The organism is Bacillus sp. KH172YL63, from assembly GCF_011398925.1.
Lineage (GTDB): Bacteria > Bacillota > Bacilli > Bacillales > Bacillaceae_B > Rossellomorea.
Window position 1 is genome coordinate 15,001 of the sequence record NZ_AP022842.1, and the last position, 115,343, is coordinate 130,343.

A 115,343-nucleotide genomic window follows, 5' to 3' on the forward strand; every position below is an offset into this window, starting at 1 on the left:
GCTGACGCCTGCCCGGTGCTGGAAGGTTAAGAGGAGTGCTTAGCGCAAGCGAAGGTGCGAATCGAAGCCCCAGTAAACGGCGGCCGTAACTATAACGGTCCTAAGGTAGCGAAATTCCTTGTCGGGTAAGTTCCGACCCGCACGAAAGGCGTAACGATCTGGGCACTGTCTCAACGAGACTCGGTGAAATTATAGTACCTGTGAAGATGCAGGTTACCCGCGACAGGACGGAAAGACCCCGTGGAGCTTTACTGTAGCCTGATATTGAATTTTGGTACAGCTTGTACAGGATAGGTAGGAGCCTTGGAAACCGGAGCGCCAGCTTCGGTGGAGGCATCGGTGGGATACTACCCTGGCTGTATTGAAATTCTAACCCGCGCCCCTTATCGGGGTGGGAGACAGTGTCAGGTGAACTAGTTTGACTGGGGCGGTCGCCTCCTAAAGAGTAACGGAGGCGCCCAAAGGTTCCCTCAGAATGGTTGGAAATCATTCGCAGAGTGTAAAGGCACAAGGGAGCTTGACTGCGAGACCTACAAGTCGAGCAGGGACGAAAGTCGGGCTTAGTGATCCGGTGGTTCCGCATGGAAGGGCCATCGCTCAACGGATAAAAGCTACCCCGGGGATAACAGGCTTATCTCCCCCAAGAGTCCACATCGACGGGGAGGTTTGGCACCTCGATGTCGGCTCATCGCATCCTGGGGCTGTAGTCGGTCCCAAGGGTTGGGCTGTTCGCCCATTAAAGCGGTACGCGAGCTGGGTTCAGAACGTCGTGAGACAGTTCGGTCCCTATCCGTCGTGGGCGCAGGAAATTTGAGAGGAGCTGTCCTTAGTACGAGAGGACCGGGATGGACGCACCGCTGGTGTACCAGTTGTCTTGCCAAAGGCATCGCTGGGTAGCTATGTGCGGAAGGGATAAGTGCTGAAAGCATCTAAGCATGAAGCCCCCTCGAGATGAGATTTCCCATCACGTAAGTGAGTAAGATCCCTAGAAGATGACTAGGTAGATAGGTCAGAGATGGAAGCATGGCGACATGTGGAGTTGACTGATACTAATCGATCGAGGACTTAACCACAAAGAGTCATATTTATATGAACAATCGGCTGATATTCGGCTTTCTTGACATCAATTCTTTATCTAGTTTTGAAGGAACAAACCTTCAATTAAATATTCGTCTGGTGATTATGGCGAAGAGGTCACACCCGTTCCCATGCCGAACACGGAAGTTAAGCTCTTCAGCGCCGATGGTAGTTGGGGGATCTCCCCCTGTGAGAGTAGGACGTCGCCAGGCAAATAGTAGGAAAGAGCAGCTCTTTAGGGAGCTGCTTTTTTTGTGTTGTTTTTTGGGAGTGGGGGCTTCCGGGGTTGGTGATAGAGCTCGAGTTGGATGGTAGTGGGAGTACAAGAAGATTGAAGACGTGATGGAGTGAAGAAGATCTTTGTTCAGTTCTCCGTAGAGGGATTTGAAGATTAGTCGCAGCTTTAGCGCGGATGATAGATTGGGTGCGGTATTAGAGTGTGGGATGTCGCCAAGCTTTTAGTTAGAAGGGTAGCTCTGTGAGAGTTACTCTTTTTTTAGTTGGTGTGGATGTGGGAGGGAGTATGGTTTGGGAGAAAGGGGGCTTCCGGGCAGAAGTGGTAATGAGGTATGAAATGAATAGATAGGGAGGTTGATAAATGGATAATTTTGTTAAACGACGCATAAACCAAGTAAAGAGACGCATAAATGAAAAAAACGACGCATAAACCTCCGAAACTGACGCATAAACCTTCCAAAATGACGCAATCGACTCGTCTCCCTCACTCAATCGGATCTCAAGTCTATGAAAATCTCAGCTATTGCAGCCTCACCACTCAATTCTCATAAAATATCATATTAAAAACGTCTCCCATTGATCGATTTTATTAAAAAAAGTATTCAAATCTTTGAATAATCACCAAATCACGAGCTCACTCCATTCCTGGCACGATCATGTGAATGAAAACCAACATTGAAACGAAAAAACAGGTCGGAGGTCAGACCCCCATGGCCCCCAACGCAATACTTCCTCAAAAACAGCCGCCACTCAAACTAAACCCCGTCACTCCCCCTATCCTCAAAAATTGCTATCCCCCAACCACCTAAAGTATCATATAGATAACTACGCAAATAAGGAGAAGAAAAAATGACGACAATTTATGATTTCAGTGTAAAAAGATCGAATGGGTCTGTCACGTCCCTTAAGGAGTATGAGGGGCAAGTGATGCTTATTGTGAACACTGCCAGCAAGTGCGGGTTTACACCTCAATTTGAGGAACTGCAGGGCTTGTATGAAGAGTATAAGGAAGACGGGCTTGTTGTCCTTGGGTTTCCTTGTGATCAATTCATGAATCAGGAGTTTGATGACCAGAATGAAATTATTGAATTTTGTCAGGTGAATTATGGGGTGTCTTTCCCGATGTTTGCGAAGGTGGACGTGAAAGGTAAAGAAGCGCATCCGTTGTTTACGTTTTTGACGAAGGAGAAGAAGGGTGTGCTTCTTTCCAATATTAAATGGAATTTCACCAAGTTTCTTGTTGGCAGGGATGGAGAGGTAGTGGATCGTTATTCGCCGCAGACGAATCCGCGGAAGATTGAGGACGATATTAAGAGACTTCTTCAGGAATAGAGAAAGAAGTCTGTTGTCTTCTTTCTCCTATGTTTTATCTTTCAGTAATTTGATCAGTAGGTAGGGGGACTTCTCTGATGTGACGTCGATAAAGGTCGTGATGATCGGATAGTCTTCGTTCGTACGGTTTTTCAATAGTTCCACCCACCATTCGGTTTCATACCGGGCGATCATGCTTAGGTTGTAAAGGATGGCGTAGTGGATCAACACTTCCGGGATGTTCGAAGCAGTATTCCGGATGCCGGGGAGTGCGAGCAGGTTGTTCGACAGGTCCCATCTCACCGGCAGCTGTTCTTTTCCACCCGTCAGCTGCAGGATGTTGCCTTGGTGCCAGGAGGCAGTGTCTGACAGTTTTTCATTTAAATACTGTTTAAATAAGTTTTCCGACATATGAAAGTGGGAGAGCAGCGCATCATCGACAGTGAGTTCTTGTCGGGGATTGAATGGGAACATGGTCTGCTTTCTCAGCAGGATGTGAAATGCTTCCCCTAGCTCGGGTATTTGAACGAGCAGATCTTCCATTTTATATTTTTCCCCTATGATTTCTTTTACGTGAAAGACGAGACTGGAGAAATGGGAAAACAGTCCATTCTTCTGGACCTTCACTTCATCCTGCAAAAATTTATAGTGCTGCTTTTTTCTTTTTCGGGAAGTGATCCCGTGGGCAAGGACGGTGGTCGTTTCCGGATACGATGGATCTTCTGTGAGCACGATGGCTTTGATGAAATGGATGTATCCATAAAAAAGCAGGATGGGTTTGAGCGATAATGGCGATTGAATGGCCTGCTTGTAATACAGCTCCCCCTGCTCAAGGTAGTACATGAATGGATAACAGTTGTCATAACTTTTCATTTCGGCTTGATCGAGCCCGAGTTGAGTGTAGCACTTTTTCAAGAAATGCTGCGTGTATTCGGCCGATTGAAAATAATGGATGAAGCTCCAGTGATGCTGGGTGGTATGCAAGAAAATCACCTCCTGATTTATCTGAAAAATTAAATTAATCCTATTCTTCTTGACAGTATTTTAACCAATTGATAACCTACTAATAATATTTTGGGACTAGGGAGGCCGTAAATATGTGGGATTCTAAATTTGCTAAAGAAGGTTTAACGTTTGATGATGTTTTATTGTTACCGGCAAAATCAGAGGTGCTTCCAAAGGATGTCAATATCTCTGTTGAATTAACGGACTCGATCAAGTTGAATGTTCCTGTGATTAGTGCGGGAATGGATACGGTGACCGAAGCCGACATGGCGATTGCAATGGCTCGACAAGGTGGACTGGGTATCATCCACAAGAACATGAGTATTGAACAGCAGGCTGAGCAGGTTGATAAAGTAAAACGTTCCGAAAGTGGCGTCATCTCAGATCCATTCTTCTTGACTCCAGATCATCAAGTGTTTGCAGCAGAGCATTTGATGGGCAAATATAGAATTTCCGGTGTTCCAATCGTGAACAACGAGCAAGAACAGAAGCTGGTTGGGATTCTGACCAACCGTGATCTTCGATTCATTCAGGACTACTCCATCCAGATCTCGGATGTGATGACGAAAGAAGATCTTGTGACGGCTCCAGTCGGCACGACCCTAGATGAAGCGGAAAAAATTCTTCAGCAGTACAAAATCGAAAAACTTCCTTTGATTGATGAAAATGGAACGTTAAAAGGTCTAATCACGATCAAAGATATTGAGAAAGTCATCGAGTTCCCGAACTCCGCCAAGGATGATCAAGGGAGACTGCTTGTTGGTGCAGCTGTAGGGATTTCAAAAGACACACTCACACGTGTAGAGCATTTAGTGAAAGCCCATGTGGATGTGATCGTGATCGATACGGCTCACGGCCATTCTGCCGGTGTACTGTCTATTGTTCGTGAAATCCGTGAAGCTTATCCAACGCTCAATATCGTAGCAGGGAATGTGGCAACGGCAGAGGCGACGAGGGAATTGATCGAAGCCGGTGCAGATGTGGTCAAAGTCGGTATCGGACCTGGTTCAATCTGTACGACACGCGTTGTGGCAGGTGTAGGTGTTCCTCAGATCACAGCCATTTATGACTGTGCAACAGAGGCAAGGAAGCACGGGAAAAGCATCATCGCCGATGGCGGCATTAAATATTCCGGTGACATCGTGAAAGCACTTGCTTCAGGCGGACATGCGGTCATGCTTGGAAGCTTATTGGCAGGTACCTCTGAAAGCCCGGGCGAAACAGAGATCTTCCAGGGTCGACGCTTCAAGGTGTACAGAGGAATGGGCTCGGTCAGCTCCATGGAAAAAGGATCGAAAGACCGTTACTTCCAGGAAGAAGCGAAGAAGTTTGTCCCGGAAGGAATCGAAGGGCGCATCCCTTACAAAGGACCTTTGGCCGATACATTGTATCAGCTGATCGGCGGTTTACGTTCCGGAATGGGTTATTGCGGAACGAAAGATCTTTACGAGCTGAGAGAAAAAGCACAGTTCATCAAAATGACCGGTGCCGGACTTCGTGAAAGTCATCCACATGACGTTCAAATCACGAAAGAAGCACCAAACTACTCATTGTAAACAATCAATCCGAACACTCAAGCGTTTCATGAGTGTTCGGATTTTTATTTGAATATGGACAGCATGTGAACAAGATCGGTTTTCACACGAAATCCCCCTGGCCCAAAAACCATTGGTGCGTAGCGTTTCCGCAGGCTCCAAGCCCCTGGACCCATGGGAAAACTAGTCCTATTCTCTGTCTATTCTTACCTTTGGAACTATGATAAAATAACGAAGGTGTACATAAAATCTTGGAGGGCTAACAGTGAAAAGAAGTTGGATTCAAAAATCTTTTGTTTGTATGATGGTTTTTATGATGGCAATGGGCATGGTGCAGAAGCCTGCAAATGCTCAAGGTGACTTGGACGTTAACGCAAAAGCTGCGATTTTAGTAGAGGCAAGTACGGGTAAGATTCTTTATGAGAAGAATGCTGAAAATGCGCAAGGCATTGCAAGTATGACGAAAATGATGACGGAATACCTTTTACTGGAGGCTGTGGCAGAAGGTAAGGTGAAATGGGACCAGAAGTATAGAGTGCCGGCAAACCTTTCTCAAATGTCACATAATACTGGTCTTAGTAATGTTAGCCTTGAAGATGAAGGTACTTATACGATTAAAGATTTGTATGAAGCGATGGCAATTTATTCTGCCAATGCAGCAACAATAGCGATTGCTGAAACAATTGCAGGATCAGAAGCAAGCTTCGTTAAAATGATGAACGATAAAGCCAAAGAACTTGGCCTGGAAAAATATAAATTTGTAAACTCTACAGGTTTGAATAACAAAGACTTGGCACCTTATGCAGATAAGGTGGTAGGTGGTCCAGAAGAGGAAAATGTGATGTCTGCAAAAGACGTTGCTACTCTAGCGTATCGTTTGATTCAGGATTACCCTGAAGTGCTGGAGACTTCCAGTATTCCTAAAAAGGTATTTGCTGAAGGAACTGAACATCCTACTCAAATGGATAACTGGAACTGGATGCTGCCTGGATTGATCCGTGAATATGAAGGGATGGACGGTTTAAAAACCGGAACCACTGATTTTGCGGGGGCTAATTTTACAGGAACAGCTGAAAGAGATGGGATGAGATTCATTACGGTAGTCATGGACGTTGAAGTCCAGCCAGGTGAAAATTCTTACGATGCACGCTTCAGTGAAACAAGAAAAATGATGGATCATGCCTTTAACAACTATACAATCGAGGAAGTGCTTCCAGCCGATTATCAAGTCAAAGGGCAAAAAACCCTACCTGTTGAAAAAGGGAAAGAAAAAAAGGTTGAAATCAAAACTGAATCATCATTAAACATGGTGATAAAAAACGGTGAAGAAGATCAGTACAAACCGAAATTTGTTCTGGATAAGAAAAAACTGAACGAGGATAATGAGTTGACAGCTCCAGTGAAAAAAGGAGAAACAGTGGGGTATGTCACATTAGAATCGAAAGATAAGCAAGATCTTGGCTATCTTACTGATAAAGGAACAAACGCATCTAAAGTATCTCTGATCGCAGTAGATGATGTTGAAAAAGCAAACTGGTTCGTCCTTTCCATGAGAGCTGTGGGAGGTTTCTTCGGAGACATTTGGCATTCGATCACCTCTACGGTCAAAGGCTGGTTCTGATCCGGACTTTTGTTTAATTGAAAAAAGCACCAAGACTTCTGAAAAATGGACAAGTCTTGGTGCTTTTTCATAAGCGGTCGGCAGGTCGGGGAAGATATAAGGGGTTGTGTGTCAATGATGCTTGTCGCCTCTGAGCAAAGCCGCCTCCGCTTTTCGTGATGTCCAGCTCCAGCGGCTAGTCCCTCGAGGTCATAAGCTAAACCGACCAAAAAGGCAAAGAGCGCCTTTCCGGTCGATTCATCTTATGCTTGTCGGGCCTGACCAAGCCGCTTCCGCTTTTCGATTGTCTAGCTCCGGGGCTTAGAGGCTCGAGGTCATAAGCCAAACATGCCAAAAAGACAAAGGGCGCCTTTCCGGCATGTTCGCCTTATGCTTGTCGCCTCTGAGCAAAGCCCCTCCGCTTTTCGTGATGTCCAGCTCCGGCGGCTAGTCCCTCGAGGTCATAAGCTAAACCGACCAAAAAGGCAAAGGGCGCCTTTCCGGTCGATTCATCTTATGCTTGTCGGGCCTGACCAAGCCGCTTCCGCTTTTCGTCTTGACATTCATGTTTTTTTATTGTTTATTTAGCAGTAGGGTTACATAATCAATCCGATTGTTTTAGTCACGATTTATTTCCTTTGTTGGGAAGTTGTGGGTGGACGGAGGATAAAATATAAGGGGGATATACATATGAAGACTGGTACAGATCGTGTAAAAAGAGGTATGGCTGAAATGCAAAAAGGTGGCGTCATCATGGACGTTATCAATGCAGAGCAGGCGAAGATTGCTGAAGCTGCAGGTGCGGTTGCGGTAATGGCTTTAGAACGTGTTCCAGCGGACATCCGTGCTGCAGGTGGAGTGGCAAGAATGGCAGATCCTCGCATTGTTGAAGAAGTAATGGGTGCGGTGACAATCCCTGTTATGGCAAAAGCACGTATCGGACATATCGTTGAAGCAAAAGTACTTGAGTCAATGGGTGTTGATTACCTGGATGAAAGTGAAGTATTGACTCCTGCAGATGAAGAGTACCATTTAAATAAGAGAGATTTCACTGTTCCATTCGTATGTGGATGCCGTGATTTAGGTGAAGCTGCCCGTCGTATCGGTGAAGGTGCTTCAATGCTTCGTACTAAGGGTGAGCCAGGAACGGGTAATATCGTTGAAGCGGTTCGTCATATGCGTAAGGTGAATGCTCAGGTCCGCAAGCTTGTCAGCATGAATGAAGATGAAATCATGACGGAAGCGAAGCTGCTTGGCGCTCCTTATGAATTATTATTAGAAATCAAAGAAAACGGTCGTTTACCTGTTGTAAACTTTGCTGCAGGCGGAATTGCGACACCGGCTGATGCGGCTCTTATGATGGAATTGGGCGCTGACGGCGTATTCGTAGGTTCAGGTATCTTCAAATCAGAAAATCCTGAGAAATTTGCAAGAGCGATTGTAGAAGCGACGACTCACTACCAGGATTACAAGCTGATTGCAGAGCTTTCCAAAGAGCTGGGTGTAGCGATGAAGGGTGTAGAAATTTCTTCTATCCTTCCTGAAAACCGTATGCAAGACCGTGGATGGTAAGGTGTGATTCTATGTTGAACATCGGTGTATTAGGACTTCAGGGTGCCGTCAGGGAGCATGTTCGGTCAATCGAAGCTTCCGGTGCCAAAGCAACTGTCATTAAGCGGGTAGAGCAGCTGGATGAGATTCAGGGGCTGATTATGCCTGGCGGGGAAAGTACGACGATGAGAAGGCTGATTGATCGTTACGGCTTCATGGAGCCGCTGCGGCAATTCGCTGCAGACGGGAAGCCGATCTTCGGTACGTGTGCAGGTCTTATCCTGTTGGCAAAGCATATCGTCGGGTATGATACGCCTCACCTTGGTGTGATGGACGTAACGGTGGAACGGAACTCCTTTGGGCGTCAGAAGGAAAGCTTTGAAGCGGACCTTTCCATTGCCCACGTCGGGGAAGGGTTCAACGCGGTCTTCATCCGTGCCCCGCATATAGTGGAAGCTGGAGAAGATGTTGAGATCCTCGCCAAGCATAATGGACGGATTGTCCTTGCCCGTCATGGACAGTTCCTCGGTTGTTCTTTCCATCCAGAGCTGACGGATGATCATCGCCTGACGGCTTTCTTCGTGGACATGGTAAAAGAAAGTATGGAAAAAACAATCGCATAATTCTATTGCAAAGTGGAAAACATTGTAGTAGATTATGAAATAACCAATACAAACTTAAATCGTTGATAGGAAATAGTAGTAAAGACTGCTTGCCTGCAGAGAGTCGGTGGCTGGTGAAAACCGATGCATGCGCTTTATGAATCCATCCTTGAGTGAAGTACTGAATGAAGTAGGTATTTTCGGTGATTCCGTTACCATCTCTTAAGAGGAAGATGCGCTGCGTCTTCAATTAGGGTGGCAACGCGGAAACCTCCGTCCCTTTTACCAGGGATGGGGGTTTTTTATATTTTTATAAAAAGGAGAGAATCTTATGTTAGACATTAAGTATTTACGAAGCAATCTCGAAGACGTGAAGGCACGTCTTCAGCATCGAGGTGAAAATCTGGAGGACTTCAGTAAATTCGAGGAACTTGATAAAAGAAGAAGAGAACTGCTTGTTGAAAGTGAAAATTTAAAGAGCAAGCGTAACGACGTGTCTCAACAGATTGCCGTACTGAAGAAAGAGAAAAAAGATGCGCAGGACATGATTGTTGAAATGCGTGAAGTCGGCGCGATGGTGAAAAAGCTCGATGATGAATTGCGTGGCATTGAAGAAGAACTGGAGCGTATGCTGCTTTCTATCCCGAACATTCCTCATGAATCTGTCCCTGTCGGTGAAACGGAAGATGATAATGTAGAGGCACGCAAATGGGGAGAAATCCGTGATTTCGATTTTGAAGCACAGCCCCACTGGGATATCGCGACGGGTCTTGGGATTCTTGACTTCGAGCGTGCCGCCAAAGTGACGGGAAGCCGTTTTGTATTCTACAAAGGGTTAGGTGCAAGACTTGAAAGAGCCCTTATCAACTTCATGATGGACCTGCACATGGATGAGCACGGCTACACAGAAATGATCCCGCCATTCCTTGTGAACCGTGCGAGCATGACTGGAACCGGTCAACTTCCTAAGTTCGAGGAAGATGCGTTCAGAATCGAAAGCGAAGATTACTTCCTTGTTCCGACAGCTGAAGTACCTGTCACAAACTATCACCGAGATGAGATCCTGAAAGGTGAAGAACTTCCGGTGAGCTATGTGGCGTACAGTGCCAACTTCCGTTCTGAAGCGGGATCTGCCGGCCGTGATACACGGGGATTGATCCGTCAGCATCAATTTAACAAAGTAGAGCTTGTCCGCTTTGTAAAGCCTGAGGATTCTTATAATGAGCTTGAGAAATTGACTGGTCATGCTGAGAAAGTCCTTCAGCTGCTCGGCCTGCCTTACCGCGTATTATCAATGTGCACTGCGGACCTCGGCTTCACTGCAGCGAAGAAGTATGACATCGAAGTATGGATCCCAAGCTACGGCACATACCGTGAGATTTCTTCTTGCTCTAACTTTGAAAGCTTCCAGGCAAGACGTGCGAACATCCGCTTCAGAAGAGAGGCGAAAGGGAAACCTGAACACGTTCACACGCTGAATGGATCTGGATTGGCAATCGGCCGTACCGTAGCGGCTATTTTAGAAAACTACCAGCAGGAAGACGGTTCTGTCATCGTCCCTGAAGCTCTTCGTCCATACATGGGTGGAGTGGAAGTCATCAAAGGATAAACTGCCAGAGCAGTTTGTTATTCTTGAAAAGGTGTCCCAAAAGAAACAGGGACACCTTTTTTGATTTTTTTTAGAAAAATCCTTGACTCTGTATTTACCCCATGGTATTATAAATCTTGTCGATACGGAGGAATACCCAAGTCCGGCTGAAGGGATCGGTCTTGAAAACCGACAGGGGTGTAACAGCCCGCGGGGGTTCGAATCCCCCTTCCTCCTCCATTGATTTTTTTTATAACCATAGCGCATAAACATTGGAGATAGAATCCGTTACATTTCATGTAACGGATTTTTTTGATTTTGCTGTAGGTCAAATAGGCTAGTCTGTTTATTTGAGGTTTTCGATATCTTCCCTTGACCTGTGACTGGACTGATCAAGTACACCAATTCCCTCAATATGCCGCCGAGCTTCATCATCCCCAAGTTTATATATCTCCAAATAAATATCCCTCATGGATTGGTCATAGTGATCGTCCTCCGGTGAGTTATGGTATTGCCGGAAAGGAACCTGTGCCCGCCTCATCGTCGACATGTCATCATCATAGTTGTGGTTAAAGAGCACTTTGAGCTCGTTCACTTCTGCTGGCGTCGCAAATATTCGAAAGCCCGGACTGACCTGCTGTTCCGGGTCCTGGAGGATATCCCCGCTGCTGATATCAACAAAATACGTTTGCTTCGATTCCATCTTTCTTTCATCCCCTTGCTTTATTATTTGTTACTACCTATACCTCTTTGAGAATGGATATAAACGGATGGACTGTATTTTGGAGGCGTTTGTGGCGCGTGCACTGGGAGGCGGCATGCCGATGACCGTACACTCAGGCAGTCTAGATAGAGATAAAATAATCAACAAAAAAAGACTACTCCCGCCATACCGGGCGCGGAGTAGTCTTTTGTCTATCTTCAGCTTTTCAGCATTCTTGTTTGTTCAATGAAGTATCCGATTCTTTCAACGATTGGTTCGATGGAATTTTGGTCGTTCTTGAGATCGTATTCGCTGATGTCGAGTCGAAGGACCGGACATGCGTTGAAGGAGTTGATCCAGTTTTCGTAACGCTCATGCATTTCTTCCCAATAGGCAACCGGTGTTTGTTGTTCCATTGGACGGCCGCGCTCACGGATGCGGTCGACGACGTTGTCGATGGAACCTTCAAGGTAGATCAAAAGATCTGGGTGCGGGAAGTAAGGTGTCATGACCATGGCGTCGAATAGGCTTGTATACGTTTCATAGTCGATGTCGCTCATATTCCCTTTTTCGTAATGCATGCGAGCGAAGATGCCTGTATCTTCGTAGATGGAACGGTCTTGAATGAAGCCGCCGCCGTATTCGAAGATTTTCTTCTGTTCTTTAAAGCGTTCTGCCAGGAAATAGACTTGAAGGTGGAAGCTCCAGCTCTTAAAGTCCTGATAGAATTTATCGAGATATGGATTGGTATCCACTTTCTCGAATGACGTACGGAAGCCAAGGGCGTTTGCCAGTCCGTTTGTCATCGTCGATTTCCCGACGCCGACCGTTCCTGCAATCGTAATGACCGCATTGCTCGGGATCCTGTATTTAGTGCGAAGGTTCATGATGGTGAACTCCTTTTTTAAGTGTAGTTTCTAATTCTGTCAGAATATGCTCCAGATCGCCTTTGTTCTGTACAAAGTCCACGTGGTCTCCGTTGTAGCGGAGAACCGGGATGTCCGGGTGTGTACGTTCGAATGTATCCATATATTCTTCATAATCCAATGACAGCTGTTTTAAATAAAGAGGGCTGATCTTTTTCTCAAAGTCCCTGCCTCTTTTTTCGATGCGCTTCAGCAGTGTATCAAGGCTTGCATTCAAGTAGATGACTACGTTCGGCCTTGGCATATCCGATGTCAGGATTTCATAGATGTTGAGGTATTTCTTGAATTGTTGTTCATCCTTTAGTGTGCGTTTAGCGAAGATGAGGTTTTTAAGGATATGATAATCTGCTACGACAGATTTGTTTTGTGATAAGTAATGCTTCTCGATATCTTCTAACTGTTTATAACGATTGCATAAGAAAAACATCTCTGTTTGAAAGCTCCACTCTTCAATGTCGTCATAGAACTTATCTAAGAACGGGTTTTCATCCACGATTTCTTTGAGTATATGAAATTGAAAATGCTCGGAAATCGCTTTTGCCAGAGAGGTTTTTCCTATTCCAATCGGTCCTTCAACGGTAATGAAAGGAATGCGCCCCATTAATTGTCCTCCTCATATTACGGCAATCTTTTCTCTCATCATAAAGTAAAATGAAAAATTACGACAGGAATTATTGTAACACAATATATGGGTGGATTGTTCAGGTTATTTGCCCTGCATAATTTTTCCCTCGGTCCATAAAAAAGTCAAAAAGCTGATGGACAGGTATATATAGATTTACCTATCGATCAGCTTCTATTATTTATCTTTTCACCACATTAAAATGATCTGTAATCAGCAGCCAGTTCTGAGGGAAGGAAAGGCCGAGCTTCCAGTAGCTCATTCCCCGCAATTTTAATTCTTTCATCAGGTCGAACTTTGCCTGGATACTCCGGGCGTCCTCAAACCAGACTTCGTGATCTTTCCCGTTTTTATCCCTGTAGGTGAAATGGGGTGCCTGGGCTTTTTGGTCGTATTTAATTTGCACATTGTTTTCGGCAGCCAGCTTGATGGCCTGCTGTGGACTGATGGCTTTGGCGGTATCTCCCTGCTTGAATGGAAGGGTCCAGTCGTAACCATACAGGTTCTGGCCCATCAGGATCTTGGAAGGGGGCATTTCCGAAATCGCATACTCGAGTACGTCGCGGACAGGACCGATTGGGGAGACCGGCATGGCGGGTCCGCCGCTGTATCCCCACTCATATGTCATGATGACGACAAAATCGACAATTTCACCATGTGCCTTATAATCATGTGCCTCATACCACTTTCCTTTTTGATCGGCACTTGTTTTCGGGGCGAGGGCAGTCGAGAGGAGCCAGCCTTCCTCGTTGAATCGCTTCTTGGCCTTCCTCAAAAATTGGTTGTATGCTTCTTTATCCTGTGGACGTAAATATTCAAAATCAAAATGGATGTCCCTGAACCCATATTTTTTAGCAGTTTTGACCACATTCTGAAGAAATGTATCCTGTATCGCCTTATCGGTCAGGAGGATGCGGCCGAGTTCATCGCTGAATGTTCCATCTTCCTGATTGGTGATGGCCATCATCATCACATTTTGATTGGCTTTCCCTGTCCCGATCAAGTTCCCGAGTGGGGGCTCCTTCAAGGTGCCATCCCGTTTTGCCTGAAAGCTGAAGGGGGCAAGGTAAGTAAGATAAGGTGCTGCGTCCTTCGCGCTTTGTTCGAGGTTGGGGGACACTTCCTTCCCGTAGGGCTCGACATAGCCGTTGAATTCAGCCCGTGCTTTTTTCTTCTGTGGCAGGTAGAGACGGTATCCTACCCGAAGGGGCTGGTTTGGGGAAATACCGTTTACCCGGGCAAGCTCCTGATAAGGAATCCCGGTCTTCTGGCTGATCCCCCACAGGCTGTCACCCGGTTGGACAAAATAAAAACTGCCTATAATCGGGATCACGAGTGCCTGACCGATCACCAGCTGATTTGGATTCGGCAGTTCGTTCGCATCGACGATATCTTTCACTGTTGATCCATATGCTTGCGCAATCCCAAATAAAGATTGATTGGATCGGACAACATGAATTTGCATAGTAAGGCCCTCCTAAAATTCATTCGCTATAATCAACGTATGAACAAGGAGGGCCGAATATACGGATACAATTTCACAACATGTCATGGGTGGGAGCGATACTTGCTTTCAATACATTCTTCATCATCGTTAAGGCGTAATGATTATCTTCTTCGCTGACAGAAGCGATCGCATCTCCTGGCACCATCAGGCTGAACTCCCTCATATACGCATCATTTGCCGTGAAGAGGACGCATATGTTTCCCGCGATTCCGGTGATGATCAGGTTCTTGACCGACAGATGGTGAAGAAGCGTATTCAACGCCGTACCGTAAAATGCCGAGTGCTTCGGTTTAATGAGGAAAAAATCTTCTTCCTTCGGCTGGAGGGGAGTCATGATGCCATCGCTCACCTCATTGTGGCATTTTTGATAAATTTCCTTGTAATCTGCTTTCCAAAGTTCGTAATGGTCGTTAATATAAATGGTGGGATGCCGATGCTGCTGACAGTAGCGGCGCAATGCGTTAATGGGCCCGACAATGTTGCGGGTATGGTGCGCGAGCGTCTCTCCGTGTGAGAAATCAAAAGGATTCATGATGTCGATCACGAGGAGAGCGGTATCTTTAGGTATCATATTGAAAGCCCCTTTCTGTTATAGTTTGAGGTGAATGGGGCTATTTTATAAAAGAACGAGAAATAAATTTGTGGGAGTTCAGAATGGGTATAAGAGAAGAACGTTTTATGTTGGAAGCATTAAAGGAAGCGGAAAAGGCGGGTGCCACCGGTGAAGTCCCGATTGGAGCAGTCATTGTCATGGGGGATGAAATCATAGCGCGTGCGCACAACCTGAGGGAAACGACCCAAAATGCGATCACCCATGCCGAAACGATCGCGATCCAGGAAGCGTGCCGGAAGCTCGGGACATGGCGACTGGAGGGGGCCGAACTTTACGTGACGCTCGAACCCTGTCCGATGTGCAGTGGGGCCATCATCCTGTCTAGAATCGAGAAAGTCATCTACGGGGCAGCCGATCCGAAAGCGGGATGTGCCGGCACATTGATGAACCTGCTCGAAGATGAGAGATTCAATCATCAGTGTGAAGTGTCGTCAGGTGTGCTCGCGGAAGAATGCGGCGGAATTCTCTCCCGTTTTTTTAAACAATTAAGGGAGCGGAAGAAAGCCGAGAAGAGGAACAGGACGGAAGGATGTAAATAACTTACAGCATTCCATCATTGCTTTTTAACGTAAATCCTAGTATACTTAATTTTGCGTCGCACTAGTGACGCAACTGAATAAGGTATCAATTTTGCCGTGCTAGGTGGGGAGGTAGCGGTGCCCTGTACTCGCAATCCGCTCCAGCGAGACCGAATTCCTTTCCGAGGCCCGCACTCTGTAGGGCTGCCTCAAGTAAGTGGTGTTGACGCCTGGGTCCTGCGCAATGGGAATCCATGAACCATGTCAGGTCCGGAAGGAAGCAGCATTAAGTGGAAGCTCCCATGTGCCGCAGGGTTGCCTGGGCCGAGCTAACTGCTTGAGTAACGCCTATGGATGCTCGTCGACGAAAGGTGCACGGCAGTTTCATTTATATAACATCAACTCATCCATCTCGGGTGAGTTTTTTGTTTGTGCAGAGATCTCCGGTTTTCTTTGTAAAAGGGATTTGGATTACGTTATAATAGACATTATAGTACATATACAAGAGGGGGGAGTATTTTGGCATATCAAGCTTTATATCGTGTGTGGCGTCCTCAGTCATTTATTGATGTAGTTGGACAGCAGCATGTAACGAAAACGTTGCAAAATGCCCTCCTTCATCAGAAGATTTCCCATGCCTATTTATTCTCGGGACCCCGGGGAACCGGGAAGACGAGTGCGGCGAAGATATTGGCGAAAGCTGTGAACTGTGAACGGTCCCCTGTGGCTGAACCGTGTAATGAGTGTGACGCCTGCAAGGGGATCACAGACGGTTCAATCCCGGATGTCATCGAAATCGATGCCGCCTCCAATAACGGGGTCGAAGAGATTCGTGACATAAGGGACAAGGTAAAGTATTCTCCCAACGTAGCCAAGTATAAAGTCTACATCATAGATGAAGTCCATATGCTGTCTATCGGAGCATTCAATGCCTTGCTGAAGACATTGGAAGAACCGCCGAAGCACGTCATATTCATCCTGGCTACGACCGAGCCCCATAAGATTCCACTGACGATTATTTCACGCTGCCAGCGCTTTGATTTCAAACGGATCACAGCAAGGGATATCGTAGGAAGAATGAGTCATATTGCGACTGAATCGGGTGTGAATTATGAAGAGAACGCCCTTACGATCATCGCAAGGGCTGCAGAAGGCGGAATGCGTGATGCCCTCAGCCTTCTCGACCAGGCGATCTCTTTCAGCGGCGAGAAAGTCACTGTGGATGACGCCTTGACGGTGACCGGAGCGGTGTCCCAAGGATACTTGAACACGCTTGCGAAGGCGATATTGGAAAGGGATGTCACAACCGGATTGGGTGCACTTGAAGAGCTCCTCTTTCAAGGGAAGGACCCGGCAAGGTTCGCAGAGGATTTCATCCTCTATTTCCGGGACATGCTGTTATACCAGACAGCCCCGAATCTTGAAGAATCATTGGAGCGGGTCATGCTCGATGATGATTTCAAGGAATTAGCGGCACAAACCCAGCCCGGACAGATTTATCAGTACATCGATGTGCTGAATCAGGCCGGACAGGAAATGAAGTTTACGAACCATGCCCGCATCTATCTGGAAGTGTCCATCGTGAAGCTCTGTCAGATGGAGGCACCTGCAACCGCCTCATCACCTGAAGTCAGCGACATGATGGAAAAGATCAAACTCCTTGAAAAAGAGGTTGAGCAACTGAAGGCGAACGGCGTCAAATTACAGGCAGAGCCTGCTGCACAGGCCCCGAAGAAGCCGACCAGGGCCAAGAAAGGGTTCCGTGCACCTACAGGGAAGATCCAGGAAGTGCTTCGCACGGCTACGAAAGAAGATCTCAATCTCATCAAGAGCCGTTGGGGTGACATGGTTGAAACGCTCAATCAGCGTCAGATGCGGTCCCAGTCTGCATTGTTGAACGATGCAGAACCTGTAGCAGCTGCAAACGGGTCATTTGTGTTAAAATTCAAATATGATATTCATTGTCAGATGGCAATGGAAAATCAAGCGTTCACCTCGGCGATTTCTTCCATACTGGAAGAGCTGACGGGCAGCAGCTATGCGGCGATCGGTATCCCCGAAGACCAGTGGCTCTCCATCAGGGAAAACTTCATCCGCCACTCCAAAACCGAAGACGGTGAATCATCCGGTGAGGAGCAGGCTGATGATTCTGTCGTGAAAGAAGCCGAGAAGCTTGTCGGTATGGATTTAATAGAACTGAATGATTAAAAATATTAACTGGAGGTTTTTACTATGATGCGTGGTAACGGAAATATGCAAAATATGATGAAACAAATGCAAAAGATGCAAAAGAAAATGGCAGAAGCTCAAGAAGAACTGGGTGAAAAGCAAATCGAAGGTACTGCTGGCGGCGGCATGGTAACAGTTGTCGTGTCTGGTCACAAGCAAGTCCTTGATGTGAAAATCAATGAAGAAGCAGTAGACCCTGATGACGTGGAAATGCTGCAGGATTTAGTCCTTGCAGCGACAAACGATGCACTGAAAAAAGCGGATGAATTAACGAACTCGACCATGGGTCAATTCACTAAAGGAATGAACCTACCGGGAATGTTCTAGGAGGCAATTACATGCATTATCCTGAGCCTATATCGAAGCTGATCGACAGCTTCATGAAACTGCCGGGGATCGGGCCGAAAACTGCGGCCCGACTGGCTTTTTTTGTTCTCAGCATGAAAGAAGACACGGTACTGGACTTTGCGAAAGCACTGGTCAACGCCAAGCGTAATTTAAGTTACTGCTCTGTATGCGGACATATTACCGATCAAGACCCATGCTATATTTGTGAGGATCAAAGAAGGGATCGCAGCATCCTCTGCGTCGTTCAAGATCCGAAAGACGTCATTGCGATGGAGAAGATGAAAGAATTCAACGGGCTTTATCACGTGCTTCACGGCGCGATTTCTCCGATGGACGGGATCGGTCCGGAAGATATCAACGTGCCTGACTTGATCAAACGCCTTCAAAGCGATGAAGTCCAGGAAGTGATCCTTGCCACGAACCCGAATATCGAAGGGGAAGCGACAGCCATGTATATTTCCCGTCTCGTCAAACCATCCGGCATCCGCATCACGAGGATCGCCCACGGCCTCCCGGTCGGCGGGGATCTTGAATATGCAGATGAAGTGACGTTATCTAAAGCTCTCGAAGGAAGAAGAGATGTATAACGAAGGAGAGGGTACCGATGTTTTTCAGGAAAAAAGGCAAGCTGAAAAAAGAGTATGACCAATCCTTGCTTCACGTGTTGGACGAAACGAAGGATCATTGGAACCGGGCCCGTTCCATCGATGAAATGAGTGTGGATTACAGTTTGAATCTCCACTGCGACTCTAAAATAGCAGAAGCGAAATATTTTTTTCTGTTTAGGGAAGCAAAACATAGAAAGATCGTCATAAAAAGGTAGACAACCCTCATATCCTTTCAATAAGAGACTTTTTCCAAGTTGAGAGGAGAGAAGGGTATGAGCCCAGTAATCGTCATAGCAGTCATCAGTGGACTGATTGTGCTGCTGTTAGCTGCAGGCACGCCCATCAAGCCGCTGCGGTTTGTTGGACAGCTTGCCATGAAGGTCATGATCGGAGCGTTGTTTCTATTCTTCCTGAACGCCTTTGGCAGTCAGTACGGAATCCACGTTCCGATCAATGTTGCAACTTCTTCTATTTCCGGGATATTGGGTATTCCGGGTGTAGTGGGATTAACGGTGATTCAATTGTGGATTTTATAACGTTCACACATAAGAAAGGGCAGGCGGGACATCATCCCGCCTGCTTTTTTATGTGGATAAAAACGAGTCCGGCATGACGACCGCCACCACTTCTCCCCGTGCACATAACTTCCCGTCTGCAAACACTTCAGTTTCCACTCTGAACTTCTTCGGGTGAACCTCGTGAACCGTGCCCACCGCTTTTAAAGGCACCCCGTGTGGCGTCGGCTTTATGAAATCCACTTGCAGGGAAGCAGTCACAAACCGAGGGGGTTCCTGACCATCCCCGACCTGCCCGCCATTACCCTGATGAAGGGCAATCGAAGCGGACCCTGTCCCGTGGCAATCGATCAACGATGCAATCAAGCCGCCGTACACAAATCCCGGCACAGCGGTATGGGCCTGGGCGGGATGATAGAAAGTGACCGTATTCTCCCCGTCGACCCCGGTACGAAAACGGTGTCCCTCCGGATTCAACCGGCCGCATCCGTAACACCAGGAGAACTCATCTGAATATTGATCCTGGATGGCATAAACAACTTCACTCATATCGCATAACTCCCTTCTGCATACTCTCTAGTACTTTTCGATAGGGAATATCAGAATCCTTCTTAATAAAAATCACTCCTCCCAAAAGAAAATGTAAATAGTGATTCCTGGTTGGGATAAAATGGTATATGATAAAGATGCCACACTACTCAACCCCTAACAATAATAAGAAAGCTGGTGAGCTTGCTAGTGAAAAACAAGTTGATCCATGAGACCCCCGAAACAAGAATTTGGTTCCATCCATTCAATCACCCGGACGAGCACCGGGACATGCTTGAAAAAGTGAAAATCAGCAGAGCATTCAATCTGAGGTTCCGTGGCTTGGTAGAATATTACGGTGATGACCTTATCGCGTACAAGCGGGAACAGATGGCCAATCAAAAACGCAATGACTTCCTCACATCCTTCGCCCACTATATGACCGATCACCTGGAAGACGATTGTCCCGCCTCCTGGAAAGAATGCGGTCCCTCCTTTTGGGAAGAACTGATCTTCGCCTATCTTCCCGATACGATGAAAGTCACCCCACACAACAACTACACCCAACAATTCCTTATCGAATTAAGAAAATTTGTCCGCTGGCTCGATAAGAGAAACGAAACAGCATGCTCGGAAGTGGTAGAATCATTCCTGACGGACGCCTTTCCTCTATTAAAGAAGTGCGAAATCCTTTTCTCCCAATTATTTTTAAAAAACTATCCAGGCGTGCATAGGGCAGACTGGGATTATATGAATGATATCGAACGGTTGGATCGGACAATGGAACAGTTTCAAGAAACTGTATATGGCGTCTTCGAAGTGAGCGAAATCATCGAGGGCGGTATCATCCTGCTGGACCTCCATTCAAATGACTCCTATTTCACGAAAAATATTTCTGATAAAACCATCGATCAAGATGTGATGCTTTCAGGCGTCATCGGAAAGAGAAAACATGAATTCCTTTGGGAGCTTGCTTACGTTGACGGTGTGTATCCGAGGCGGGGGCTTCCTTATATCGAAATGATAGAGTGAGGGGGAACGGCTGTCCGTTTATGCGGGCAGCTTTTATAAGTAACGAAACATGAGCGATTTGAATAGAGGTACGTTCAACATAAATAATTCATATTGAGTGGGAGTTTGAGATGATAACACTTCAGAGGCAGTTAAAATTACGTGACTTAGAAATTTTTCAAGTATTGAAGGGTGGAAACATAATAACTTATGCAATCATCGAAGATACTAGAAAACCTTTTACAGAAGAAGATAAAAAATTAGCCCCTTTATGTTTAAAGGAAGATGAAGACATCAATGAGATTGTAAATGTCTTTAGAATTTCATTCGTTCATGATGAAGCACTTACACAGCAGGAATCAATGACATTAAGAACATTCTTCTCAGATTTTGTGAATACTACAAGTTTGACGAATTTCATTATTAAGGAATATACCCTAGAAGACTTGTATGATCATGATGTAGACATTGAGTTCTTCAATAAGCTTTTACACAATATCGGTTCAAGTTATTCGATTGAGGTGTTTGATGAGAGAAAGTGGCTGTATCTGTCTCAAGATTAATGTTTCAGAAATACAAGGATTATAACCATTCATTATATGAAGTGTATCACCTATTGTATCGGTACTAAAAACCCCGATCAGATAAAAGATTCATATCCTCTTAAAAGTGGTCCCCGCCAGGAGAATTCACTTTTAACAAACTCTATCAAAAGGACAAAGTTGATTGTTTAAAAGGATCATGAAATTCTTTTCTTAAAAAAAGTGAAATAGTATTGACTCTATGTGAGGAAAGGTGCTATTATATTCCTTGTCGCCAAAACAAGGCGGAAAACAAATTTCAAAAAAAGCTTGACGCTTTATGATGAAAAATGTTATATTTAAGAGGTGCTCAAGAGAGCTCAACTTACATTGAACCTTGAAAACTGAACAAAACAAGACAATACGTCAACGTTAATTCTAGATTTATTTTAAAGAGCTATTCAAACTTTTATCGGAGAGTTTGATCATGGCTCAGGACGAACGCTGGCGGCAGTGCCTAACACATGCAAGTCGAGCGGAAACGATGGGAGCTTGCTCCCTGATATCAGCGGCGGACGGGTGAGTAACACGTGGGTAACCTACCTGTAAGATCGGGGGATAGCTCGGGGAAACTCGGGCTAATACCGGATAATTCATTCCCGCATGAGGGAATGTTGAAAAGTGGCTTTAGCTACCACTTACAGATGGACCCGCGGCGCATTAGCTAGATGGTGGGGTAAAGGCTCACCATGGCGACGATGCGTAGCCGACCTGAGAGGATGATCAGCCACACCGGGACTGAGACACGGCCCGGACTCCTACGGGAGGCAGCAGTGGGGAATCTTCCGCAATGGACGAAAGTCTGACGGAGCAACGCCGCGTGAGTGATGAAGGTTTTCGGATCGTAAAGCTCTGTTGTTAGGGAAGAACAAGTGCCGTTCGAATAGGGCGGCACCTTGACGGTACCTAACCGAAAGCCACGGCTAACTCACGTGCCAGCAGCCGCGGTAATACGTAGGTGCAAGCGTTGTCCGGAATTACTGGGCGTAAAGCGAGCGTAGGTGGTTCCTTAAGTCAGATGTGAAATCCCCGGCTCAACCGTGGAGGGTCATTGGAAACTGGGGAACTTGAGTGCAGAGAGGGAAGTAGAATTTCAGGTGTAGCGGTGAAATGCGTAGATATTTGGAGGAACACCAGTGGCGAAGGCGACTTTCTGGTCTGTAACTGACACTGAGGCTCGAAAGCGTGGGTAGCAAACAGGATTAGATACCCTGGTAGTCCACGCCGTAAACGATGAGTGCTAAGTGTTAGGGTTTCCGCCCCTTAGTGCTGCAGCTAACGCATTAAGACCGCCTGGGGAGTACGGCCGCAAGACTAAAACTCAAATGAATTGACGGGGGCCCGCACAAGCGGTGGAGCATGTGGTTTAATTCGATGCAACGCGAAGAACCTTACCTGGTCTTGACATCCTCTGACAACCCTAGAGATAGGGCTTTCCTTCGGGGACAGAGTACAGGTGCTGCATGGCTGTCGTCAGCTCGTGTCGTGAGATGTTGGGTTAAGTCCCGCAACGAGCGCAACCCTTGATCTTAGTTGCCAGCATTCAGTTGGGAACTCTAGGATGACTGCCGGTGACAAACCGGAGGAAGGTGGGGATGACGTCAAATCATCATGCCTTATGACCAGGGCTACACGTGCTACAATGGACGGTACAGGGCTGCAAGACCGCGAGGTTTAGCCAATCCCATAAAACCGTTCTCAGTTCGGATTGCAGGCTGCAACTCGACCTGCATGAAGTAGGAATCGCTAGTAATCGCGGATCAGAATGCCGCGGTGAATACGTTCCCGGGCCTTGTACACACCGCCCGTCACACCATGAGAGTTTGTAACACCCGAAGTCGGTGAGGTAACCTTTGGAGCCAGCCGCCTAAGGTGGGACAGATGACTGGGGTGAAGTCGTAACAAGGTAGCCGTAGGGGAACCTGCGGCTGGATCACCTCCTTTCTAAGGAAGATTTAACTAAAACGTTTGACAGTCGAAGTTTTGTTCAGTTTTGATGGTTCAATCATCAAAAACAATGATAAGCACGCCTTATCATTCATCTTTATGGGATATGGGCCTATAGCTCAGCTGGTTAGAGCGCACGCCTGATAAGCGTGAGGTCGGTGGTTCGAGTCCACTTAGGCCCACCATATTCTTCCCTTTAGGGGCCATAGCTCAGTTGGTAGAGCGCCTGCCTTGCACGCAGGAGGTCAGCGGTTCGATCCCGCTAGGCTCCACCAAAGATTTTTGCGTAAGCAAAATATCTAACCATATTGTCTCTTCTGAGACACATTTGTTCTTTGAAAACTAGATAAAGATAAATTGATAGTCAAGAAATTACCGAGTATCGCCATTTTAGGTTTTAAACCTTATGTAACAACCAATTCGGTTAAGTTATGAAGGGCGCACGGTGGATGCCTTGGCACTAGGAGCCGACGAAGGACGGGACTAACACCGATATGCTTTGGGGAGCTGTAAGTGAGCTTTGATCCAGAGATTTCGAATGGGGAACCCATTGTTCGTAATGGAACAATATCCATACTTGAATACATAGAGTATGGAAGGCAGACCAGGAACTGAAACATCTAAGTACCTGGAGGAAGAGAAAGCAATTGCGATTCCCTGAGTAGCGGCGAGCGAAACGGGATGTAGCCCAAACCAAGAGGCTTGCCTCTTGGGGTTGTAGAACACTCTATACGGAGTTACAAAGGAATGGGGTAGACGAAGAAGTCTGGAAAGACTCGTCAAAGAAGGTAACAACCCTGTAGTCGAAACGTCATTCCCTCTTGAGTGGATCCTGAGTACGGCGGAACACGAGAAATTCCGTCGGAATCTGGGAGGACCATCCTCCAAGGCTAAATACTCCCTAGTGACCGATAGTGAACCAGTACCGTGAGGGAAAGGCGAAAAGCACCCGGAAGGGGGAGTGAAATAGAACCTGAAACCGTGTGCGTACAAGCAGTCAGGAGCCCGTTAACGGGTGATGGCGTACCTTTGTATAATGAACCGGCGAGTTACGATCCCATGCAAGGTTAAGTTGATAAGACGGGGAGCCGCAGGGAAACCGAGTCTTAATAGGGCGAATTGAGTATGTGGTCGTAGACCCGAAACCAGGTGATCTACCCATGTCCAGGATGAAGTTCAGGTAACACTGAATGGAGGTCCGAACCCACGCACGTTGAAAAGTGCGGGGATGAGGTGTGGGTAGCGGAGAAATTCAATCGAACTTGGAGATAGCTGGTTCTCCCCGAAATAGCTTTAGGGCTAGCCTCATGTGTAAGAGTCTTGGAGGTAGAGCACTGTTTCGGCTAGGGGCCCTCATCGGGTTACCGAATTCAGACAAACTCCGAATGCCAAAGACTTATCCATGGGAGTCAGACTGCGAGTGATAAGATCCGTAGTCGAGAGGGAAACAACCCAGACCGCCAGCTAAGGTCCCAAAGTATACGTTAAGTGGAAAAGGATGTGGAGTTGCTTAGACAACCAGGAGGTTGGCTTAGAAGCAGCCATCCTTTAAAGAAAGCGTAATAGCTCACTAGTCGAGTCGACCCGCGCGGAAAATGTACCGGGGCTAAACGTATCACCGAAGCTGCGGATTGACACCTTTAGGTGTCAAGTGGTAGGGGAGCGTTCTAAGGACTGCGAAGCTAGACCGTAAGGACTGGTGGAGTGCTTAGAAGTGAGAATGCCGGTATGAGTAGCGAAAGATGGGTGAGAATCCCATCCACCGAATGCCTAAGGTTTCTGAGGAAGGCTCGTCCGCTCAGGGTTAGTCAGGACCTAAGTCGAGGCCGAAAGGCGTAGTCGATGGACAACAGGTTGATATTCCTGTACCACCTCTTTTCCGTTTGAGCAATGGGGGACGCGGAGGATAGGGTAAGCGCACTGCTGGATATGTGCGTCTAAGCAGTTAGGCTGATGATGAGGCAAATCCCGTCATCGTGAAGGCTGAGCTGTGATAGCGAGCGAATTATAGTAGCGAAGTTCCTGATTCCACACTGCCAAGAAAAGCCTCTAGCGAGGAAAAGGTGCCTGTACCGCAAACCGACACAGGTAGGCGAGGAGAGAATCCTAAGGTGAGCGAGAGAACTCTCGTTGAAGGAACTAGGCAAAATGACCCCGTAACTTCGGGAGAAGGTGCTCTGGTAGGGTGCAAGCCCGAGAGAGCCGCAGTGAATAGGCCCAGGCGACTGTTTAGCAAAAACACAGGTCTCTGCGAAGCCGTAAGGCGAAGTATAGGGTGTGATGTCTGCCCGGTGCTGGAAGGTTAATTGATGGGCTTAGCGTAAGCGAAGGTCTTGATCGAAGCCCCAGTAAACGGCGGCCGTAACTATAACGGTCCTAAGGTAGCGAAATTCCTTGTCGGGTAAGTTCCGACCCGCACGAAAGGCGTAACGATCTGGGCACTGTCTCCAACGAGAGACTCAGTGAAATCTATAGTACCTGTGAAGATGCCAGGTACCCGCGACAGACGGAAAGACCCCGTGGAGCCTTTACTGTAGCCTGATATTGAATTTTGGTACAGCTTGTGCAGGATAGGTGGGAGCTTTGGAAACCGGAGACGCCAGTCTTGGTGGAGGCATCGGTGGGATACTACCCTGGCTGTATTGAAATTCTAACCCGCGCCTTATCGGGGTGGAGACAGTGTCAGGTGGGTAGTTTGACTGGGGCGGTCTCCTCCTAAAGAGTAACGGAGGCGCCCAAAGGTTCCTTCAGAATGGTTGGAAATCATTCGCAGAGTGTAAAGGCACAAGGGAGCTTAACTGCGAGACCCACAAGTCGAGCAGGTACGAAAGTCGGGTCTTAGTGATCCGGTGGTTCTGCATGGAAGGGCCATCGCTCAACGGATAAAAGCTACCCTGGGGATAACAGGCTTATCTCCCCAAGAGTTCACATCGACGGGGAGGTTTGGCACCTCGATGTCGGCTCATCTCATCCTAGGGCTGTAGTCGGTCCTAAGGGTATGGCTGTTCGCCATTTAAAGAGGTACGCGAGCTGGGTTTAGAACGTCGTGAGACAGTTCGGTCCCTATCCGTCGTGGGCGCAGGAAATTTGAGAGGATCTGCTCCTAGTACGAGAGGACCAGGAGTGGACGAACCACTGGTGTACCAGTTGTCATGCCAATGGCATCGCTGGTAGCTATGTGCGGAAGGGATAAGTGCTGAAAGCATCTAAGCATGGGAAGCCCACCTCAAGATTAGATTTCCCATCACGTAAGTGAGTAAGATCCCTAGAAGATGACTAGGTAGATAGGTCAGAGATGGAAGCATGGCGACATGTGGAGTTGACTGATACTAATCGATCGAGGACTTAACCACAAAGAGTCATATTTATATGAACAATCGGCTGATATTCGGCTTTCTTGACATCAATTCTTTATCTAGTTTTGAAGGAACAAACCTTCAATTTAATATTCGTCTGGTGATTATGGCGAAGAGGTCACACCGTTCCCATGCCGAACACGGAAGTTAAGCTCTTCAGCGCCGATGGTAGTTGGGGGATCTCCCCCTGTGAGAGTAGGACGTCGCCAGGCAAATAGTGGAAAGAGCAGCTCTTTAGGGAGCTGCTTTTTTTTGTGTTGGTTTTTTTGGAGTGGGGGCTTCCGGGGTTGAGGGTAGTGCTTGAGTCGGATGGTAGTGGGGAGCACAAGAAGGTTGTAGACGTGATGGAGTGAAGAAGATCTTTGTTTTGGTTACGATATAGGGATCTGGAGATTAGTCGCAGCATTAGCGCAGGTGGTGTGGTAGTTGGGTTGCGAAATTAGGGTGTGGAATATCACCAGGCGAATAGTTCAGAAGGGTAGCTCTGTGAGAGATACTCTTTTTTGGTTGGTGTGGATGTGGGAGGGGAGTGGTTGAGGGGGTGCTTCCGGGGAAGGGACGTTGTAAGAAAGTCTGAATTTAGGAAATTAGTAAGCATTGTCCCAAGCATCTCAAAGACGAAATGGGTAATATTGTTAAAAGACGCATAAACTAAGTAAAGAGACGCATAAATGAAAAAAACGACGCATAAACCTCCGAAAGAGACGCAAAAAACCCTAAAAGTGACGCATAAACCTTTCAAAATGACGCAATCGACAGGTACACGCCATTCAAACAAGCTCTCCTTTCTATGAAAATCTCAACTTTTATATCTCCATGCCTTCTTTCTTAAAAGTTTTTATAAAAAATGCTTTCATATAATGGTGTTTCTCATAAAAAACTGAACATATTCTCATTCATCTATCTAAACCGTCTCCTATCCCAATCATCTGGGTGGTCATCACCCACAAAAATAAAATTATTGGTCTGAAGTCAGACCGCCATCCCGCCATCCCGCCGCCATCCCGCCGCCCCGCCACCAAGCCACCTCATCACACCAACAGACCACCACCCCGCCACAAGGCCACATACCCGTCCGCACCCCACTCCCCATCACCTCCCCCAATCTTTTTCAATAAGACATACACAGAGCGGCCCATTTCAACATAAGATAAAATACACTTGATTATTCTGTCAGTTTCAATGTTTTAAATTATGTATACATTTCTTTCGTTTGAGGCAGAATAGATTGTATGGAGGTGGAGAGCCATATGGGAAATCCGGAGCGTAAGGCTACAGAAGAGTGTATTGTGTGTCACGTCGAGAAGAAGGTCGGAATCCATCTGTACACATCGTTTATCTGCACAGATTGTGAGCATGAAATGGTGCGAACTGAAACGAATGATCCTTTGTATAAAACGTTTATCCAGAGATTGAAAAAAGTGAATACACCGCAAATCTATTCATAACCGGGAGTTTTTCAGGGTTATGATTTTTTTTGTTTGACCTGCTGGGCATTTGTTTTTTCTGTGATTCTCGGTAGGATGTTGTGGTACGATATGAGTGGACATTTATGTTGAGGAGATATTTATCATGACATTAGATCATCGCAGGACACCACTTATAGAGGCGATTGAACGGCATCGGTCCCGGGAGCCGGTTTCTTTTCATGTGCCGGGCCATAAGAACGGCCTGCTTGCGGGGAGTCAGTTATATGAGTATGATCTGACAGAACTGACGGGTTTGGACGATTTGCATGATCCGGGTGAGGCGATAGCGGAAGCGGAAGAGCTGTTAAGGGATGTGTATGGTTCCCTGAAGAGCTACTTCCTCGTGAATGGGAGTACGGTCGGGAATATGGCTGCGCTCCTTGCTTCGTGTTCACAGGGGGATGTGGTCTTCGTCCAGCGGAATTGTCATAAGTCGGTGTTGAACGGGATCAGGCTCGCGAAGGCTGTGCCGGTTTTTATAGAAACTGAATTCAATGAAGAGGGATCTGCACTCGGTATCCGCCTTGATGGTGTGAAGGAAGCATTGAAGGCATATCCACACGTAAAGGCATGTGTGCTGACGTTTCCGACTTATTATGGATTTACGTATCATATTGGTGAAATCATAGAAGAGTTGCATAAAGAGGATGTCTTATGCATTGTGGATGAAGCGCATGGTGCTCATTTGGCAGTCGGATCGCCGTTCCCTCGTTCATCGATGGAGGTCGGGGCGGATATCGTCGTCCATTCGGCACATAAAATGCTTCCTGCGATGACGATGGGATCATATTTACATATAAACAGCCCGAGGGTGAATGAGCGCAGGGTGAGTGACTACTTATCCATGCTGCAATCAAGCAGTCCGTCGTATCCGATCATGGCTTCATTGGACGGGGCAAGATCATATATCGGGACGTTCACGAAGGAAGACCTGAATGAGAATCTGAAGGAGGTCTCCCGGTTTGTACAAGTTATAGAAGGGATTCATCCTCAATTGAAGGTAAAGCGGCCCAACGATCCCTTAAAACTCCTTCTGAAGCTTGAGGGAAGGACTGGTTATGATCTTCAAAGATTATTAGAGTCAGAAGGAATTTATCCGGAACTCGCCGATCCTGGTCAAGTGCTGCTCATCCTTCCTCTCGTGAAAAAGGGACATTCCTTCCCTTATGATGAAGCGCTGGAGAGGATCCGTCGGGCAGTGGGCAATGAAGATATGCTGGATGTGATTCTTCCGGACGAGATAAAGTATGATAGCAGGGAAGCTCTATTTTCTACCCTCGCATTAAGTTTTGAAGAGATGGACGGAAGAGAGGAAGTCCTTGTTTCGGTGGAGGAAGCGGAAGGGAAGATATCTGCAGGGATGGTCATTCCGTATCCACCGGGGATTCCTATCCTCGTACCTGGGGAAAGGATCACACCAGGAGCGTTAAAGAGATTACAGATTTATGTAGACAATCATGCAAGCATACAGGGACATCATCGCTTAGGTGAGAACGGTTTGTATGTGTATCGATAAGCAAGTGGAGGAAAAGACATGACAAAAGGATTATTCATTACAGTTGAGGGCCCTGAGGGTGCCGGTAAATCAACGATATTAGCCAGGTTATATGAACAGTTGCTTGAGGATGGCGTCGATGTCATTCAGACAAGGGAGCCAGGTGGCATTTCGATTGCTGAACAGATTCGGGAAGTGATTTTGAATACAGGAAACACGGAAATGGATAAACGGACGGAAGCCCTCCTCTATGCGGCAGCAAGACGGCAGCATCTGGTGGAGAAGGTGATCCCTGCACTGGAAGCGGGCAAGATTGTGATTTGTGACCGTTTCATCGACAGCTCCCTTGCTTATCAGGGGAAAGCCCGTGGCATCGGGATGGAAGAAGTGATGAAGATCAACCAGTTTGCCATCGAGGATCAGATGCCGGACCTTACACTGTATTTTGATATCGATCCTGAAGAAGGTCTGAAGAGGATTGCCAGGCACAGCGGCAGAGAAGTGAACCGTTTGGATCTCGAATCGATGGAATTCCATACCCGTGTCCGGGAAGGATATCAGACGTTGATCAGTCAGTACCCTGACAGGATTCAAATCATTGATGCCAGCAAGCCTGTTGAAGCGGTGTTTGCAAATGCTTATCAAGTGTTGACGGATTACTTGCAAAAATAACCCTCGATGAGGCGGATTTCTCAGCAAAAATTGGTGCCGGGAAGTCCGCTTCTTTTTTAGAGTAAACGTGTATGTGACGTCTGTTCAATGATATAATAGAAGGAAGTAAATGGTTGTTAAACGGAGGAATTCATTTATGAAGGTAATTATGGCAGTCGTTCAGGATAAAGATAGCAATCGTTTGTCAAATGCACTGATGGAACATAATTTTCGTTCGACAAAATTAGCGAGTACAGGCGGCTTTTTAAAGTCTGGAAATACGACGTTCATTATTGGAACAGATGATATCCGTGTAGATAAAGCATTACAGGTCATTAAGGAGAACTGCCAGTCCCGGGATCAAATGGTTGCCCCGGTATCGCCGATGGGCGGGAATGCCGATTCCTATGTACCTTATCCGGTCGAAGTGTCCGTGGGCGGGGCGACGGTATTCGTCCTACCGGTAGAACAATTTCATCAGTTTTAAAAGTGAGGAAATAAGCTATGAAAATTAATCAGGACCACCGAGTGTCCTTAGATAAAGTGCCGAAAGATCAACGAGCCGGTGGAACCGGGCAGGCGAAGTTCGGTCAGCTTGTCCACAAGCACGACCAGAAGATGCAGGTGGAAGAGCTCAATAAGCTTCTCGGGACGATAGAAGATGCCGGCAACCGCCTGGCCAAATCCCGAACGTTCCGGGATCTTGCCAAGTATAAGACACTGGTGAAGAAGTTCGTCCGTGAAGCGGTGGATTTCGGTATGGATCTGAAGCAATCCCATACATGGAATCAATACGGCGAAGGCCGCAAGCTGAATATTGTGGAAACGATCGATCAGGAGCTTGTCGGATTGACCGAGGATGTCTTGGATAAAGAGAAGAAATCCATTGATCTATTGGGGAAAATCGGAGAAATCAAAGGATTGCTCATTAATCTTTATACGTAAGAGAGTGATGTATAGATATGAAGTTTGAAGAAATATACCCATTTCAGCCCGTCGTCCTTCAGATGCTTCAGAACAGTATATTGAAGGACCGGGTTGCCCATGCCTATTTATTCGAAGGGGAAAAAGGGACCCGAAAGAAAGAAATGAGCATCCTTTACGCGAAAGCGCTGCTGTGCGTGAATGCTGCAGACGGGAAGCCGTGTGAGAGCTGTTCCAACTGCCGGAGGGTCAACAATGGGAATCATCCGGATCTGCATATGGTGGAGCCGGACGGACTTTCAATCAAGAAAGATCAAATCAAGAGTCTGCAGGAAGAATTCTCGAAAACCGGTGTTGAGTCCAAAAAGAAACTCTACATCATCGTCCATGCAGACAAAATGACGGCCAATGCGGCTAACAGTCTCCTCAAGTTTCTTGAAGAGCCGTTAGCCGATACAACGGCAATTCTGATCACGGAGAACATCCATAGGATCCTGCCTACGATTCTGTCGAGATGCCAGACGATTTCATTCAAACCTTTGCCGAAGGAACAGCTTGCCAAACAATTATTGGAAGAGGGGATCCCCCCTCATCTTGCCATGCTGGCGGCCAATTTAACCAATCATTATGAGGATGCTGTAGAAATATGTCAAAATGAGTGGTTTGCACAAGCAAGAATAATAGTGTTAAAATTGTATGAAGTCCTCCAAAAAAGTCCCTTCCAAGCAATGGTCAAAATACAAGAGGATTTTGTACAGCACTTCAAAGAAAAAGATCAAGTCGATCGAGCATTGGATCTTTTACTTCTAATATATAAAGACTTACTCCATATCCAGCTGGGAAAAGAAGAACAGCTCGTGTACCCGGACCAAAAGGAAAACTGGAAATCAAACGCACTTCAAGTATCAACCAACCGTCTTTCTACTAATATGACGGCGATCCTTGAAGCAAAACGCAAATTAAACGCCAATATGAATTCGCAGCTGCTAGTAGAACAGCTCATGCTAAAACTGCAGGGGTGATGGTCCTTTGTACGATGTTGTAGGAGTCCGTTTTAAAAAGGCGGGTAAAATCTATTATTTCGATCCCGGGGAACTGGACATTCAGAAAGATTGCTATGTAATCGTTGAAACAGTCCGCGGCGTCGAATTTGGAAAAGTAGTCGTAGAGAGAAAGCAAGTCGGAGAAAATGATGTAGTGCTTCCATTGAAGAAAGTGATTCGGATCGCCGATCAAAAAGATCGTTTGATCGTAGAAGAGAACAAATCTTCTGCAACGGAAGCTTATAATGTATGTTGTGATAAAATTAATCAGCACCAATTAGATATGAAACTGGTAGATGTAGAATATACATTTGACCGCAATAAAGTCATATTCTACTTTACCGCTGATGGACGTGTTGATTTCCGGGAGCTGGTGAAAGATCTGGCTTCGATTTTCCGTACGCGCATTGAACTTCGTCAGATTGGCGTTCGAGACGAAGCGAAAATGCTGGGTGGTATTGGTCCTTGTGGCCGCATGCTATGTTGTTCTACCTTTTTGGGTGATTTTGAACCTGTGTCGATTAAAATGGCAAAGGATCAAAATTTATCCCTTAATCCAACGAAGATCTCAGGTTTATGCGGACGCTTGATGTGCTGCCTTAAGTACGAGAATGATGAGTATGAACAAGCGAAGGAAGAGTTGCCTGATATCGGAGAAGTGATTAAGACACCTCACGGAAAAGGAAAAGTGGTAGGTCTTAACATTCTGGAACGTATTCTTCAGGTCGAAATTAAAGAAGAAGAGCGGGTCCTGGAATTCACATTAGATGAAATCAAGAATGCAGGTGCCGTATCATTCCAAGCCACAGAGTAACGGGGTGTAGTATCGTGGATAAAAAAGAGTTCTTTGATTCAGTCAGTAACATGGAACAACAAATCGGTCATTTATATCACCAATTAGGTGAGCTCAAACAATGCCTAGCTGAAATGATGGAAGAAAATCATTCTCTAAAGCTGGAAAATGAACATTTGCGCCGTAGACTGGAACAAACAGAGAACTTACCTAAAAAGGGTCAAACAGAAAGCGATGCGGATATGACGGGTGAGTCGGATTTAGAAGATAAAACACTGGATATCGGCGAAGGGTATGACAACCTTGCCCGCTTATACCAGGAAGGATTCCATATTTGTAATATACATTTCGGAAGTCCCCGGAAGGATGAAGACTGTTTATTCTGCCTCTCTTTCTTAAATAAGAAATAAAGGCAGGATGAGTCCTTCATTGATCGTGACGGAAGAATAGCATACACATTAGAAAGGGCTGATCCATGAAAAAGGGATTGGTCCTTTTTAGCGCTGTGACAGGCATAATAGCAGTAACATATATAATAGAAGGAAATGAGGAAAGGCATGGTTCAGTTAAAAGAAGATGAGCGTTTAGATTATTTATTGGCTGAGGATATGAGAATCATTCAAAGTCCATCTGTTTTCTCTTTTTCAACGGATGCTGTCCTGTTGGCCCATTTCAGTTATTTACCGATTCATAAAGGGAAAGTGGTGGATCTTTGCTCCGGCAACGGCATCATCCCCTTATTGTTGAGTGCCAGGACCAATGTGTCCATTACCGGTGTGGAAATACAGGAACGGCTGTATGATATGGCCCAAAGGAGTGTCGAGTATAACGATCGCAAGCAACAGATCTCGATGGTACAGGGTGATGTGAAGGAAATCGACAGCCTCCTCCATCATTCACACTATGATGTGGTCACCTGCAATCCTCCTTATTTCAATACGCCGCCAGGAGATAAACGGAATGTGAATGAGCACTATGCGATCGCCCGTCACGAAATCCTCTGTTCCCTTGAGGATACAATCAAGGCATCAAGCTATCTGTTGAAGCAGGGTGGCAAGGCCGCATTTGTCCATCGCCCAGGCAGACTGATGGACATCATGATGCTCATGAGGAAGCACCGGCTGGAGCCGAAGAGGCTGCGTTTTGTTTATCCAAAGCCGGGACGGGAAGCCAATACCATCTTAATAGAAGGAATCAAGGACGGAAAGCCGGATTTGAAAATCCTGCCGCCCCTTTATGTGTATGATGAGCATAATCAATATTCTCAAGAAGTACATGATATGTTATATGGGAAAAATAAAAAGGAAGAATAAATTTAGGAGGTGAGCTGCCGACATGAATCAACAGAAAAGCTTTCAAGAAAGTGATATAGGGAGCCTTTATCTCGTCCCTACCCCGATCGGAAACCTGGAGGACATGACGTTCCGTGCGATCCGGATGATGAAGGAAGCATCAGTCATCGCGGCGGAAGATACCCGGAACACGAAAAAGCTTTGCAACTACTTTGAGATCGATACGCCGATCATCAGTTATCACGAACATAATAAAGAAAGCAGCGGACCAAAGCTGATTGAGCGGATGGAGAGGGGAGAGCTTATCGCCCTCGTAAGCGATGCCGGAATGCCGTCGATCTCAGATCCAGGCTATGAACTGGTGAAAGAAGCCATTCAACATGATATCCCCGTCATTCCACTCCCAGGTGCCAACGCAGCCCTGACGGCATTGATTGCATCAGGTCTTGCCCCCCAGCCGTTTTATTTCTACGGATTCTTACAGCGGGGAAAAAAAGAAAAGCGGGCAGAGCTAGAAGCATTGAAGCGTTTGGAAGATACATTCATCCTATATGAATCGCCTCACAGACTGAAAGAAACCTTAAAAGAACTATACAGCTCACTCGGAAATAGACAGATTGTCATTTGCCGTGAGCTTACGAAAAAGTTTGAGGAATTCATCCGTGGATCCATTGAAGAAGTGCTGGAGTGGGTGAACACCGGGGAAGTCCGGGGCGAGTTCTGCCTGTTGATTGAAGGGGCAGGCCCGCTTGAACAAGAAGAAGGGGACGCATGGTGGTCCAGTTACTCCCTTCAGGAGCATGTCGAATACTATGTGAACGAAAAAAACATGACTTCCAAAGAAGCCATCAAAGAAGTCTCGAAAGAACGCTCCCTTCCAAAACGGGAAGTGTATCAGGCCTATCACGTGGAATAAGCTGCGGATAATGGCCCAACAAAAAAGGTCTGAGTCGAATGCGACTCAGACCTTTTATATATGAACAACAAATTATTTTGATTGTAGTGAGTCTTGGATTTCTTTTAGTAATTGATCTGCACCTTCACGGCTAAGAACCAATTTACCGTTAGCAAGCTTGATGTTATCATCAGAAACTTCACCAGTGATTTGGCAAGTCATGCTTGGCTTGTATTTCTTTAAGATGATTCTTTCGTCATCAACGTAGATTTCTAAAGCATCTTTCTCAGCAATACCAAGTGTACGGCGTAATTCGATTGGAATAACGACACGGCCTAATTCATCAACTTTTCTTACAATACCTGTAGATTTCATTTGAAAATCTCCTCCAAATATATATTATTTCTCTCTCTCTAGTTCGTCAATATTCGACAAATTTCTTTAACTGCTACTATCATACCAACGATTGGGAATTACGTCAATAATTAAATCTGTAAATTATTAATAAAAAATGGATTAATAAATACTGTTCTCATAAGCTTTACGCCTTGTTGTAAAAAACTGTATTACCAATTAAAAATTATTGTAATAAAAGTAAAGATTAAGATTTTTGTCGAATTCTCTCATTTTCGTGTCTGTATTCGACATGTTTCGACAAAAACCTGCATTGCTTTCGACAAAATTGAAGGATCTGACTGTTTAGTTGCAGAAAGCCTGTATTTTAGGTATATTTTGATGAGATAAGAGGTTAAGATGATAGGTAGGACGATCCTGCAGGGAGACTGGATGATTGTAGAAATAACGCCACTAAAAACCATACGCAGCACAGTGAGGTTTTATGGGGGTAATTGAAAAAGAGGAGGAACAGAAAGTGGAAGAAAAGTTGAACACCTTCTATATAACAACACCGATTTATTATCCAAGTGGAAATTTACATATTGGACATGCATACACTACGGTAGCTGGTGATGCCATGGCCCGTTACAAGAGAATGCGTGGATTCGACGTCATGTACCTGACCGGGACGGACGAGCATGGTCAGAAAATCCAGCGTAAAGCAGAAGAGGAAGGCATCACACCTCAAGCATACGTAGACGGAATCGTGAGCGGAATCAAAGATTTGTGGGGGAAATTAGACATTTCATATGATGATTTCATCCGTACGACTGAAACACGCCATAAAGATATCGTTGAAAAGATTTTCAACCAGCTTGTGGAGCAGGGGGATATTTATTTAGATCAGTATGAAGGTTGGTATTGCACACCGTGTGAATCCTTCTTCACTGAAAGACAATTGGAAGACGGCAACTGTCCGGATTGCGGACGTCCGGTTGAGAAGGTAAAGGAAGAATCGTATTTCTTCAAAATGAGCAAGTATGTCGACCGTCTTCTTGCCTATTATGAAGAAAATCCAGAGTTCATCCAGCCGGAATCACGTAAAAATGAAATGGTCAACAACTTCATTAAACCTGGTTTGGAAGATCTTGCGGTTTCCCGTACGACGTTTGATTGGGGAGTGAAAGTACCTGGAGATCCGAAGCATGTCATTTATGTATGGATCGATGCCCTTTCGAACTATATCACGGCACTGGGTTATGGAAGTGACAACGATAAGAAGTATTTGAAATATTGGCCTGCCGATGTTCATTTAGTAGGGAAGGAAATTGTCCGTTTCCATACGATCTACTGGCCGATCATGCTGATGGCCCTTGATCTTCCGCTGCCTAAGAAGGTTTTCGCACACGGATGGTTATTGATGAAGGATGGGAAGATGTCCAAATCAAAAGGGAATGTGGTAGATCCGGTCACATTGATTGATCGATACGGGTTGGATTCTCTTCGCTACTACCTGTTAAGAGAAGTGCCTTTCGGATCTGACGGCGTATTCACACCTGAAGGCTTTGTTGAACGGATCAATTTCGATCTTGCCAATGATTTAGGTAATCTCTTAAATCGTACAGTTGCAATGATCAATAAATATTTTGACGGGGTCATCCCGGCATATGTCGATTCAAGCGGTGAGTTCGATCAGGCGCTGCTTGATATGAACAAGGAAACAGTCCGGAAATATGAAGATGCAATGGAAAACATGGAGTTTTCGGTCGCCTTATCAAGCCTGTGGCAGTTAGTCAGCCGTACGAATAAATATATTGATGAAACGCAGCCGTGGGCCCTTGCTAAAGACGAAAGCAAAAAGAGTGAGCTTGGCAGCGTCATGAGCCATCTGGCTGAATCACTGAGAAGGGTAGCTGTACTTCTGCAGCCTTTCTTGACGAGAACGCCTAAGAAGATCTTCGAACAACTGAATCTTCATGATGAGAAGATGCATACATGGGAAAGCCTGGAGCGTTTCGGCGTCATTCCAGAAGGTACGGAAGTCGTCAAAAAAGGCGAACCGATCTTCCCGCGTCTTGAACTTCAGGATGAGGTTAACTTCATTAAGGAGAAAATGCAGGGGTCTGCACCTGTTGCAGAAGAATCGAAGAAAGAAGCGGCCGAAGAGAAAGCAGAAGAGATTGGCATTGAAGACTTCATGAAAGTCGAGCTTCGGGTTGCCGAGGTCATTGGAGCGGAGCCGGTTAAAAAAGCTGACAAGCTGTTAAAGCTTCAGCTGGACCTTGGTTCTGAAAAACGTCAAGTCGTATCCGGGATTGCAAAGTTCTATCAGCCGGACGACCTGATTGGAAAAAAAGTGATCTGCGTGACAAACTTGAAGCCGGTGAAACTGCGCGGCGAACTTTCTCAAGGCATGATCCTTGCCGGGGAAGAAAATGGAACGCTTTCTCTTGCGTCCATTGATCAGTCCCTGCCGAATGGAACGAAAGTAAAATAAGGAAATTCATCCAAAGGGATGTTCCACGTGGAACATCCCTTTGTTATATTCGTATAGTTTTATTCATAATAAATAGCCGAATGACATGGGTTGTCATTATATAAAAATAATAATGAAACAAATGATTTTGGTTATTTTGCCTGAATCGGTAAAATGGGTAATGGTGATAGAGAGATTAGTGCAAATAAAATATATCCATTAAAACCATAATATGTAATATGAATGTTACATGACTGTGATGCTTGTCATCCGTTTTTATATTAAACTTATTTTTAATACAAGGAGTGTCTTACATGCTATTTGATACACATGTTCATTTGAATGCAGAACAATTTGACGAAGATCTGGAGGAGGTAATATCGAGAGCGAGAGAAGCTGGAGTTGAAAAGATGGTTGTCGTCGGATTTGACAGGCCTACCATCAACCGTGCGATGGAACTCATCGGTCAATATGACTTCTTGTATGCCGCAATCGGCTGGCACCCAGTGGATGCAATTGATATGAAAGATGAAGATTTAGCTTGGATCGAAGAGCTTTCCAGCCACCCGAAAGTCGTTGCGATCGGGGAAATGGGCCTTGACTATCATTGGGATAAATCACCGAAGGATGTTCAGAAGAACGTATTCAGGAAACAGATTCAATTAGCCAAAAAAGTGAAACTCCCGATCGTGATTCATAACCGTGATGCCACTCAGGATATTGTGGACATCCTCCGGGAAGAAAACGCAGGCGAAGTTGGGGGGATCATGCACTGCTTCAGCGGAAGTCCGGAAATCGCCCAAGAGTGTGTAGAGATGAATTTTTATATTTCACTTGGTGGTCCCGTCACCTTTAAAAATGCAAAAAAACCAAAAGAAGTGGCAAAGGAGATTCCGTTGGAAAAGCTCCTGATCGAAACGGACTGCCCTTATTTAGCACCACACCCGAACCGTGGGAAGCGTAATGAACCCGCTTATGTGAAGCTTGTGGCAGAACAGATCGCTGAATTGAAAGAAGTGTCCCTGGAAGAAGTGGAGAGGGTCACATTCGAAAATGCAAAAAAAGTATTCAACATAAACTGACATCGATATATGTCGAGAATTGAGAGAGCTTGTCCAAATAGGCAATAAAAACAAAAAGTTCTACATAGAATTCTTGTTTCATAGGATAACCATGTCGACAACTCTCTCTTTTCTTTTTGTATTCTTTTATGCATAATATGTTTTATGTTCCCCCGGGTTTCAATATTTTGCTAGATTGTGTTAGGTGAAGTAAGGGTTGACAGTCACTGGATTACTCTATATAATCACTCCGAGAAAAGGAGGCGTTTTTCATGAACATGAAAACCATGAAAAGCCTGTTTTCCAAGTCTTTGAGTCGAAGGAAATGGATTGTTACAATCGGAACATTGGTAACATCTGCAGCTGTATTCGGAATTCTTTTTTATGAAGGATCTAAAAACACTGTAGCATTGACCTTAGACGGCGAGCAAAAAGAGATTAGGACGCATGCAAACACGATTCAAGATATATTAAAAGAATTAGAGATTTCACCCCGCTCAGAAGACTATTTGTACCCCTCGGGGAATACGAAGGTTTCAAATAACATGCAAATTGTTTGGGAACCGGCAAAACAGGTAGGGATTACAGTAGGAGACCAGAAGAAAACGATCTGGACGACTGCTGATACAGTAAAAGAGTTACTCTCCGAAAATGAAATTAAAGTAGGGGAACATGATAAGGTCCAACCCGGCTTATCAGAGAAAGTAACAGGGAACATGAATGTAATGATTGATGCCGCATTTCCACTGAAACTCGTAAATGGTGGGAAAGAGCAAAAGGCATGGTCTACTTCGACTACGGTCGCTGACTTTTTAAAGCAACAAGGAATTACACTAAAAGATTCAGACCGTGTTGAACCAGGTTTAGACAAAATTGTGAAAGCAAATGATGTCGTAAATGTCGTTCGAGTTGAAAAAGTCACCGATGTAGTGGAAGAGACAAAAAATTTCACCGTCATTTCCAAAAAGGATTCTAATCTTTCAAAAGGGAAAGAAAAGGTCGTCCAGGAAGGTAAGGACGGGAAAATCAAAAAGAAATTTGAAGTTGTGAAAGAAAACGCCAAAGAGGTTTCCAGAAAACTGGTGAGCGAAGAAGTTGTGGAAGAAAGCCAGGATAAAATCGTCAATGTCGGTACGAAGGTACTCGTGGCACAAGTATCCCGGGGAAGTTCTTCGGCAAGTTCAGCAGAGTCTGGTGGAAGGGAATTCTATGTGAGTTCTACAGCCTATACAGCCTCATGTAACGGATGCTCTGGCCGTACGGCTACAGGCATCAATTTAAAAGCGAACCCTAACGTAAAGGTCATCGCGGTTGACCCATCCGTCATTCCTTTAGGTACGAAGGTGTATGTAGAAGGCTACGGCTATGCTGTGGCAGCTGATACAGGCGGAGCGATCAGAGGGAATAAAATTGATGTGTTCTTCTCATCTAAATCCGACGCTTATCGTTGGGGAAGAAAGACCATCAAGATAAGAATATTGAACTAATGGCAGGGGTAGTTCCCTGCTTTTTTTTATTTATTGATCAAAACCGTTATAATAACTTTAGGTGTTCATTCATTAGACGAAATGAAAAGTAAAAATGTTTCAACTTTTTTGGAGGAATCATGAAAATTAAAGAAATCATCGTAGTCGAAGGGAAAGATGATACGGTGGCCATTCAGCGTGCGGTCAACGCAGATACGATTGAAACGAATGGTTCGGCTGTCTCACCTGAAACAATAGAGAAAATCAAACACGCCCAGGAAAAAAGGGGCGTTATCATATTTACTGATCCTGACTTCCCTGGAGAACGTATCCGGAAGATTGTCAGTGAAGCTGTACCGGGATGTAAACATGCCTTTGTACATAAGAAGGATGCCCTTCCGAAATCAGGAAGGGGCATAGGAGTCGAGCATGCCTCACCTGACGTGATCAGAGAATCTTTGGGTGAAGCCCACTTACTGGATGTCGAACAGGAGGAGGTCATTTCCAAAGAAGATCTAATCGACGCCGGACTGATCGGTGGCCCTCAATCGAAGGACTTGAGAATAGCTCTTGGAGAGAAGCTCAGAATCGGATACACTAATGGAAAACAGTTGCATAAGCGATTGCGCATGTTCAATATTGGAAAAGAAGAGTTCACGCACGCTTTAATGGAAATCATTCAGGAGGAACAAGATGCATAAAGATATCGCAACACCGATACGTACGAAAGAGATACTTGCGAAGTATGGTTTTTCGTTTAAGAAGAGTCTGGGTCAGAACTTTTTGATTGACCCCAATATCCTTAGGAATATTACAGAATACGCAGGCCTGTCCAAAAAAACCGCTGCGATTGAGATCGGACCGGGGATCGGGGCGTTGACCGAGCATCTGGCCCGCACTTCAGGAAAAGTGGTTGCTTTCGAGATCGATCAGCGGCTGATCCCGATCCTTGGAGATACCTTATCTCCGTATGATAATGTGAAAATCATCAATAAAGATGTCCTGGAAGCGGATGTAGCGGCCATTATCCACGAAGAATTTGAAGGGTTCGACGATATCATGGTCGTGGCCAATCTCCCTTACTACGTCACGACACCGATCATCCTGAAACTTCTGATGGAGCGCCTCCCGATCAGGGGCATATGCGTCATGCTTCAAAAAGAAGTAGGTGACCGTATATCGGCCAAGCCGGGTACAAAGGCATATGGCTCCCTTTCTATTGCGATTCAGTATTACACAGAGGCAGAGATGGTCATGACTGTCCCGAAAACCGTCTTTATGCCTCAGCCGAATGTAGACTCTGCAGTCATCCGTTTAACGAAGCGTGAGAAGCCTCCTGTCGAAGTGATCAGTGAAGACTTCTTCTTTACGGTAACCCGTGCCTCATTCGCACAAAGAAGGAAGACGATCTTGAACAACCTGTCCAGTCAGCTTCCTCAAGGAAAAGAAAAGAAAGAACAGATCCTGCAAGCATTGTCTGCTGCTGGCGTGGAACCTACCCGCCGGGGAGAAACCCTCAGCATCGAAGAGTTCGGCCGGTTGAGTGACGAACTATATCCGGATTTTAAATAACCATATGAAGGCTAAACGCATGACGCGTTTAGCCTTTTTTTGATGGACAGGGTCCAGAGAGAGTGGTTGTTTGCTTGAAGGTTAGCTCCAAGGGCTTGAGGCTCGAGGTCATAAGCCAAGGCACCCAAAAAGGCAAAGAACGCCTTTCCGGGTGCCTCGTCTTATGCTTGTCGCCTCAGAGCAAGCCCCTTCCGCTTTTATTGTATCCAGCTCCGGCGGCTAGCCCCTCGAGGTCACAACTGAAAAATCCCATAAGGCAAAGAACGCCTTTTGGGATTTCCCCGTTGTGCTTGTCGGGCCTACCCAAGCCGCCTCCGCTTTTATGATATCCAGCTCCAGGGGCTTGAGGCTCGAGGTCATAAGACGAGGCACCCAAAAAGGCAAAGAACGCCTTTCCGGGTACCTCGTCTTATGCTTGTCGCCTCAGAGCGAGCCCCTTCCGCTTTTAGTGGCACCGAATAAGCTCAGGATGCATAGGTTATCACAGGGAATATTTACTTAATTGATGTGAAGGGTGGAGAAGGGTTTGGCGGAGACAGATCCTCCTCGGCTTATTCATTTCCTTTTTTGATTGATCAACGAATGTTTAGCCCATGGGAGTGACTGATGTGAATATCGAAATCAATGATGTCGTGGGGCGCCTTTCCTATCAATGTGATATTTTATTCAGGGTGATTGATATCCGCATGATAGATGGACATAAAACGGCAGTGCTGTATGGTGAAGATTTTCGATTAATAGCGGATGCTCCTTTTCATGATTTGAAGAAGATGGACCCTAGAGAGCAGGATCGTATTTCGAAGGAGTTTCGTTCCAAAGAGGAACAATCTCTCGGCTTATTTCGACAAGATATTGAGTTGCTCAAGTATAAGCAGGAATACAGGGTGACAAATGCTTATCGGGACGATTATAACTATTTCCAGGTTCCGGGGAAAGTTCTTCATCTTGATGGAGATCCCAGCTATTTAAGAAAGTGCCTAGATCTTTATGAGAAAATCGGTGTACCGGTAAAAGGCGTTCACTGCAGTGAAACAGAGATGCCTCACCAAATCGGACCCCTTATCGATAAATATAGACCGAATATTATCGTATTGACCGGTCACGATGCTTATTCAAAAGCAAAAGGGGCCAAGGGAGATATTAATGCTTACCGACATTCCAAATACTTCGTCCAGGCTGTGAGGGAAGCCCGGAGCAAATCCCCCCATTTGGACCAGCTGGTGATCTTTGCCGGGGCCTGTCAATCCCACTTCGAATCCCTTATTCATGCCGGCGCCAATTTTGCAAGCTCACCGTCCAGGGTCAATATCCATGCACTGGATCCGGTTTATATTGTTGCAAAGATATGCTTTACCGGATTCAAAGACTCTGTGAATGTATGGGACGTCATACGCAATACATTGACAGGGGATAAAGGCTTGGGTGGGATAGAGACAAAGGGTGTACTTCGTACGGGGATGCCGTACAAAATTTCGGAGGAAGACTAAGGAATGTTCGACAAAACTGACTAGACCTTGCCATATCCGGGTGAATGGAAAAGGTCTATTTGGTTTTTTCAGGCATACACTTTCTAGGTGCTGTTTTTAAAAAAGGACGGTCGCAAGTGCGCGCCGGCTCTCCCATTTGCATCGGCTTTATTGCTGTCGGCACTGATCAAACCGCCTTCCCGTTTATTGTTTACATAATTTTTCAAAGGTTGGGGAAAGGTAGGGATGTAGAAAAAACGTATTTTTTGTTGAATAAAATATATTGACAGGAGTTCGGAATTCTTGTTAAAATAATAAATTTATTTGACTTAACTTACATAATGTGTTATATTAGATTATAGTGAGGTGGAAGCGAAATGCCAAAAACATTAGCCGACATTAAAAGATCCCTTGATTCCAATCTTGGGAAACGATTAATGCTAAAAGCAAACGGTGGACGTCGAAAAACAATTGAGCGTTCAGGTGTTCTAGCCGAAACGTATCCTTCTGTATTCGTGGTTCAACTGGATCAAGAAGAGAATGCGTTCGAACGAGTTTCTTACAGCTATGCAGATGTTCTCACTGAGACAGTTCAATTAACATTTTATGATGAATCAACAGGAAATATCATCTTTAGCCAGCAGTAGACAATTGTTTGCTGCTTTTTTATTTGTCTATACATACATGTTTTACATATCAACCTTTCGTCTTGAATCCACTTGTTGAACACATACTAAGCATGTGGCACAACACAAGGGGGTAAGACGATGAGTAGAAGAAGAGGCATCATGTCGGATCAGTTAAAAGCGGAAATCGCACAGGAACTCGGGTTCTACGATGTTGTCCAAAAGGATGGATGGGGCGGAATCACGTCCCGGGATGCGGGGAATATGGTGAAGCGGGCAGTCGAACTCGCCAGCGCACAGTTTTCCCAAACACATTCACGATGACTCTTGTCTAACGAATAAGCTCACATCTTTTATCATTGCCATATACCGGGTCGCCTTAAAAGTACAGTGCTTTTAAGGCGGCCCTTGTTTATTGGGCTAAGACGTTCTTTCCTATCGGTTCGTTACATGATAAAATAACATACTTGTATGAGTATGTTTAGAAGTTAACACTCTCGATAATGACTGTATGATACAATATAACAAAGAGTATTGGTAAGAAGGTGATGAGATGAGGTTATTAGTGAAGGCGCCGGCAAAAATTAACCTATCACTTGATGTTTTACATAAACGTTCAGATGGTTACCATGAAGTTGAGATGGTTATGACGACAATCGATTTAGCAGATAGAATCGAGCTGACGAATCTTTCCGAAGACACAATCAAGATTCTTTCGCATAATCGATTTGTACCGGACGATGGAAGAAATCTTGCCTATCAGGCTGCACAGCTGTTAAAGACAAGGATGAATATCAAAAAAGGAGTGGCCATCTCCATTGATAAAGTCATCCCGGTTGCAGCAGGTTTAGCAGGAGGAAGCAGTGACGCGGCGGCGACGCTTAAAGGGCTGAACCGATTATGGGATTTAGGTCTCAGCATGGACGAGCTTGCCGAACTTGGTGCTGAAATTGGTTCTGACGTTTCATTCTGTGTCTACGGTGGAACTGCACTCGCATCGGGAAGAGGGGAAAAGATCAAGCATCTCCCTGCCCCGCCGAACTGCTGGGTCATCCTGGCAAAACCGACGATAGGGGTATCAACTGCCGATGTTTATAAAAATTTAGACCTGAAACATGTGAACCACCCGAATACACAAGGGATGGTTTCGGCTTTAGAAAATGGAAGTTATCATGATATATGCTCCAATTTGGGGAACGTACTGGAATCTGTGACCCTGGATATGCATCCTGAAGTGTCACACATCAAAGATCAAATGGAGCGGTTTGGCGCAGACGCGGTATTGATGAGCGGAAGCGGCCCGACGGTATATGGATTAGTGCAATATGAATCAAGACTTCATCGAATCTATAATGGTTTAAGAGGTTTTTGTGACCAGGTGTTCGCAGTGCGGATGCTGGGAGATTAAGGACTCTTGCCGAAATCCGTATATTAATGATATATTTACATTACAATATTCGGATTTAGGAGGTTTGTTTGGTGAAGTTTAAGCGTAGTGAACGATTAATTGATATGACCCATTACTTATTGGAACGTCCCCACCAACTTGTTCCTTTGACTTTTTTCTCTGAGCGGTACGGTTCGGCTAAGTCCTCCATCAGTGAGGATTTAACGATTGTAAAGGAAACATTTGAAGGACGGGGTGTTGGCACGGTCCAAACGGTTCCAGGCGCAGCTGGTGGAGTGAAGTATGTGCCGAAAGTCAATCGCGGGGAAGCAAAAGAAATGATCGATGAGCTTTGTGTCCAATTGGAGAGCGCCGATCGATTATTGCCTGGCGGCTATTTATACATGACTGATCTGCTTGGCAATCCCCAGCTGATGAAGAGTGTAGGTAAGCTGTTGGCATCTGCCTTTGCGGAAAAGGACATCGATGTCATCATGACCGTAGCGACAAAGGGGATACCGATTGCCAATGCGGTCGCTTCCTACCTGAATGTTCCGGTTGTAATCGTCAGACGGGACAGCCGTGTGACGGAAGGATCGACAGTGAGCATCAACTATGTGTCCGGGTCATCCAAGCGGATCCAGTCCATGGTCCTCTCTAAGAGAAGCCTGAAGGAAGGCAGTAAAGTCCTGGTTGTCGATGATTTCATGAAGGCCGGCGGAACGATCAACGGCATGAAGAACCTGTTGGATGAATTCTCGGCAACACTTTCCGGAATCGGGGTCCTGGTCGAATCCAACAGCATGGATGATCGATTGGTCGACGACTATGTGTCACTGTTAAAACTGTCCAATGTAAATGAAAAAGACAAACAGATTTCCTTGACTGAAGGAAACTATTTTCAATCCAATCTAACATTTCTACCATAAGGGGAGGCATTTACGATGCGTGTAGTTTCTACAAATCAAGCACCAGCGGCAATTGGTCCTTATTCTCAAGGTATGATCGTCAATAATATGTTCTATAGTTCAGGGCAGATACCATTGACGGCAGAAGGTACGATGATTGAAGGCGACGTAGCTGAACAAACCCATCAGGTGTTCCGTAACCTGCAGGCTGTATTGGCAGAAGCAGGAGCGTCATTGGAATCGGTCGTCAAAGCCACAGTGTTCATAAAAGATATGAATGATTTTGGTACGATCAATGAAGTGTACGGTGAATATTTCAGTAATCACAAACCCGCCCGTTCTTGTGTAGAGGTGGCACGCTTACCGAAAGATGCCAAGGTTGAAATCGAAGTAATCGCACTCGTGAAGTAATCTTCACGGGTGTTTTTTTGTATCAAAAAAGGAGTATAGGTCAAATGAAACAGATATAAAGATGAGAAAAATAAAATTTTTCAAAAAATTTTACAGTTAAAGAAGGAATATGGAAATATTTCGTTGAATACATACAGTAGATTTCATCTAGGGAAAAAGGTGGTGAACAGAATGGAAGTAACTGACGTAAGATTACGCCGAGTAAACACCGACGGTCGCATGCGAGCTATCGCATCTATTACACTGGATAATGAATTTGTTGTTCATGACATTCGTGTGATTGATGGGAACAACGGCTTATTCGTAGCGATGCCAAGCAAACGGACTCCGGATGGAGAATTCCGTGACATTGCTCACCCAATTAATTCGGGAACCCGCGGCAAGATCCAGGATGCCGTTTTAGCTGAGTATCATCGATTAGGTGAGTTGGAAGAAGTTGAGTTAGAAGAAGCTGGGGCTTCCTAATAATATTTACCGCATCAAGAGCCTACTTTTGTAAGGCTCTTTTTTTTGTTTGTGAGCCCGTAAGCTAAAATTGGCAATTCTTACGTTTTTGGTTCGGTGAAATGAAATCTCCTTTGAGGATCGTGTGTTTTTGATACTAGATTGGGACTTTTAAATGGGAGTCTGATTTTATTGCGTGAGATTGGCGGTTTATTGCGTAACTTTCGGGTATGATTGCGTGAGATTCAGCGTTCATTGCGTAACTTGTATTTTATTGCGTGACTTTCACGGATGATTGCGCAACTTTCGAGGTTTATTGCGTGAAATTCAGGGTTCATTGCGTAAATACATTTTACTGTGACAAAAGCACCGTCCGTTCTCCGTGCCGCAGGCTAAAAGCCAGAAGCCAGCCGCCTGCGCTTATCGCCATGTCCAGCTCCAAGGGCTCGAGGCTCGAGGTCATAAGCCAAACAGTCCAAAAAGGAAAAGAACGCCTTTCCGGCCTGTTCGTCTTATGCTTGTCGCCTCTGAGCAAGCCCCTTCCGCTTTTCTAATGACAAATATATGTACTTTTATTTGAATCCTTGAAATGATAAAGTTTTTAGGATATATTCGATATGGATAAAAAGGTTATTGGAGGACCAAAAATGACAAATCGATATGCCGTTATATTAGCTGCCGGACAAGGGACGAGAATGAAGTCGAAGCTGTATAAAGTTCTTCATCCTGTTTGTGGCAAGCCGATGGTGGAACATGTGGTCGACCAAATTTCTACACTACATATAGAGAAGACTGTCACAATCGTAGGTCATGGCGCCGAGCTTGTGAAGTCCCATTTAGAGGGGAAGAGTGAATTCGCCCTTCAGGCTGAGCAATTAGGCACAGCCCATGCTGTCATGCAGTCTGAGGATGTCCTGGGTGACTTGGAAGGGACAACTTTGGTTGTATGTGGAGATACGCCACTCATCAAGGGAGAGACGATGGAAGCGTTGGTAAAGCATCATGAAGGTCAAGGTGCCAAGGCGACCATTTTGACTGCTCATACAGAATCCCCTGATGGATATGGCCGGATCATCCGTAATGCTGATGGACTGGTTGAGCGCATTGTGGAGCATAAGGATGCTTCAGAAGATGAGCGACGTGTGAATGAAATCAATACCGGAACGTATTGTTTTGATAATAAAGCGTTATTCGATGCCTTGAAGAAGGTTTCCAATGACAACGTACAAGGCGAATATTATTTGCCGGATGTGATCGAGATCCTTCAATCTGAAGGTGAGATCGTGAGTGCCTACCAAACGGGTGACTTCAGTGAAACATTGGGTGTGAATGACCGTGTTGCGTTATCACAGGCAGAGGTCACGATGAAACACCGTATCAATGAATATCATATGCGCAATGGTGTAACGATAACAGATCCAGCCAATACGTATATCGATGCGGATGTAACGATCGGCCGTGATACGGTAATCCTGCCAGGGACTGTCCTTAAGGGAAGCACTGTGATCGGTGAGGATTCCGTGATCGGACCCCAGTCAGAGGTAAAGGACTGCAAGATCGGGGACCGTACTGTGTTGAAGCAATCCGTTGCCCATGACAGCACGATCGGATCAGATGTACAAGTTGGACCGTTTGCCCATATCCGTCCTGCTTCTACGATTGAAGATGAAGGAAAGATCGGTAACTTCGTTGAAATCAAGAAAGCGACATTCGGTAAGGGCAGTAAAGCATCACACTTAAGCTATATCGGTGACGCTGAGGTTGGCAAGGATGTCAACATTGGATGTGGCTCGATTACCGTCAACTATGACGGGAAGAACAAGCACCTGACGAAGATTGAAGACGGCGTATTCGTCGGCTGCAATTCGAATCTGGTTGCACCTGTCAATGTAGGGAAAGGGGCATACATCGCTGCCGGATCTACAATTACGGAAGATGTTCCGGGAGAATCATTATCGATTGCAAGAGCCCGCCAAGTAAATAAAGAAAATTATGTTCAAAATCTAAATCATAAGAAATAACTGGAGGTCCACAATGCCAAACTCTTATATTAATTCCAAGTTGAAAATCTTTTCTCTTAATTCGAACTACCACCTTGCCAAGGAAATTGCCGATGAAGTAGGGGTTGAACTGGGTAAATCGTCTGTTAAACGCTTCAGTGACGGCGAAATCCAAATCAACATCGAGGAAAGTATCCGTGGCTGTGACGTCTTCGTCATCCAATCCACGTGTGCGCCTGTTAACGAAAACTTGATGGAGCTATTGATCATGGTCGATGCATTGAAGCGTGCTTCCGCTAAAACGATCAACATCGTGATGCCTTACTACGGCTATGCCCGCCAGGACCGTAAAGCAAGAGCCCGTGAGCCGATCACGGCGAAATTAGTGGCGAACCTGCTGGAGACAGCCGGTGCGACGCGTGTGATCACGCTGGACCTTCATGCCCCTCAAATTCAAGGTTTCTTCGATATCCTGATTGATCATCTGATGGGCGTTCCGATTCTTGCGGACTACTTTGAGGAAAGAGGATTCAATACGGAAGACCTCGTGATTGTATCTCCTGACCACGGTGGAGTGACGAGAGCACGTAAGCTTGCAGAGCGTCTGAAAGCACCTATTGCGATCATCGATAAGCGCCGTCCGAAGCCTAACGTGGCAGAGGTGATGAACATCGTTGGTAATATCGACGGGAAGATTGCGATCTTGATCGACGATATCATTGATACTGCAGGTACGATCACACTTGCTGCGAATGCATTGGTAGAAAACGGAGCGAAGGAAGTATATGCTTGCTGTACGCACCCTGTTCTATCCGGCCCGGCAATCGAACGTATCGAAAACTCTAATATTAAAGAGCTTGTTGTCACGAACTCCATCCCTCTAGGGGAAGAGAAAATGATTGGCAAAGTGAAGTCGCTGTCTGTTGCTCCGTTGATCAGTGAAGCGATCATCCGCGTATATGAGCAGCAATCAGTCAGCACGCTTTTTGATTAAGAATTAATATATGTAGTTTGTGCATAGGAAAGAGAGCCTGTCCTTCTAGTAAGGAGGGCTCTTTTTTGCGTTTTGGCAGCTGCCCCTTACACCGTTTCGGCGGGTGACAATCCAAAGTGAAAGTGCATGTTTATCAACCATCCCCCATCCCCCAAACCTCAATGAATTGAATATTCTATGTTTATTTCAAATACGAATAGGGTAATTACTATATATAGAACTTAACTCACATAAAAGATTAGGGAAGGTGTTGGACGAAACATGGCAACAGAATTGAAAGCTAATAAAAGGAAAGATTTTAAGCGATCTTCATTAACAAAGCTGAGACATGAGGGGAATATCCCTGGTGTTGTCTATGGCTACAAAGCAGACAACACAGCGATCAGCGTAGACGCGATCACTTTCATTAAAACAATACGTGAAGTGGGAAGAAACGGAATTATATCCTTAAATGTAGACGGAAATAAACAAAATGTCATTTTAAGTGACTATCAGCAGGATCATTTAAAGGATGCGGTGACACATGTAGATTTCCTTGCGGTCAATATGTCAGAGGAAATTGACGCTGATGTACGCATCGAGCTTGTTGGTGAAGCGGCAGGAGTGAAAGACGGAGGAGTCCTACAGCAACCGCTACATGAAGTATCTGTCACAGCCAAACCAAATGATATTCCAGAATCGATCGAAGTGGATGTGACTGAGCTTCAGGTAGGAGAAACGGTCACGATCAGTGATGTCCGCGATAAATACAGTGTGACCCTGAATGAAGAGGACGACCGTACGATTGCTTCGATCCTTGCGCCAAGACAGGAAGAAGAAATCAACAGCGGTGAAGAGCAGGAAGCGGGTACACCTGATAACGAAGAAGGCAGAGAAACGGAAGCCAGTGAAGAAAGTGAATCAACGGAAGAATAAAAAACCATCTTTTTTGGCGTAACCTTTTGCAGGTTGCGCTTTTTACGTTATTCTAGAGGTATAAGGTCAGAAGAGGTGTTAGAAATGAAGTTAATCGTTGGATTAGGAAACCCGGGTTCACAGTATGAGAAAACACGCCATAATATCGGGTTTGTGATCATTGATGCGTTAGCCGAGCGGTTGGGCGTTTCGCTGAATCAATCTAAGTTTAAAGGGGTTTACGGCACCTATCACTATAAAGGTGAAAAAGTAGTGCTGTTAAAGCCGCTTACGTATATGAATTTATCCGGAGAGAGCATTGTGCCACTCATGGATTACTTTAATATAGAAGATGAAGATTTACTGGTCATCTATGATGATCTGGATTTACCGGTCGGCAAACTGCGTTTAAGACAGAAGGGGAGTGCCGGCGGGCATAACGGAATCAAATCCACCATCGCCCATTTAGGTTCCCAGCAGTTCAACCGTCTCCGGGTAGGGATCGATCGCCCGACCAATGGGATGAGCGTCCCTGATTATGTACTTGGGAAATTTACAAAGGAAGAACAGGGCGAGCTCGACAAAGCCATTTCCACCAGTGTAGAAGCCTGCGAAACATGGCTTGATAAACCATTTCTCGAAGTCATGAATAAATTCAACTAGATGCTTCATATACTAGATGTCGAAGAACGGTCCTCGGTATATAAAGTGAATAACTCCCCTCCAACAGGTTCATACTAACTGTATAAATGTGTTGCATGGAGGGAATGTTATGGCAATCCACTATCAGTGCCGCCATTGTGGGACGACTGTAGGGACACTTTCAAATGTCGCGCTTCATTCGGAACAATTGGGGCTGCATACGCTGTCTGAGGAAGAGCGGTTACACATGGTTCTTTACCAGGAGAATGGGGACATTCAAGTCAGGACGATCTGTGAAGATTGTCAAGAAAGTCTGGAACGGAATCCGGACTATCATCAATTAGATCATATCATTCAGTAAGAACGCTTTGGTTAGGAGCCAAAGCATTTTTCTGTTTACGTTTGAGAATATATATAGAACGATCCATAGGGGAGGAGCGTACACTTGAAAGGTATTTTAAAGCAGGTTCATCAAAGTGAAGAAATCCAATCCATCATCGCCGGGGTGGAGGAACAGTTATCGGAACAGCTCGTTGCCGGATTGGCAGGTTCTTCCCGTACGGCATATATTGCCGACGTCTACCTTCAAACAAATAAATCCACCATTGTGGTGACGCATAATTTGTTTCAAGCTCAAAAAATTTATGATGATTTGATTCAATTTTTATCCGAGGATGAGGTGTACCTTTATTCTGCGAATGAATTGATCGCCGCGGAACTGAGTGTGGCGAGTCCTGAGCTCAGGTCTCAGCGGATAGAAGTATTGAATAAACTTTCACGTCATCACCAGGGGGTTTACATTGTCCCTGTAGCGGGATTAAGGAAGATCCTTCCTCCGAAAGATATGTGGAGAACGAATCAGATCCATTTCCGGATGGGTGAGGATATCGATCTGGATGAGGTGTTGAACCAGCTCGTGCAGATGGGATACCAACGGGCCGGCATGGTCAGTACGCCTGGTGAATTCAGCCTCCGGGGCGGGATTGTGGATGTATTCCCACTGACGTCCCAGCATCCGATCAGGATTGAATTATTCGATACCGAGATTGATTCGATCAGGCTCTTTTCAGTAGAGGATCAGCGCTCGATCGATAAGCTGGATAAGGTGGAAATAGGACCTGCCACAGAGGTCTTGTTGAAATATGAGAATATTGAAAGACTGATCGCAGAAATCGAAGCGGGACTTTCCGCCAGTTTGAAAAAGGTGAAGTCAGCGGCAGTCAAGGAGAAGTTGACGGAGTACATAGGGCATGAGGTGGAGAAGCTTCAGAACGGCCAGATTCCGGAGCAGATCTTCAAATATCTGTCCCTTGCCTATGAGCAGCCTAGTAGTTTGCTAGATTATTTACCGGATGATGGGGTCATCTTCTTTGACGAATTCAGCCGCGTCCAGGAAATGAGTGATTCCCTCGAGAAGGAAGAAGCGGAGTGGTATACCTCCCTGCTGCAAGAAGGACAGATCATCCATGATATACCTGTATCCCATGTGTTCTCGACGCTGATAGGGGAAACAGAGCTGCCAAAGGTTTATTTCTCATTATTCCTGCGTCACATCCCTAATACAAGCCCGCAGAACATCTTTAATGTGTCCACAAAGCCGATGCAGAATTTCCACGGTCAGATGAATGTGTTAAAAGCTGAGCTGGACCGTTGGAAAAAAGGAAACTACACGGTTGTCCTGCTGGGACCTGATGAAGAACGGGTCAAGAAGCTCCAGAGGGTACTCGACGACTATCAGATTGAAATCGCATTTGTGGAAGACGGAGATAAGCTTCTGCCTGGCAAGGTACAGATGATCAATGGAAGCTTGACGAGCGGATTCGAATTCCCTCTTCAAAAGCTTGCGGTCATTACGGAAGAAGAGCTGTTCAATAAGAAAACCCAGAAGAAGCCGAGAAGACAGAAGCTTTCCAATGCGGAGAGAATCAAAAATTACTCCGAGCTGAAAGTCGGGGACCATGTGGTTCATGTGAATCACGGAATCGGTAAATTTTTAGGCATTGAAACGCTCGAAATCAACGGGGTCCATAAAGATTATCTCCACCTGAAGTATCAAGGGAATGACAAGCTTTATGTCCCTGTCGATCAGATTGAGCTTGTACAAAAGTATGTGGCTTCAGAAAATAAAGATCCGAAGCTATACAAATTGGGCGGAAGTGAATGGAAGAAAGTAAAGTCGAAGGTACAGTCTTCTGTTCAGGACATAGCCGATGACCTGATCAAGCTATATGCGGAACGTGAAGCGGCAAAAGGATATGCCTTCTCACCTGACGGGGACATGCAGCGGGAGTTCGAGATTGCCTTCCCTTATGAGGAAACCGATGACCAGCTCCGTTCGATCAGTGAAATCAAGCACGACATGGAAAGGGAGCGCCCGATGGATCGTCTGCTGTGCGGCGACGTGGGATACGGAAAGACAGAGGTCGCGATACGGGCTGCCTTCAAAGCCATTGCAGATGGAAAGCAGGTTGCGATCCTTGTGCCGACGACGATCCTTGCGCAACAGCATTATGAAACAATCAAAGAGCGTTTTCAGGATTTCCCGGTGGAGATCGGGTTGTTGAGCCGTTTCAGGACGAGGAAGCAGCAGCAGGAAACAACGAAGGGCCTTCAAAATGGCACGGTCGATATTGTGGTCGGGACTCACCGCCTCCTTTCAAAAGACATCCAGTATCGTGACTTGGGTCTGTTGATCATAGATGAAGAACAAAGGTTCGGGGTCACGCATAAAGAGAAGATCAAACAGCTTAAAACGAACATCGATGTCCTCACGCTGACGGCCACGCCGATTCCGCGAACACTCCATATGTCGATGCTCGGGGTAAGGGATCTGTCGGTCATCGAAACACCTCCTGAGAACCGTTTCCCAGTCCAGACGTATGTGATGGAATATAACGGTGCCCTGATCAAAGAAGCGATCGAAAGGGAAATGGCAAGGAATGGACAGGTGTACTTCCTATACAACCGTGTGGAGGATATCGAAAGAAAAGCGGATGAAATCTCCATGCTGGTCCCGGATGCAAGGATTGCTTATGCCCACGGGCAAATGAACGAAAATGAACTCGAAGCGGTCATCTTAAGTTTTCTTGCAGGGGAGTATGATGTATTGGTCACAACGACGATCATTGAAACAGGCGTGGACATCCCGAACGTCAATACGCTCATCGTATTCGATGCGGACCGGATGGGCTTATCCCAGCTTTACCAGCTAAGGGGCCGGGTAGGACGATCCAACAGAGTGGCGTATGCTTATTTCACCTATCGTAAAGATAAGGTGCTGACAGAAGTCGCCGAAAAAAGGCTGCAGGCGATCAAAGAATTCACAGAACTCGGATCAGGATTCAAGATTGCCATGCGGGACTTGACGATACGGGGCGCAGGGAATCTTCTCGGGGCGCAGCAGCACGGCTTTATTGACTCAGTCGGTTTTGACTTATACTCCCAGATGCTCAAGGAAGCCATTGAGGAGCGCAAAGGCGATTTGCCGAAGCAGCCTGAATCGAGCTTTGAAGTGGATATTGAAATCGATGCGTATATCCCTGATGACTATATTAAAGACGGTCATCAGAAGATTGAAATGTACAAACGGTTCCGTTCTCTTTCTTCCCTGCCTGAAATCGAGGAACTTGAAGAAGAAATCCTGGATCGATTCGGGGAGTATCCGGAGGAAGTCGGTTATCTGTTCTTGATTTCAGAGATGAAAATCTACGCCAAGAACACGAAGCTTGAATCCATCAAGCAGGATAAGAAAACCGTGAATATCTTCATGTCACCGGAAGGCACGAACCAGATCGACGGCTCCAAAGTGTTTAATCTGTGCAATAAGCACGGACGTGCAGTCGGACTCGGGATGGAAGGTTCCAAGCTCAAAATCTCCATTAATACGTCAAGGCTCGAAGCGTCCAAATGGTTCAACATGGCCTATGACATCATCAAGCATTTGGACGAAGCGGTAAAAGTAGAAGAGAACGCTTGATAAAAGTGCTTAAGGACCGGGAAAATATTCCCTCCGTTATAATAATGTAACCAAAATGTAAACGCACGGTTGGTTTCACTTTACTATGATGAGGGTATTAGTATTAATGCAGCTGCCACTACTGGAAAAACATGACTGCATTAGAATTTTAGTGAAATTACAGAAAAAATATCTGAATGTGTATAGAACTTCTAAGTTGTAAGATACTAAACTCAACATTGGTAAAGTATTCATTGTGTATGGGTGCCTTGCCAAATAAAATCATCTGATGAAAGTGAGGCAGCTATAGATGAAAGCAACTGGTATTGTTCGTCGTATTGATGATTTAGGGCGTGTCGTTATTCCGAAAGAAATCCGCAGGACATTAAGAATACGCGAGGGAGATCCCTTGGAAATCTTCGTTGATCGTGACGGGGAAGTCATCTTAAAGAAATACTCCCCTATCAGTGAACTTGGTGACTTTGCTAAGGAATACGGTGAAGCTTTATACGACAGTCTGGGAAGTGCGGTATTGATTTGCGACCGGGATTCGGTCATTGCCATCTCAGGCGCTTCGAAGAAAGAGTATTTGAATAAGAATGTCAGTGAACTGGTTGAGAAAGTGATGGATGACCGTGCGTCTCTTCTTCACACTCAACAGGGACAAGCAGAGCTTGTCGATGGACATGGTGAGGATCTTGCTTCCTATACGATTGCTCCGATTGTTGCAAACGGTGACCCGATCGGTGCCGTTGCGATCTTCTCGAAGGACCGTACAGTAGGCGAAGTGGAACAAAAGGCAGTAGAAACGGCAGCTGGCTTTTTAGCAAGGCAAATGGAGCAATAATTTGAGGGAGTGGCATATGGCCGCTCTTCTTTTTTGTCTTTTTTTGATAAAGCAATACAGTAAAAGAAAATACACCGCCCTTTGTGATAAAATGACCAGTACATAATGAATTGTCGATGAAGAAAGATTGGTATAGAAAGGCAGGAAAACTGGTTGAGTAAGATATACTCCTCCAATCAATTCTTGAAGGGTGCCATGGTATTGACATTGGCGGCGCTGATCACGAAGATACTGAGTGCCGTTTATCGGGTTCCGTTTCAGAATATCGTTGGGGATGTCGGATTTTATATTTATCAGCAAGTGTATCCCTTTTATGGGATCGCGATTGCGTTATCGACTTATGGATTCCCTGTCATCATCTCTAAATTAGTGGCTGAGAGAGTAAGGGAGGACGACGGGGAAGGTGCGAAGCATGTGGCCGTGACCTCGTTCCTGTTCCTGTGTGCTGTCGGATTGACATGGTTTCTTCTTGTCTACTTCGGGGCCGGGATGATTGCCGGCTGGATGGGAGATCCGCTCCTGACGCCGTTGCTTCAGGTCATCTCGTTATCCTTTCTGCTGTTGGCACCGCTGTCCGTCATGAGGGGCTATTATCAGGGGAAGGAAGATATGGTCCCCACAGCAGTTTCACAAGTGACTGAACAGGCTGTCCGGGTGGCGACGATCCTCATTTTCTCCACCATCCTGATGTCTCATGGATATTCCTTATATATGACAGGGAACGGGGCGTTGTTTGGTTCGATCACCGGCGGTCTCGCCGGGCTGATTGTGCTTGCCCTGTTTGTGACGATCAGGAAAGAGCGTCTATTCTCGAGAAGATATCTCGTGTTGCCCAAGGATTATCGTCACATCTGGTCGCGGCTGTTGAAGAACGGGACGGCGATTTGCGTAAGTGCGATGCTGTTGGTGTTATTGCAGTTTGTCGACTCCATGAACGTATATTCCCTCCTCGTGTCAGGAGGGATGGATGCAGAGCAGGCTAAAACGCTGAAGGGCATATATGACAGGGGACAGCCGTTCGTACAGCTCGGAACGGTGGTGGCTACCTCGATTTCATTGACCATCGTCCCGCTGGTGACCAGCGCATACTTAAAGCAGCGGGAATCCCTGGTGAGGGAGTACAGCCAACTCTCACTCAAAATCAGTGTCACAATCGGGTTTGCAGCAACATTGGGGATCATCAATATCATGGTCCCGACGAATACAATGCTGTTTGAAAATGCCCTGGGATCCAACGTACTCTCCGTATTTTGCCTGTCTATTTTCTTTAGTTGCCTCATCCTGACTTTTGCAGGCATTTTTCAGGGAATCGGAAAGATCTATTATCCTGCTGTGAGCATTTTGATCGGCATCTGTGCCAAATATGCAGGCAACGCCCTGTTCATTCCTGTGATGGGCATCATGGGGGCATCGGTTGCGACCGTATTAGCTTTAAGCTTGATGACCATCCTGATGGTCGTAAAATTAAGGCGGCTGTTTCCAATCAAGTTCTTCACGCCTTCGTTCTATAAAACGCTGTGTCTCAGCGGGATTGCGATGACGATCGGTTTACAGGGCTGGTTGCAGATTTATGATACACTTTTAGAAAAAGGAATGCCTGAACGGGAGCTTTCTGTCCTATTTTCTGTAGGAGGGGCCTGTATCGGGGGCATCATTTTCCTAATTGTGTTTTTAAGAGGAAATGTCCTCTCAAGGGAAGATATCAGCTTCTTGCCCTTTGGGAGTAAATGGATATGGCTGATGGATAAGGTTCAGCCCAATAAATAGTAGCGAGGAGAAAGAGATGAATACGATCACAATTGTCGGCCTGGGCGCTGGGGATATCGAGCAGCTTCCTTTAGGCGTATACCGGGCCATTAAAAACAGTTCGCATCTTTACCTGCGTACAGAGAAGCATCCGGTTGTAACGGATTTATCGTCAGAAGGTATCACGTTTGAAACGTTTGATTCTGTGTATGAAAAACACGATAGATTTGAAGATGTGTATGAAGAAATCGTCCGTGAGCTTGTATCGGAATCAGGGAAGCATCCGCTTGTCTATGCTGTACCGGGTCATCCGCTGGTGGCGGAGAAAGCAGTCCAAATGCTTCTTGACCTTCAGAAGGAAGGAAAGGTGCAGGTGGAAATCGGAGGCGGGCAGAGCTTCATCGATCCTTTATTTGCAGCGGTCGGCGCAGATCCGATCGATGGATTCCAGCTGTTGGATGGGACGAGCTTGAAGCTCCACGATGTCCATATGAATCAACAGCTCATCATCGGACAGGTGTACGATGCATTTATCGCTTCGGAAGTGAAGCTCACGCTCATGGAGATGTATCCGTATGATTATGAAGTGATGCTGGTGACTGCCGCAGGAAGTAAAGAGGAGAAGGTTGAAGCGGTCCCGCTGGTGGAGCTCGACCGTGTAGCCAATCTCAGCAATCTGACGAGCCTGTATGTGCCGGCCGTGAAGGAGATGGACGCCACTTACAAGCAATTCGCCACATTAAGGGAGGTCATCGCCACATTGCGTGGTCCTGACGGCTGTCCTTGGGATAAAGAACAAACCCACCACTCCCTGAAGAAATATTTACTCGAAGAAACGTATGAACTGCTTGAAGCCATCGAGGAAGAAGACATTGATCATATGATTGAAGAGCTTGGCGATGTTCTTCTTCAAGTCATGCTGCATGCCCAGATCGGCGAAGATGAGGGTATGTTCACCATGGAGGAAGTGATCGAAGGACTCGCTTCCAAAATGGTCCGGAGACACCCTCATGTATTCGGGAACGTCCAGGCAGATGACAGCGAGCAGGTGAAAGCCAATTGGGATGAAATCAAGAAGCAGGAAAAATCCCAGGACCATGAACCGATGCTGAAGAATACGGCAAAAGGGATGCCTGCGCTCATGAAGGCGTATGAATATCAGAAAAAGGCAGCCAAAGTAGGCTTTGACTGGGCCGATCCAGAAGGCGCATGGGAAAAAGTATGGGAAGAAATGAAGGAATTTGAAAACGAAGTCAAGAATGATAGTAAACACCACATGACAAAAGAATTTGGGGATCTGTTATTCGCGCTCATCAATGTGGCAAGGTTCCATAAGATTTTTCCAGAGGAAGCATTGGCTATGACGAATACAAAGTTTTACCGACGATTTTCGTACGTAGAGGAGCAAGTCCTAAAAAGCGGGAAGGCTTTCGAAGACTATACATTGGAAGAGCTGGATCAATATTGGGATGAAGCGAAAAAGATGAATATCGAATAAGGGGGAAATGTAAAATGGTTTCGATGAGATTAGATAAATTCTTAAAAGTATCCAGGCTGATCAAAAGACGGACACTGGCAAAGGAAATAGCTGACCAGGGACGCATTTCAATCAACGGTTTACAGGCCAAAGCGAGCTCGAATGTAAAGGTCGGTGACGAGTTAAGCGTAAGGTTTGGCCAAAAGATTATGAGGGTAAAAATAGAGAGGCTTTTGGAAACAACGAAAAAAGAAGAAGCGAGCGGGCTTTATTCCGTCCTCTCAGAAGAACGGGTTCAGGAAGAAACAGAATGAGGTTCCACAGCCCTTTAATATAGTTCTATTTTTCTCCCCGGCACATAAACATAGTTACAAAGCTTGTACTATGGGAATGTGAGGGATGGATATGAATCAATATTATGAAGGAAGCAAAGATAAACCGACTTTTCAGGAACATGACGTCATGATGAGGGGCCGGAAGCTCCTCGACATCACAGGTGTGAAACAGGTGGAAAGCTTCGATAATGAGGAGTTCCTTCTTGAAACAGTGATGGGATTCCTCTCTGTCAGGGGACAGAATCTCCAAATGAAAAACCTGGATGTGGATAAAGGGATCGTTTCCATTAAAGGAAAGGTGTTTGATCTCGTTTATCTGGATGAACAAAATGGGGAAAAAGCTAAAGGGTTCTTTAGCAAGCTGTTTCGATGACCCTGTCTGTCCAGTTCTATACCATGCTTTCCATGATCGGTATGGGCGCATTGTTTGGGGCTTCGCTTGACACCTATTCACGGTTTTTGAACCGGTCTGAGAGAAAGCGATGGCTTGTATTCGTAAATGATATCCTCTTTTGGATCCTTCAAGCCCTTTCCATCTTTTATATTTTATTCGTCGTGAATTTTGGGGAGATCCGCTTTTATATATTCCTTGCCCTGCTTTGCGGCTTTGCCGGGTATCAGGCGTTGATCAAGCAATACTACCTGTCCTTTTTGGGGCGGGTCATCCAGTTTTTTATCTCTCTTTACAATTTCGGTGTAAAAATGGTAAAGAATTTGGTCTATTCGCCGATAAAATGGATGGTCGTCCTTCTTATTACACTCGTCCTTTCGGTTGGAAAAGGGCTTTTATCCGTCATATTATTCATTTTGAGGGTCATCCTCAAGGTCGGTCAATGGGCGATAAAGCTCGTAACGGCTCCAATATGGTGGATATTGAAAGGCATTTGGAATTTATTGCCGAAAAATCTTACAAAAAGAGTCGAGAAGTTATATAATAGAATGGCAGGAATTTATCAAGATGTTATCAAAAAAGTATATAGAGTGGTAAAAAGGTTCAACAAAAAGCCGAAAGACTGAGCCTCCTGCCGCTCCATATTGTAAAGGGGGTTTTGGAATGAGAAAAAACGTAACATCAATGGAAAATGAATATGTCCGTCACCAGGAGCATATGCATAAATCTTCTTCTAAGAGAAAAAAGCGTTTGGTCCGTCGATTAGCAGTTTTCTTTGTTTTAGTTGTGGCAATTTGTGGATTTTTAATCTCGACCCTCATTTCCAGAGCCCAAGTGTTAGAAGCGAAACAAACGGAAAAAGTACAATTGGAAAAAAAGCTGGAACATTTAAAAGACAAGCAATCCGCTCTCGAAGAGGAGATTGTAAAGCTTAATGATGATGAATATATTGCCAAATTGGCGCGCCGGGATTACTTTTTATCGAATGAGGGAGAAATTATTTTCAACATTCCTGAAAGCGATAAAGAGAAAGAAGAAGAGGTGTCTTATTGACACTCTTTTTTTTAATTGGCTATAATATATAATAGGTTTATCTTTTATATTTTTAAGGAGGAGCATTTCTTTTATGTCAATCGAAGTAGGCAGCAAGTTACAGGGTAAGGTTACAGGTATCACAAATTTTGGTGCGTTCGTGGAATTAGCGGAAGGATCAACAGGTTTAGTTCACATTAGTGAGGTTGCAGACAACTATGTTAAGGATATTAACGAACACCTTAAAGTTGGCGACGAAGTAACGGTAAAGGTAATTAATGTTGAGAAAGATGGAAAGATCGGTTTATCCATCCGTAAAGCGAAAGAGCAACCACAACGCCCACAGCGCCCACAGCGTCCTCAACGCCCGCGTAATAACACGAAACCAAATGACACACGCACTAAAGAGAGTTTCGAACAAAAGATGGCACGTTTCTTGAAGGACAGTGAAGATCGTTTATCATCTTTGAAGAAAAACACTGAGTCTCGTCGTGGTGGAAAAGGCGCGAAAAAAGGTTAACTTGCTGTCTATTAACCCATATAGCAGGTTGTGAACGAAAACCAGGCACACTCATCGTCATGAGTGTGTCTGGTTTTTTATTATCTCACCCTCCCAGGAAAGTTTGGATGATACGGAGGGATTTCTCCGGTCTTTATCGAATACATAAGCATTATCAACAGTATGGGGGCAGTGCTTATGAAAAAAGAGCAGATCATCGATCATCATGAATCATTTAAAATGTGGCTGAATGAGTTGAACTTGGTAAATGAAGAAGATTGGTATCAGGCGATGGAAGAGGATAAATGGTCGGTGGCTGCAAATGTCGCTCATATCATTAAATGGGATCAATATTCCTTGAAGGAGATTCTGCCCCATGCGTCAGAAGGAGCTGAGCTGTCGCCGTTTCCTGATTTTCAGCTTTTCAATGGAGAAGCAGAATCATATGCCCACCATGTCGCAGGGCAAGCAGATTTGATCCAGGAAGGTGTCGAAGCCAGGGACAAGCTGATCGATTATATCAACTCGCTGTCGGAAGAAGATTTTCACCGGTCGTTTAAAGTAGGGGATCAAAGTTTTACGCTTGAAGAGTATTTCGAAGACTTCATCGGTCACGATAAGCATCATCAGGAACAGATCGAGCAGGTCGTCTCTGTCGAAAAGGCGTGATGACGTGCCTGTTTGAAAACAATATAAAAATGAAAGGCTCTTTTCGCAAAGATTGTTGCTATTATTAGAAGTTAATGTGAGCATCTTAGGTAATTTGAGACTGTGGAATGAAAAAATTGTCATAGCGTTTATCACTACTATTCAGAAGATGAATAAGCAGTTTATCCAATGAATTTTTGGTTTTTATCTTCGATGGTTGATTGGAGCGGAAGATGCTCGACTCCTGCGGGAACCGCTGGACAGGTGAGACCCCGCAGGACGAAGTCCGAGGAGGCTCACCGCCAGCCCCGCGGAAAGCGAGCATCTCTCGCTGCAATCAACCGCATCTCGCTTGTTTAAAAGCCACAATGATTACGAAAACAGCCCAATAAAAAAAAGACTATCACCAAGGATAGTCTTTTTTTTATTATGACCCGTACGGGATTCGAACCCGTGTTACCGCCGTGAAAGGGCGGTGTCTTAACCGCTTGACCAACGGGCCTTGAAAATATGGTAGCGGCGGAGGGGATCGAACCCCCGACCTCACGGGTATGAACCGTACGCTCTAGCCAGCTGAGCTACACCGCCATGATAGGTACCTTTTAGGCACAAAATCTATAATACCGAGAAAGAATTATCTTGTCAATACAGTCCCGTAAAGATTTTGTCAAAATCCCCTCAAGTCTATCCTGGCAAGTGTTCTTACCCGAAATCCAAAAGAGCGAGATGGGAAATCCTGCATGTTTTTACCGGAATCGATAGAAAGGCGTCGAAACTTTCTTGGAATACATTCCCTCATTTTGACAAAGTTTTAAGCTTGTACCATTTATACTGAACAAAAAAGAAATGGGGAGTGTTTTATACATGGGGAAAGCCGACCAATCGATCATCGAACCTGTTCACAATGTAGACATTGGGCATACCAAAGTGGAACTATCCAAAGGGATCAAGTCACTTTATGCGAAACTTGAGTGGCTGTTTGTAGAAAAGGGCATTGCTCTTTTCGTCATCGGGTTTTTATTGGGGAGAGCGTTGATCCTGTCCCATTTAACGCCGTTTGCTTTGCCGTTTTTCGCGTCAGTCTACCTGATTCGGAGAGAGAAGTCTCCCATTGCACTCATTGGTTTGCTTGCAGGGGCTTTGACATTGTCTCTCCCCAGTATCAGTTATACGTTCGGAAGTGCGGTAATATTCCTGTTGGCGTTTCGATTAACACAGAAATATCATAAGAATAATGTGAAGGTCGTCGCTTTCTACGTCTTTTTCACGGTCATGATTGCCAAGCTTGGGTTCGATTATATCCAGCAGGGACAAGCCTTGACGATTTATAACGGGGTCATGGCACTGATAGAGGCGAGCTTGGCTTTTCTTCTCACCTATATTTTTATTCAAAGTATCCCACTGGTGACCGTTCAGCGAAGGCGGAGGTCACTGAAAACCGAAGAAGTGGTCAGCTTGATCATCCTCCTTGCTTCGATCATGACGGGGACAATCGGTTGGTCGGTGTATAATCTTTCCGTTGAACATGTGTTATCAAGATATCTCGTACTTTTGTTCTCCTTTATTGCAGGGGCGACTGTCGGTTCGACTGTCGGGGTTGTGACCGGACTGGTGTTCAGCCTTGCCAATGTTTCAAGCTTTTATCAAATGAGTTTGCTTGCTTTCTCTGGCCTTCTGGGCGGATTGATGAAGGAAGGGAAGAAATTCGGAGCGGCAATCGGTTTGTTGATCGCTACATTGCTGATGGGGATGTATGGAGATGCGGACACAGTCATGACAAAGACATTATATGAATCGGGGGTAGCGATATTATTATTATTCCTGACGCCTCAAAGTTTAACATCCCAGATTGCCAAACATATTCCGGGCACAGCAGAATACCAGCAGGAACAGCAAGGGTATATGCGGAGGGTGAGAGATGTGACAGCCAATCGGGTCACACAATTCTCCTCTGTTTTTCAAGCGTTGTCCAACAGCTTTCAACAAATAGAAGATCGATTTGAAGAGGAGGAAGAGAAGGAGTTTGATTATTTCTTAAGCAATGTGACGGAGAAGACGTGCCAGACATGCTTCAAGAAAGATCAGTGCTGGTCCCGGAATTTTGATAAAACCTATAATCTGATGAAAGATGTGATGACCGAGTATGATCAGGGACGCGTCCCTCTTTCCCCGAAGCTTAATAGAGAAGTAGAGAAGCATTGTACGAGGGAGAAAAAGCTGAAAGAGACGATTTATCAGGAGCTCACCTTTTATCAGGCCAATCTTAAGTTGAAGAAGCAGGTCCAGGAAAGCAGGAGGCTTGTGGCAGATCAGCTGCTCGGGGTATCAGAAGTGATGGGGAACTTTGCGAAGGAAATCCAGAGAGAAAGGGAAAATCATCATCTCCAGGAAGAACAAATCCTGTCGAGTATCGGAGAATTCGGGATCGAAATTGAAAACATCGAAATATACAATCTGGAACAAGGGAATGTCGATATCGAAATGACCATGCCTTATTGCGGTGGACACGGCCAGGGTGAAAAATTAATCGCTCCGATGCTGTCGGATATCTTAGGTGAAAATATCATTGTTCAAAACGAGGAATGTGCCCAATTTCCAAACGGGCAGTGTCATGTTACGTTCCAATCTGCGAAGAAATATGTCGTAGACACCGGGGCTTCCCATGCGGCAAAAGGAGGAGGATTGGTGTCGGGTGACAGTTACTCGATGATTGAACTTGGAAGGGGGAAATATGCCGTTGCCATCAGTGACGGGATGGGGAACGGAGAACGGGCCCATTATGAGAGCAATGAAACGCTGAGGTTGTTGAAGAAGATTCTCGAGTCTGGCATTGAAGAAGAAGTGGCAATTAAATCGATCAATTCGATTCTCTCACTCAGGACGAATGATGAAATATTCTCGACCCTTGACCTTGCCATGATCGATCTGCAAAATGCGTCATCAAGGTTCCTTAAAATCGGCTCGACTCCAAGTTTCATAAAAAGGGGAGAAAATATCATGAAAGTGGAGGCCAGTAATTTACCGATGGGGATGCTGCAGCAGGATTTTGAAGTGGATGTCGTCTCTGAACAGTTAAAAGCAGGCGATCTGCTTATCATGATGAGCGACGGCGCATTTGAAGGACCGAAACATGTAGAAAATTATGACGTGTGGATGAAGAGGAAAATCAAAGAACTTCAAACCGAAGATCCCCAGGAAGTGGCGGATATCCTCATGGAGGAGGTCATCCGTTCAAGCTCCGGGCTGATTGAAGATGATATGACGATCGTGGTATCGAAGATCCGTCATAACATCCCGAAATGGTCGTCGATCCCTGTGCAAAAATCAAAAACAAAGGATAAAAAAAGAATATCCTAAGAGGCGCTGCCTCTCTATAAATATAGTTAACTAGAGTATAAATCCCTCCTTATTAGGCGAGAATGGTACCAACTTATGAATGAGGAGGGGAGTCTGATGAAGCCAGGTACACTTCGTCAAATTCTATTAATTACAGATGGATGCTCGAATCAAGGAGAGGATCCGATTGCAATGGCAGCACTTGCCAAGGAACAGGGGATTTCAGTGAACGTCATCGGGGTCATGGACAATGATGTGATAGATGATAAAGGGATGCAGGAAATTGAAGGGATCGCCCTTTCCGGAGGTGGAGTGAGTCAAATTGTGTACGCGCAGCAGCTTTCCCAAACCGTCCAGATGGTCACGAGGAAAGCAATGACACAAACGCTGCAGGGTGTCGTGAATAAAGAACTGAAGCAAATCCTTGGGAAATCTGCTTCCATGGAAGAGCTGCCTCCCGAACAACGGGGTGAAGTCATGGAGGTCGTAGATGAGCTTGGAGAGTCGGTGGACATGGAAGTGTTGATTCTTGTCGATACGTCTGCAAGCATGAAACATAAACTTCCTACCGTCAAAGAAGCCTTATTGGACCTGTCTTTAAGCTTGAACGCCAGGATGGGGGATAATAAATTCTCGGTCTTCGTATTTCCCGGGAAACGTCAAGATGTCGAAAAATTGCTGGATTGGACACCTAGACTTGAAACATTGACAAGTATTTTCTCTAAATTGTCTCCAGGTGGAATTACGCCGACAGGCCCGGCGATCTCAGAAGCAATGACACACTTTAAGAAAAAACGTTCATTAAGGGGATTGCTCTCTCGTGGCGATGATGAACAATACTTCGAAGAAACCATTTAGTTTCCCACCTGGAACAGTAATCAGGGGCAAGTGGTATAAGCATATTTATACGATTGTTAAAGAGTTGGGCTACGGCGCCAACGGAATCGTCTTCCTCGTCCAGGGTGCATCGGGGTATCAGGCTTTGAAGATGAGCGACAGCAATGTATCGATCACGTCGGAAGTCAATGTGTTGAAAGCTTTCTCAAAGGTCCAGGGTGCACCCCTCGGACCGAAACTTCTTGATGTGGACGACTGGGAACACCGGGGTCAGAAAATCCATTTCTATGTCATGGAATATATACAAGGAACCGATTTGCTGTCATTCGTACAAGCAAGGGGTTTTTCCTGGGCAGGTGTGCTTATCGCCCAACTGTTGACAGATCTTGAGCGGATCCATAAAGAAGGGTGGGTGTTTGGGGATCTGAAACCTGAAAATCTGATCGTGACCGGACCTCCCTACAGAATACGCTGTATAGACGTCGGGGGGACGACGATCAATGGTAGGGCGATCAAAGAATTCACAGAGTTCTTTGACAGAGGGTACTGGATCGGGGGATCACGGAGGGCAGAGCCTTCCTACGATCTGTTTTCTGTCGGGATGATCCTCATCAATCTCGCCTATCCATCACGTTTTACGAAGAACGGAAACGGGAATATGCAACAATTAAGGCAGGCGGTAGCTGCCAAACCGCAATTGGAAAAATTCAAAGGAACGATTGTCGATGCGCTGGAAGGGAATATTCAGTCTGCGAATGATATGAGGGTCAGCCTTTTGGACGGCCTTGCACATTCTCAAGTATCGAAGCAGCCCAGAGCGAAACGTCAGGCTCCTGTGATATCCACGAATCATACAAGCCGATCTCAGCATCAGCGTAAACAGAAGTCCAGTCATTTTCTGGAGACCGTCCTTGTCGTGATGATTGTGTCCATTCTTTATGTTTTATATATCTACGGGGAGCTGATGTAGGATAACGGTGTAAGAATCCAGGATAAATTGATACAATGGGGAAAATGGTTTCAGGAAGAGGAAGCACTATGTTAGAGACTTCGACGAAAGAGTTCATTCATGCCCATCGCCTTATACTAAATGGGGACCGGATCCTCGTAGCGGTGTCCGGCGGCCCAGATTCATTGGCCCTTCTCCATTTTCTCCATTCGAATAAGGAAGTCTGGGGTGCTGAAGTCATCGCTGCCCATCTCGATCATATGTTCAGGGGAGAAGAATCTTATCAGGAGCTTTTGTTCGTGGAACAGTTCTGCCGTCAGAGAGAGATCCCCTTTTTCAGTGAGAGGATAGATGTGCAGAAAGAGATCGACAGGACGAGCGGGAGCCTTCAGGATACGGCCCGTCACATACGCTATGAATTTTTGATGAACGTAATGGATGAAAGTGGTGCGACAAAGCTCGCCCTTGGTCACCATGGGGATGATCAAGTGGAAACCATCCTTATGAAAATGACGAGGGGGGCAGCAGGAAGGAGCCGTGCAGGCATTCCCTACAAGCGCCCGGTCGCAGGCGGGGATATCATCCGTCCGTTTTTGTCGGTGACAAAAGAGGACATTGAGGAATATTGTGTCACCCACTCTCTTTTCCCTAGAAGAGATCCGAGCAATCAGAAGGAAGTTTACACAAGGAATCGGTTCCGGAAGACAGTCCTTCCGTTTTTAAAGAATGAAAACCCACATGTGCATCTTCAATTTCAACGATTCAGTGAAGAATTGGAAGAAGATGAGGGTTATTTAGAGGAATTAACAAGGGTAGAGTTGAATAAGGTATGGAATAACACAAAAGATTTCTCGTCTTTACATATCGATGGTTTTCTTGCAATGGCTCAGCCTTTACAAAGAAGAGGGATTAATCTAATATTAAACTATCTTTACAAAGTTAGACCACCTTCCTTATCGTCTATACATATTTACGATGTATTGGGTATTTTAAAAGGGAAAACGCCAAATGTCAGCATCGATTTACCAAAAGGGCTTAAGGTAACAAGGGCATATCATATATGTTATTTTCACTTTGGGGAGTTGGCTGTGGCCGGTGCACCGTATTGCTACGAAATGCACGTTGGTGATAGGCTGGACATCCAGGGTGGATATCAATTTTTTCTTTCTTCTTATCCGCACGTGGAGGAGTGTTATCAGGACAGGATCTTCATTGATCCCGATGAGGTTTCACTGCCTTTGTACATCCGGACGAGGGAAAAGGGAGACCGGTTGGAAGTGAAGGGGTTGAAGGGCTCAAAGAAGCTCAAAACACTCTTCATCGATAACAAAATCCCTGTTCACCTCCGTGAAGGGTGGCCGGTCGTAGTGGATGCAGACAACCACATCCTTTGGGTGCCGGGGCTGAGAAAGTCTATTTACGATTTGGAAGAAGGACAGGAAAATAGTTTAGTACTACAATTTAAGAGCAATCATCTTCTAGGAGGCAGTTGAACATTGTTAAACCAAGATATCGAGAAAGTGTTAATTTCAGAAGAAGAACTTCAAACAAAGATCAAAGAATTAGGTGCACAATTAACTGAGGAATATAAAGATCGTTTTCCTCTGGCAATCGGTGTTTTAAAAGGCGCAATGCCGTTCATGGCTGACCTTTGTAAACGCATGGATACCCACATGGAAATGGATTTCATGGATGTGTCCAGTTACGGGAATTCTACTGTCTCTTCTGGAGAAGTAAAGATTGTGAAAGATTTAGATACAAAAGTGGAAGGGCGCGATATCCTGATTATCGAAGATATCATCGACAGCGGGTTGACGTTAAGTTACCTGGTTGAGCTGTTCCGCTACCGTAAAGCCAAATCAATCAGCATCGTCACACTGCTTGACAAGCCAAGCGGCCGTAAAGCAGACATCACAGCGGATCACGTAGGCTTCATTGTACCTGACGAGTTTGTTGTCGGATATGGTCTTGATTACGCGGAAAGATACCGTAATCTTCCGTATATCGGCGTATTGAAACCAAGAGTGTATACAACAGGAGAATAAGTATATTCTAAAGAATGATCTTGTAAGTGCAATTTGTTGTAATGCCATGATTTTCTATGATACTATTTTACGTAGTTTGTTTACCGTGGGAGGAGGTAAGGGATGAACCGGATCTTTCGAAACACCATATTCTATTTACTGGTCTTTTTAGTGATCATAGGTGTGGTGAGTTATTTCAGCAACAGCAACGAGCCAACCAAAAATATCGATTACAGTACGTTTATTAATAACCTTGAAGATGGAGACGTTTCTTCTTTTTCAATTCAGCCTGGTAGAGGCGTTTATGAAGTGAAAGGGCAGATGGAAGGGGCTAAAGAAGGAGAGTACTTCTTAACCTATGTCCTTACTACAGATGGGAAGTTAATGGAGAATATCAATGCGTCGGCCAAGGAGCAGGGCATTGATGTAGAAGTATTGCAGGCGAAAGAAACAAGCGGCTGGGTATCTTTCTTCACAACGATCATACCATTTGTCATCATCTTTATTCTGTTCTTCTTCTTACTTAACCAAGCTCAGGGTGGCGGAAGCCGTGTCATGAACTTTGGGAAGAGTAAGGCTAAGTTATACAGTGAAGAAAAGAAAAAAGTACGCTTCAATGATGTAGCAGGAGCGGACGAAGAGAAACAAGAACTTGTAGAGGTAGTGGAATTCTTAAAAGATCCACGTAAATTCTCTGAAGTTGGTGCCCGTATTCCTAAGGGTGTCCTGCTAGTGGGACCTCCAGGTACAGGTAAAACACTACTTGCACGTGCGGTTGCCGGAGAAGCGGGAGTACCTTTCTTCTCGATCAGTGGTTCCGATTTCGTCGAAATGTTCGTCGGTGTCGGTGCATCCCGTGTACGTGATTTATTCGAAAATGCGAAGAAGAATGCACCTTGTATCATCTTCATCGATGAGATTGATGCAGTCGGTCGTCAACGTGGAGCAGGATTGGGCGGAGGTCACGATGAGCGTGAACAAACCCTGAACCAATTACTCGTTGAAATGGACGGTTTCGGAGCGAACGAAGGAATCATCATCGTCGCTGCAACGAACCGACCTGACATTCTGGATCCGGCATTACTGCGTCCAGGACGTTTCGACCGTCAGATCACAGTGGACCGCCCGGATGTGAATGGCCGTGAAGCTGTCCTTCGTGTACATGCTAAAAACAAACCGCTCGATGATTCAGTGGATCTAAAAGCGATTGCCATGAGAACGCCAGGTTTCTCTGGTGCCGATTTAGAAAACTTACTGAACGAGGCAGCACTTGTGGCAGCCCGTGAAGATAAGAAGAAAATCGACATGCGCGACATCGACGAAGCAACCGACCGCGTCATTGCAGGTCCTGCCAAGAAGAGCCGCGTCATTTCTGAAAAAGAACGTAAAATTGTGGCATTCCATGAAGCGGGTCACACCGTAATCGGATTAGTCCTTGATGAAGCGGATATGGTACATAAGGTAACCATCGTTCCTCGTGGGCAGGCTGGCGGATATGCCGTCATGCTTCCGAAAGAAGATCGTTACTTTATGACGAAGCCTGAGCTTCTTGATAAGATTACCGGATTGCTCGGTGGTCGTGTAGCGGAGGAAATCATCTTCGGAGATGTTTCCACTGGTGCGCACAACGACTTCCAACGCGCTACCGGAATCGCCCGTAAGATGGTCACTGAATATGGTATGAGTGATAAGCTTGGACCACTTCAGTTCGGTCAATCCCAAGGTGGTCAAGTATTCCTTGGACGTGACATCAATAGTGAACAAAACTATTCAGATGCCATTGCGTATGAAATTGACTTAGAAATGCAGCGTCTCATTAAAGAGAGCTATGAGCGAGCGAAACGTATTCTTACTGAGAATCGCGATAAGCTTGAACTCATCGCCAAGACATTATTAGATGTTGAAACATTGGATGCCGCTCAGATCAAGTCATTAATGGATCACGGCAAACTGCCTGAACGCACATACGAATCCGATAAGGATAACAGTGATGTTAAGGTGAATATCCAAAAGAAAAATGAAGATAATGTGATCGAAGAAGATACGGCTTCAAAAGAAGACGATTCAAATTCTGATCGCACATAATAGAGAGGGTGCATCCATTCGTGGGTGCATCCTTTTTGTTTTTGTGCTTTTTTTATTGCCTCATGTCTGTATAAAAAGCGGGGAATTCCGCTAGAGGGTAAGTAAGAGAGGGAATCACTCTAATTTGCTCTTTTCACTTAAGATTTTTGCTATTCGTAGACTGAAATTTACATTTCTTCAATCATGAGATAATGTGATTTAAAAAAGATGGTTTGAGAAGGCGGTCATAGGAATTAGTATAGACACTTTGTGGTTGTTTGTAATTTAACCTTTGACAGTTGATTGGAGCGGAAGATGCTCGACTCCTGCGGGAACTGCTGGACAGGTGAGACCCCGCAGGACGAAGTCCGAGGAGGCTCACCGCCAGCCCCGCGGAAAGCGAGCATCTGTAGCGGAAATCAACAGCATCTCGCTTGTTTAGAAGCAACAATGATTACATAAACAGCCTTCTAATAAAAATCGCAAGTTCGGATTTAGAAATATAAGACCCCGCAGGAGAATTCGAAAAGGTTGCCTGGTCTTCGGGTTGAGAGCGGATGCAACAGAATGGTGTTGTACCTATGACAGCAGGGCTGTACCAAGCTGGTTGCGCTTTTATACCTAACTTAAATAAATTATGGTATGATGTTGGCAGTGTGAAAACAATTGGCTTAGTAGGTGAGAATATTGATTTTTGTAATGGATGTAGGGAATACCAATATCGTGTTTGGTGTATATGAAAATGACCATTTAAAATATCATTGGAGAGCTGAAACGAACCGGCATAAAACGGAAGATGAGTTCGGGATGCTCGTGAAAAATCTGTTTGAGCATGTGAACCTGACGTTCAAGGAGATTGACGGGATCATCATCTCCTCCGTTGTACCCCCGATCATGTTCAGCCTGGAACGGATGTGTGAGAAATATTTCAATATCACTCCGCTTGTTGTTGGACCGGGAATTAAGACAGGTTTAAACATCAAATATGAAAATCCGAGGGAAGTCGGAGCAGACCGTATCGTCAATGCTGTAGCCGGCATCCACGAATACGGAGGTCCGCTGATCATCGTGGACTTCGGGACGGCTACGACCTATTGTTATATCAATGAAGAGCGACAATATATGGGCGGGGCGATCGCACCCGGGATCGGCATTTCAACAGAAGCCCTTTACTCGAAGGCTGCGAAACTGCCAAGGATTGAAATCGCCCGTCCAGAGCATATCATCGGGAAAAATACCGTGACTGCGATGCAGGCAGGTATTTTATACGGGTATGTCGGTCAGGTAGAAGGTATTGTTCAACGGATGAAAGGTCAAAGTAAGAAAGAACCGACCGTCATTGCAACTGGCGGACTGGCGACATTGATCTCGAAAGAATCCAACAGCATAGACGTGGTAGATCCTTTCCTGACATTGAAGGGTTTGAAATTAATCTATAAAAGAAACATGATTTAACATGAAAGGAGCTTGAACCATGAGCGATTATTTAGTGAAGGCACTGGCATACAACGGCCAGGTGCGTGCTTATGCAGTGAAAAGTACGGATACAGTAGGAGAAGCACAAAGAAGACATGGAACATGGCCGACTGCCTCAGCTGCCCTTGGAAGAAGCATCAGCGCAGGAGTCATGATGGGTGCAATGCTGAAAGGTGATAATAAATTAACGATCAAAGTAGAAGGTGGAGGTCCAATCGGGGCGATCCTCGTCGATACGAACGCGAAAGGTGAAGTGAGGGGATATGTGACCAACCCCCATGTACATTTCGACTTGAATGAACACGGAAAGCTGGACGTCCGTCGTGCAGTCGGCACTACCGGTACACTGTCGATCGTAAAGGATATCGGGATGAGAGATCACTTCTCAGGACAAGTCCCGATTGTCTCAGGAGAACTTGGTGAAGATTTCACCTATTATTTCGTGACTTCTGAACAGGTCCCTTCCTCTGTCGGAGTCGGGGTATTGGTGAACCCGGACAATTCGATTCTTGCAGCAGGCGGATTCATCCTCCAGCTTATGCCTGGGACGGATGACGAAACCATCACGAAAATCGAAGAGCGGCTTTCAAAGATCCCGCCAATCTCGAAACTGATTGAAAAAGGGCTGACGCCTGAAGAGATACTGGAAGAAATCCTCGGTGAAGGGGAAGTCAAAGTACTTGAAACCCTTCCTGTGTCATTTAAATGTCAATGCAGCAAAGAGCGCTTTTCAAACGCCATCATCAGCTTAGGGGAAAAAGAGATACAAGAGATGATCGATGAAGAAGGAAGTGCGGAGGCCAGCTGCCATTTCTGTAATGAAGCGTATGTGTTTGATAAAGAAGAACTTGAAGAGCTGAAAACGAGCGCGAAGTAAATCACATCCAGGGAGATTGGGAGAAATGAGAATTAAACGATCTGTACTCATGGTGATCATTGTGATTCTACTCGTTACAAATATCATCACACTCGTGTGGAATTGGTCATCCGGCGCAACAAGAACACCTGAAGTGGTGGCTGTGGTCGGCGGGGAGGATGTCACCCGGGAAGATTGGCTGTATTCCCTCGAGCAAAAGCACGGTAAAGAAGAACTAAAGGAATTGATCAATCAAAAGGTGATCGACCACCTTGCAAAGAAGTATGATATTTCGGTCTCTGATCAAGAGGTCGACCAGGAATATTATCTGATTCAGTCGGTGTACAATGCCTACGATGAAGAAAACCTTGAGGATGAAGAAACCCTTAAGGCACAGATCAAATCTGAATTGTTACTAGAAGAGCTCATTACAAAGGATGTACAGATCCCGGAAAAAGAACTCAAAAACTTCTATGAACAAAATGAGGATCAGTATTCAATTCCGAAGATGTATAAATTAAAAATGTTGAAAACGTCTGATTTAGCCGAGGCAGAGCAGGCACTTAAGGAACTGAAGGATGGGTCGAACTTTGAAGCGTTGGCGATGGAGCGTTCCACGGATGAACAAAGTGCCCATTTAGGAGGAGATATCGGATATGTCCCTCTTGACGGTGACCTTCTGACCGAGGAGACAAAAGCCGGGGTCGAACCATTATCAAACGGGGAATGGACGAAACCGATCCGGCAAGATTCAGGATACGTCATTTATTATGTGGACGGAATCTTGAAAGAAAAGCATTTCTCCTTCAAAGATGTAAAATCCCAAATCCGCAGGCAGATCGCTCTCGAACAGGTGGAATCACCTCTGCAGCCTGAGTCCTTCTGGAATGAGGTAAAGGTGGATTGGTTTTACGGGAAACAGGATTGAAGTGGGAGCCGGGCTTTGATGAGCCGGCTCCTTTTACATAGTTCGATGGGATATAACGAAACATAGGATAAGGAAAGCGGGCATACATATGTAGGTGAAGGCCGTAACTTTATCGGTATGTGCATTATCATTGACAAATTTATTGAATATTGTTACATTTTATAAAACCAACAAAATTACTAGGAATTAGGAGTGATGAACGAATGGTGAGAGTAGCCAATTCTATCTCGGAATTAGTAGGTGGGACGCCGGTCGTCAAGCTGAACCGGTTAGTGGATGATAACAGTGCGGATGTATACTTGAAATTAGAATATATGAACCCTGGCAGCTCGGTGAAAGACCGTATCGCGCTTGCGATGATCGAAGCAGGTGAATCGGCCGGAACGATTAAACCGGGAGATACGATTGTTGAGCCTACAAGTGGAAACACTGGCATCGGTCTTGCGATGGTGGCAGCTGCAAAAGGATATCGTGCGCTGCTTGTGATGCCTGATACGATGAGCATGGAAAGACGCAACCTTCTCCGTGCTTATGGTGCTGAGCTTGTACTGACCCCTGGTGCGGAAGGAATGGGTGGAGCCATCCGCAAAGCAGAAGAGCTTTCGAAGGAAAAAGGCTACTTCATGCCTCAACAATTTAAAAACGAGGCCAATCCGAAAGTACACAGGGAAACGACCGGACCGGAAATCGTTGAGCAGATGGGTGACCAGTTGGATGCCTTCATTGCAGGGATCGGAACAGGCGGGACGATCACCGGTGCAGGTGAAGTGCTGAAGAAACATTACCCATCGATCGAGTTATATGCGGTTGAGCCGTCAGATTCCCCGGTATTATCCGGTGGGAAACCTGGTCCCCATAAGATCCAGGGAATCGGTGCCGGATTTATCCCTGATATCCTGAATACAGATGTGTACGACCACATTATCCAGGTGGATAAAGAATCAGCATTCGATTATGCGAGAAGAGCAGCGAAGGAAGAAGGAATACTCGGTGGTATTTCATCCGGTGCTGCCATTTATGCCGCCCTTGAAGTGGCAAAGAAATTAGGCAAGGGCAAGAAAGTGCTTGCGATCATCCCGAGCAACGGTGAACGCTATTTAAGTACACCGCTTTATCAATTTGATGAAGAATAAGCCATACCGATCCCGAGGGTCCGACTCTCGGGGTCTTTTTTTATGGAACTTTCGGACTTATCCGGGAAGGAAGTGGTTGTTCAAAACAGCCTGCTTTAGAAAAGGCTTCTATTTCCCTGTGTTCTGCCTCCATCGCAATTTCAAGTATTTTACGATGAAACCTGCCAAAAGTTCATGTATCATAAAAGTAGATAAAAATTAGGAGTGTGAAGGGTCAGTGCAGCACCTGTATTTTCATAAAAACGAGACAACCAAAGAGAAATTTTTCGCAGCATATGAACAGTTAAGCCAACATCGAACACATCATATTTTGTTAGAAAGCGGCCGGGGTGGACGATACAGCGTTGCTGGACTTGAACCTAAAGTATTACTTCAGAGTGTAGCTGACGGGCTGCTGATCCAAGGCGCTGACGGGAAGGAGACGATACCGGGAGATCCGTTGATTGAGATGGAGAAGTGGATGAAGCCCCTTCAGACGGAAAGGTTGGAAGAGTTGCCTGACTTTCAAGGGGGGGTGATCGGCTTCCTCAGCTATGACTATGCCAGGAGAATTGAGAACCTGCCTTCTGTAAGCCATGATGATCTTGAGGTGCCGGACCTGTACTTTTACTATCTCGACCGCTGGGCAGTATTCGATCATCAGGAAAACACGGCCTGGACGATGATCCTTTCAGACGAGGGAACCCAAACGGCTGAACAGCAGTTGAAGGAATGGACCGGCTTGTGGACGGATGCACTGATCAATTCTGAAGGCGAGACGGATCGGGACATTATCCGCCAGACTCCTGCCGAGATCGAGAAGTCGATGGATGAAGCGGCGTTTTCAGAAGCGGTGGAGAAGATTCAGGCTTATATCTCACAAGGGGATGTATTCCAGGTGAATCTGTCTGTGCGTCAATCACAACAGCTTCAGGCAGAGCCTTACACTGTTTATAAAAAACTGCGGGAGTTGAATCCTTCTCCGTATATGAGTTATATCCACAGTCCTGATTTCCAGATCGTATCCGGATCGCCGGAACTCCTCGTCAAGAAACAAGGGGGAGAAGTGAGTACAAGACCGATCGCAGGAACCCGTTCCCGGGGGAAGGATGAGGCAGAGGATGAGAAGCTTGCCCTTGAATTGATCCATAATGAGAAGGAAAGGGCTGAGCATGTTATGCTTGTCGACCTTGAGCGGAATGACCTTGGCAGGGTGTGCCGTTACGGTACGGTGGAGGTCAATGAATTCATGGTCATCGAGAAATACTCACACGTCATGCACATTGTTTCAAATGTAAGAGGCACACTAGATGAAACCAAAACGGGGGCAGATCTCATCCGGTCGGTCTTTCCCGGTGGGACGATCACCGGTGCGCCAAAGGTAAGGACGATGGAAATCATTGAAGAGCTTGAACCTGTCAGACGCGGTATCTACACAGGATCCATCGGCTGGATCGGTGTGAACGGCGACATGGAATTAAACATCGTCATCCGGACGATGCTCGTGAAAGAAGGAAAGGGTCATATTCAAGCGGGGGCAGGCGTCGTCATCGACTCGAACCCGAAATATGAATACAAAGAATCCCTAAAGAAAGCAAAGGCCCTGTGGGTAGCAAAAGCAAGGGCAGAAGGAGAAGAAGCATGATTCTCATGATTGATAACTACGATTCCTTCACCTATAATCTCGTTCAGTTTCTGGGCGAACTTGGTGAAGAACTGATTGTAAAACGAAATGATGACATCACCCTTGAAGAGATCGAGGCCCTTTCCCCTGATTTCCTTATGATCTCCCCTGGTCCCTGCAGCCCGAACGAAGCAGGGATCAGCCTGGATGCGATCCGTACCTTTGCAGACAGGATCCCGATCTTTGGTGTCTGCCTCGGTCATCAATCGATCGCTCAAGTATTTGGCGGGGATGTCGTCCGTGCCGAACGGCTGATGCACGGAAAAGTATCTCCGATGTTCCATGACGGCCAGACAATCTTCAAGGGGATGCCGAACCCCTTCGATGCGACGCGATATCACTCGCTGATTGTCAAAAGGGAAACACTTCCGGAATGCTTCGACATATCCGCCGAAACAGATCAGGGAGAGATCATGGCGATCCGCCACAAACATCTGCCGGTAGAAGGGGTGCAGTTCCACCCGGAATCCATCATGACCGAACAGGGGAAGCAGCTGCTGATGAACTTTCTGCATACACATAAGAAAGCCGGGTTGGCACGATAATGTACCTTTACCTAAACGGTGACATCGTCCCTGCCGAACAGGCAACCATCTCCCCGTTTGATCACGGCTATCTGTACGGACTTGGTGTGTTTGAAACCTTTCGCACCTATGACGGTCATCCTTTTTTGATCAGGGACCATTTGGAAAGGCTCCGGAGTGGTTTGAAGGAATTGAACATTGCAACGGATCTGGATGAAGAGAAAGTGATAGGAACCGTTCGGGAGCTGCTAATCAAAAATGGACTGAAGGACGCCTACTGCCGCTTCAATGTATCAGGTGGCCAAGGTGAAATAGGCCTAAGGACAGACCCCTATGAAAAGCCGACCGTGATTCTTTTTCAAAAGGGACTGCCGGCTTCTGCTCCGCTGAAGGAAAAGGAGGGAGTGTTCCTGAACCTGAGGAGAAACACGCCGGAAACCGGGGAACGGTTGAAATCCCACCATTATCTCAATAATATTGCAGCTAAACGGGAAATCGGACCTTCTCCCGACAAAGAAGGGATTTTCCTTACGGGTGAGGGCTATCTCTGTGAAGGGATCACCTCCAATCTTTTCTGGATCAAAGACGGGACCTTGTATACCCCGACTGTGGAAACGGGGCTGTTGAACGGGATTACCCGCAGATTCATTCTCGCCCTTTCCGACCAATTGAAGCTGCCGGCTGAGACCGGGGCGTTCAGGGAAGACTGCTTGCTTGAAGCGGATGAGGTCTTTTTTACGAACTCGGTGCAGGAAATCATCCCGGTGAACCGGATCGGAAACCGGGACTATCCGGGCAGGCGCGGCGGCTACACACGTCTGCTTCATCATCAGTACACAAAGTATACAAGCCGACTACACTCAATCGATGAATTATAGCAGGGGGACCAAGAAATGAAATGCGGAACATATGAACTGGACTTTGAAAAGAAGACCCTTATCATGGGGATCTTGAACATCACGCCCGATTCGTTTTCAGACGGCGGGTCGTACAATGAATTGGAACGAGCCGTGGACCGGGCGAAAGAGATGGTGGAAATGGGTGCAGACATCATCGATATCGGAGGGGAATCGACCCGTCCCGGTCATCAGGTGATTCCGGTGGAAGAAGAGATCTCACGGGTCGTACCCATCATCGAAGCGATCTCCAGGGAAGTGAACGTCCCGATTTCCATCGACACATATAAGGCTGAGACTGCCAGAAGAGCGTTAGCAGCGGGCGCGAGCATCATCAATGATGTATGGGGTGCGAAAAAGGATCCGGAAATGGCGGCGGTCGCGGCAGACACGGGAGCGCCGATCATCCTGATGCATAACCGGGAAGACAAGGATTACAAGAACTTCGTCCGCGATGCGATCCAGGATCTGCAGGAAAGCATTTTCCTCGTAAAGGAAGCGGGTGTATCCGATGAACAGATCATCCTGGACCCGGGCATCGGGTTTGCCAAAACCGTCCCATTGAACCTGGAAATGATGAGAAATCTTGATGCCATCGTGTCACTCGGCTACCCGGTGCTCCTCGGAACGTCAAGGAAGTCCATGATCGGACAGGTCCTCGATCTTCCGGTGGAGGAGCGGATGGAAGGGACAGGTGCAACGGTCTGCTACGGCATACAACAAGGATGTCACATTGTCCGCGTGCATGATGTGAAAGAAATGGCCCGGATGGCCAAAATGATGGATGTACTCGTAGGGAAGGAGAAGAGGCATGGATAAGATCCTATTGAACGAAATGGAATTTTACGGCTACCACGGTGTTTTTCAAGAAGAAAATAAGCTTGGGCAGCGGTTCCGGGTAAGTGTAGCGCTTCATCTGGATTTAAAGAAGTCCGGACAGAGTGATCAGCTTGAAGACTCGGTAAACTATGCGGAAATCTACACGATCACGAAAGCGGTCGTCGAAGGGGAGCCGAAGAATTTGGTCGAGGCAGTCGCCGAAGATATCGCTTCAGCCATATTAGACACATTTCAAGTCGTACAAAGCTGTACAATCACATTGATCAAACCTGATCCCCCTATCCCTGGTCACTACCGATCAGTGGCGGTGGAGATCACGAGGAGTCGATAAAATGAGCATTGCCTATCTTTCACTCGGTTCCAATATGGGGGACCGGGCAGGTTATTTACAAAAAGCCCTAAATATTCTCGGTAGTCATGGTAAGATAGAAGTAACAAAACGGTCATCGCTGTATGAAACAGATCCTGTAGGATTTACAGAACAAGATAAGTTTTTGAATATGGTCATTGAAATTCGTACCAGTCTCAGTCCAGAAACTCTATTACATCAGTGCTTGCAGGTGGAATATGACCTTGGAAGGGAAAGGGAGTTCAAGTGGGGGCCCCGCATCATCGACCTTGACATTCTACTTTATGATCAGACATGCATTGAAACCGACGACCTTCTCATTCCCCACCCAAGGATGCAAGAAAGAGCATTCGTACTCATTCCGTTATTAGAGGTTGCTCCACATATTGAGCACCCGTCTCTTAATGCCCCGTTCGTTGAATTTCTGGACGAAATACCTGACAAAGAAGGAGTTCGGTTATGGAAACAGATAAATGGGGAAGACGCATTCGTGCATTCAGAAAGCTAAAAGGGTATACACAGGAAGGGCTGGCCAAGGAACTTTCCATCTCCGTCTCGGTCCTCGGAGAAGTGGAAAGGGGAAGCCGTATCCCGAAAGAAGAGTTTTTAGAAAATGTTGCTAAAGTACTCAACATCCCTTTGCAGGAACTTATGCCTTCGGATGAGGAAGAACGGGGAGAATAAATGCAGGCACGCCCGATGAAGAAGCAAGTGGACGGACACATCAGGCGGCGTGACTGCACGCATCGTTTAATCATGCTGGATTTCTTTCAGTAATATGTTATTCTAGAAAAGGCTAGAACCAATATGTGACGCACTCACAGATTGGATCGGGCCTTTTTTAGATTTTTTCAATATTCAGCTGCTTTTTTCACCCCGTTCAGGAAATTCCTGATACATTAGGGGTGTTACAAAGGTCGATATTGTGTAAAATAGTATGGTATATAATCGTATTAGTCTAGTAAAGCAAGCAGATAGAATAGGAGTGAAACACATGAGTCACGAAGAAATCAATGACCAGCTTCGAGTCAGACGCGAAAAAATGGAATCCATCCGTGAAAATGGACAGGACCCGTTCGGTAAACGTTATGAGCGCACACACAGTTCGGCAGAGATTAAATCACAATTTGATGCTTTCTCTAAAGAAGAGCTGGAGGAGAAAGATATCAGTGTTACCATCGCAGGTCGTATCATGACAAAGCGTGGAAAAGGGAAGGCGGGATTTGCCCACCTTCAGGACTTAGCAGGACAAGTTCAAATCTATGTCCGTAAAGACGCGATCGGTGATGAAGCGTACGAACTGTTCAACACAGCGGACCTTGGAGACATCGTCGGGATTACAGGAACAGTATTCAAAACCAAAGTAGGGGAACTTTCCGTTAAAGCGAAGGAATTCCACCTGCTGACAAAATCCCTTCGTCCACTTCCGGAGAAATTCCATGGATTAAAAGACATCGAGCAGCGCTACCGTCAACGCTACCTGGATCTGATCACAAGCCAGGAAAGCAAGGAAACGTTCATCGCCCGCAGCCGTATCATCCAGTCTATGAGAAGATACCTGGACAACAACGGCTACCTGGAAGTCGAAACGCCAATGCTGCACGCAATCGCAGGTGGTGCATCTGCACGCCCGTTCAATACACATCATAACGCGCTGGATATGCCGTTATTCATGCGTATCGCGATTGAGCTTCATTTAAAGCGCCTGATCGTCGGTGGACTTGAGAAAGTCTACGAAATCGGTCGCGTATTCCGTAACGAAGGTGTGTCTACACGACATAACCCTGAGTTCACCATGATCGAACTTTACGAAGCGTATGCAGACTATCGTGACATCATGTCCCTTACTGAAAACATGGTCGCTCATATCGCCAAAGAGGTATTCGGTTCAACAACCGTTCAATATGGCGACAATGAAATTAACCTTGAGCCGGAGTGGACACGTCTTCACATGGTAGATGCGGTAAAAGAGCACACAGGCGTCGACTTCTGGAAAGAAATGACCGACGAAGAAGCCCGTGCCCTTGCTAAAGAACACGGCATCGAAATCAAGGACACAATGCAATACGGCCACGTGGTGAATGAATTCTTCGAACAAAGAGTAGAAGATAAGCTGATCCAGCCAACATTCATCTACGGACACCCGTTGGAAATCTCACCACTTGCGAAGAAGAACGATGAAGACCCGCGCTTCACCGACCGCTTCGAGCTGTTCATCGTAGGTCGTGAGCACGCGAACGCCTTCACTGAGCTTAATGATCCAATCGATCAAAGAGAACGCTTTGAAGCACAGCTGAAAGAACGTGAGCAAGGAAACGACGAAGCCCACATGATGGACAATGACTTCATCGAGGCGCTTGAGTACGGTATGCCGCCAACAGGTGGACTTGGAATCGGAATCGACAGACTTGTCATGCTGTTAACGAACTCTCCGTCCATCCGTGACGTTTTACTATTCCCGTTGATGCGTCATCGTGACTAATCATATATATGAAGAAACAGCAGCGTCTGACGAACCGCTGCTGTTTTATTGTGCGCCCGGCATGGGTGTGATCTATAGGGTGAGAGTCCCGAGCCGTGAAGACAGTTGTAGCGGTTAGCTTAACGCAAGGGTGTCCGGGGTGACCTGGAATCTGAAGGAAGCGGGCGGCAAACCTCCGGTCCGAGGAACACGAATCTCATATAAGGCTTGTTGCACTGGATGAGTCTGCAATACAAGATGAAGTCCGAACTGTCGAAGGTGCAGAAAGTAAATGAGGCGGATAGATGGAGGGAAAGATTACACTCTTACCCGGGGAGATCTGGCGGATACGCCTTGAACACTTGGTAACCGGAGAAGCGATTCTCCGCTGAACCGCCAGAAGTCAGCCGAGGTCATAGTACCGGCTTTTCTCGAGGAAGCCGGGAAGGACTGAACAATCAAGAGAGTGTCACGACCTGGCTCATGGTAACTGAGAGACTCACAGACAATCTGAAAAGAGCTGTCCATTTAGAGGTAACGGTGAATTCCGTGAGGGCTGGTGGAAGTGTGAGGCAGGGCCATCGAAAGAGGAAACGTGACACACGAAGGAAAGGAATATCAGTGATGTTGATGAATATGATTCTGTCTAAACCGAATATGCTTGAAGCACTGAAACGTGTAGAACGTAATAAGGGAAGCCATGGCGTGGATGATATGCCCGTACAAAACCTGCGATCGCATATCATGCGCGAATGGCAGTCGATTCGCAAGAATCTCCTTGGGGGAACCTACAAGCCGGGCCCGGTACGTCGAATCGAAATCCCGAAACCAGACGGCGGCGTCCGGTTGTTAGGCATCCCAACGGTGACAGACCGTATGATTCAACAATCAATTGCCCAGATACTCTCCGGGATATACGAGCCGACCTTCTCTGATCATAGTTATGGGTTCCGACCAAATCGGAGTGCCCATGACGCCGTTAGAAAAGCGAAGATGTATATCCGGGAAGGATATCGCTGGGTTATCGATATAGATTTAGAGAAATTCTTTGACAGAGTGAATCATGATAAGCTCATGGGTCTTCTGGCGAAGAAAGTAAAGGACAAAGCACTTCTGAAACTGATTCGTTCTTACCTCAATGCAGGAATTATGATAGAAGGTGTAAAGGTGAAAAGTGAGGAAGGTACGCCACAGGGCGGACCTCTCAGTCCATTGCTTTCTAACATCATTTTGAATGAACTGGACCAGGAATTAGAGAAACGGGGCTACGCTTTATACGGTACGCAGATGATTGTAATATCTTTGTCCGTTCGCCAAAAGCCGGTAACCGGGTGATGACTTCAGTGACAACGTTTCTTGAGAAGAAACTTAAACTGAAGGTAAACCGAAAGAAATCTGCGGTGGACCGACCTTGGAGAAGAACGTTCCTTGGCTTTAGTTTTACATCAAATCGCAAACCAAAAGTCAGAGTGGCCTCCAAAAGTATAAAACGGTTAAAACAGAAAATCCGCTCTCTAACTTCCAGATCTTCAGGATGGTCGATGGAGGTTCGAATCAGAAAGCTGAACCAATATTTAATGGGATGGATCGGCTATTTTCAGCTGGCTGATACACACAGCTTCCTAAAATACCTGGATGCATGGATCAGAAGAAGATTGCGAATGTGTCTGTGGAAGCAGTGGAAACTGCCGAAAACTAAAGTCCGTAACCTCATTGCGCTCGGCGTTCCAAAATGGAAGGCGTATGAATGGGGAAATACCCGGAAGGGATATTGGAGGATCGCACAAAGTCCAATACTACACAGAACCCTTGGCAATTCCTTTTGGAATCGCCAAGGGCTCCTAAGTCTTATCGATAGGTATGAAAGTCTTCGTCAATCATCTTGATTGAACCGCCGTATACCGATTGGTACGTACGGTGGTGTGAGAGGTCGGGGATTAATCATCCCCTCCTACTCGATTATATCCGGGAGTGGGGGAAGCATGGATCTCAGGGAATGATTGTTCAATTGTAAAACAAAAAGGTTATGTATTTATAAGGTTGTAAGCGGACCTGAAGAAACCGGGCTCTTCCATTACTTTACATAAGGATCATGCCGGCGAATGGAAGGGGATCATATGACGGTCTCCATAGAGTGCAGGTGATAGAGGGACAATGGGAAAGATATTTCAATTAAATTAAAAAAAGTTTAAAATAACCCTTGCGCCCCCTTTGGTATGGTGGTATAGTAATATCTGTTGCCGCGAAACGCGTCACACAAACGAAAAAACTTTTAAAAAAAGTTATTGACTTTAACGAGTTGATAATGTAACATTGTAAGGGTCGCTTCAAGAGAAGCACTTACACATTGAACCTTGAAAACTGAACAAAACAAGACAATACGTCAACGTTAATTCTAGATTTATTTTAAAGAGCTATTCAAACTTTTATCGGAGAGTTTGATCCTGGCTCAGGACGAACGCTGGCGGCGTGCCTAATACATGCAAGTCGAGCGGATTGATGGGAGCTTGCTCCCTGATATCAGCGGCGGACGGGTGAGTAACACGTGGGTAACCTGCCTGTAAGATCGGGATAACTCCGGGAAACCGGGGCTAATACCGGATAATTCATTCCCTCGCATGAGGGAATGTTGAAAGGTGGCTTTTAGCTACCACTTACAGATGGACCCGCGGCGCATTAGCTAGTTGGTGAGGTAACGGCTCACCAAGGCGACGATGCGTAGCCGACCTGAGAGGGTGATCGGCCACACTGGGACTGAGACACGGCCCAGACTCCTACGGGAGGCAGCAGTAGGGAATCTTCCGCAATGGACGAAAGTCTGACGGAGCAACGCCGCGTGAGTGATGAAGGTTTTCGGATCGTAAAGCTCTGTTGTTAGGGAAGAACAAGTGCCGTTCGAATAGGGCGGCGCCTTGACGGTACCTAACCAGAAAGCCACGGCTAACTACGTGCCAGCAGCCGCGGTAATACGTAGGTGGCAAGCGTTGTCCGGAATTATTGGGCGTAAAGCGCGCGCAGGTGGTTCCTTAAGTCTGATGTGAAAGCCCACGGCTCAACCGTGGAGGGTCATTGGAAACTGGGGAACTTGAGTGCAGAAGAGGAAAGTGGAATTCCAAGTGTAGCGGTGAAATGCGTAGATATTTGGAGGAACACCAGTGGCGAAGGCGACTTTCTGGTCTGTAACTGACACTGAGGCGCGAAAGCGTGGGGAGCAAACAGGATTAGATACCCTGGTAGTCCACGCCGTAAACGATGAGTGCTAAGTGTTAGGGGTTTCCGCCCCTTAGTGCTGCAGCTAACGCATTAAGCACTCCGCCTGGGGAGTACGGTCGCAAGACTGAAACTCAAAGGAATTGACGGGGGCCCGCACAAGCGGTGGAGCATGTGGTTTAATTCGAAGCAACGCGAAGAACCTTACCAGGTCTTGACATCCTCTGACAACCCTAGAGATAGGGCTTTCCCCTTCGGGGGACAGAGTGACAGGTGGTGCATGGTTGTCGTCAGCTCGTGTCGTGAGATGTTGGGTTAAGTCCCGCAACGAGCGCAACCCTTGATCTTAGTTGCCAGCATTCAGTTGGGCACTCTAGGATGACTGCCGGTGACAAACCGGAGGAAGGTGGGGATGACGTCAAATCATCATGCCCCTTATGACCTGGGCTACACGTGCTACAATGGACGGTACAAAGGGCTGCAAGACCGCGAGGTTTAGCCAATCCCATAAAACCGTTCTCAGTTCGGATTGCAGGCTGCAACTCGCCTGCATGAAGCTGGAATCGCTAGTAATCGCGGATCAGCATGCCGCGGTGAATACGTTCCCGGGCCTTGTACACACCGCCCGTCACACCACGAGAGTTTGTAACACCCGAAGTCGGTGAGGTAACCTTTGGAGCCAGCCGCCTAAGGTGGGACAGATGATTGGGGTGAAGTCGTAACAAGGTAGCCGTATCGGAAGGTGCGGCTGGATCACCTCCTTTCTAAGGAAGATTTAACAAAAACGTTTGACAGTCGAAGTTTTGTTCAGTTTTGATGGTTTAATAATCATCAAAACTTTTGTCTCTTCTGAGACAGAAATTTGTTCTTTGAAAACTAGATAAAGATAAATTGATAGTCAAGAAATTACCGAGTATCGCCATTTTAGGTTTTAAACCTTATGTAACAACCAATTCGGTTAAGTTATGAAGGGCGCACGGTGGATGCCTTGGCACTAGGAGCCGACGAAGGACGGGACTAACACCGATATGCTTTGGGGAGCTGTAAGTGAGCTTTGATCCAGAGATTTCCGAATGGGGAACCCATTGTTCGTAATGGAACAATATCCATACTTGAATACATAGAGTATGGAAGGCAGACCCAGGGAACTGAAACATCTAAGTACCTGGAGGAAGAGAAAGCAATTGCGATTCCCTGAGTAGCGGCGAGCGAAACGGGATGTAGCCCAAACCAAGAGGCTTGCCTCTTGGGGTTGTAGGACACTCTATACGGAGTTACAAAGGAATGAAGTAGACGAAGAAGTCTGGAAAGGCTCGTCAAAGAAGGTAACAACCCTGTAGTCGAAACGTCATTCCCTCTTGAGTGGATCCTGAGTACGGCGGAACACGTGAAATTCCGTCGGAATCTGGGAGGACCATCTCCCAAGGCTAAATACTACCTAGTGACCGATAGTGAACCAGTACCGTGAGGGAAAGGTGAAAAGCACCCCGGAAGGGGGAGTGAAATAGAACCTGAAACCGTGTGCCTACAAGTAGTCAGAGCCCGTTAACGGGTGATGGCGTGCCTTTTGTAGAATGAACCGGCGAGTTACGATCCCATGCAAGGTTAAGTTGATAAGACGGAGCCGCAGCGAAAGCGAGTCTGAATAGGGCGAATTGAGTATGTGGTCGTAGACCCGAAACCAGGTGATCTACCCATGTCCAGGATGAAGTTCAGGTAACACTGAATGGAGGTCCGAACCCACGCACGTTGAAAAGTGCGGGGATGAGGTGTGGGTAGCGGAGAAATTCCAATCGAACTTGGAGATAGCTGGTTCTCTCCGAAATAGCTTTAGGGCTAGCCTCATGTGTAAGAGTCTTGGAGGTAGAGCACTGTTTGGACTAGGGGCCCTCATCGGGTTACCGAATTCAGACAAACTCCGAATGCCAAAGACTTATCCATGGGAGTCAGACTGCGAGTGATAAGATCCGTAGTCGAAAGGGAAACAGCCCAGACCACCAGCTAAGGTCCCAAAGTATACGTTAAGTGGAAAAGGATGTGGAGTTGCTTAGACAACCAGGATGTTGGCTTAGAAGCAGCCACCATTTAAAGAGTGCGTAATAGCTCACTGGTCGAGTGACTCTGCGCCGAAAATGTACCGGGGCTAAACGTATCACCGAAGCTGTGGATTGACACCTTTAGGTGTCAGTGGTAGGAGAGCGTTCTAAGGACTGCGAAGCTAGACCGTAAGGACTGGTGGAGTGCTTAGAAGTGAGAATGCCGGTATGAGTAGCGAAAGATGGGTGAGAATCCCATCCACCGAATGCCTAAGGTTTCCTGAGGAAGGCTCGTCCGCTCAGGGTTAGTCGGGACCTAAGTCGAGGCCGATAGGCGTAGACGATGGACAACAGGTTGATATTCCTGTACCACCTCTTTTCCGTTTGAGCAATGGGGGGACGCAGGAGGATAGGGTAAGCGCACTGCTGGATATGTGCGTCTAAGCAGTTAGGCTGATGATGAGGCAAATCCCGTCATCGCGAAGGCTGAGCTGTGATAGCGAGCGAATTATAGTAGCGAAGTTCCTGATTCCACACTGCCAAGAAAAGCCTCTAGCGAGGAAAAGGTGCCCGTACCGCAAACCGACACAGGTAGGCGAGGAGAGAATCCTAAGGTGAGCGAGAGAACTCTCGTTAAGGAACTCGGCAAAATGACCCCGTAACTTCGGGAGAAGGGGTGCTCTGGTAGGGTGCAAGCCCGAGAGAGCCGCAGTGAATAGGCCCAGGCGACTGTTTAGCAAAAACACAGGTCTCTGCGAAGCCGTAAGGCGAAGTATAGGGGCTGACGCCTGCCCGGTGCTGGAAGGTTAAGAGGAGTGCTTAGCGCAAGCGAAGGTGCGAATCGAAGCCCCAGTAAACGGCGGCCGTAACTATAACGGTCCTAAGGTAGCGAAATTCCTTGTCGGGTAAGTTCCGACCCGCACGAAAGGCGTAACGATCTGGGCACTGTCTCAACGAGAGACTCGGTGAAATTATAGTACCTGTGAAGATGCAGGTTACCCGCGACAGGACGGAAAGACCCCGTGGAGCTTTACTGTAGCCTGATATTGAATTTTGGTACAGCTTGTACAGGATAGGTAGGAGCCTTGGAAACCGGAGCGCCAGCTTCGGTGGAGGCATCGGTGGGATACTACCCTGGCTGTATTGAAATTCTAACCCGCGCCCCTTATCGGGGTGGGAGACAGTGTCAGGTGGGCAGTTTGACTGGGGCGGTCGCCTCCTAAAGAGTAACGGAGGCGCCCAAAGGTTCCCCTCAGAATGGTTGGAAATCATTCGCAGAGTGTAAAGGCACAAGGGAGCTTGACTGCGAGACCTACAAGTCGAGCAGGGACGAAAGTCGGGCTTAGTGATCCGGTGGTTCCGCATGGAAGGGCCATCGCTCAACGGATAAAAGCTACCCCGGGGATAACAGGCTTATCTCCCCCAAGAGTCCACATCGACGGGGAGGTTTGGCACCTCGATGTCGGCTCATCGCATCCTGGGGCTGTAGTCGGTCCCAAGGGTTGGGCTGTTCGCCCATTAAAGCGGTACGCGAGCTGGGTTCAGAACGTCGTGAGACAGTTCGGTCCCTATCCGTCGTGGGCGCAGGAAATTTGAGAGGAGCTGTCCTTAGTACGAGAGGACCGGGATGGACGCACCGCTGGTGTACCAGTTGTCTTGCCAAAGGCATCGCTGGGTAGCTATGTGCGGAAGGGATAAGTGCTGAAAGCATCTAAGCATGAAGCCCCCTCGAGATGAGATTTCCCATCACGTAAGTGAGTAAGATCCCTAGAAGATGACTAGGTAGATAGGTCAGAGATGGAAGCATGGCGACATGTGGAGTTGACTGATACTAATCGATCGAGGACTTAACCACAAAGAGTCATATTTATATGAACAATCGGCTGATATTCGGCTTTCTTGACATCAATTCTTTATCTAGTTTTGAAGGAACAAACCTTCAATTAAATATTCGTCTGGTGATTATGGCGAAGAGGTCACACCCGTTCCCATGCCGAACACGGAAGTTAAGCTCTTCAGCGCCGATGGTAGTTGGGGGATCTCCCCCTGTGAGAGTAGGACGTCGCCAGGCGATACATATTTCGGAGGATTAGCTCAGCTGGGAGAGCATCTGCCTTACAAGCAGAGGGTCGGCGGTTCGATCCCGTCATCCTCCACCATTTTTTATTTCCAAAGAATTAAATATGCCGGTGTAGCTCAACTGGTAGAGCAACTGACTTGTAATCAGTAGGTTGGGGGTTCAAGTCCTCTTGCCGGCACCATTTTGGTTTTTTTATTTTGTCTCATTTTTCATAAAATCTTATACATCTCGGTTTAAAACGAGAGCCATTAGCTCAGTTGGTAGAGCATCTGACTTTTAATCAGAGGGTCGAAGGTTCGAATCCTTCATGGCTCACCATTATTTTTATGTAAGTTCAATGACTTACAATTTGCGGGTGTGGCGGAATTGGCAGACGCACCAGACTTAGGATCTGGCGCCGCGAGGCGTGGGGGTTCAAGTCCCTTCACCCGCACCATTTACTTCGCGGAAGTAGTTCAGTGGTAGAACACCACCTTGCCAAGGTGGGGGTCGCGGGTTCGAATCCCGTCTTCCGCTCCATACTAGCCGGGGTGGCGGAACTGGCAGACGCACAGGACTTAAAATCCTGCGGTAGGTGACTACCGTACCGGTTCGATTCCGGTCCTCGGCACCATTGATTTTTGCGCAAGCAAAATATCTTACCATAAGGTGCTTTAAAAAGTAACAAAACAACAATTACATCTTGCGCCCGTAGCTCAATTGGATAGAGCGTTTGACTACGGATCAAAAGGTTAGGGGTTCGACTCCTCTCGGGCGCGCCATATTTCGGGAAGTAGCTCAGCTTGGTAGAGCACTTGGTTTGGGACCAAGGGGTCGCAGGTTCGAATCCTGTCTTCCCGACCACTTCATACGGGGCCTTAGCTCAGCTGGGAGAGCGCCTGCTTTGCACGCAGGAGGTCAGCGGTTCGATCCCGCTAGGCTCCACCAAAAAGTTTTTTAAAAAAGTCATTGACACACATTAAGAGTTAATGATATGATAGTCAAGTCGCTTCAAGAGGAGCGCATTGAACCTTGAAAACTGAACAAAACAAGACAATACGTCAACGTTAATTCTAGATTTATTTTTAAAGAGCTATTCAAACTTTTATCGGAGAGTTTGATCCTGGCTCAGGACGAACGCTGGCGGCGTGCCTAATACATGCAAGTCGAGCGGATTGATGGGAGCTTGCTCCCTGATATCAGCGGCGGACGGGTGAGTAACACGTGGGTAACCTGCCTGTAAGATTGGGATAACTCCGGGAAACCGGGGCTAATACCGGATAATTCATTCCCTCGCATGAGGGAATGTTGAAAGGTGGCTTTTAGCTACCACTTACAGATGGACCCGCGGCGCATTAGCTAGTTGGTGAGGTAACGGCTCACCAAGGCGACGATGCGTAGCCGACCTGAGAGGGTGATCGGCCACACTGGGACTGAGACACGGCCCAGACTCCTACGGGAGGCAGCAGTAGGGAATCTTCCGCAATGGACGAAAGTCTGACGGAGCAACGCCGCGTGAGTGATGAAGGTTTTCGGATCGTAAAGCTCTGTTGTTAGGGAAGAACAAGTGCCGTTCGAATAGGGCGGCACCTTGACGGTACCTAACCAGAAAGCCACGGCTAACTACGTGCCAGCAGCCGCGGTAATACGTAGGTGGCAAGCGTTGTCCGGAATTATTGGGCGTAAAGCGCGCGCAGGTGGTTCCTTAAGTCTGATGTGAAAGCCCACGGCTCAACCGTGGAGGGTCATTGGAAACTGGGGAACTTGAGTGCAGAAGAGGAAAGTGGAATTCCAAGTGTAGCGGTGAAATGCGTAGATATTTGGAGGAACACCAGTGGCGAAGGCGACTTTCTGGTCTGTAACTGACACTGAGGCGCGAAAGCGTGGGGAGCAAACAGGATTAGATACCCTGGTAGTCCACGCCGTAAACGATGAGTGCTAAGTGTTAGGGGTTTCCGCCCCTTAGTGCTGCAGCTAACGCATTAAGCACTCCGCCTGGGGAGTACGGTCGCAAGACTGAAACTCAAAGGAATTGACGGGGGCCCGCACAAGCGGTGGAGCATGTGGTTTAATTCGAAGCAACGCGAAGAACCTTACCAGGTCTTGACATCCTCTGACAACCCTAGAGATAGGGCTTTCCCCTTCGGGGGACAGAGTGACAGGTGGTGCATGGTTGTCGTCAGCTCGTGTCGTGAGATGTTGGGTTAAGTCCCGCAACGAGCGCAACCCTTGATCTTAGTTGCCAGCATTCAGTTGGGCACTCTAGGGTGACTGCCGGTGACAAACCGGAGGAAGGTGGGGATGACGTCAAATCATCATGCCCCTTATGACCTGGGCTACACGTGCTACAATGGACGGTACAAAGGGCTGCAAGACCGCGAGGTTTAGCCAATCCCATAAAACCGTTCTCAGTTCGGATTGCAGGCTGCAACTCGCCTGCATGAAGCTGGAATCGCTAGTAATCGCGGATCAGCATGCCGCGGTGAATACGTTCCCGGGCCTTGTACACACCGCCCGTCACACCACGAGAGTTTGTAACACCCGAAGTCGGTGAGGTAACCTTTGGAGCCAGCCGCCTAAGGTGGGACAGATGATTGGGGTGAAGTCGTAACAAGGTAGCCGTATCGGAAGGTGCGGCTGGATCACCTCCTTTCTAAGGAAGATTTACTAAAACGTTTGACAGTCGAAGTTTTGTTCAGTTTTGATGGTTTAATTATCATCAAAACTTTTGTCTCTTCTGAGACAGAAATTTGTTCTTTGAAAACTAGATAAAGATAAATTGATAGTCAAGAAATTACCGAGTATCGCCAATTTAGGTTTTAAACCTTATGTAACAACCAATTCGGTTAAGTTATGAAGGGCGCACGGTGGATGCCTTGGCACTAGGAGCCGACGAAGGACGGGACTAACACCGATATGCTTTGGGGAGCTGTAAGTGAGCTTTGATCCAGAGATTTCCGAATGGGGGAACCCATTGTTCGTAATGGAACAATATCCATACTTGAATACATAGAGTATGGAAGGCAGACCCAGGGAACTGAAACATCTAAGTACCTGGAGGAAGAGAAAGCAATTGCGATTCCCTGAGTAGCGGCGAGCGAAACGGGATAGCCCAAACCAAGAGGCTTGCCTCTTGGGGTTGTAGGACACTCTATACGGAGTTACAAAGGAATGGGGTAGACGAAGAAGTCTGGAAAGACTCGTCAAAGAAGGTAACAACCCTGTAGTCGAAACGTCATTCCCTCTTGAGTGGATCCTGAGTACGGCGGAACACGTGAAATTCCGTCGGAATCTGGGAGGACCATCTCCCAAGGCTAAATACTACCTAGTGACCGATAGTGAACCAGTACCGTGAGGGAAAGGTGAAAAGCACCCCGGAAGGGGGAGTGAAATAGAACCTGAAACCGTGTGCCTACAAGTAGTCAGAGCCCGTTAACGGGTGATGGCGTGCCTTTTGTAGAATGAACCGGCGAGTTACGATCCCATGCAAGGTTAAGTTGATAAGACGGAGCCGCAGCGAAAGCGAGTCTGAATAGGGCGAATTGAGTATGTGGTCGTAGACCCGAAACCAGGTGATCTACCCATGTCCAGGATGAAGTTCAGGTAACACTGAATGGAGGTCCGAACCCACGCACGTTGAAAAGTGCGGGGATGAGGTGTGGGTAGCGGAGAAATTCCAATCGAACTTGGAGATAGCTGGTTCTCTCCGAAATAGCTTTAGGGCTAGCCTCATGTGTAAGAGTCTTGGAGGTAGAGCACTGTTTGGACTAGGGGCCCTCATCGGGTTACCGAATTCAGACAAACTCCGAATGCCAAAGACTTATCCATGGGAGTCAGACTGCGAGTGATAAGATCCGTAGTCGAAAGGGAAACAGCCCAGACCACCAGCTAAGGTCCCAAAGTATACGTTAAGTGGAAAAGGATGTGGAGTTGCTTAGACAACCAGGATGTTGGCTTAGAAGCAGCCACCATTTAAAGAGTGCGTAATAGCTCACTGGTCGAGTGACTCTGCGCCGAAAATGTACCGGGGCTAAACGTATCACCGAAGCTGTGGATTGACACCTTAAGGTGTCAGTGGTAGGAGAGCGTTCTAAGGACTGCGAAGCTAGACCGTAAGGACTGGTGGAGTGCTTAGAAGTGAGAATGCCGGTATGAGTAGCGAAAGATGGGTGAGAATCCCATCCACCGAATGCCTAAGGTTTCCTGAGGAAGGCTCGTCCGCTCAGGGTTAGTCAGGACCTAAGTCGAGGCCGATAGGCGTAGACGATGGACAACAGGTTGATATTCCTGTACCACCTCTTTTCCGTTTGAGCAATGGGGGGACGCAGGAGGATAGGGTAAGCGCACTGCTGGATATGTGCGTCTAAGCAGTTAGGCTGATGATGAGGCAAATCCCGTCATCGTGAAGGCTGAGCTGTGATAGCGAGCGAATTATAGTAGCGAAGTTCCTGATTCCACACTGCCAAGAAAAGCCTCTAGCGAGGAAAAAGGTGCCTGTACCGCAAACCGACACAGGTAGGCGAGGAGAGAATCCTAAGGTGAGCGAGAGAACTCTCGTTAAGGAACTCGGCAAAATGACCCCGTAACTTCGGGAGAAGGGGTGCTCTGGTAGGGTGCAAGCCCGAGAGAGCCGCAGTGAATAGGCCCAGGCGACTGTTTAGCAAAAACACAGGTCTCTGCGAAGCCGTAAGGCGAAGTATAGGGGCTGACGCCTGCCCGGTGCTGGAAGGTTAAGAGGAGTGCTTAGCGCAAGCGAAGGTGCGAATCGAAGCCCCAGTAAACGGCGGCCGTAACTATAACGGTCCTAAGGTAGCGAAATTCCTTGTCGGGTAAGTTCCGACCCGCACGAAAGGCGTAACGATCTGGGCACTGTCTCAACGAGAGACTCGGTGAAATTATAGTACCTGTGAAGATGCAGGTTACCCGCGACAGGACGGAAAGACCCCGTGGAGCTTTACTGTAGCCTGATATTGAATTTTGGTACAGCTTGTACAGGATAGGTAGGAGCCTTGGAAACCGGAGCGCCAGCTTCGGTGGAGGCATCGGTGGGATACTACCCTGGCTGTATTGAAATTCTAACCCGCGCCCCTTATCGGGGTGGGAGACAGTGTCAGGTGGGCAGTTTGACTGGGGCGGTCGCCTCCTAAAGAGTAACGGAGGCGCCCAAAGGTTCCCCTCAGAATGGTTGGAAATCATTCGCAGAGTGTAAAGGCACAAGGGAGCTTGACTGCGAGACCTACAAGTCGAGCAGGGACGAAAGTCGGGCTTAGTGATCCGGTGGTTCCGCATGGAAGGGCCATCGCTCAACGGATAAAAGCTACCCCGGGGATAACAGGCTTATCTCCCCCAAGAGTCCACATCGACGGGGAGGTTTGGCACCTCGATGTCGGCTCATCGCATCCTGGGGCTGTAGTCGGTCCCAAGGGTTGGGCTGTTCGCCCATTAAAGCGGTACGCGAGCTGGGTTCAGAACGTCGTGAGACAGTTCGGTCCCCTATCCGTCGTGGGCGCAGGAAATTTGAGAGGAGCTGTCCTTAGTACGAGAGGACCGGGATGGACGCACCGCTGGTGTACCAGTTGTCTTGCCAAAGGCATCGCTGGGTAGCTATGTGCGGAAGGGATAAGTGCTGAAAGCATCTAAGCATGAAGCCCCCTCGAGATGAGATTTCCCATCACGTAAGTGAGTAAGATCCCTAGAAGATGACTAGGTAGATAGGTCAGAGATGGAAGCATGGCGACATGTGGAGTTGACTGATACTAATCGATCGAGGACTTAACCACAAAGAGTCATATTTATATGAACAACAGGCTGATATTCGGCTTTCTTGACATCAATTCTTTATCTAGTTTTGAAGGAATAAACCTTCAATTAAATATTCGTCTGGTGATTATGGCGAAGAGGTCACACCCGTTCCCATGCCGAACACGGAAGTTAAGCTCTTCAGCGCCGATGGTAGTTGGGGGATCTCCCCCTGTGAGAGTAGGACGTCGCCAGGCAAATAGTAGGAAAGAGTAGCTCTTTAGGGGGCTGCTTTTTTTGTGTTGGTTTTTGGGAGTGGGGGCTTCCGGGGTTGGTGATAGAGCTCGAGTTGGATGGTAGTGGGAGTACAAGAAGATTGAAGACGTGATGGAGTGAAGAAGATCTTTGTTCAGTTCTCCGTAGAGGGATTTGAAGATTAGTCGCAGCTTTAGCGCGGATGATAGATTGGGTGCGGTATTAGACTGTGGGGTGGCGCCAGGCGAATAGTTCAGAAGGGTAGCTCTTTGAGAGATACTCTTTTTTGGTTGGTGTGGATGTGGGGAGGGGGAATGGTAGGAGAGAGGGGAGGCCTCCGGGGAAGGGACGTTGTAAGAAAGTGTGGATTTAGTAAATTGGTAAGTTTGAGTCAACACATTTTAGTGACGAAATGGGTAATATTGTTAAACGACGCATAAACCAAGTAAAGAGACGCATAAATGAAAAAAACGACGCAAAAACCTCTGAAAATGACGCAAATAACCCTAAAAGAGACGCATAAACCTTGTGAAATGACGCAATCAGCATGAGTGACCTTCTTAAAATAGCTCCCAATACCATGAAAATCAGTAACATCTAATGTCCCCATCCTGGGTTTCACCGTAAATTCGAAGAATAACCCTTCTATATGGTTGATTTTTAACAGAAAGGGTAACCAATTCTAATAAAAAAGCCATCCCTCTCATTTAAATCTTCTCCCAGCCCGCACAACGGAGTGGAAACTTACTATACTTATTAAAATAGGTCGGAAGTCAGACCCCCAGATCAACACCCCATCCCGCCATCCCCCAAAAACTCAAAAATCCCCACCCCCCCACGTTTAAAACCTCCCAAAAACAGGAAAACTTCTAAGGGTAAACTTCATAATTGCAAAGTTGATTTCCCGGTTGTATAATTATAGTCAAATATAGTCAAAGTCAAAATGAGGAGGAGGTTTGATGAGGAACATTTCCGACATCATTGAAAATTATTTGAAGAACGTGTTAGAAGTGAGTGAACGTGAGATCGTCGAGATTAAAAGGAGCGAGATCGCTGATAAGTTTCAATGTGTTCCTTCTCAAATTAATTATGTCATCAATACCCGCTTTACGATTGAACGTGGATATGTAGTGGAGAGTAAGCGGGGTGGCGGAGGCTACATCCGGATCATGAAGGTGAAGGCTCACGATCAAGTTCACTTGATTGATCAGCTTGTTTCTTTGATAACGCAAATGATCAGTCAAAATACGGCGGCTGATATTGTGTTTAGATTGGTTGAAGAAGAGATCATTTCCGAGAGAGAAGCGAAGATCATGCTGAGTGTGATGGATCGATCGGTCATCATGGTGGATCTGCCTGAAAGGGATGTACTGAGAGGAAGGATGCTCAGGGCGATGCTTGATACTTTGAAATATGAGTAAGTGTTGAGGAGTGAGAGGGATGGTGTGTCAAGACTGCAATGAAAGACCTGCAACCCTTCATTTTACAAAGGTGGTCAATGGGGAAAAGACGGAGGTTCATTTATGTGAGCAGTGCGCGCAGGATAAAGGTGACATGTTCATGTTTGATTCTAATCCTGGGTTTTCTGTGAACAATCTATTGGCAGGTCTCCTTAATATATCCCCTGCATTTAAGCAGGCAAAGGAAGCTGAAATTCCTAAGGCAGAAGTACTTCAATGCAAGAAATGTAAGATGACGATTCATCAGTTTATCAATGTAGGAAGATTTGGCTGTGCCCATTGTTATGAGACGTTCAAAGACGAGTTGACGCCTTTGTTAAAGCGTGTTCACAGTGGAAATGTTGAGCATCATGGCAAGGTTCCGGAACGGATGGGCGGCGCCATTCATTTGAAAAAGAAAATTCAACAGCTGAAATCGGAACTGCAGAAGATGATAGTGGATGAAGAGTTTGAAAAAGCAGCTGAGATCAGAGATGAAATCCGCTCCCTGGAGAAAGAAATCAAGAAAGAAGGGGGAGAGCAGGAATGAGTCTTGAAAAGTTCTTGAGTAATGCTGTCAGTTCGTGGATGAGTGAAGAGGGACCGAACTCAGATATTGTCCTCAGTTCGAGGGTGAGACTTGCAAGGAACCTGACTGATTTCCGTTTTTCTACTTTATATTCTTCAGAAGAAGCCAAAGAGATTGTGGAGCGTGTGAAGGATAAACTCTCTTTTTACCCGAAAGAGCTCGGGGAATTGGAATTTTTACCGACAAGTGAGATTCAGCCCCTCCAAAAGAGGGTATTGATGGAGAAACACCTTATTAGTCCCAACCTGGCAGAGGATACGAATGATGGGGCAGTCCTTTTATCAAATGAGGAAGATGTCAGCATAATGGTAAACGAAGAGGACCATATTCGAATACAGTGTTTATATCCCGGTTTGCAATTGAAGGAAGCACTGCAGCGGGCGAATCAGATTGATGACTGGTTCGAGAGTGAATTTGATTATGCCTTTGATGAAAAGCACGGTTACTTGACGACCTGCCCGACCAATGTAGGGACGGGGCTCAGGGCATCGGTGATGATGCACCTGCCGGGACTTGTCCTGACGCAGCAATTGAACCGTATTATCCCGGCAATCAATCAGTTGGGACTGGTGGTCAGGGGGATATATGGTGAAGGCAGCGAGGCGCTCGGGAATATCTTTCAGATTTCGAATCAAACGACCCTTGGGAAGTCTGAGGAGGATATTGTAGAAGATTTGTTGAGCGTCGTGGAGCAGATCATCGATAAAGAACTGTCTGCCAGGGGCGCATTAGTTAAGACGTCCAACATACAATTAGAAGACAGGATCTTTCGTTCACTCGGGGTGCTTGAGCACAGCAGGATCATTGAATCCAAGGAGGCGGCGAAGTGTCTGTCGGATGTCAGGCTCGGGATTGATTTAGGATACATCAAAGCCATATCAAAGAATATACTGAATGAATTAATGATTTTGACCCAGCCGGGTTTTTTACAACAATATTCTGGAGGTCCTTTGCGACCAAATGAAAGAGATATAAGAAGGTCTTCTTTGATACGAGAGCGAATTAAGTTAGATAAGGATATATGTGAGGAGGAAAAATAATATGATGTTTGGTCGATTTACAGAAAGAGCACAAAAAGTATTGGCGCTGGCTCAAGAAGAAGCGATTCGTTTATCGCACAGTAACATTGGCACTGAACATATTTTATTAGGACTTGTCCGGGAAGGTGAAGGGATTGCTGCGAAGGCCCTTACGGCATTGGGGTTGAGCCCTGAGAAGATCCAGAAGGAAGTGGAAGGGCTGATCGGCAAAGGTACAGAGAAGTCCCAAACGATTCATTACACACCTCGGGCTAAGAAAGTGATTGAACTTTCAATGGATGAGGCCCGTAAACTCGGTCACTCATATGTAGGAACGGAGCATATTTTACTCGGGTTGATCCGTGAAGGCGAAGGAGTCGCTGCACGGGTGCTCGGAAATCTGGGTGTGAGCTTGAATAAAGCACGTCAGCAGGTACTTCAGCTACTAGGCAGCAATGATTCAAGCAACCACCAGGGCGGAGGCAATGCAAATGCCAACACGCCAACCCTTGACAGCTTAGCCCGTGACCTGACGGCGATAGCACGTGAAGGCAGCTTGGATCCGGTCATCGGAAGAAGTAAGGAAATCCAACGGGTGATCGAAGTTCTAAGCCGCCGTACAAAGAATAACCCGGTATTGATCGGGGAGCCTGGTGTCGGGAAAACAGCGATAGCAGAAGGTCTGGCACAACAGATCATTGCCAATGAAGTGCCGGAGATCCTGCGGGATAAACGGGTAATGACACTTGATATGGGTACGGTGGTCGCCGGTACGAAATACCGTGGTGAATTCGAGGACCGTCTGAAGAAAGTCATGGACGAAATCCGTCAGGCAGGAAACATCATCCTGTTCATCGATGAACTTCATACATTGATCGGAGCAGGTGGTGCAGAAGGGGCAATCGATGCATCGAATATCCTGAAACCATCCCTTGCCCGTGGTGAGTTGCAATGTATCGGAGCGACGACATTGGATGAGTATCGTAAATATATCGAAAAGGATGCTGCACTGGAGCGCCGTTTCCAACCGATCCAGGTCAATGAACCTACGGCCGAAGAGTCCATCCAGATTCTGAAGGGGTTACGGGACCGTTATGAAGCCCATCACCGCGTATCGATTACCGATGAAGCGATCGATGCGGCAGTGAAGATGTCTGACCGTTATATTTCAGACCGATTCCTTCCGGATAAAGCGATTGATTTAATTGATGAAGCCGGTTCTAAGGTGAGATTGCGCTCATACACGACACCGCCGAACCTGAAAGAGCTCGAAGCCAAGCTTGAAGAGATCCGCAAAGAAAAGGATGCAGCCGTTCAAAGTCAGGAATTTGAAAAAGCTGCTTCACTGCGGGATTCAGAGCAGAAGCTCCGTGAAGAGTTAGAGGAAACGAAGAATACATGGAAAGAAAAACAAGGTCAGGAAAACACAGAAGTGACCGTTGAAGATATCGCCAAGGTTGTATCGAACTGGACGGGAGTGCCTGTTTCAAAGCTTGCACAAACAGAAACAGACCGTTTGCTGAAATTGGAGGAAATCCTTCATTCCCGGGTGATTGGTCAATCTGAAGCGGTAGTCGCCGTTTCGAAAGCTGTCCGTCGTGCACGTGCCGGACTGAAAGATCCGAAGCGCCCGATTGGTTCCTTTGTCTTCCTTGGACCGACTGGTGTAGGGAAAACGGAACTTGCCCGTGCGCTTGCAGAATCGATGTTCGGGGATGAAGATGCGATGATCCGCATCGATATGTCCGAGTATATGGAAAAACACTCGACATCCCGCTTGGTTGGTTCACCTCCAGGATATGTAGGGTATGAAGAGGGCGGTCAACTGACTGAAAAAGTTCGCCGTAAACCATATTCTGTCGTCCTTCTCGATGAGATTGAAAAAGCCCACCCGGATGTATTCAACATCTTGCTTCAAGTGCTGGAAGATGGCCGTTTGACTGATTCGAAGGGCAGAACGGTCGACTTTAGGAATACGGTCCTGATCATGACTTCGAACGTTGGGGCACAGTCGCTTAAGAGCAATAAATATGTCGGCTTCAACATCCAGGATGGTCAGCAGGATTATAAGGATATGAAAGGGAAGGTCATGGAAGAGCTGAAGCGTGCATTCCGACCTGAATTCCTGAACCGTATCGATGAAATCATCGTGTTCCATTCTCTTGAAAAAGATCACTTGAAAGAGATTGTGACATTGATGTCCAATCAATTGACAACTCGCTTGAAAGAACAGGATATTCATCTGGAACTTTCAGCGGCAGCAAAAGAGAAGATCGCAGAAGAAGGATTCGATCCTGAATACGGGGCACGTCCACTTCGCCGTGCGATTCAGAAATATGTAGAAGATAAACTGTCAGAAGAGCTGCTTAGAGGCAAAGTACTTACTGGCCAGAATATCCTCATCGATGTAGAAGAGAATGAGTTTGTGGTCAAAGTTCAAAAAGAAGAAGCGGCAAACACGACGACATAATATGAAGAATGACAAAGAGGTACACGCAGATGCTTTACGTGTACCTCTTTTATCTTAAGAAAAGGTAGGACAGGCGGCAATGTGGAGACGGGTGGTTCATGTGGCTAGAGGCTCGAGGTCATATGTCAGGTTAACCAAAAAGGCAAAAAACGCCTTTCCGGTTAACCTGCCATATGCTTGTCGCCTTTGAGCAAGCCCCCTGCGCTTTTCATATTGTCTAGCTCCGCCGGCTAGTCCCTCGAGGTCACAAGGGAAAAATACCAAAAGGCAAAGACCGCCTTCCGGTATTTCCCCCCTTGTGCTTGTCGGGCCTACCAAGCCGGCTCCGCTTTTCTTGAATCCATTACATAAAACCGATACAATCATTCCAAATGGTATTGTCATGAATGGATGGGAGTACAAATAGAGTAAAAGAGGGGAAGAATAGTTTGGCTAAGAAAAAGACGAAGTTTGTGTGTTCATCATGTGGATATGAGTCTGCGAAATGGATGGGTAAATGTCCAGGGTGCAATGAGTGGAACACGATGGTGGAGGAAGTGGAGATGACGGGGAAGAAGCCCCGTGCGTCGTTTATGCATACTGAAAGCAACGGCCCTTCGAAGGCGGAGAAGCTGACTTCGATTGAAACGAAGCAGGAGCCCCGGGTGTTGACTGAATCGAAGGAATTGAACAGGGTGCTCGGTGGAGGTGTGGTGCCGGGGTCTCTCATCTTAATCGGAGGGGACCCGGGGATCGGGAAATCCACTTTGCTGCTTCAGGTGTCAGCTCAGCTGGCCGAGCAAAAGCATAAGGTACTTTATATATCGGGGGAGGAGTCCATTAAGCAGACGAAGCTGCGGGCTGATCGTTTACACGTGAATGCGGATGAGTTGTATATTTATGCGGAAACGAGTCTTGAGTTGATCCATCAAACGATTGAACAGATTTCTCCCGATTTTGTCATCATCGATTCGATCCAGACGATCTTTCATCCAGAGGTGACGTCAGCCCCGGGAAGTGTATCTCAGGTAAGGGAATGTACCGCTGAGCTGATGAGGATCGGGAAGACGAAGGGCATTGCGATCTTCATTGTCGGGCATGTTACAAAGGAAGGTTCGATTGCGGGTCCGCGCCTGCTCGAACATATGGTCGATACGGTGCTTTACTTTGAAGGGGAACGCCATCATTCGTACCGTATATTAAGGGCGGTAAAGAATCGTTTCGGTTCGACGAATGAGATGGGGATCTTTGAGATGAAAGAGCTCGGGCTTGAAGAAGTGGCGAATCCTTCTGAGATCTTTTTGGAAGAACGGTCCCAGGGGGCGGCAGGGTCGACGGTTGTCGCTTCCATGGAGGGGACGAGACCTGTGCTTGTAGAGATTCAGGCACTTGTAACCCCCACCAGCTTTAATAACCCCCGGAGGATGGCGACGGGGATCGATCACAGCCGTGTTTCCCTGATTATGGCGGTTCTTGAGAAGCGGGCAGGTATGCTGCTACAACAGCAGGATGCTTATTTGAAAGTAGCGGGCGGCGTGAAGCTGGATGAGCCTGCGATCGATTTGGCGGTTGCTGCGAGCATTGCCTCAAGCTTCCGGGATAAGGCATCCAGTGCCCACGATTGTATCATCGGGGAAGTTGGCCTTACAGGGGAAATCAGACGGGTGTCGAGGATTGAGCAACGTGTTCAGGAAGCGGCTAAGCTTGGATTCAAGCGTGTGATTCTGCCACAGAATAACTTGAGTGGATGGCATCCGCCGTCTGACATAGAAGTGAAAGGCGTGTCGAATATTAATGAGGCCCTCTCAATTATATTAGGAGGATAAACAATGGAAGATAAGAAGGCAAGAGATAAGTCCATATCAGATATACTGCAGTTCGTGGCTCCCGGCGCTCCGATAAGAGACGGAATTGATAATGTACTGCGGGCGAATACGGGTGGTTTGATCGTCGTTGGCTATAACGACAAGGTGAAGTCTGTTCTTGATGGAGGGTTTCATATCAACTGTGCGTTTTCCCCAAGCTATCTGTATGAACTTGCCAAGATGGACGGGGCGATCATCCTGAATGAAGCAGGGACGAAGATCATCCTGGCCAATGCCCAGCTTGCTCCGGACATATATGTCCCTTCCACGGAAACCGGGATGAGGCATCGTACGGCAGAGCGGGTTGCCCGCCAGACGAATGCGCTTGTCATTGCGATTTCCCAGCGTAGAAATGTCATCACCCTATATCAAGGGAGTTTCCGGTATGCGTTAAAGGACATCTCTGTCATCTTGACGAAGGCCAACCAGGCAATACAGACACTTGAGAAATATAAAGTCGTGCTTGATCAGAGCATTTCGAATCTGTCGGTGCTTGAGTTTGAAGAACTGGTGACCCAGAGTGACTTATTGAAGGTGCTGCACCGCTTTGAAATGGTGCTCAGGATCAAGAATGAACTGCTGACCTATTTAAGCGAACTGGGAGTCGAAGGAAGGCTGATTCGCCTGCAGATGAATGAACTGCTGTCAGATATCGAGGATGAAGCGATGCTGATCATCAGGGATTATTCCCATGAGCGGAACATCAAGCCTTTCGAGCTGCTCTATAAGTTCCAGGAGCTTGTACACTCGGAGGTTTTAGAGGATAACGTACTGTTCAAGCTATTGGGTTATCACGGGTATGTTCACCATGATGATGCGATCTTCCCGAGGGGCTACCGTGTATTGAATAAAATTCCCCGCCTGCCGATCGTCATCATTGAAAACCTGATCACCCGCTTTGACACGCTCCCTCAAATCGTGAGTGCATCTGTGGATGACCTGGATGAAGTGGAAGGGATCGGTGAAGTTAGGGCAAGGAAGATCAAGGAGGGGCTTAAGCTGATTAAGGAGCAGACGTTTGCCGACCACCAGCTGTAGTGTGATGCCCTTCTTTTTCCTCAATTGGTACATTTGTATCATTTTCAAAAAATTGACAGTTCCTTTCAGACGTGTTAGCCTTCACTTAAGGAATCCATTATGATGGGATACGTATATCAAAATGATGTCGATTCGGTTAAATTTTAAATTCTCAAGCTTATGACGTTTCAAAAATAGTAAATTGTTTATAATGAATAGGAGGAGGTGAGGGAATGTTAAAAAGAATCGTTCAAGCGTGCTTCCTGATTGTCGGGGGTACATTAGGGATCTTTCTTCTTCCCGAGTTATTTACCGTCATTAATTTATCAGACATTCCTTTAATTAATAACCCTTATATGACTGCTATATTTGGTGCCATCATCTTTTATATTCTTTCGTTTTGGGCAGTCGAGTATGTTGTCAATTTCGTCAAGTGGTTTGAAGATAGTTTAGTAAAGGCCCCGGTGACCGATTTGCTATTCGGCAGTTTAGGTCTTATCATCGGTCTGTTTGTAGCCTATTTGTCCGGTATTCCGTTCAATCAGATGCAGATTCCGATTGTGAATACCGTCGTGCCGATTCTATTGACATTGCTTCTTGGATATTTAGGATTTCAGGTAGGTTTCAAGAAACGGGATGAACTGGTCAGTCTTTTTGGCGCGTCTGCCCGCGGAAAGAAAAAAGACCTGGAAGAAGATGCAGAAGAAGTGGGTGTGAAAACCCTTAAGATCCTCGATACGAGTGTCATCATCGATGGCCGTATAGCGGATATTTGCCAAACCGGGTTTTTGGAAGGGATCGTCGTGATTCCACAGTTTGTATTGGAAGAGCTCCAGCATATTGCCGATTCGTCGGACGTGTTGAAGCGTAACCGCGGACGCCGCGGGTTGGATATCCTGAACCGGATCCAGAAAGAACTTCCTGTCGAGGTCCAGATTTATGAAGGGGACTTCGAGGAGATTCAAGAAGTGGATTCTAAGCTTGTAAAGCTTGCAAAGATCACCAATGGCATCGTTGTGACCAACGATTTCAACTTGAATAAAGTATGTGACCTTCAAGGTGTACAAGTATTGAACATCAATGATCTGGCCAATGCGGTCAAGCCGGTCGTCCTGCCTGGCGAAGAGTTGAAAGTGCAGGTCATCAAAGACGGGAAAGAGCATAACCAGGGAATTGCGTACCTGGATGACGGTACGATGATCGTCGTAGAGGAAGGACGCAACTATATTGGAAAGTATATCGATGTACTGGTGACATCTGTCCTGCAAACGTCGGCAGGCCGAATGATTTTCGCAAAGCCGAAGCAGCTTGAAAAAGCCTTATAAGTTTAAAGCTATGCCCTGACTCATGTCATCCTGTGAGGTATAATAAATAGTATGACATGAGAGTTAAAGGGGTTATCGTATGGAATATGAAGTGGTCATCCCGGCTGCGGGTCAGGGAAAGCGAATGAAGGCAGACAGGAATAAGCTGCTCCTTGAATTGAATGAGTGCCCTGTCATCATCCATACACTGCGTGTCTTTGAACAGGATGCCCGGTGTAAAGGGATTTATTTGGCGATTCATCCGTCGGAGCGGGATACGTTCACCGCATTGCTGAAGCGTTTCGGAATCACGAAAGTCGTGAAGCTCGTAGACGGTGGGAAAGAGCGTCAGCACAGTGTGTATCATGCATTGCTTGAGGTGGATCATGAGATTGTTCTCGTCCATGACGGGGCAAGACCATTTATTAAAGAATCGACCATTCACCGGTTGGTGGAGAAGACACATTCTGCAGGAGCGGCGATTGCTGCTGTCCCTGTCAAAGATACAATCAAGAAAGTGCTGGATGGAAAAGTCGAGGAAACGATTGAACGCTCAAGCTTGTGGATGGTTCAAACCCCACAAGCTTTTCGTGTTTCCGTCTTGAAAAAGGCCCATGACGAAGCACAACGTGAAGGCTTCCTTGGAACAGATGACGCTTCGCTGGTAGAAAGGATGGATGTGAAGGTATCCGTTGTCGAAAGTGATTATGACAATATCAAACTGACAACGCCTGAGGATCTATATTTTGCCGAAGCGATCTTAAAGAAACAAGAGGAAAAGAGTGGAGGGAATAATCATGTTTAGGATTGGACAAGGTTTTGATGTTCATCAATTAGTGGAAGGAAGACCCCTGATCATGGGAGGCATTACGATTCCTTACGAAAAAGGATTATTGGGTCATTCGGATGCGGATGTATTGCTGCATGCGGTTGCGGATGCGTGTTTAGGTGCGATTGCAGCAGGTGATATCGGAAAGCATTTCCCTGACACAGATCCTGAGTTCAAGGATGCCGATTCTGCAAAGCTCCTTCAGCATGTATGGGCGCTTGTGAAAGAGGAAGGCTATGAACTGGGAAATATCGATTGTACGATCATTGCCCAGAAGCCGAAGATGGCTCCGTATATCGATGAAATGAGACAGAGCATCGCGACACTGCTTGAAGCGGAAATCACTGATGTGAACGTAAAGGCGACAACTTCCGAGAAACTTGGATTCACCGGAAGAGGCGAAGGGATTGCCGCCCAAACCACCATTTTAATTAAAAAGAAGTAAGGGATAAATTCGCTTTATTCCCTTACATAACGGTGTTAAAATAGGTCATAGACTTTTAAGTTCGATTCATTAGAGGAGGAAAACAAATGACACAAGAAGTACGCGTCCGTTATGCCCCGAGTCCGACGGGTCATTTACATATTGGAAATGCCAGAACCGCTTTATTCAATTACCTGTACGCCCGCAGCACAGGCGGGAAGTTCATCATCCGTATTGAAGACACGGATAAGAAGCGTAATATCGAAGGCGGCGAAGAAAGTCAGCTGAAATATCTTCAGTGGCTTGGCATCGATTGGGATGAAAGCGTGGATAAGCCAGGTGAATACGGTCCTTACCGTCAATCTGAGCGTAATCATATTTACGAGCAATACTTGAATGAGCTGCTCGAAAGCGGACAAGCATATAAATGCTATTGTACGGAAGAGGAGCTTGAAGCGGAGCGCGAAGCCCAGTCAGCATCAGGTCAGATGCCACGCTATTCAGGCAAATGCCGTAACCTGACACAGGAAGATCAGGAGAAACTGGCGGCAGAAGGCCGTCAGCCGAGCATCCGTTTCCGTGTCCCTGCAGGAAGAGTATTCTCTTTCAATGATATTGTGAAAGACGATGTAGCCTTTGAATCTGACGGCATCGGTGATTTTGTCATCGCGAAGAAAGATGGCACGCCTACGTATAACTTTGCCGTAGCGGTTGATGATTACCTGATGAAGATCACCCACGTCCTTCGCGGGGAAGATCATATTTCCAATACACCTAAGCAATTGATGATCTTTGATGCTCTTGGATGGGAAGCGCCTGTATACGGGCATATGACTCTGATCGTCAATGAAAGCCGTAAAAAGTTAAGTAAGCGTGATGAAAGCATCATCCAGTTCATTGAGCAATATGAAGCATTGGGATATCTGCCGGAAGCGTTATTCAACTTCATCGGATTGTTAGGCTGGTCTCCAAAAGGGGAAGAAGAGCTTTTCTCAAAGGAAGAGTTCATTGAAATCTTTGATCCTGAGCGCTTATCCACTTCATCAGCCCTGTTTGATAATCAAAAGCTGACATGGATGAACAATCAGTACATGAAGAACCTTGAGCTGGAAGAAGTCGTTGCGCTGTCCCTGCCTCACTTGATCAGTGCCGGGAAGCTTGATGAAAATATGTCCGCTGAACAGCGTGAGTGGGCAAGCCGAGTCATTTCTTTATACCAGGAGCAAATGAGCTTCGGTGCAGAAATCGTCGAGCTGTCTGAAATGTTCTTCAAGGCGGACCTTGAATATGATGAGGAAGCAAAGGCTGTATTGGATGAAGAGCAGGTACCTGAAGTCCTTCAAGCTTTCCTGACTGAAATCGATGCCCTTGAAACGTATGAGGCGGCTGAAATCAAATCGTCCATCAAAGCGGTACAGAAGTCTACCGGCCATAAAGGGAAAAAGCTGTTCATGCCGATCCGCGTAGCGGTCACCGGACAGACGCACGGCCCTGAACTGCCGAATGCGATTGAGCTTTTAGGGAAAGATACAGTGAAACACCGTCTTCAAAGTCTTTTAGGTTAACATTTTAAAGGATATGTAATATAGTAAGAGTATCAATATAAATGATATCGCGTTGAAGAGGAGAAGTAAGAAGCGGATGCTTAGAAGAGAGAACCATCACCGGCTGAAAATGGTTTAAGCCCCTCCGATTCTGAAATGCACCTCAGAGCCCGTTACTGAAATATAGTAGGTAAAGGCGGTTCCCTACCGTTAACAGGGTTCGAGTTGGGGAAGGGTCCATCCTTCCCAATCAGAGTGGAACCGCGCTTATAAAGCGTCTCTGTCAGTTTAATGACAGGGGCGCTTTTTTTATTGGCTTGATGCCTCAGGTTTGTCGGGGCTCTCCAAGCCGCCTGCGGATGAAGTATACAGAAGAGAGGGGATTGAATGTTTAAGTCGTTTAAGGAAGATATAGATGTCGTGTTTGATCAGGATCCTGCAGCGAGGAACTATGTGGAGGTCATCCTCACGTACTCAGGGCTCCATGCAATCTGGGCCCACAGGGTTGCCCATGCGTTTTTCAAGCGCAAATTCTTTTTCATTGCCAGGGTCATTTCACAGGTGAGCCGTTTCTTCACAGGGGTGGAGATCCATCCCGGGGCAAAGATCGGCCGCCGCTTCTTCATCGATCACGGAATGGGCGTCGTCATCGGAGAAACGTGTGAAATCGGGGATAATGTGACGATCTTCCAAGGGGTCACCCTCGGTGGGACCGGTAAGGAAAAAGGAAAGCGTCACCCGACGATCCAGGATAATGCCCTGATTGCGACAGGAGCAAAAGTGTTAGGATCGATCATAGTTGGGGAAAATTCAAAAGTAGGGGCAGGATCGGTCGTTTTGAAAGATGTCCCGCCGAATTCAACCGTAGTCGGGATACCGGGCAAGGTCGTCATCCAGGACGGCGTGAAGATACAGAAGGACCTGAACCACTGTGATCTTCCCGATCCGATGAATGACCGTATGAAACTGATGGAACAGGAAATGAATGAACTGAGATCTTTACTGAAGGAATATGAGGGAAGGAGTCGATCATTGTGACGATTCGTTTATATAATACACTGACAAGAAATAAAGAGGAATTTAAGCCCTTGGAAGAGGGGAAGGTCAAAATGTATGTGTGCGGGCCTACCGTATATAATTATATCCATATAGGAAATGCACGTCCTGCGATTGTGTTCGATACAGTGCGCCGTTATTTGGAGTATAGAGGTTACGATGTGCAATTCGTATCGAACTTCACGGATGTGGACGATAAGCTGATCCGTGCGGCGAATGAGCTTGGGGAGGATGTCCCGACGATTGCAAAGCGGTTTATCCAGGCTTATTTCGAAGACACTGGGGCGCTTGGCTGTAAGAAAGCGGATATCCATCCGACCGTAACGGAGAATATCGATACGATCATCGAATTCATTTCTGCACTGGTTGAGAAAGGATACGCCTACGAATCTCAAGGGGATGTTTATTATCGTACAAGAAAGTTTGATGGGTACGGGAAACTTTCTCACCAGCCGATTGACGAACTGAAAGCAGGAGCGCGAATCGATGTGGGAGAGAAGAAGGAAGACGCCCTTGACTTCGTGTTGTGGAAAGCGGCGAAGGAAGGCGAAATCTCCTGGGAGAGCCCTTGGGGTGAAGGCCGTCCAGGCTGGCATATCGAATGCTCGGCAATGGCGAAGCGTTACCTGGGGGACACCATTGATATCCACGCAGGTGGACAGGATCTGACTTTCCCTCATCATGAAAATGAAATTGCCCAATCAGAGGCACTGACAGGCAAGACGTTCGCGAAATATTGGATGCATAACGGCTACATCAATATCGATAATGAGAAGATGTCTAAATCACTCGGCAACTTTGTGCTCGTCCATGACATTATCAAGGAGCAGGATCCGCAAGTGCTTCGCTTCTTCATGCTTTCTGTCCATTATCGCCATCCGATCAACTATAACCTTGAGCTTCTTCAAAGCGCAGAGGCCTCTTTAGACCGGATCAAGACAGCGTATGAAAACTTGAAGCACCGCCGGGAGTCAAGCATGGACCTGACAGACAGCAACCAGGAATGGCTCGATAAGGTCGCAGAGCTGAAGACTCAGTTCATTACGGAAATGGATGATGACTTCAATACGGCCAACGGGATTTCCGTGTTGTTCGAATTATCGAAGCAGGCGAACTACTATCTGATGGAGAAGAACACATCCACAGAAGTCATTGATGGTTTCCTGAGTCAATTCGAAGATTTCTTCTCTGTGCTCGGGCTCACCCTTCAGGAAGCAGAGCTATTGGATGAGGAAGTGGAAGAGCTGATTGAAAAGCGTGTCCAGGCGCGTAAAGACCGCAACTTCCAATTGGCCGATGAAATCCGCGACAAGCTGAAAGAGATGAATATCATCCTCGAAGATACACCTCAAGGCATTCGCTGGAAAAGAGGATCTTAATGCTGAGGGAAATCAATGAACAAATAGATGCAAAACAAATCAATGCACTTGCACTTGCTTATATGGGGGATGCCGTATATGAAACCTATGTACGGCAGCTCCTGCTGACAAAAGGGAAGATCAAGCCGAATCAGCTGCACAGGGCTGCGACTAAATTTGTTTCCGCCAAAGCGCAGGCGGCTATATTAAAGACATTGTTTGATCAGGATCTCCTGACAGAAGAGGAAATCGCGATCGTCAAGCGGGGCCGCAATGCAAAATCAGGGACGACCCCGAAAAATACGGATGTACAGACTTATAAACACAGCACTGCTTTTGAGGCACTCATCGGATATTTGTTTTTGCTTAATCGCACCGAGCGATTAGAGGAACTGTTGAAGATCATTTTTGAACAAGCCCAGGCAGGAAGGGAGGAAACGAAATGAGTAAAGATTTTATCGGCGGAAGAAACCCCGTCATGGAAGCGTTGAAGTCAGGAAGGGATATCAATAAGATTTGGATCGCGGAAGGGTCACAGAAAGGCTCGATCCAGCAGATCGTCGGACTTGCAAAAGAAATGAATGTGATGGTCCAGTACGTCCCTAAGAAGAAGATCGAGCAGATGGTATCGGAAAACCACCAGGGGGTTGTCGCCTCTGTCGCAGCCTATCAATATGCAGAAATTGACGATTTATTTCAGAGAGCAGCACAAAAGGGGGAGGACCCCTTCATCCTCATCCTTGATGAACTCGAAGATCCCCACAATCTCGGCTCGATCATGAGAACCGCTGATGCAGCCGGTGCACATGGCATCATCATTCCGAAGAGAAGGGCGGTCGGGCTCACTTCGACGGTTGCGAAGGCATCCACCGGGGCAATCGAACATATCCCTGTTGCCCGTGTGACCAATCTGTCAAGAGCGGTCGATGAGTTGAAAGAACGGGGTGTATGGGTGGCCGGAACCGATGCAAAAGGGAAACAGGATTTCCGCCAGCTAGACGGCACACTTCCGATCGGCTTGATCATCGGAAGTGAAGGAAAAGGGATGAGCCGTATCCTGAGGGATAAATGTGATTTCCTTGTCCAGCTGCCAATGATCGGTCACGTGACATCATTAAACGCTTCGGTGGCAGCCAGTATATTAATGTATGAGGTCTATCGCAAGCGCCATCCGCTGGGAGAATAGTAGACATGGATATTCTTCTTGTAGACGGCTATAACATAATCGGTGCCTGGTCAGAGTTGAATGAGTTGAAGCAGAAAGACTTAGCGGCAGCAAGAGACCGTCTCGTCGAACTGATGGCGGAATATCAGGGGTATACGGGTTACCGGGTCATCGTGGTGTTCGATGCCTATTACGTCCAGGGGATCGCCCGGAAGTACAATAACTATAAAGTGGAAGTGCTGTTTACGAGAGAAAATGAGACGGCCGATGAACGGATTGAAAGATTGGCCATAGAATTGAGCAATATCAAGACGCAGATCCATGTTGCGACATCGGATTTCACAGAACAGTGGGCAATATTTGGTCAGGGGGCCCTTCGCAAATCTGCGAGGGAGCTCTTGACTGAAGTGAAAGTCATTGAGAAAAAAATAGAGCGGAAAGTGCGGAATTCGAGTGAAAACCGGCCGGCATCAAAGATCCAGCTTTCAGAAGAAGTTGCTGAAATTTTCGAAAAATGGCGCCGTGGGGAACGATGACAGGTTGACGATTGAATTTTCTGTAATGTATAATATTTCTATCTATTGTTTTGCGCGGGGGGATGTGTGTGTGTGGGCAATTTCATCAGAACAGAAGCATTTGATACACGATTAGAAGGCATGGATGATGAACAGATCATAGAAGCCGTCCATCAGGGTCACAGCGAAGCGTTAGATTTTCTGATCAGGAAATACCGTAATTTTGTCAGGGCGAAAGCCCGCTCGTACTTTTTGATTGGGGCCGATAAGGAAGATATCGTCCAGGAAGGTATGATCGGATTGTATAAGGCGATCCGGGATTACAGGGAGGACAAGCTGACTTCTTTTAAAGCGTTTGCAGAGCTTTGCATCACCAGGCAGATCATCACGGCGATCAAGACAGCCACGAGGCAGAAGCATATTCCGTTGAATTCATACGTTTCACTGGACAAGCCCATCTATGATGACGAGTCTGACCGGACGCTGCTGGATGTCATTTCCGGTACGAAGGTGATGGATCCGGAAGCGCTGATTATCAACCGTGAAGAATTCGATAACATGGAAGATAAGATGGCCCAGCTGTTGAGTGACCTTGAGAGGAAAGTACTGGCACTATATTTGGACGGTCAGTCCTATCAGGAGATATCCGAAGAACTGAACCGGCATGTGAAGTCCATCGACAATGCCCTGCAGCGGGTGAAAAGAAAGCTCGAACGCTACCTGGAAGTGCGTGAGATTACGATGTAATCATATTGACACAATTTGGTGACCGTGTTATTTTTGATAGGACTTACTATGTATAGTATAGGTGGAATATATGGCTGCTAAATTAATACTTGCTTGTACGGTGTGTGGTTCCAGGAATTATAGTGTACCGGCTAATCGTAATCAAGCAGTTCGGTTGGAATTAAAGAAATTCTGTAATACATGTAATGCCCACACCCTACACAAAGAAACAAAATAGTGGAGTGCCACTTGGGGTATTGATATTAGTTGGAGGTTACAAACGGATGTTTAAATTCTTTCGCAATGTTGCATCAGAAATGAGAAAGGTCAGCTGGCCTAAACGTAAAGAGTTGACGCGCTACACAATCACCGTTATTACGACAGTGGTATTTGTTGCCCTTTTCTTCGCTGTCATCGACCTTGGCATCTCAGAACTTATGCGATTGATCATTGGTTCTAAGTAAGGGAAAACAGAGAATTAGTTGTATATATACCATGAAAGCATGGTATAATGAATGTTAATAGAGTACATGACCTTAGAGCCCGTTATCTTTTTACGGGTTTTTTCATTTGCAGAAAAGGCGAATAGGTATTCTTAAATAGCGAGGAGGGACGGACGTTTAGTCCTATTACATGGAGAAGAATTGGTATGTCGTCCATACTTATTCAGGATACGAGAACAAGGTAAAAGCAAACCTTGAAAAGCGTGTTGAGACGATGGGGATGCAAGATAAGATCTTCCGCGTGATCGTGCCTGAAGAAGAAGAGACAGATTATAAGAATGGCAAGAAGAAAGTCGTGAAGAAGAAAGTATTCCCAGGTTACGTCATCGTAGAAATCGTCATGACGGATGATTCCTGGTATGTTGTGCGCAACACGCCTGGTGTGACAGGATTTGTCGGTTCATCGGGTTCTGGATCCAAGCCGACTCCGTTATTGCCTGAAGAAGTAACAAATCTTCTGAAGCAAATGGGCATGACTGAGAAGAAAGTAGAGATCGACTTTGAATTGGGAGAGACGGTAAGAGTGAACGAAGGTCCGTTTGCGAACTTCACCGGCTCGATCGAAGAGATTGATAATGCGAAGTCAAAAGTGAAAGTCCATGTTAATATGTTCGGCAGAGATACCCCGGTAGAACTGGATTTCTCTCAAATTGATAAATTATAATGGAAAAGAACTTGAAATCACTCTGAAAAAATGATACTATTTCATAAGTCAGTGCGTCTCCGCAAAGAGATACTGAAACTAATAGACGTTCTTTATGTTGATAAAGACATTTTTTACATGAGTGGGAGGGTGAAAAACCCAATAACCACATCACGGACTTAAGGAGGTGTGTCTCGTGGCTAAAAAAGTTATTAAAATGGTTAAATTGCAGATTCCTGCCGGTAAAGCTAATCCAGCTCCACCAGTCGGTCCTGCACTAGGTCAAGCAGGTGTTAACATCATGGGATTCTGTAAGGAATTCAATGCTCGTACAGCAGATCAAGCTGGCTTAATCATTCCTGTTGAAATTACGGTATTCGAAGACCGTTCATTTACATTCATCACAAAAACTCCACCCGCTGCTGTTCTTCTTAAGAAAGCTGCTGGTATCGAGTCTGGTTCAGGCGAACCAAACAGCAAGAAAGTGGCAACACTTAAACGCGATAAAGTACGTGAAATTGCTGAAACAAAAATGCCTGACTTAAATGCAGCTAGCGTTGAATCAGCTAT

97 protein-coding genes, 14 tRNA genes, 11 rRNA genes, 1 other RNA gene, 1 pseudogene and 2 other annotated features (2 of these 126 only partly in view) are annotated in these 115,343 nt (G+C 46.4%); of the genes and pseudogenes, 114 read left to right on the forward strand and 10 right to left on the reverse strand.

The genetic code is table 11. From position 1 onward, the window contains the following. The 3 genes from KH172YL63_RS00060 to KH172YL63_RS00070 all read left to right on the forward strand — a co-directional run. Positions 1-1,073 (forward strand): 23S ribosomal RNA (locus tag KH172YL63_RS00060) (it extends 1,853 nt beyond the left edge of the window). Positions 1,074-1,172: 99 nt separating this feature from the next. Continuing rightward, positions 1,173-1,289 (forward strand): 5S ribosomal RNA (gene rrf, locus KH172YL63_RS00065). An 874-nt stretch (positions 1,290-2,163) separates the two neighbouring features. Then, the gene (locus tag KH172YL63_RS00070) at positions 2,164-2,646 is read left to right on the forward strand and encodes a glutathione peroxidase (RefSeq protein WP_173104260.1); all 483 of its coding nucleotides are present in this window, start codon (positions 2,164-2,166) and stop codon (positions 2,644-2,646) included. A 27-nt stretch (positions 2,647-2,673) separates the two neighbouring features. Here the strand turns inward: KH172YL63_RS00070 and KH172YL63_RS00075 are convergent, their stop codons facing one another. Further along, positions 2,674-3,609 carry a YaaC family protein gene (locus KH172YL63_RS00075; RefSeq protein WP_173104261.1) on the reverse strand — a complete coding sequence of 312 codons (936 nt, stop codon included), beginning with the start codon at positions 3,607-3,609 and terminating at the stop codon, positions 2,674-2,676. Positions 3,610-3,722: 113 nt separating this feature from the next. Here KH172YL63_RS00075 and guaB point away from each other — a divergent pair, with 113 nt between their 5' ends. From guaB to KH172YL63_RS00105, 6 genes are all read left to right on the forward strand, one after another. Further along, the gene (gene guaB, locus KH172YL63_RS00080; RefSeq protein WP_173104262.1) at positions 3,723-5,186 is read left to right on the forward strand and encodes an IMP dehydrogenase; all 1,464 of its coding nucleotides are present in this window, start codon (positions 3,723-3,725) and stop codon (positions 5,184-5,186) included. Positions 5,187-5,466: 280 nt separating this feature from the next. Continuing rightward, positions 5,467-6,786 (forward strand): D-alanyl-D-alanine carboxypeptidase family protein, encoded by a 1,320-nt coding sequence (locus KH172YL63_RS00085; RefSeq protein ID WP_232066175.1) that lies wholly within the window; start codon positions 5,467-5,469, stop codon positions 6,784-6,786. A gap of 669 nt (positions 6,787-7,455) precedes the next feature. Beyond that, a complete protein-coding gene (pdxS, locus tag KH172YL63_RS00090; protein WP_173104263.1) occupies positions 7,456-8,337 on the forward strand; it encodes a pyridoxal 5'-phosphate synthase lyase subunit PdxS in 882 nt (293 codons plus the stop codon). A gap of 11 nt (positions 8,338-8,348) precedes the next feature. Further along, positions 8,349-8,939, forward strand: a complete 591-nt coding sequence (gene pdxT, locus KH172YL63_RS00095) for a pyridoxal 5'-phosphate synthase glutaminase subunit PdxT (RefSeq protein WP_173104264.1) — start codon at positions 8,349-8,351, stop codon at positions 8,937-8,939. A gap of 53 nt (positions 8,940-8,992) precedes the next feature. After that, positions 8,993-9,202: a binding site (T-box leader), on the forward strand. Positions 9,203-9,249: 47 nt separating this feature from the next. Beyond that, the gene (gene serS / locus KH172YL63_RS00100) at positions 9,250-10,527 is read left to right on the forward strand and encodes a serine--tRNA ligase (RefSeq protein ID WP_173104265.1); all 1,278 of its coding nucleotides are present in this window, start codon (positions 9,250-9,252) and stop codon (positions 10,525-10,527) included. A 126-nt stretch (positions 10,528-10,653) separates the two neighbouring features. Then, a tRNA-Ser gene (locus KH172YL63_RS00105) sits at positions 10,654-10,746 on the forward strand. A 106-nt stretch (positions 10,747-10,852) separates the two neighbouring features. Here KH172YL63_RS00105 and KH172YL63_RS00110 read toward each other — a convergent pair. The 5 genes from KH172YL63_RS00110 to KH172YL63_RS00130 all read right to left on the reverse strand — a co-directional run bounded on the left by KH172YL63_RS00110 (position 10,853) and on the right by KH172YL63_RS00130 (position 14,835). Then, positions 10,853-11,209: a hydrolase gene (locus tag KH172YL63_RS00110; protein ID WP_173104266.1), complete on the reverse strand. Its 357-nt coding sequence runs from the start codon at positions 11,207-11,209 to the stop codon at positions 10,853-10,855. A gap of 218 nt (positions 11,210-11,427) precedes the next feature. After that, positions 11,428-12,096 (reverse strand): deoxynucleoside kinase, encoded by a 669-nt coding sequence (locus KH172YL63_RS00115; RefSeq protein WP_173104267.1) that lies wholly within the window; start codon positions 12,094-12,096, stop codon positions 11,428-11,430. Then, a complete protein-coding gene (locus tag KH172YL63_RS00120) occupies positions 12,080-12,736 on the reverse strand; it encodes a deoxynucleoside kinase (protein ID WP_173104268.1) in 657 nt (218 codons plus the stop codon). Before KH172YL63_RS00120 ends, KH172YL63_RS00115 begins: the two co-directional genes overlap by 17 nt. A 202-nt stretch (positions 12,737-12,938) precedes the next feature. Continuing rightward, entirely contained in the window at positions 12,939-14,222 is a 1,284-nt protein-coding gene (locus KH172YL63_RS00125; RefSeq protein ID WP_173104269.1) for a glycoside hydrolase family 18 protein, read from the reverse strand. A 73-nt stretch (positions 14,223-14,295) separates the two neighbouring features. After that, positions 14,296-14,835: a cysteine hydrolase family protein gene (locus KH172YL63_RS00130; protein ID WP_173104270.1), complete on the reverse strand. Its 540-nt coding sequence runs from the start codon at positions 14,833-14,835 to the stop codon at positions 14,296-14,298. 83 nt (positions 14,836-14,918) lie between these two features. Here KH172YL63_RS00130 and tadA point away from each other — a divergent pair, with 83 nt between their 5' ends. The 7 genes from tadA (at position 14,919) to KH172YL63_RS00165 (ending at position 19,116) form a co-directional block, all read left to right on the forward strand. After that, positions 14,919-15,416: a tRNA adenosine(34) deaminase TadA gene (gene tadA / locus KH172YL63_RS00135; RefSeq protein WP_173104271.1), complete on the forward strand. Its 498-nt coding sequence runs from the start codon at positions 14,919-14,921 to the stop codon at positions 15,414-15,416. Positions 15,417-15,510: 94 nt separating this feature from the next. Further along, an RNA gene (ffs, locus tag KH172YL63_RS00140) (signal recognition particle sRNA large type) lies at positions 15,511-15,774 on the forward strand. A 140-nt stretch (positions 15,775-15,914) separates the two neighbouring features. Beyond that, positions 15,915-17,603 carry a DNA polymerase III subunit gamma/tau gene (dnaX, locus tag KH172YL63_RS00145; protein ID WP_173104272.1) on the forward strand — a complete coding sequence of 563 codons (1,689 nt, stop codon included), beginning with the start codon at positions 15,915-15,917 and terminating at the stop codon, positions 17,601-17,603. 24 nt (positions 17,604-17,627) lie between these two features. Next, positions 17,628-17,951, forward strand: coding sequence for a YbaB/EbfC family nucleoid-associated protein (locus KH172YL63_RS00150; RefSeq protein ID WP_173104273.1), 324 nt, complete (start codon positions 17,628-17,630; stop codon positions 17,949-17,951). 11 nt (positions 17,952-17,962) lie between these two features. Next, a complete protein-coding gene (gene recR, locus KH172YL63_RS00155; RefSeq protein WP_173104274.1) occupies positions 17,963-18,559 on the forward strand; it encodes a recombination mediator RecR in 597 nt (198 codons plus the stop codon). 17 nt (positions 18,560-18,576) lie between these two features. Then, positions 18,577-18,795, forward strand: coding sequence for a YaaL family protein (locus KH172YL63_RS00160; RefSeq protein WP_173104275.1), 219 nt, complete (start codon positions 18,577-18,579; stop codon positions 18,793-18,795). A gap of 57 nt (positions 18,796-18,852) precedes the next feature. Continuing rightward, on the forward strand, positions 18,853-19,116 hold the full coding sequence (locus tag KH172YL63_RS00165; RefSeq protein ID WP_173104276.1) for a pro-sigmaK processing inhibitor BofA family protein: 264 nt from the start codon (positions 18,853-18,855) through the stop codon (positions 19,114-19,116). Between the two features lie 48 nt (positions 19,117-19,164). Here KH172YL63_RS00165 and KH172YL63_RS00170 read toward each other — a convergent pair whose 3' ends face one another. Then, positions 19,165-19,644, reverse strand: a complete 480-nt coding sequence (locus KH172YL63_RS00170; RefSeq protein ID WP_173104277.1) for a PaaI family thioesterase — start codon at positions 19,642-19,644, stop codon at positions 19,165-19,167. 189 nt (positions 19,645-19,833) lie between these two features. Here KH172YL63_RS00170 and KH172YL63_RS00175 point away from each other — a divergent pair, with 189 nt between their 5' ends. From KH172YL63_RS00175 to rsmI, 17 genes are all read left to right on the forward strand, one after another. Next, entirely contained in the window at positions 19,834-20,655 is an 822-nt protein-coding gene (locus KH172YL63_RS00175; protein WP_173104278.1) for a hypothetical protein, read from the forward strand. 110 nt (positions 20,656-20,765) lie between these two features. After that, positions 20,766-21,197, forward strand: a complete 432-nt coding sequence (locus tag KH172YL63_RS00180; protein ID WP_173104279.1) for a terpene synthase — start codon at positions 20,766-20,768, stop codon at positions 21,195-21,197. 427 nt (positions 21,198-21,624) lie between these two features. After that, positions 21,625-23,159 (forward strand): 16S ribosomal RNA (locus KH172YL63_RS00185). 111 nt (positions 23,160-23,270) lie between these two features. After that, positions 23,271-23,347 (forward strand) — tRNA-Ile (locus tag KH172YL63_RS00190). Between the two features lie 14 nt (positions 23,348-23,361). Further along, positions 23,362-23,437: transfer RNA gene (locus tag KH172YL63_RS00195), tRNA-Ala, on the forward strand. 147 nt (positions 23,438-23,584) lie between these two features. Next, positions 23,585-26,515, forward strand: a 23S ribosomal RNA gene (locus KH172YL63_RS00200). Positions 26,516-26,614: 99 nt separating this feature from the next. Beyond that, positions 26,615-26,730, forward strand: a 5S ribosomal RNA gene (gene rrf, locus KH172YL63_RS00205). The 16S, 23S and 5S rRNA genes sit together here with 2 tRNA genes alongside, the layout of an rRNA operon. Before the next feature lie 1,038 nt (positions 26,731-27,768). Beyond that, positions 27,769-27,966, forward strand: a complete 198-nt coding sequence (locus KH172YL63_RS00210; protein ID WP_232066080.1) for a sigma factor G inhibitor Gin — start codon at positions 27,769-27,771, stop codon at positions 27,964-27,966. Positions 27,967-28,090: 124 nt separating this feature from the next. Further along, on the forward strand, positions 28,091-29,503 hold the full coding sequence (locus KH172YL63_RS00215; RefSeq protein ID WP_173104281.1) for an aminotransferase class I/II-fold pyridoxal phosphate-dependent enzyme: 1,413 nt from the start codon (positions 28,091-28,093) through the stop codon (positions 29,501-29,503). A gap of 18 nt (positions 29,504-29,521) precedes the next feature. Beyond that, entirely contained in the window at positions 29,522-30,154 is a 633-nt protein-coding gene (gene tmk, locus KH172YL63_RS00220; protein WP_173104282.1) for a dTMP kinase, read from the forward strand. Between the two features lie 136 nt (positions 30,155-30,290). Further along, on the forward strand, positions 30,291-30,620 hold the full coding sequence (locus tag KH172YL63_RS00225) for a cyclic-di-AMP receptor (RefSeq protein ID WP_173104283.1): 330 nt from the start codon (positions 30,291-30,293) through the stop codon (positions 30,618-30,620). Positions 30,621-30,637: 17 nt separating this feature from the next. Beyond that, positions 30,638-31,078, forward strand: coding sequence for a YaaR family protein (locus KH172YL63_RS00230; RefSeq protein ID WP_173104284.1), 441 nt, complete (start codon positions 30,638-30,640; stop codon positions 31,076-31,078). A gap of 11 nt (positions 31,079-31,089) precedes the next feature. Further along, positions 31,090-32,079 carry a DNA polymerase III subunit delta' gene (gene holB / locus KH172YL63_RS00235; protein ID WP_232066176.1) on the forward strand — a complete coding sequence of 330 codons (990 nt, stop codon included), beginning with the start codon at positions 31,090-31,092 and terminating at the stop codon, positions 32,077-32,079. Positions 32,080-32,086: 7 nt separating this feature from the next. Beyond that, complete coding sequence (locus KH172YL63_RS00240; protein WP_173104286.1) at positions 32,087-32,914, forward strand: PSP1 domain-containing protein; 828 nt, start codon at positions 32,087-32,089, stop codon at positions 32,912-32,914. 14 nt (positions 32,915-32,928) lie between these two features. Next, the gene (yabA, locus tag KH172YL63_RS00245) at positions 32,929-33,303 is read left to right on the forward strand and encodes a DNA replication initiation control protein YabA (RefSeq protein WP_173104287.1); all 375 of its coding nucleotides are present in this window, start codon (positions 32,929-32,931) and stop codon (positions 33,301-33,303) included. A gap of 147 nt (positions 33,304-33,450) precedes the next feature. Continuing rightward, on the forward strand, positions 33,451-34,206 hold the full coding sequence (locus KH172YL63_RS00250; RefSeq protein ID WP_173104288.1) for a tRNA1(Val) (adenine(37)-N6)-methyltransferase: 756 nt from the start codon (positions 33,451-33,453) through the stop codon (positions 34,204-34,206). 22 nt (positions 34,207-34,228) lie between these two features. Then, positions 34,229-35,101 carry a 16S rRNA (cytidine(1402)-2'-O)-methyltransferase gene (gene rsmI / locus KH172YL63_RS00255; RefSeq protein ID WP_173104289.1) on the forward strand — a complete coding sequence of 291 codons (873 nt, stop codon included), beginning with the start codon at positions 34,229-34,231 and terminating at the stop codon, positions 35,099-35,101. A gap of 72 nt (positions 35,102-35,173) precedes the next feature. On the opposite strand, the gene KH172YL63_RS00260 is transcribed toward rsmI, so the two are convergent. Next, positions 35,174-35,455 carry a transition state genes transcriptional regulator AbrB gene (locus KH172YL63_RS00260; protein WP_138781718.1) on the reverse strand — a complete coding sequence of 94 codons (282 nt, stop codon included), beginning with the start codon at positions 35,453-35,455 and terminating at the stop codon, positions 35,174-35,176. A gap of 496 nt (positions 35,456-35,951) precedes the next feature. On the opposite strand from KH172YL63_RS00260, the gene metG reads away from it, so the two are divergent. From metG to KH172YL63_RS00395, 27 genes are all read left to right on the forward strand, one after another. After that, positions 35,952-37,913: a methionine--tRNA ligase gene (gene metG, locus KH172YL63_RS00265; RefSeq protein ID WP_173104290.1), complete on the forward strand. Its 1,962-nt coding sequence runs from the start codon at positions 35,952-35,954 to the stop codon at positions 37,911-37,913. A gap of 293 nt (positions 37,914-38,206) precedes the next feature. After that, positions 38,207-38,974, forward strand: a complete 768-nt coding sequence (locus KH172YL63_RS00270) for a TatD family hydrolase (RefSeq protein WP_173104291.1) — start codon at positions 38,207-38,209, stop codon at positions 38,972-38,974. 251 nt (positions 38,975-39,225) lie between these two features. Then, on the forward strand, positions 39,226-40,440 hold the full coding sequence (locus KH172YL63_RS00275) for a G5 and 3D domain-containing protein (protein ID WP_232066081.1): 1,215 nt from the start codon (positions 39,226-39,228) through the stop codon (positions 40,438-40,440). Between the two features lie 119 nt (positions 40,441-40,559). After that, complete coding sequence (gene rnmV, locus KH172YL63_RS00280; protein WP_173104292.1) at positions 40,560-41,120, forward strand: ribonuclease M5; 561 nt, start codon at positions 40,560-40,562, stop codon at positions 41,118-41,120. Then, positions 41,113-41,991: a 16S rRNA (adenine(1518)-N(6)/adenine(1519)-N(6))-dimethyltransferase RsmA gene (gene rsmA, locus KH172YL63_RS00285; protein ID WP_173104293.1), complete on the forward strand. Its 879-nt coding sequence runs from the start codon at positions 41,113-41,115 to the stop codon at positions 41,989-41,991. The genes rnmV and rsmA overlap by 8 nt, the downstream gene beginning before the upstream one ends. A 608-nt stretch (positions 41,992-42,599) precedes the next feature. Then, the gene (yabG, locus tag KH172YL63_RS00290) at positions 42,600-43,478 is read left to right on the forward strand and encodes a sporulation peptidase YabG (RefSeq protein WP_173104294.1); all 879 of its coding nucleotides are present in this window, start codon (positions 42,600-42,602) and stop codon (positions 43,476-43,478) included. 356 nt (positions 43,479-43,834) lie between these two features. Further along, on the forward strand, positions 43,835-44,104 hold the full coding sequence (gene veg, locus KH172YL63_RS00295; RefSeq protein ID WP_173104295.1) for a biofilm formation stimulator Veg: 270 nt from the start codon (positions 43,835-43,837) through the stop codon (positions 44,102-44,104). Positions 44,105-44,224: 120 nt separating this feature from the next. After that, entirely contained in the window at positions 44,225-44,407 is a 183-nt protein-coding gene (locus tag KH172YL63_RS00300; RefSeq protein ID WP_173104296.1) for a small, acid-soluble spore protein, alpha/beta type, read from the forward strand. Positions 44,408-44,636: 229 nt separating this feature from the next. Then, on the forward strand, positions 44,637-45,491 hold the full coding sequence (ispE, locus tag KH172YL63_RS00305; protein WP_173104297.1) for a 4-(cytidine 5'-diphospho)-2-C-methyl-D-erythritol kinase: 855 nt from the start codon (positions 44,637-44,639) through the stop codon (positions 45,489-45,491). Positions 45,492-45,562: 71 nt separating this feature from the next. Then, positions 45,563-46,399 (forward strand): pur operon repressor, encoded by an 837-nt coding sequence (gene purR / locus KH172YL63_RS00310; RefSeq protein WP_173104298.1) that lies wholly within the window; start codon positions 45,563-45,565, stop codon positions 46,397-46,399. A 15-nt stretch (positions 46,400-46,414) separates the two neighbouring features. After that, entirely contained in the window at positions 46,415-46,789 is a 375-nt protein-coding gene (locus KH172YL63_RS00315) for a RidA family protein (RefSeq protein WP_173104299.1), read from the forward strand. A gap of 171 nt (positions 46,790-46,960) precedes the next feature. Continuing rightward, positions 46,961-47,254 carry a septation regulator SpoVG gene (gene spoVG / locus KH172YL63_RS00320; protein WP_032085215.1) on the forward strand — a complete coding sequence of 98 codons (294 nt, stop codon included), beginning with the start codon at positions 46,961-46,963 and terminating at the stop codon, positions 47,252-47,254. 626 nt (positions 47,255-47,880) lie between these two features. Beyond that, entirely contained in the window at positions 47,881-49,254 is a 1,374-nt protein-coding gene (gene glmU / locus KH172YL63_RS00325; protein WP_173104300.1) for a bifunctional UDP-N-acetylglucosamine diphosphorylase/glucosamine-1-phosphate N-acetyltransferase GlmU, read from the forward strand. 13 nt (positions 49,255-49,267) lie between these two features. Then, a complete protein-coding gene (locus KH172YL63_RS00330) occupies positions 49,268-50,227 on the forward strand; it encodes a ribose-phosphate diphosphokinase (protein ID WP_173104301.1) in 960 nt (319 codons plus the stop codon). 261 nt (positions 50,228-50,488) lie between these two features. After that, positions 50,489-51,142, forward strand: a complete 654-nt coding sequence (locus KH172YL63_RS00335; RefSeq protein ID WP_173104302.1) for a 50S ribosomal protein L25/general stress protein Ctc — start codon at positions 50,489-50,491, stop codon at positions 51,140-51,142. An 84-nt stretch (positions 51,143-51,226) separates the two neighbouring features. Then, positions 51,227-51,784 carry an aminoacyl-tRNA hydrolase gene (gene pth, locus KH172YL63_RS00340; RefSeq protein WP_173104303.1) on the forward strand — a complete coding sequence of 186 codons (558 nt, stop codon included), beginning with the start codon at positions 51,227-51,229 and terminating at the stop codon, positions 51,782-51,784. 109 nt (positions 51,785-51,893) lie between these two features. Further along, the gene (locus KH172YL63_RS00345; RefSeq protein WP_173104304.1) at positions 51,894-52,124 is read left to right on the forward strand and encodes an anti-sigma-F factor Fin; all 231 of its coding nucleotides are present in this window, start codon (positions 51,894-51,896) and stop codon (positions 52,122-52,124) included. Between the two features lie 84 nt (positions 52,125-52,208). Then, on the forward strand, positions 52,209-55,739 hold the full coding sequence (gene mfd / locus KH172YL63_RS00350) for a transcription-repair coupling factor (protein ID WP_173104305.1): 3,531 nt from the start codon (positions 52,209-52,211) through the stop codon (positions 55,737-55,739). Positions 55,740-56,028: 289 nt separating this feature from the next. Next, positions 56,029-56,565, forward strand: a complete 537-nt coding sequence (gene spoVT / locus KH172YL63_RS00355) for a stage V sporulation protein T (protein ID WP_173104306.1) — start codon at positions 56,029-56,031, stop codon at positions 56,563-56,565. A 153-nt stretch (positions 56,566-56,718) separates the two neighbouring features. Continuing rightward, entirely contained in the window at positions 56,719-58,332 is a 1,614-nt protein-coding gene (locus tag KH172YL63_RS00360; protein WP_232066082.1) for a putative polysaccharide biosynthesis protein, read from the forward strand. Positions 58,333-58,348: 16 nt separating this feature from the next. Further along, complete coding sequence (gene mazG, locus KH172YL63_RS00365) at positions 58,349-59,809, forward strand: bifunctional methyltransferase/pyrophosphohydrolase YabN (protein ID WP_173104307.1); 1,461 nt, start codon at positions 58,349-58,351, stop codon at positions 59,807-59,809. A 23-nt stretch (positions 59,810-59,832) separates the two neighbouring features. Further along, positions 59,833-60,102, forward strand: a complete 270-nt coding sequence (locus tag KH172YL63_RS00370) for an RNA-binding S4 domain-containing protein (RefSeq protein WP_173108002.1) — start codon at positions 59,833-59,835, stop codon at positions 60,100-60,102. 91 nt (positions 60,103-60,193) lie between these two features. Continuing rightward, entirely contained in the window at positions 60,194-60,496 is a 303-nt protein-coding gene (yabP, locus tag KH172YL63_RS00375) for a sporulation protein YabP (RefSeq protein WP_173104308.1), read from the forward strand. After that, positions 60,493-61,140: a spore cortex biosynthesis protein YabQ gene (gene yabQ, locus KH172YL63_RS00380; RefSeq protein ID WP_173104309.1), complete on the forward strand. Its 648-nt coding sequence runs from the start codon at positions 60,493-60,495 to the stop codon at positions 61,138-61,140. Before yabP ends, yabQ begins: the two co-directional genes overlap by 4 nt. 37 nt (positions 61,141-61,177) lie before the next feature. Then, positions 61,178-61,567: an FtsB family cell division protein gene (locus tag KH172YL63_RS00385; RefSeq protein ID WP_173104310.1), complete on the forward strand. Its 390-nt coding sequence runs from the start codon at positions 61,178-61,180 to the stop codon at positions 61,565-61,567. A gap of 73 nt (positions 61,568-61,640) precedes the next feature. Continuing rightward, on the forward strand, positions 61,641-62,066 hold the full coding sequence (locus KH172YL63_RS00390; RefSeq protein WP_173104311.1) for a S1 domain-containing RNA-binding protein: 426 nt from the start codon (positions 61,641-61,643) through the stop codon (positions 62,064-62,066). A 177-nt stretch (positions 62,067-62,243) separates the two neighbouring features. Beyond that, a complete protein-coding gene (locus KH172YL63_RS00395; protein ID WP_173104312.1) occupies positions 62,244-62,714 on the forward strand; it encodes a DinB family protein in 471 nt (156 codons plus the stop codon). A gap of 409 nt (positions 62,715-63,123) precedes the next feature. Here KH172YL63_RS00395 and KH172YL63_RS00400 read toward each other — a convergent pair. Both KH172YL63_RS00400 and KH172YL63_RS00405 read right to left on the reverse strand, forming a co-directional pair. Further along, positions 63,124-63,195, reverse strand: a tRNA-Glu gene (locus KH172YL63_RS00400). 9 nt (positions 63,196-63,204) lie between these two features. Next, positions 63,205-63,281, reverse strand: a tRNA-Met gene (locus KH172YL63_RS00405). Between the two features lie 276 nt (positions 63,282-63,557). On the opposite strand from KH172YL63_RS00405, the gene spoIIE reads away from it, so the two are divergent. From spoIIE to rplK, 54 genes and pseudogenes are all read left to right on the forward strand, one after another. Continuing rightward, positions 63,558-66,050, forward strand: coding sequence for a stage II sporulation protein E (gene spoIIE / locus KH172YL63_RS00410; protein ID WP_173104313.1), 2,493 nt, complete (start codon positions 63,558-63,560; stop codon positions 66,048-66,050). A 75-nt stretch (positions 66,051-66,125) separates the two neighbouring features. Further along, positions 66,126-66,887, forward strand: coding sequence for a VWA domain-containing protein (locus tag KH172YL63_RS00415; protein ID WP_173104314.1), 762 nt, complete (start codon positions 66,126-66,128; stop codon positions 66,885-66,887). Next, positions 66,856-67,836: a protein kinase domain-containing protein gene (locus tag KH172YL63_RS00420; RefSeq protein WP_173108003.1), complete on the forward strand. Its 981-nt coding sequence runs from the start codon at positions 66,856-66,858 to the stop codon at positions 67,834-67,836. The genes KH172YL63_RS00415 and KH172YL63_RS00420 overlap by 32 nt, the downstream gene beginning before the upstream one ends. A 68-nt stretch (positions 67,837-67,904) precedes the next feature. Then, on the forward strand, positions 67,905-69,308 hold the full coding sequence (gene tilS, locus KH172YL63_RS00425) for a tRNA lysidine(34) synthetase TilS (protein ID WP_173104315.1): 1,404 nt from the start codon (positions 67,905-67,907) through the stop codon (positions 69,306-69,308). A 3-nt stretch (positions 69,309-69,311) separates the two neighbouring features. Continuing rightward, the gene (gene hpt / locus KH172YL63_RS00430) at positions 69,312-69,860 is read left to right on the forward strand and encodes a hypoxanthine phosphoribosyltransferase (protein ID WP_173104316.1); all 549 of its coding nucleotides are present in this window, start codon (positions 69,312-69,314) and stop codon (positions 69,858-69,860) included. Between the two features lie 102 nt (positions 69,861-69,962). Further along, positions 69,963-71,924: an ATP-dependent zinc metalloprotease FtsH gene (gene ftsH / locus KH172YL63_RS00435; protein WP_173104317.1), complete on the forward strand. Its 1,962-nt coding sequence runs from the start codon at positions 69,963-69,965 to the stop codon at positions 71,922-71,924. A gap of 666 nt (positions 71,925-72,590) precedes the next feature. Beyond that, positions 72,591-73,358: a type III pantothenate kinase gene (locus KH172YL63_RS00440; RefSeq protein ID WP_173104318.1), complete on the forward strand. Its 768-nt coding sequence runs from the start codon at positions 72,591-72,593 to the stop codon at positions 73,356-73,358. Positions 73,359-73,377: 19 nt separating this feature from the next. Further along, entirely contained in the window at positions 73,378-74,256 is an 879-nt protein-coding gene (hslO, locus tag KH172YL63_RS00445) for an Hsp33 family molecular chaperone HslO (protein ID WP_173104319.1), read from the forward strand. A 25-nt stretch (positions 74,257-74,281) separates the two neighbouring features. Then, positions 74,282-75,163 (forward strand): peptidyl-prolyl cis-trans isomerase, encoded by an 882-nt coding sequence (locus KH172YL63_RS00450; protein WP_173104320.1) that lies wholly within the window; start codon positions 74,282-74,284, stop codon positions 75,161-75,163. 203 nt (positions 75,164-75,366) lie between these two features. Further along, positions 75,367-76,296 (forward strand): cysteine synthase A, encoded by a 930-nt coding sequence (gene cysK / locus KH172YL63_RS00455; protein WP_173104321.1) that lies wholly within the window; start codon positions 75,367-75,369, stop codon positions 76,294-76,296. A gap of 217 nt (positions 76,297-76,513) precedes the next feature. Further along, entirely contained in the window at positions 76,514-77,920 is a 1,407-nt protein-coding gene (gene pabB / locus KH172YL63_RS00460; RefSeq protein ID WP_173104322.1) for an aminodeoxychorismate synthase, component I, read from the forward strand. Further along, positions 77,917-78,504: an aminodeoxychorismate/anthranilate synthase component II gene (gene pabA / locus KH172YL63_RS00465; RefSeq protein WP_173104323.1), complete on the forward strand. Its 588-nt coding sequence runs from the start codon at positions 77,917-77,919 to the stop codon at positions 78,502-78,504. Before pabB ends, pabA begins: the two co-directional genes overlap by 4 nt. Further along, positions 78,504-79,361, forward strand: a complete 858-nt coding sequence (gene pabC / locus KH172YL63_RS00470; RefSeq protein WP_173104324.1) for an aminodeoxychorismate lyase — start codon at positions 78,504-78,506, stop codon at positions 79,359-79,361. The genes pabA and pabC overlap by 1 nt, the downstream gene beginning before the upstream one ends. 15 nt (positions 79,362-79,376) lie before the next feature. Next, the gene (gene folP / locus KH172YL63_RS00475; RefSeq protein ID WP_173104325.1) at positions 79,377-80,198 is read left to right on the forward strand and encodes a dihydropteroate synthase; all 822 of its coding nucleotides are present in this window, start codon (positions 79,377-79,379) and stop codon (positions 80,196-80,198) included. Beyond that, a complete protein-coding gene (folB, locus tag KH172YL63_RS00480) occupies positions 80,191-80,550 on the forward strand; it encodes a dihydroneopterin aldolase (protein WP_173104326.1) in 360 nt (119 codons plus the stop codon). The genes folP and folB overlap by 8 nt, the downstream gene beginning before the upstream one ends. A gap of 1 nt (position 80,551) precedes the next feature. After that, positions 80,552-81,076, forward strand: a complete 525-nt coding sequence (gene folK, locus KH172YL63_RS00485; RefSeq protein WP_173104327.1) for a 2-amino-4-hydroxy-6-hydroxymethyldihydropteridine diphosphokinase — start codon at positions 80,552-80,554, stop codon at positions 81,074-81,076. Beyond that, positions 81,028-81,252, forward strand: coding sequence for a helix-turn-helix domain-containing protein (locus KH172YL63_RS00490; protein WP_173104328.1), 225 nt, complete (start codon positions 81,028-81,030; stop codon positions 81,250-81,252). The genes folK and KH172YL63_RS00490 overlap by 49 nt, the downstream gene beginning before the upstream one ends. Before the next feature lie 301 nt (positions 81,253-81,553). Beyond that, positions 81,554-83,050, forward strand: a complete 1,497-nt coding sequence (lysS, locus tag KH172YL63_RS00495; RefSeq protein WP_173104329.1) for a lysine--tRNA ligase — start codon at positions 81,554-81,556, stop codon at positions 83,048-83,050. A 603-nt stretch (positions 83,051-83,653) separates the two neighbouring features. Continuing rightward, a pseudogene (gene ltrA, locus KH172YL63_RS00500) lies at positions 83,654-84,915 on the forward strand (group II intron reverse transcriptase/maturase). A 540-nt stretch (positions 84,916-85,455) separates the two neighbouring features. Beyond that, positions 85,456-87,003, forward strand: a 16S ribosomal RNA gene (locus KH172YL63_RS00505). A 192-nt stretch (positions 87,004-87,195) separates the two neighbouring features. Then, positions 87,196-90,130: ribosomal RNA gene (locus tag KH172YL63_RS00510) — 23S ribosomal RNA — on the forward strand. Positions 90,131-90,229: 99 nt separating this feature from the next. Next, positions 90,230-90,346, forward strand: a 5S ribosomal RNA gene (rrf, locus tag KH172YL63_RS00515). Between the two features lie 12 nt (positions 90,347-90,358). Then, positions 90,359-90,434, forward strand: a tRNA-Val gene (locus KH172YL63_RS00520). 26 nt (positions 90,435-90,460) lie between these two features. Beyond that, positions 90,461-90,536, forward strand: a tRNA-Thr gene (locus KH172YL63_RS00525). 61 nt (positions 90,537-90,597) lie between these two features. After that, positions 90,598-90,673 (forward strand) — tRNA-Lys (locus KH172YL63_RS00530). A gap of 33 nt (positions 90,674-90,706) precedes the next feature. Beyond that, positions 90,707-90,791 (forward strand) — tRNA-Leu (locus KH172YL63_RS00535). An 8-nt stretch (positions 90,792-90,799) separates the two neighbouring features. Next, positions 90,800-90,874 (forward strand) — tRNA-Gly (locus tag KH172YL63_RS00540). Positions 90,875-90,879: 5 nt separating this feature from the next. After that, positions 90,880-90,968, forward strand: a tRNA-Leu gene (locus tag KH172YL63_RS00545). Positions 90,969-91,039: 71 nt separating this feature from the next. Then, positions 91,040-91,116 (forward strand) — tRNA-Arg (locus tag KH172YL63_RS00550). A 5-nt stretch (positions 91,117-91,121) separates the two neighbouring features. Further along, positions 91,122-91,198, forward strand: a tRNA-Pro gene (locus tag KH172YL63_RS00555). Between the two features lie 8 nt (positions 91,199-91,206). Beyond that, positions 91,207-91,282 (forward strand) — tRNA-Ala (locus KH172YL63_RS00560). Positions 91,283-91,439: 157 nt separating this feature from the next. Continuing rightward, positions 91,440-92,987: ribosomal RNA gene (locus tag KH172YL63_RS00565) — 16S ribosomal RNA — on the forward strand. A gap of 191 nt (positions 92,988-93,178) precedes the next feature. After that, positions 93,179-96,114: ribosomal RNA gene (locus KH172YL63_RS00570) — 23S ribosomal RNA — on the forward strand. Positions 96,115-96,213: 99 nt separating this feature from the next. Then, positions 96,214-96,330 (forward strand): 5S ribosomal RNA (gene rrf / locus KH172YL63_RS00575). Between the two features lie 957 nt (positions 96,331-97,287). After that, the gene (locus KH172YL63_RS00580; protein ID WP_173104330.1) at positions 97,288-97,749 is read left to right on the forward strand and encodes a CtsR family transcriptional regulator; all 462 of its coding nucleotides are present in this window, start codon (positions 97,288-97,290) and stop codon (positions 97,747-97,749) included. Positions 97,750-97,768: 19 nt separating this feature from the next. After that, on the forward strand, positions 97,769-98,317 hold the full coding sequence (locus KH172YL63_RS00585; RefSeq protein ID WP_173104331.1) for a protein-arginine kinase activator protein McsA: 549 nt from the start codon (positions 97,769-97,771) through the stop codon (positions 98,315-98,317). After that, positions 98,314-99,396: a protein-arginine kinase McsB gene (locus tag KH172YL63_RS00590; protein ID WP_173104332.1), complete on the forward strand. Its 1,083-nt coding sequence runs from the start codon at positions 98,314-98,316 to the stop codon at positions 99,394-99,396. Before KH172YL63_RS00585 ends, KH172YL63_RS00590 begins: the two co-directional genes overlap by 4 nt. A gap of 1 nt (position 99,397) precedes the next feature. Further along, positions 99,398-101,845 (forward strand): ATP-dependent protease ATP-binding subunit ClpC, encoded by a 2,448-nt coding sequence (gene clpC / locus KH172YL63_RS00595; protein WP_173104333.1) that lies wholly within the window; start codon positions 99,398-99,400, stop codon positions 101,843-101,845. A 428-nt stretch (positions 101,846-102,273) separates the two neighbouring features. After that, a complete protein-coding gene (gene radA / locus KH172YL63_RS00600; RefSeq protein ID WP_173104334.1) occupies positions 102,274-103,650 on the forward strand; it encodes a DNA repair protein RadA in 1,377 nt (458 codons plus the stop codon). Positions 103,651-103,653: 3 nt separating this feature from the next. Then, positions 103,654-104,727, forward strand: a complete 1,074-nt coding sequence (disA, locus tag KH172YL63_RS00605; RefSeq protein WP_173104335.1) for a DNA integrity scanning diadenylate cyclase DisA — start codon at positions 103,654-103,656, stop codon at positions 104,725-104,727. 212 nt (positions 104,728-104,939) lie between these two features. Next, positions 104,940-106,031 carry a PIN/TRAM domain-containing protein gene (locus KH172YL63_RS00610; RefSeq protein WP_173104336.1) on the forward strand — a complete coding sequence of 364 codons (1,092 nt, stop codon included), beginning with the start codon at positions 104,940-104,942 and terminating at the stop codon, positions 106,029-106,031. Positions 106,032-106,110: 79 nt separating this feature from the next. Continuing rightward, complete coding sequence (gene ispD, locus KH172YL63_RS00615; RefSeq protein ID WP_173104337.1) at positions 106,111-106,815, forward strand: 2-C-methyl-D-erythritol 4-phosphate cytidylyltransferase; 705 nt, start codon at positions 106,111-106,113, stop codon at positions 106,813-106,815. Further along, on the forward strand, positions 106,808-107,284 hold the full coding sequence (ispF, locus tag KH172YL63_RS00620) for a 2-C-methyl-D-erythritol 2,4-cyclodiphosphate synthase (RefSeq protein ID WP_173104338.1): 477 nt from the start codon (positions 106,808-106,810) through the stop codon (positions 107,282-107,284). Before ispD ends, ispF begins: the two co-directional genes overlap by 8 nt. Before the next feature lie 86 nt (positions 107,285-107,370). Then, a complete protein-coding gene (gltX, locus tag KH172YL63_RS00625) occupies positions 107,371-108,828 on the forward strand; it encodes a glutamate--tRNA ligase (RefSeq protein ID WP_173104339.1) in 1,458 nt (485 codons plus the stop codon). Positions 108,829-108,871: 43 nt separating this feature from the next. Beyond that, positions 108,872-109,092: a binding site (T-box leader), on the forward strand. A gap of 102 nt (positions 109,093-109,194) precedes the next feature. Next, positions 109,195-109,845, forward strand: a complete 651-nt coding sequence (cysE, locus tag KH172YL63_RS00630) for a serine O-acetyltransferase (protein ID WP_173104340.1) — start codon at positions 109,195-109,197, stop codon at positions 109,843-109,845. Beyond that, the gene (gene cysS, locus KH172YL63_RS00635; RefSeq protein ID WP_173104341.1) at positions 109,842-111,242 is read left to right on the forward strand and encodes a cysteine--tRNA ligase; all 1,401 of its coding nucleotides are present in this window, start codon (positions 109,842-109,844) and stop codon (positions 111,240-111,242) included. The genes cysE and cysS overlap by 4 nt, the downstream gene beginning before the upstream one ends. Next, on the forward strand, positions 111,242-111,667 hold the full coding sequence (locus KH172YL63_RS00640) for a Mini-ribonuclease 3 (protein ID WP_173104342.1): 426 nt from the start codon (positions 111,242-111,244) through the stop codon (positions 111,665-111,667). Before cysS ends, KH172YL63_RS00640 begins: the two co-directional genes overlap by 1 nt. Next, positions 111,664-112,407: a 23S rRNA (guanosine(2251)-2'-O)-methyltransferase RlmB gene (gene rlmB, locus KH172YL63_RS00645; protein ID WP_173104343.1), complete on the forward strand. Its 744-nt coding sequence runs from the start codon at positions 111,664-111,666 to the stop codon at positions 112,405-112,407. The genes KH172YL63_RS00640 and rlmB overlap by 4 nt, the downstream gene beginning before the upstream one ends. Before the next feature lie 5 nt (positions 112,408-112,412). Then, positions 112,413-112,922, forward strand: a complete 510-nt coding sequence (locus tag KH172YL63_RS00650) for an NYN domain-containing protein (RefSeq protein WP_173104344.1) — start codon at positions 112,413-112,415, stop codon at positions 112,920-112,922. A 72-nt stretch (positions 112,923-112,994) separates the two neighbouring features. Continuing rightward, on the forward strand, positions 112,995-113,648 hold the full coding sequence (sigH, locus tag KH172YL63_RS00655; RefSeq protein WP_269475181.1) for an RNA polymerase sporulation sigma factor SigH: 654 nt from the start codon (positions 112,995-112,997) through the stop codon (positions 113,646-113,648). Positions 113,649-113,718: 70 nt separating this feature from the next. Beyond that, the gene (gene rpmG, locus KH172YL63_RS00660; RefSeq protein WP_173104345.1) at positions 113,719-113,865 is read left to right on the forward strand and encodes a 50S ribosomal protein L33; all 147 of its coding nucleotides are present in this window, start codon (positions 113,719-113,721) and stop codon (positions 113,863-113,865) included. Between the two features lie 46 nt (positions 113,866-113,911). Beyond that, positions 113,912-114,091 (forward strand): preprotein translocase subunit SecE, encoded by a 180-nt coding sequence (gene secE, locus KH172YL63_RS00665; RefSeq protein WP_044340513.1) that lies wholly within the window; start codon positions 113,912-113,914, stop codon positions 114,089-114,091. A 169-nt stretch (positions 114,092-114,260) separates the two neighbouring features. Continuing rightward, positions 114,261-114,794 carry a transcription termination/antitermination protein NusG gene (gene nusG / locus KH172YL63_RS00670; RefSeq protein ID WP_173104346.1) on the forward strand — a complete coding sequence of 178 codons (534 nt, stop codon included), beginning with the start codon at positions 114,261-114,263 and terminating at the stop codon, positions 114,792-114,794. Positions 114,795-114,969: 175 nt separating this feature from the next. Beyond that, positions 114,970-115,343, forward strand: partial view of a 50S ribosomal protein L11 gene (gene rplK, locus KH172YL63_RS00675; RefSeq protein WP_032085258.1) — the 5' portion only. 52 nt of this gene lie beyond the right edge of the window; only the first 374 of its 426 coding nucleotides appear in the window; the start codon lies at positions 114,970-114,972; the stop codon falls past the right edge of the window.

What these genes read in the sequence shown, in the direction of transcription:
- KH172YL63_RS00070 (WP_173104260.1), top strand. Translation starts at nt 2,164, where the DNA reads ATGACGACAATTTATGATTTCAGTGTAAAAAGATCGAATGGGTCTGTC.
- guaB (WP_173104262.1), top strand. Translation starts at nt 3,723, where the DNA reads ATGTGGGATTCTAAATTTGCTAAAGAAGGTTTAACGTTTGATGATGTT.
- KH172YL63_RS00085 (WP_232066175.1), top strand. Translation starts at nt 5,467, where the DNA reads ATGATGGTTTTTATGATGGCAATGGGCATGGTGCAGAAGCCTGCAAAT.
- pdxS (WP_173104263.1), top strand. Translation starts at nt 7,456, where the DNA reads ATGAAGACTGGTACAGATCGTGTAAAAAGAGGTATGGCTGAAATGCAA.
- pdxT (WP_173104264.1), top strand. Translation starts at nt 8,349, where the DNA reads ATGTTGAACATCGGTGTATTAGGACTTCAGGGTGCCGTCAGGGAGCAT.
- serS (WP_173104265.1), top strand. Translation starts at nt 9,250, where the DNA reads ATGTTAGACATTAAGTATTTACGAAGCAATCTCGAAGACGTGAAGGCA.
- KH172YL63_RS00110 (WP_173104266.1), bottom strand. Translation starts at nt 11,209, where the DNA reads ATGGAATCGAAGCAAACGTATTTTGTTGATATCAGCAGCGGGGATATC.
- KH172YL63_RS00115 (WP_173104267.1), bottom strand. Translation starts at nt 12,096, where the DNA reads ATGAACCTTCGCACTAAATACAGGATCCCGAGCAATGCGGTCATTACG.
- KH172YL63_RS00120 (WP_173104268.1), bottom strand. Translation starts at nt 12,736, where the DNA reads ATGGGGCGCATTCCTTTCATTACCGTTGAAGGACCGATTGGAATAGGA.
- KH172YL63_RS00125 (WP_173104269.1), bottom strand. Translation starts at nt 14,222, where the DNA reads ATGCAAATTCATGTTGTCCGATCCAATCAATCTTTATTTGGGATTGCG.
- KH172YL63_RS00130 (WP_173104270.1), bottom strand. Translation starts at nt 14,835, where the DNA reads ATGATACCTAAAGATACCGCTCTCCTCGTGATCGACATCATGAATCCT.
- tadA (WP_173104271.1), top strand. Translation starts at nt 14,919, where the DNA reads ATGGGTATAAGAGAAGAACGTTTTATGTTGGAAGCATTAAAGGAAGCG.
- KH172YL63_RS00150 (WP_173104273.1), top strand. Translation starts at nt 17,628, where the DNA reads ATGATGCGTGGTAACGGAAATATGCAAAATATGATGAAACAAATGCAA.
- recR (WP_173104274.1), top strand. Translation starts at nt 17,963, where the DNA reads ATGCATTATCCTGAGCCTATATCGAAGCTGATCGACAGCTTCATGAAA.
- KH172YL63_RS00160 (WP_173104275.1), top strand. Translation starts at nt 18,577, where the DNA reads ATGTTTTTCAGGAAAAAAGGCAAGCTGAAAAAAGAGTATGACCAATCC.
- KH172YL63_RS00165 (WP_173104276.1), top strand. Translation starts at nt 18,853, where the DNA reads ATGAGCCCAGTAATCGTCATAGCAGTCATCAGTGGACTGATTGTGCTG.
- KH172YL63_RS00170 (WP_173104277.1), bottom strand. Translation starts at nt 19,644, where the DNA reads ATGAGTGAAGTTGTTTATGCCATCCAGGATCAATATTCAGATGAGTTC.
- KH172YL63_RS00180 (WP_173104279.1), top strand. Translation starts at nt 20,766, where the DNA reads ATGATAACACTTCAGAGGCAGTTAAAATTACGTGACTTAGAAATTTTT.
- KH172YL63_RS00210 (WP_232066080.1), top strand. Translation starts at nt 27,769, where the DNA reads ATGGGAAATCCGGAGCGTAAGGCTACAGAAGAGTGTATTGTGTGTCAC.
- KH172YL63_RS00215 (WP_173104281.1), top strand. Translation starts at nt 28,091, where the DNA reads ATGACATTAGATCATCGCAGGACACCACTTATAGAGGCGATTGAACGG.
- tmk (WP_173104282.1), top strand. Translation starts at nt 29,522, where the DNA reads ATGACAAAAGGATTATTCATTACAGTTGAGGGCCCTGAGGGTGCCGGT.
- KH172YL63_RS00225 (WP_173104283.1), top strand. Translation starts at nt 30,291, where the DNA reads ATGAAGGTAATTATGGCAGTCGTTCAGGATAAAGATAGCAATCGTTTG.
- KH172YL63_RS00230 (WP_173104284.1), top strand. Translation starts at nt 30,638, where the DNA reads ATGAAAATTAATCAGGACCACCGAGTGTCCTTAGATAAAGTGCCGAAA.
- KH172YL63_RS00250 (WP_173104288.1), top strand. Translation starts at nt 33,451, where the DNA reads ATGGTTCAGTTAAAAGAAGATGAGCGTTTAGATTATTTATTGGCTGAG.
- rsmI (WP_173104289.1), top strand. Translation starts at nt 34,229, where the DNA reads ATGAATCAACAGAAAAGCTTTCAAGAAAGTGATATAGGGAGCCTTTAT.
- KH172YL63_RS00260 (WP_138781718.1), bottom strand. Translation starts at nt 35,455, where the DNA reads ATGAAATCTACAGGTATTGTAAGAAAAGTTGATGAATTAGGCCGTGTC.
- KH172YL63_RS00270 (WP_173104291.1), top strand. Translation starts at nt 38,207, where the DNA reads ATGCTATTTGATACACATGTTCATTTGAATGCAGAACAATTTGACGAA.
- KH172YL63_RS00275 (WP_232066081.1), top strand. Translation starts at nt 39,226, where the DNA reads ATGAACATGAAAACCATGAAAAGCCTGTTTTCCAAGTCTTTGAGTCGA.
- rnmV (WP_173104292.1), top strand. Translation starts at nt 40,560, where the DNA reads ATGAAAATTAAAGAAATCATCGTAGTCGAAGGGAAAGATGATACGGTG.
- rsmA (WP_173104293.1), top strand. Translation starts at nt 41,113, where the DNA reads ATGCATAAAGATATCGCAACACCGATACGTACGAAAGAGATACTTGCG.
- veg (WP_173104295.1), top strand. Translation starts at nt 43,835, where the DNA reads ATGCCAAAAACATTAGCCGACATTAAAAGATCCCTTGATTCCAATCTT.
- KH172YL63_RS00300 (WP_173104296.1), top strand. Translation starts at nt 44,225, where the DNA reads ATGAGTAGAAGAAGAGGCATCATGTCGGATCAGTTAAAAGCGGAAATC.
- ispE (WP_173104297.1), top strand. Translation starts at nt 44,637, where the DNA reads ATGAGGTTATTAGTGAAGGCGCCGGCAAAAATTAACCTATCACTTGAT.
- KH172YL63_RS00315 (WP_173104299.1), top strand. Translation starts at nt 46,415, where the DNA reads ATGCGTGTAGTTTCTACAAATCAAGCACCAGCGGCAATTGGTCCTTAT.
- spoVG (WP_032085215.1), top strand. Translation starts at nt 46,961, where the DNA reads ATGGAAGTAACTGACGTAAGATTACGCCGAGTAAACACCGACGGTCGC.
- glmU (WP_173104300.1), top strand. Translation starts at nt 47,881, where the DNA reads ATGACAAATCGATATGCCGTTATATTAGCTGCCGGACAAGGGACGAGA.
- KH172YL63_RS00330 (WP_173104301.1), top strand. Translation starts at nt 49,268, where the DNA reads ATGCCAAACTCTTATATTAATTCCAAGTTGAAAATCTTTTCTCTTAAT.
- KH172YL63_RS00335 (WP_173104302.1), top strand. Translation starts at nt 50,489, where the DNA reads ATGGCAACAGAATTGAAAGCTAATAAAAGGAAAGATTTTAAGCGATCT.
- pth (WP_173104303.1), top strand. Translation starts at nt 51,227, where the DNA reads ATGAAGTTAATCGTTGGATTAGGAAACCCGGGTTCACAGTATGAGAAA.
- KH172YL63_RS00345 (WP_173104304.1), top strand. Translation starts at nt 51,894, where the DNA reads ATGGCAATCCACTATCAGTGCCGCCATTGTGGGACGACTGTAGGGACA.
- spoVT (WP_173104306.1), top strand. Translation starts at nt 56,029, where the DNA reads ATGAAAGCAACTGGTATTGTTCGTCGTATTGATGATTTAGGGCGTGTC.
- mazG (WP_173104307.1), top strand. Translation starts at nt 58,349, where the DNA reads ATGAATACGATCACAATTGTCGGCCTGGGCGCTGGGGATATCGAGCAG.
- KH172YL63_RS00370 (WP_173108002.1), top strand. Translation starts at nt 59,833, where the DNA reads ATGAGATTAGATAAATTCTTAAAAGTATCCAGGCTGATCAAAAGACGG.
- yabP (WP_173104308.1), top strand. Translation starts at nt 60,194, where the DNA reads ATGAATCAATATTATGAAGGAAGCAAAGATAAACCGACTTTTCAGGAA.
- yabQ (WP_173104309.1), top strand. Translation starts at nt 60,493, where the DNA reads ATGACCCTGTCTGTCCAGTTCTATACCATGCTTTCCATGATCGGTATG.
- KH172YL63_RS00385 (WP_173104310.1), top strand. Translation starts at nt 61,178, where the DNA reads ATGAGAAAAAACGTAACATCAATGGAAAATGAATATGTCCGTCACCAG.
- KH172YL63_RS00390 (WP_173104311.1), top strand. Translation starts at nt 61,641, where the DNA reads ATGTCAATCGAAGTAGGCAGCAAGTTACAGGGTAAGGTTACAGGTATC.
- KH172YL63_RS00395 (WP_173104312.1), top strand. Translation starts at nt 62,244, where the DNA reads ATGAAAAAAGAGCAGATCATCGATCATCATGAATCATTTAAAATGTGG.
- spoIIE (WP_173104313.1), top strand. Translation starts at nt 63,558, where the DNA reads ATGGGGAAAGCCGACCAATCGATCATCGAACCTGTTCACAATGTAGAC.
- KH172YL63_RS00415 (WP_173104314.1), top strand. Translation starts at nt 66,126, where the DNA reads ATGAATGAGGAGGGGAGTCTGATGAAGCCAGGTACACTTCGTCAAATT.
- KH172YL63_RS00420 (WP_173108003.1), top strand. Translation starts at nt 66,856, where the DNA reads ATGATGAACAATACTTCGAAGAAACCATTTAGTTTCCCACCTGGAACA.
- tilS (WP_173104315.1), top strand. Translation starts at nt 67,905, where the DNA reads ATGTTAGAGACTTCGACGAAAGAGTTCATTCATGCCCATCGCCTTATA.
- ftsH (WP_173104317.1), top strand. Translation starts at nt 69,963, where the DNA reads ATGAACCGGATCTTTCGAAACACCATATTCTATTTACTGGTCTTTTTA.
- hslO (WP_173104319.1), top strand. Translation starts at nt 73,378, where the DNA reads ATGAGCGATTATTTAGTGAAGGCACTGGCATACAACGGCCAGGTGCGT.
- KH172YL63_RS00450 (WP_173104320.1), top strand. Translation starts at nt 74,282, where the DNA reads ATGAGAATTAAACGATCTGTACTCATGGTGATCATTGTGATTCTACTC.
- cysK (WP_173104321.1), top strand. Translation starts at nt 75,367, where the DNA reads ATGGTGAGAGTAGCCAATTCTATCTCGGAATTAGTAGGTGGGACGCCG.
- pabA (WP_173104323.1), top strand. Translation starts at nt 77,917, where the DNA reads ATGATTCTCATGATTGATAACTACGATTCCTTCACCTATAATCTCGTT.
- pabC (WP_173104324.1), top strand. Translation starts at nt 78,504, where the DNA reads ATGTACCTTTACCTAAACGGTGACATCGTCCCTGCCGAACAGGCAACC.
- folP (WP_173104325.1), top strand. Translation starts at nt 79,377, where the DNA reads ATGAAATGCGGAACATATGAACTGGACTTTGAAAAGAAGACCCTTATC.
- folB (WP_173104326.1), top strand. Translation starts at nt 80,191, where the DNA reads ATGGATAAGATCCTATTGAACGAAATGGAATTTTACGGCTACCACGGT.
- folK (WP_173104327.1), top strand. Translation starts at nt 80,552, where the DNA reads ATGAGCATTGCCTATCTTTCACTCGGTTCCAATATGGGGGACCGGGCA.
- KH172YL63_RS00490 (WP_173104328.1), top strand. Translation starts at nt 81,028, where the DNA reads ATGGAAACAGATAAATGGGGAAGACGCATTCGTGCATTCAGAAAGCTA.
- KH172YL63_RS00580 (WP_173104330.1), top strand. Translation starts at nt 97,288, where the DNA reads ATGAGGAACATTTCCGACATCATTGAAAATTATTTGAAGAACGTGTTA.
- KH172YL63_RS00585 (WP_173104331.1), top strand. Translation starts at nt 97,769, where the DNA reads ATGGTGTGTCAAGACTGCAATGAAAGACCTGCAACCCTTCATTTTACA.
- KH172YL63_RS00590 (WP_173104332.1), top strand. Translation starts at nt 98,314, where the DNA reads ATGAGTCTTGAAAAGTTCTTGAGTAATGCTGTCAGTTCGTGGATGAGT.
- clpC (WP_173104333.1), top strand. Translation starts at nt 99,398, where the DNA reads ATGATGTTTGGTCGATTTACAGAAAGAGCACAAAAAGTATTGGCGCTG.
- disA (WP_173104335.1), top strand. Translation starts at nt 103,654, where the DNA reads ATGGAAGATAAGAAGGCAAGAGATAAGTCCATATCAGATATACTGCAG.
- KH172YL63_RS00610 (WP_173104336.1), top strand. Translation starts at nt 104,940, where the DNA reads ATGTTAAAAAGAATCGTTCAAGCGTGCTTCCTGATTGTCGGGGGTACA.
- ispD (WP_173104337.1), top strand. Translation starts at nt 106,111, where the DNA reads ATGGAATATGAAGTGGTCATCCCGGCTGCGGGTCAGGGAAAGCGAATG.
- ispF (WP_173104338.1), top strand. Translation starts at nt 106,808, where the DNA reads ATGTTTAGGATTGGACAAGGTTTTGATGTTCATCAATTAGTGGAAGGA.
- gltX (WP_173104339.1), top strand. Translation starts at nt 107,371, where the DNA reads ATGACACAAGAAGTACGCGTCCGTTATGCCCCGAGTCCGACGGGTCAT.
- cysE (WP_173104340.1), top strand. Translation starts at nt 109,195, where the DNA reads ATGTTTAAGTCGTTTAAGGAAGATATAGATGTCGTGTTTGATCAGGAT.
- KH172YL63_RS00640 (WP_173104342.1), top strand. Translation starts at nt 111,242, where the DNA reads ATGCTGAGGGAAATCAATGAACAAATAGATGCAAAACAAATCAATGCA.
- rlmB (WP_173104343.1), top strand. Translation starts at nt 111,664, where the DNA reads ATGAGTAAAGATTTTATCGGCGGAAGAAACCCCGTCATGGAAGCGTTG.
- KH172YL63_RS00650 (WP_173104344.1), top strand. Translation starts at nt 112,413, where the DNA reads ATGGATATTCTTCTTGTAGACGGCTATAACATAATCGGTGCCTGGTCA.
- rpmG (WP_173104345.1), top strand. Translation starts at nt 113,719, where the DNA reads ATGGCTGCTAAATTAATACTTGCTTGTACGGTGTGTGGTTCCAGGAAT.
- secE (WP_044340513.1), top strand. Translation starts at nt 113,912, where the DNA reads ATGTTTAAATTCTTTCGCAATGTTGCATCAGAAATGAGAAAGGTCAGC.
- nusG (WP_173104346.1), top strand. Translation starts at nt 114,261, where the DNA reads ATGGAGAAGAATTGGTATGTCGTCCATACTTATTCAGGATACGAGAAC.